This is a genomic window from Paenibacillus sp. CH40 (assembly GCF_024213605.1).
Taxonomy (GTDB): Bacteria; Bacillota; Bacilli; order Paenibacillales; family Paenibacillaceae; genus Paenibacillus; species Paenibacillus polymyxa_B.
Genome location: NZ_JANAVQ010000010.1, coordinates 1 through 115,343, shown reverse-complemented (window position 1 = coordinate 115,343; position 115,343 = coordinate 1). Strand labels below are relative to the sequence as shown.

Below are 115,343 nucleotides of genomic sequence, written 5' to 3'. Positions count from 1 at the left end.
TAAAAATAGTCGGCGATGTGATAAAAGCGATATACCGTGTTGTCCGTCCACGCATACGAATTTTTATAGTCCCAATAACGATGTCTGGAGCTTACCGTATGTGCATTGACTAGCGGCATGCCGCCCGCATCAAAGGCCGTGACCACCGTGCTGTGCTGGAAGGTTCCGTCACCATCCCAATCGTAAAAAATGACGTCCCCCAACATGAGCTGCTCTGGGCGACTCACCTGCTCAGCGGTCAACCCCCATGAGCTGGAGCCCAAATACCGCTCCAGACTGTTGGAAACTGCCCAACTGTAGCTCCACAGCTCACGTCCGGCAACCCGTCCTTTATACCACCAGCCCGATTCTCTTTTACCAGTATAGTGGATCGGTGCTCCCCCTGCAAAGAGGCATTGCGAGATATAATTGGTGCAATCCACATCAAAACCTTCAAACTCCGGATTGAAGCTATCCCACCACTGATCTGCATAGGCCGCTGCTTCTTCGCGGCGATATCGGCTGGGACGTGCTGATGAGCCGAAGCCCAGCACACCGCGATTCAGCAGCGGCAGATTTCCTCCTTGATTAAACGAAGCCTGTTCAAAAGGAACCTCTCCCCCCGCTGGCTTCCTTTCTGCCGGATCGCGCTCAATTCTCGCTACCTGCCAGGCTTCACCCTCGCGTGTGAACGTCAGACGCTCCCGTTCGATCCGATCCTCCCGGTGAGTCATCCCACCCTTCTCATAAAAGAGTCGGACATGCAGTTGTACATCTACCACAGCCTCATCCGGGGTATCCTGCACCATTCGTAGCGGCTTGGCGCGTGTCTCGCTGCGTAGGGGAACAGCATCCCGTTCGTTGTACCACTGCTCCAATCTGGCCGCACGTGCTGCTCGTTCCATCCGCTGACCCACCTCCAGATACTCATCCGGCTGCGGTACACCATTCACTTCACTGCGATTGTATTGATTCACGTAAGAAAAAAGGGCCTGTTTCCATTCCCGCTCCCCCATCCCAATCCCTCCATATTCGTCCCGCTATCCTTTTCCGGGGATAACCGGAATGATGTATAACTTCCTTTCTTGCCTCTCTGGTCTGAAATGCTCTCTATCTATAAGTATGAATCTCTAAAGCTTGGTATGAACATCGAAACGCGAGGGAGCGGAACGTTTTATTTTCCAATCTGCAACGCATCATTTAGGCCAAAAAAACTTTACGGAACCGTCTGAAAACGGTATACTTAATCCAAAAGCAATCATTTTGAAATCATGTTTCATCTAATGAAACAAATTACTTTCATCTCAACCTCTAACACGTTATGAACCACTGAAGATGTAATTGAGAACGCAACCAATTTAAACCAAGTGTGCAAGACGTCGAAAAAACGACATCCCTATTTTCCCCCAAGCATCCACTTCAAGGAGGTAATACTTATGTCAGGAAAAGATCAATTCTCCATCGCCCGTAGTCTGGAAGTTAACGGGAAGCCTTATCGCTACTACAGTCTTAAGGCACTGGAGGAACAAGGAAAAAGTGATATCGCCAAGCTGCCTTTCTCCATTAAAGTATTGCTGGAAGCCGCGGTTCGCCAGTTTGACGGTCGCGCCATTACGGAAGAACATGTGCAACAGCTGACAGGCTGGGCTGAGGATCGGGATACCAACAAGGAGATTCCGTTCATTCCTGCACGCATCGTGTTACAGGATTTTACCGGTGTCCCGGTCGTTGTCGATTTAGCAGCTATGCGTGATACGGTGAAAAAAGCAGGCGGGGACCCGAAGCAAATCAATCCGCTCGTTCCCGTCGATCTCGTTATCGATCACTCGGTCATGGTCGATGCTTTTGGTACCAGTGATGCGCTGGATTACAATATTAATGTAGAGTTTGAACGCAACGAGGAGCGGTACCGTTTTCTGCGTTGGGCGCAAACGGCGTTCAACAACTTCCGAGCCGTTCCGCCATCCACCGGTATCGTCCATCAGGTCAATCTGGAGTATCTCGCCTCCGTTGCCGCTACCAAAACCATTGACGGTGAAACGGTCGTCTTTCCAGATTCCCTCGTAGGAACAGACTCCCATACCACGATGATTAACGGGCTGGGTGTTGTAGGCTGGGGTGTCGGCGGGATTGAAGCAGAGGCGGGTATGCTGGGGCAGCCGCTGTATTTTGTCACTCCCGATGTGATCGGCTTCAAACTGACAGGCAGCCTGTCGGAAGGCTCTACTGCCACCGATCTGGCGCTCACTGTTACGCAAATGCTGCGTAAAAAAGGCGTAGTCGGCAAATTCGTGGAATTTTACGGGCCTGGTCTGGCAAACATCAGCTTGGCTGACCGTGCGACAGTTGCCAACATGGCACCGGAATACGGCGCAACGATTGGCTTCTTCCCGGTCGATGCGGAAACGCTAGCCTACCTGCGCAGCACCGGACGTTCTGATGAGCAAGTAAGCCTCGTAGAGGAATATTACAAAGCCCAAGGCATGTTCCGCACATCCGATACACCGGACCCTGTGTTCAGCGATACGATTGAGCTTGATCTGGCTTCGGTAGTACCGAGTCTCGCCGGACCCAAACGTCCGCAGGACCGTGTTGAGCTTAGCCGCATGAAAGAAACGTTTGAAGGCATTATCCGTACCCCGGTAGACAAAGGCGGCTATGGACTGAGCGATGAAAAAATCGCACAGAAGATTCCGCTGACCCATCCGGACGGCTCCACCAGCGAGTTGGGTACAGGAGCAGTCGTTATTGCGGCGATTACAAGCTGCACGAATACCTCCAATCCAAGCGTTATGCTCGGTGCGGGCTTGCTGGCCAAAAAAGCAGTACAGCGCGGGCTCAAAAAGCCAGGCTATGTTAAAACAAGCTTGACACCAGGCTCCCTCGTCGTGACGGAATACCTGCAAAAAGCCGGATTAATCGGACCGCTCGAAGCCCTCGGCTTCCATGTAGCCGGCTACGGCTGCGCAACCTGTATTGGTAACTCCGGCCCACTTCCTGACGAAGTGAGTCAAGCCATCACAGACCATGATTTGACGGTTGGCGCAGTTATTTCCGGCAACCGGAACTTTGAAGGCCGTGTGCATGCGCAGGTCAAAGCCAACTATCTCGGCTCACCGCCACTGGTTGTCGCTTATGCGCTGGCAGGCACAGTGAACATTGATTTGGTGAATGATCCGCTCGGTTACGATCAGGACAATCAACCAGTCTACCTGAAAGACATCTGGCCCACTTCTGAGGAAATCAAGGAAGCCATCAGCCTGTCTCTCAGCCCGGATATGTTCCGTCGCAAATACGAAAATGTATTTACTGCCAACGAAAAATGGAACTCCATTCCGGTTCCTGAAGGCGAACTGTATGAATGGGATGAAAACTCAACTTATATTCAAAACCCGCCGTTCTTTGAAGGACTTCAAGATGGCGTACAAGATATCAAGGAAATCCGTAATGCCCGTGTGCTTGCCCTGTTGAATGATTCGGTCACGACGGACCATATCTCACCAGCAGGCAACATTGCCCCTTCCAGCCCGGCAGGACTGTATTTGAAGGAGCATGGCGTGGAACGCAAGGACTTCAATTCCTACGGCTCACGTCGCGGTAACCACGAGGTCATGATGCGCGGTACATTCGCCAATATCCGTATCCGCAACAATGTGGCTCCAGGCACCGAGGGCGGCGTGACCAAATACTTGCCAACGGATGAGGAAATGTCCATCTATGATGCATCCATGAAATATCAGGCAGCCGATCAGAACCTGATTGTCATTGCTGGTAAGGAATACGGCACAGGCAGCTCTCGTGACTGGGCGGCCAAAGGTACGCTTCTGCTGGGCGTTAAGGCTGTCATTGCCGAAAGCTTCGAGCGGATTCATCGCAGTAACCTGGTCGGCATGGGTGTACTGCCTCTGCAATTCCAGGAGGGCTATGGCTGGTCCAGCTTGGGTCTCAATGGCCGCGAAACCTTCGACATCCTCGGCATTAACAATGACGTGAAGCCTGGTCAAGAGCTTACAGTGGTGGCTAAACGCGAGGATGGCACAAAGTTCGAATTCCCGGTAATTGCCCGTCTAGACAGCACCGTCGATATCGATTACTACCACAACGGTGGTATTCTGCAAACTGTATTGCGTCAGATGATCGAAAGCTAAGTTTATGAACTTCATATGTGAAGAACCCCCGTTTTGCAGATAAAGCTGCAATCGGGGGTATTTTTTTATTTATATAAACCGAACTTAAGAGTTACCTATAGCGCCACTGCGCAGTCGGATGGTGCTTCCCATCGCCACCGCCCCCGGATTTCTTGAATAAGCCCCTAATCCAGGGTAGAAATCCGGGGACAAAAGCGACCGCTTCGCTTGTACAGCACCATTCCGCCTACTCCGTTTTGATGTTCATTTTTCAAGTTCATCTTATTTATATAAAACAAAAAAAGTCGATCCCTCAGGACCGACTTCTAGCCACGTTCTCTTATAACATTACTTTCGCACGCGAGCTACTTCGAAATATCCAGGAAACCCTCTCCGAACACATCTCGCACGTCATGAATGGTAATGAATGCTGCTGTGTCGATGGCTTTCACTATCTTTTTAAGCGCTGACACCTCTTGTTTACTAATGACGATATACAGCACTTCTTTTGGATTTTTAGTGTAATATCCGTGGCCTGACAGGACGGTAACTCCACGATCCATTTTCGTGATAACCATCTCGGCAATTTTATCTTGGTGCTCCGAAATGATCATGACTGCTTTTTTCGGGTTCAGTCCTTCGATCATGAAGTCCATCACCTTCGTACCAACGTACAAAATAACGATAGTTAGCATCAATTTTTCCGGACCAATAATAAAATAGGAAGAGAATGCGACAATCAAATCAAAAAACAGCAGGCCATAGCTGATATTCCAATCCAGATACTTGTTGGCAATTCGGGCTAAAATGACCGTTCCCGCCGTAGTGCCGCCTACCCGTACAATTAAGCCAATGCCGACCCCCACCAAAACTCCGGCAAATACAGCATTAATCGTCGGCTCATGCGAATCAATCCGCCAGTTGACCGTTAAATGTAGAAACAGCGAGTTAAAAGCGACCGCAATTATAGTGTACAGGGTCGTTCTCTTGTCCAAAAATTTATATCCGACAATCAACAGCAAGCCATTGATCACCAGATTGACGATCGAGGGAGACCACTGAAACAGGTAGTACAGGATGATCGTGACCCCTGTAACGCCCCCCTCACCAAACTCATTCGGGATCACAAACAGATTAACAGCTAGCGCGAAAAAAAACGCACCCAGAATAATAAATGCGATATCTGCAATACTTTTTTTCATATATGCTCTAATCCTTTCTCTAACATTTCAAAGGATGAATCGCCAGATGGATTGGCTGACTCTTGTTGTCAAAATACGCTGACAACCAGTTCATGGTATCTACTACCAAACATAAAGTCAATACAACTTTGACACTTTAATTCGCCACCAGACTGCCTCAATCCTGACTTGAGGATTCCGCAAAATCCTCCTTTTACAAGGTTATTCGACAAAAAAACACAATCCCGACTACTAAACTAAGAAAACGGGCCTCTAGCCCTTGTTTTAGACCTAGGCACATTTTCCTCTAAAACGACCATCCTCCTAATCGACATTTTGGACACATATGACCATCTTCCTGTTTTATGTCAAAAGCGTTTTACTTTGAAAAAATGTGGGTATAATGATTGAAACATTACCAAGCAACCTACATAGCATTACGACATCAAGTACATACAAATAGTCCTATACAGACGTCCTAAGCAACTCAATCTGAATTTGACAATATGGAATTGGAGGAATGACCTACATGAATACAATGAACTTAACCGTCCACACCCTGATGCCCTTTCACCACCAATACCAACGTGCCAACGCGGTGAGTATGCAGAAGAAAGAAGATAGCTCGGAGAAGAAGCTCAGCTTTCAGGACATTTTGAATGAAAAAATGGGTAAAAAATAAGGCGCCGTTTATCCGGTTGCATGATCCCGCTTTACATAAGCTAAAAAGCCGTAGTTTCCTACATCGACTGTAGAGAACCACGGCTTTTTTTAATTCATGCGTTCCTAAACTCACACGTTCGTTTTACTGACCTCCACCCCGATACTGCTCTGCCTTCTCACGCATCCCGGCAGCTACTGCTTCTTGAGTGTTCAGCCCCTTATCCGCTGCATAGGCGCGAATGTCCTGAGTGATACGCATACTACAAAATTTGGGGCCGCACATCGAGCAAAAATGTGCTTCCTTGGCGCCCTCTGCCGGTAGCGTTTCATCATGGTAGGACAAGGCACGCTCGGGATCAAGCGACAGATTGAACTGATCCCGCCAGCGGAACTCGAAGCGCGCCTTGGACAAAGCATCATCCCGCTGCTGCGCCCGTGGATGCCCCTTTGCCAGATCGGCAGCATGTGCCGCAATTTTGTAGGTAATGACACCCTCGCGGACATCATCCTTATTGGGCAGACCCAAATGCTCCTTGGGTGTAACATAACACAGCATGGACGTCCCGAACCAACCGATCATCGCCGCCCCGATGGCTGAGGTAATATGATCATATCCGGGGGCAATATCCGTCGTGAGCGGTCCCAAGGTATAGAAAGGAGCTTCCTTACAAATCTCCATTTGTAAATCCACATTCTCTTTGATTTTATGCATAGGGACATGTCCCGGCCCTTCAATCATGACCTGAACATCATGCTTCCATGCGATTTGCGTTAGCTCGCCCAACGTTTCCAGCTCTGCAAACTGTGCTTCATCATTCGCATCATAGATACTACCTGGACGTAGACCATCCCCGAGAGAAAAGGCCACATCATAGGCTTTCATAATTTCGCAAATTTCTTCAAAATGTGTATACAAAAAATTCTCCTGATGGTGCGCAAGGCACCAGGCTGCCATGATTGACCCGCCCCGGGATACAATTCCCGTCATTCTATTCGCCGTCATCGGAATATACCGCAGCAATACACCCGCATGAATTGTAAAATAGTCCACTCCCTGCTCCGCCTGCTCAATCAGCGTATCGCGATACAACTCCCACGTCAGCGCCTCTGCTTCACCGTTCACCTTTTCAAGTGCCTGATACAGCGGTACAGTCCCAATCGGTACAGGAGAATTCCGAATGATCCATTCACGTGTTGTATGGATATTACGGCCTGTGGACAGGTCCATAACCGTATCCGAGCCCCAACGCACAGCCCAAGTCATTTTCTCCACTTCCTCCTCGATGGAGGAGGTAACCGCAGAATTACCAATGTTCGCATTGATCTTCACGTGAAAATGACGCCCAATGACCATTGGCTCACTTTCCGGGTGATTGATATTCGAAGGCAAAATGGCTCGTCCAGCCGCCAACTCCTGCCGTACAAACTCAGGCTCCACCCCTTCGCGGATCGCCGCAAATTCCATTTCGGGCGTAATGATCCCTTGCCGCGCATAATGCATTTGCGTCACTGTACGCCCTTGCGAAGCACGAAGCGGACGATTGGTCACGCCGGGAAATTCCACTGTCTCCCGTTTGGAGCCAGGTTTCAGTCCATTATCCTCCGGCTTGACGGCGCGTCCCTCGTAAGCCTCCACATCGCCCCGTTCCAGTGCCCAAGCTCGCCGTAATGGAGGCAGGCCCTGACGGATATTGACCTGATAGGCTTCGTCGGTCATGGGACCGCTTGTATCATATACACGCAATGGCTCATGATGCTCCGTGCCCTGCGGCGTATGTGTAGGATGAAGAGCAATTTCCCGCTCTGGCACGGCAATGTCCGGCCGCGAGCCTTGAATATATACCTTACGGCTTCCTGGAAAGGGCGTTACCCCACTGGCTTGCTCCCCGTTTGTCTTCTCTACCTCAACTTCTTTTGTTCCTACCAATCTTACTTCTGCTGATTTCAATTCTGTTCCTTTTGTTCCTTCTGCCTCTGTCGGCTTCATTGTCCATTCCTCCCGTTTCGATGAAATGACACACCGATCCGGAACCATTCCCAGGGTGGCGCTGATCTATGCAAAAAAGCCGGTTCCCCAGGGAACCGGCTAATCTAACGAGGCAGCTATCCAGACAATGCGCATATGGAATAATCCATTCCAATGCGCCACTGTAGACAGCAGCCGCGTATACATTTCAATGGCCGATTACTTCCCTACGCTGGTATGATCCAGATCAGGTGCAAAGGGTCCGGAATCTTGCACGATTCCATCTCAGCCCGGCATTACAGGCTCCCCCAGTAACTGTGATACTTCTTTTCACATGAGGCGGATATAACAGACATCCGCCTTCCTTACCAGACTACTTCAAATTTATGGCTTTGGCAACCCTTTTAGGTTCCATTTACCAAGGAGACGTTCCCCATCAACTCACTCTGCTTGCTTCAACTGTGTTCATTCTTGTTACGGGAGCATAAGCCCCATTTCCTTCGCCGCTTCGATCAAAATCGGAGCAAAGTCATGTAGCGTCTCGGGTGCAAGTCGACTGACCGGGCCGGATACAGATAAAGCCGCAGTGACCTGTCCCTTCCGGTTCACAATTGGCGCTGCCACAGCAGCAGCCCCTGGCTCCCGTTCTTCATAGCTGGTCGCATAGCCCTTCTCGCGAATGTCCTGCAGCTGGGCTTTATAGACCTCCGGGTCTACTGAGGGCGGCCATTCATCCCCGCTTAGCAGGGCTTCCAGCTCCTGCAGCGGCATAAAGGCCGCCAGCACCTTGCTGGAGGCCCCTACAGCCAGCGGCATACGCGCACCTACAGGCGCGACTCTGCGGATCGCCTGATTGCTCTGCACGGCTTGTATCCGGATACGCATGCTACCGTCCCGTAAGTACAAGCTGACCGTCTCGCCCAGACGGTCACGTAGTCCTTCCATTGCAGGTTGTAACAACACCGCCGGCTCGTCACTTTGGGACAAATGCGTGGATAGCTCCCAAATGCGGAAGCCAAGTCGATATTTTTCCGTTTCGGCATTCCGAACGACAAAGCCCCGATCCTCCAACGTAGTCAGCAGCCGATGAACCGTGCTTTTATGTAGACCAATTTTGGAGGCAATCTCCGTCAGGCCAAGATCCGAATTTGCGGTAAAACACAGCAGTATATCAAGTGCACGCTCTACAGCGCGAACGGTTAATTTACGGTCTTCCATCGTGAACCGCTCCTCTTGTATCCATATTCGTTTCACACTATGAAACATGGTTACATAAATTATATAGAATAGTCGCGGCTACTGTAAACCGATGTTTTTGTGACAACCATATTACAGAACGAGAACAAACATCGACAATTCTTTGCATCATTTTTACTTTTCCGGTTCAGGCGTTGACTTTGGATAATCCCCATCATACGATAATAGGTATCTATACGGATCTACACTACTATTTTCAAGTGGAATTATACCTAAATTCTATGAAATGAAGATCAATTTTATATAAGGAGGCTCTTACATGATTTCGACATCCCAGCGCAACGCTCAGCTACAGACCGCTGTTCAGGAGCCGTCCACCCCACTCTTTAATCCCCGTCTGCTGCGGTTCAAGCACGTTGTGATTGCTCTGCTGCTGTCGGTCGTCTTTTTTCTGTTGTTTTGTTTTATTGCCTTGCATGCTTACATCGCATGGGTACTTACGAATCCCACCGTTGCACCACTGTACTCTAATCCGATGCAGGCCAAAAGCATGCCTTATGAGGAAGTCAGATTCCCTGCCAAGGATGGTAGCCGCATGGTACAAGGCTGGTATATCCCGGCGGATCAATCACGGAAAACGATTATTTTCAGCCATGGTTATGGGGCTAACCGCGAAGAAAGCTGGATTCCCATGTATGATCTGGCGCATTATGCCCACAGTTTGAACTTTAATGTGGTCATGTTCGATTATGGATTTGCGTCACAAAACAGCAAAGCAGTCGCAACCGGAGGCAAAGCAGAATCCCAACAGCTCCTCGGAGCAATTCAGCTTGCGAAGCAACGCGGCTCGTCGGAGATTATCGTATGGGGCTTCTCCATGGGGGCAGGAACCGCTCTTCAGGCGGGCTTGCAAACCAAGGATGTGGACGCAATGATTTTGGACAGCACCTTCCTGCTGGAACCGGATACGCTGTACCATAACATTCACAATCAAATTAATCTGCCAAGGCATCCGTCTTTGGAAATTCTAGAGTTGCTGTTTCCAGTTTTGAACGGTACCAGCTTGCATCAGATTCCATATCAGGAGGTTAAAAAGGAAAACTATCCGTTCCCGATCATGTTTGTGCATGGTACACAGGATGAAAAGGCTCCTTATCCCATTGCGGAAAAGCTCGCTGCCAATCAGACTAACCCGCTTTCCAGTGTATGGATTGTCAAAAACGGGATACATGAGCTTATTTTCAGAGAGCACCCTCGTGAATATTTGCGACGGGTATCGACGTTTCTAAGCAGTGTACAGGAGCTGGAGGATAAGAAAATCGTCGCTGATGCCCACAAACAAACGACTACGAAGTAAAAAATTATTTTTCGAAGAACTGTATTCTATTCTTCGCCTTGAAGAAGCCTGCCTATGGACACTTAACCCGTGCCGTAGCTGGGCTTCTTTTTCGTTTTCCATGGGTATTCATTGTTTTACCTAACAGATGTGACCCGATTAAGGGAGTTCATAGACATATTCCTGATGAGACAGCGAATATACTGGGGACGTATGCATCCAGGGCAGATCTGCCAGATCGGCCGGATAGCCATAGTGGGATACGGGAGGTAAAAAACGATGCTGAGTACTTATGGGTCTTTCCTGCCCTTACGTGTGCTGGAGGAAATTCGGCATTGGAAGCAGCAGGAAAGTTGGCATGTGGAAGTGATTAAATCCGCTACCGAGGGACTGGAGCCTACTTATGTACGGCTGCTGGATGATTGGCGGACTGTATTCGAACAGACGGAACGCACCGCCATAGAGCTGCTTGAAGAGCAACGGAGCGCACTCGATCCGGCAGATCAGGCGTGGCATCAGGAATGGAAACAGATGTCGGCTGCTCCACAAGCACATACACACGAATTCACTGAACATTCAAAACAGTCAAGGGGATTAGACACATCATCATCTGTAAAGATGCCATTGTCAGAGTCAGCCTCAAACTCTCAGCTTGACTCACAAGAATTAAATCGTCGACTGGACGATTTGCTGCAAACCGCAAACCGTCAGTCACAGGAGTATGTACGGCAGCTCGGTCTGCTGAGCGAGCACAGTCATGCATTGCGTCAGCAGCCAAAAGCCGCCGGAGTTGTATTACACGCGGCACATGAAAGCCAATATTTCCTGATCTCGACAACCCCCTTTCAGGAACCTGGCTCCATCGCAAGGGCTGCTAGGTTGTATCATGTAGCTACAGAGGGTGAGAACTACCCAGAGGAAGCGTTTCGAGAACGGCAGGCAGGCATAAGGGGAGAAGGCGCATGGACCACTAAAGGCGTCAAGTCCAGCCAGGCGCAACCTTCGGCAACGGAAAAAACCACAATTGGCCGGTCGGTTCCTATTGGGGGACATCGGCTACCGCCGCTCCCTTACCCCTATAATGCGCTTGAGCCGTATATTGATGAGAAAACGATGCGTATTCACCATGACAAGCATCATTTGAGCTATGTGAATGACCTGAATAAAGCGGAAAAGAAGCTGGAAGAAGCTCGAAAAACGGGTGATTTTGACCTCGTAAAGCATTGGGAACGGGAACTGGCATTCAACGGCGCAGGCCATTATCTGCATACTCTTTTTTGGACGATCATGAGTCCACAAGGCGGTGGAACCCCAAGCGGACCACTGGCTGAACAGATTAAAAAGGATTTTGGCAGCTACGATGCATTCAAAAAGCAATTCAGTTCGGCAGCCGAAAAGGTCGAGGGTGGCGGCTGGGCTATCCTGGTATGGAGTCCACGCGCGGGACGACTTGAAATTTTGCAGGCCGAAAAGCACCAGAATCTGACTCAATGGGAGTCCATTCCGCTGCTGGCGATAGATGTATGGGAACATGCATATTACTTAAAGCATCAAAACGAGCGCAACAAATACATTGAGGATTGGTGGCATGTCGTTAACTGGCCAGAGGTTGCAGAGCGCTATACCCAAGCCTCCAAACTGAGATGGCAACCCTTCTAAGCTTCTAAGCTAAAGAAAAACTACACCTGCAAATCGTATCGCTCTCTGAGCGCTGCCATTTGTTCGGTCAATTCTTCCGGTTGTACCAGCCAGCCATCGGCAGGTAAAACGGCTGTCCGGCTCTCAACGACACGGCGCAGAGATGCCGTGTACGCCTCAACAGACGGCACTCCAGCCAGCTCTGCCAGGCTGCCCATCGTTGTTGGATTCACCCGAGGGTAATCCTGCTGCTGCACGCCCGCCGGCGTATCTCCGGCTGCCTCTGTATAAAACTGCTGCACCGCCTGTGCACGCTCTGCACCGCTGCCCTCAATCATCACGAAGGCTGTGATGATATACGCCTTGGCTTGGCGCCGCTGTGCAATGCCGCAAAACTTGCGGCCTCGGACGCTGACATCGTAATCCCCGGGACAGAAGGACCCGGGGATTTCTCCGGTCTGCGCCTCGCCAGACCACGGAACCAGCGCATCGGCAATTAGCGCTGCCATGAGCCGGAAATCCTCATGCAGGCTGATGGCACGCTGTGGATTCGGCAGGATCAAGGACAGGTTCAGCACCCCCCTGTCCAGCATGACAGCTGCTCCACCCGAGGGGCGTACGCATACCGAGGTTCCCGTGCTGCGCACTCGCTCCATCGCCTGTGGGGCGTAGGGAAGCCTGCGGTCCCGGTGACCGATCACAAGCGCTGACGGATGCCGCCATAGATGCAAAATGGGTGCAGCTCCTTTCCCTACTTGCCGACAGGCCAGCTCCTCCCAAGCCAGCGGAGACAAAACGTTCTCCTGAGTGGCCGCGAGTGGCGCTTCAAACCACTGCAACTCAGGCAAAGCTGTTGTTTTTTCTGTTGATCTATGTACATTCTCCATACGTTATCCCCTATCTATAAAAATAACTGTTATCCATAGGCTATCGTAATTTTAAGGCGGCTATCCCGTCGTCTCTATTTCTGATGTTAACAAAAAAAGGTGGCTACGCCTATGCGTAAACCACCCTTTTTTTGTTCATCACATAAACGTCTTGCGATGTTCGATCAATCCTTGAGCAGCGACAGAAATTCTGCGCGCTGCGCTGCATCATCACGAAACGTACCACGTACCGCAGACGTTACCGTTTTGCTACCAGGCTTTTTGACACCTCTTGCACACATGCACAGGTGCTCGCCTTCCACGACCACCATAACCCCGTGAGCGGAGACTGCTTCATTTAAAATATCAGCGATCTGTGATGTAATACGCTCCTGTACCTGCAATCGGCGGGTCACTGCCTCTACCAGACGTGCAAGCTTGCTCAATCCTACAATTTTGCCGCTGGGTACATAGCCGATATGCACTTTTCCGAAGAAAGGAGCCATATGGTGCTCACACTGGCTGTAATAAACGATGTCCTTCACGATCACAAGCTCCTCGTGATTCTCGTCAAATGTCACACCCAACGCATCCCGGGGATCAACCTCATAACCCGCAAATATTTCCTCATACATGCGCGCAACGCGTGCCGGTGTTTCCAATAACCCTTCACGCTTGGGGTCCTCACCGATCAGTTGTAAAATCTGCTCCACATGGTACTCGATTTTATCCCGGTTATCCGCAGCTTTGCGGTTAATATAATCTTTTACGCCAGCCACAGTAATCCTCCTCTATGCAGCAACCTCATGCGGCATCCGTGCTCACGTTGCTCATTATTTCCGACGGCCCTGATTTTTACGCGGACCAGGCTGATTTTTGGAGAACTGTTGGTTCTTCATCATCTGCTGGGCTTTTTGCATTTGTTTCCCATTCAGGTTGTAACCCATCTGTTTGGCCATTTTTTGCAGCGTTTCAGGGTCGTTTTGCATCTTTTCAAGCTGTTTACGAAGATAATAAGCACCGATGAAAAATCCCCCAACCAAACCAGCAATCAGGGTAATAATCGGAATGACAATATTCCACACCACGAAGTCGTCACCTCTGTATATTTATATGAAACATCTTGAATTGCACGAACCTATCATAGCAAAACATGGGACAGCTAGCAAATCACTTTTTGCAAACATATGTCCTTATTGTTTCTCCAAATCCAGCAGCTTCGTCTTGACTGGCAAGCCTCCAGCATAACCGACCAAACTTCCGTTTTCACCCGATACCCGATGACATGGAAACAGGATGGGTAACGGATTTTTATTATTTGCTTCCCCAACAGCACGTACCGCCTTGGCTCGGCCGATCGATTCCGCAATATCTTTGTAGGACACACTTTGCCCGTACGGAATATTTTGCAGTGCACGCCATACCTGTTCTTGAAAAGGAGTCCCTCTCAAATCATAGGCTATACTAAATTCCCGTCGTTCTCCCGCAAAATATTCACGCAGTTGATCTGCGGCTTCGCGCAGTTTGTCAGGTTCCTGCACATAGACATATTCCCCAATCCATGTCCGGGCCCATTGCTGAAGCAGTGCTTCCCTCGCATGAAAAACGCCATAGTCTATTCGGCACAGCCCCCGATCTGTAGCGCACAGCGTCAACGTGCCCACAGGTGTCTCCATTTCATCATAATAAATGGTGGTTGGGCCCTGGGAATCCCCAGCTGTTACTTCTGATTTTGATAATTCAGACGCCTTTTGCTGTTCTGTCTGCTCTTGTTCCTCTAGTTTGGAATGCGCTTGCGCGATCATTTCGCGTACTTGCTCATGTTGTTCCTTCTCTGATGCTTGCTTGATCGCTGTCATAGCGTTTTCCCCTCCTATTCGACTCAAAGCCCACGCCGCCGTGCCTCGCAGCTCGGGACGCGGATCATCCAATAAAACCTCCGTTAATTTGGGCACCGCGCTGATATCCTTGAAATTGCCCAGTCCAATGACCGCATTGCGTTGAATGGGCTTCTTCCCCCGCCAAGCCGCCGCACTTTGACCGAATCGTTCTTTAAATTCACGGTTGCTCAAATCCAGTAACGGCAGCAGCAACGGCTTCACAATTTCAGGATCGGGTGTAAGCTCGGGATGATGATCCCAGTTAAGGCCTCGATTTTTGGGACATACGATTTGGCACGTATCACATCCATACAGCCGATTCCCTATTTTCAGCATAAACTCCTCATCCAGAAAGCCCTTGGTTTGCGTCAAAAAGGACACACACCGCTGGGCATTCAGCTGCCCCGGACCCACAAGCGCGCCCGTAGGACACGCGTCCAAACATTTGGTGCACTCTCCGCAACCATCCGTTACCGGTTCATCTGGCTCGAAAGGAATGTTCGTCAACAGCTCACCTAGATAAATCCAGGATCCCAGCGTCGGTGAAATCATCATCGTATTTTTGCCACTAAAACCAATCCCTGCGCGTTCCGCAACGGCTCGATCCGACAGTTCTCCGGTATCCACCATGTTTTTCAATATGGCATCAGGCACCCGCTCACTTATAAAAGCCTCAAGCTTTTCCATCGCTTCGCGTAGTACCAGATGATAATCTTTCCCCCAGGCTGAACGTGCCAAAATACCACGGTACTTCCCCTTGTCCGACTTCGGCGGGTCCTTCATTTTGGAAGGGTACGCCACCGCAATAGCAATCAGAGATGCAGGCTGTGAGCCATACAGCTCCGGGTAGATCCGCTTATCAATATCAGGCTCCTCAAAACCGGATTCATAGCCTTTCGCACGATGCTCTTCCAATATAGCTTTCAGAGACAGAAAGGGGTCGGCGGATGCGAACCCGATGGAGTCGATACCCAGCCCTGGAGCTGCCTCAATAATTTCCTGCTTGAGCGTCGAAGCGGTTCCGGCAGCCGCCTGAGTCAATCCGCGTTGCATCCGATACTCACCTCTCTTCCACTTTTTATCATTACAGATATGAGGATTTGCAAAATTCTCATATCTCAAATTTCAACAGAAAATAGCATCAGATGCTACCGTAAATTTTTAACAGCACTGGTCGCCAGAAAATCACAGCGATTATTCAGTTCATTGTCACTGTGCCCTTTAACCTTCACATATTCAACCTCATGCTTACCCATCAGTTCCCACAGTTCTTCCCATAGTTCCTTGTTCTCCACTGGCTGATTTTTACTGTTGCGCCAGCCATTACGAAGCCAATTTTTAATCCAGCCCTGTTTGAAGCAATTGACGACATAGGCAGAGTCACTGTGTACTTTCACATGGCAAGGCTCCTTGAGCAGCTTCAGTGCTTCAATCACAGACTTGATCTCCATACGGTTGTTTGTCGTCATTTTCTCGGCACCTGACAGCTCCTTACGATGCTCCCCATACAGCAAAACAATCCCCCAGCCCCCAGGACCCGGATTTCCCGAACAAGCACCGTCGGTATATACCATCACTTCTTTCATCATCCTCTTCCTTTCCTCATCGGTAACCGCCTGCTCCGTCATGGTCCTGATCGGTTCTGACGTGTTCCGCATTAATTTCAGAATTTAGTTGCTCTATAGCCATTTCCACTCAGATATCGGCCAAAATATAAATTCTGCACGTCCCAGTAAATCTTGAGATTTAATGCTGCCAAAATAGCGGCTATCCTTGCTTGCTGCAGTATGGCGATTATCTCCCATGACAAAAAAGTGCTCCGGCTCCACTGTAAAAGGACCATAATCACCATCCTCCACGTCAGAGTTGGTGTAAGGTTCATTTAGCAGCTTACCGTTCACATACAAATGATTATGCTCAACCCGGATTACATCTCCGGGAATACCTATGACTCTTTTCACTAAAAATCTTGGACTCGACAGCTTGGAATCGGGATCTTTTAAAATCACAATGTCCCCCCTGCCCGGGTCATGAAAATTATAAACCAGCTTGTTTACGAACAAATGCTGGCTTTCCATTAACGTCGGCTGCATCGAATGTCCTCTGACCGTGGACAAGTTAAATACAAACAGGTTCAGAAGCAGCAAGACGACCATGGCGATCAGCAGAGTGACTAACCAATCGCGTATGTAACCAGAGCGACCTGCTGGTTTGGACGTTTCCGGCGAGGGAAGTGGGCCTGACGAAGGAGCCAAAGCGTCCATAATTAAACCTCCTCAACCCTGTTATAAATAGAAAAGCATATCCCGTACCCGATTGCAACGGTTACTCAGATATGCTCTAAATGTAAATATTATACTTAATGTTATTCAATTCTCTTTATTTCGATTCCCGATTAATGAGGCGCCAAAATACTCAGCTTCTGAAAAGCCTGTAAAATCTGGCTTGCTCCATAGCCCATCGCTTCGTACAAAGGCATGGCCGCACTGTTATGCTTGTCCCCTGCTACCCAAATACGGCTAACCTTACGTTGCTGAAAACGCTGCTCCATGGACTCCACAAGCGATTTGCCGATTCCCATCCGACGACGATCCGGGTGAATAGCGATACGATAGTAACAACCATCATTCTGATCGATCGTGCCGATCAAAGCACCAACGATCTCTCCCTCTTCTTCTGCAACGATGATCAAACCGGAATCCCACGAAAGCTGACGGGCAAACGCACTCACCGTCTCTTTGTAGCACTCCTCTGACAAGGCAATTTGCATGAGTTCCGTTACTGAGTTCACATCACTTAATTGAAAGGAACGAACGTGCATAAGTAATATCTCCCTTTTCGTAAGCATAATAAAAAAATTGAGACAGCACCGTCATTTTTACATAAATCCTTAAATTTCTTATCATGGTGTTAATCACAAGGCATTATGATAAAAATGCATACGATCTGCTATATATGAAATGAAGAACAGGAAAAGGGTGTATGCCCTCAAGTTCGTCATGTCATAGACATGACAGATTATAGCAGACGACAAAAAAGCCGAAATTTCTGCTTCCTTGACCATTAAACCATACTTTTTGACGGAATACATCCCTTTTTCTCATGTAAGCGCTGTATATAAAGCGTTTACATTTTAAAGTTCACAATTTACCTCTTATTACCTATGTATTGTGTATTCCAATCGGGTTTTGGACATGCTAGCTACCAGGCCGTATTGCCCAGTTTGCTATTTTACAAACAAAAATGTTGATAAAATAGGCTGAATGCGGTTTAATATAACTATCGAGGGTATTATTACATAGGAACACTTACCCAACCATATAACCAGGAGGGATTTTACTATGGCATTTCAATTACCAGAACTTCCTTACGCAAAAGACGCACTGGAACCGCACATTGATGCACTGACAGTAGAAATTCACCATGATCGTCACCATAACACATATGTAACGAACTTAAACGCAGCTCTGGAGAGCGCTCCTGAACTGCAAAGCAAAAGCCTGGAGGATCTGATCTCCAATCTGGACAGCGTTCCTGAAAGCATCCGCACTGCGGTTCGCAACAACGGTGGTGGACACCACAACCACAGCCTGTTCTGGGAAGTTATCGGTCCTAACGGCGGTGGACAACCGACAGGTGCTATTGCTGAAGCAATCAGCAACGAGCTGGGCGGCTACGACAAATTTAAAGAAGACTTCACTAAAGCAGCTACAACACGTTTTGGTAGCGGTTGGGCTTGGTTGGTTGTCGGCAAAGACGGCAAACTGGCGATCACTAGCACTCCAAACCAGGATAGCCCGCTGTCTGAAGGTCTGACTCCAGTACTTGGACTGGACGTTTGGGAGCATGCTTACTACCTGAAATATCAAAACAAACGCCCAGACTACATTGCAGCATTCTACAATGTAATCAACTGGGATGAAGTAAACAAACGTTACGCGGCTGCAAAGAAATAAGCCAGTAACAACATCTCTATCCTATAATAAAGGGCTGTCTCAAAAGTAGATTTTCTACGAATGAGACAGCCCTTTTGGCATTCCATGGTAAACTGGTGGAGATGATTCTCAAATACAGCTCTGGAGGTTGATGGATGCAGACTTTTTTTCGTTACAACTGGATGATTCGGGAACAATGGTACCGCTGGTGTGAAGAGGTGTAGCAGGAGGAATTACTGAAACAACGCGTCGGCGGAGTCGGCGGCATTCTAAAGACACTCTTTCATATCGTTGATGTGGAGTGGAGCTGGATTCAAACGATTCAGGGCAAACCCGACTTTCAAGAGGACTTCTCTCTCTATGATACGCTCGACAAAGTCCGTGAGCTGGATGCAAAGTTTCGACTCGATGTCGAGCCGTTCGTGCTCGCCTGGCATGATGGTCTGGAACGGAAAAGGTTCGAAGATCACCTCCCGGACGGCAGGATTGTAATTGATGCGTGGGGCGAGGTGATGCGTCATGTCATCGCCCACCAAATCCACCATATTGGACAGTTGTCCATATGGTCTCGGGAGCTAGGCAAGCCTCCAGTTTCGGCCAATGTAATCGGCAAAGGGCTGATTGAAAGCGATGATAGCATCGATTAGCTTTAACGAACATACAAATATATTCATGTGACTCAGAGCCGTCCCCGGTCGTTTTTAACGACTGAGGACGGCTCTTTTACTTTTTCATCTATACTCTCTTGTCTATTCCACGAATATTCTCTTGGTTCAGACTGTTGACCTCTTACTCTTGAAAGCACCGTAAGCCAATGTAAATAATGCTCCACATAACAGGGCAATAAGATGAGCGATAAGATAATTCATATGACCATGGTTCTCTGACGCTGCAATTGCAAAGCCGGGAAGAGCCGTGGTTCCGAATCCTATGGCTGTCAGCTTGCTTAAATATACATATGCTCCCGCAATCATTCCTCCGAGGCATCCAGCAACCAAGGGGAACTTATACTTTAAAGTGACCCCAAAGATCGCTGGTTCCGAGATTCCAAAAAGTACAGACCCGAATGCAGAGTAACCCATTTCTTTAACCTTGGTGTCTTTGCGATTCAAAAGAATATACCCCAAAACGGCGCCCCCTTGAGCCATCAAAGCTACTGATGCCAACGGGTTGATAAAATTTCTGCCTGTATCGGTTAACAGCTGCGCTTCTACCGCACCCATAACATGATGTAAGCCTGTAATAACAATGATCTGCTGAATGCCTGCAAAAAACATAAAACCGAATATTCCTAGGTTTTGTGTCATCCAAAGCAGCGAAACAGTCACCAAACTGGCTAGCTCTCGCCCAAGAGGGCCGATAATAGTAAACAATAGCAGGGAAGAAACAAAGACCGTCAGCAACGGAGCCAAAAATAGTTTAATCATGTCTGGAACCTTTTTGTTAAAAAACTGATCCAACTTGGCTACCACATATCCCATCATCAGAGCAATAATAATACCGCCCTGAAAGCCTACCAACTGTACGGGAAGGCCGAAAAGACTGATCGATTCCGGATTTTGGCTCCCTTTAGCTACCTCAAAGGCGTCCGCCAAGGCTGGATGAAGCATAATCGCACCCAGCACAAGCCCCAGAATCGGACGGCCGCCATATCTCTTGGTTGCAGAATAAACAACAAGCAGCGGCAGGATGGTGAAAATACCTGTGGAAACGATTTGAACAAAGCGATTGATCCCTTGGAAAATTGGATACATCTCCACAATCGATTTAGGGCCGAATAGCCCCTTCTGGCCTAATAGACCGGTGATCCCCATTAACAATGCGGCGGCAAGAATTCCAGGCATGATCTCAATGAAGACATCTGACAGCGATTTAATGGCTTTTTGAAAAGGATTTTGCCTTTGTGCGGACTTCGATTTGACGTCACTTAATGACATATCTTCCGTTCCGGTCAGTTTGGAAAACACGGCATAGATATTATTGACCAACCCTGCTCCAAAAATGATCTGTAGTTGATCCCCCGCTATGAAAACGCCTTTAACCAGATCAATATCTTCAATCATTTTTAATTCCGCTTTTTCATTGTCCTCAAGTACAATTCTTAATCTTGTGGCACAATGGGCCACACCGATAATGTTGTCTTCACCACCGATATATTTTAAAATTTCTTGAGAAATTTGCTTATACTGCTTTTCTTTTGCTTCCATCTAGTAAAACCTCCTCTAGCTGAATCAGATGTCTTCTTTAACAAATCTCCAGAACATGCCTAAAAAGTCCTGCTTTACCCTGGCAAGCGTTATGCCGACATGCATTAATTCATCACCGCCGAATAGCTCACCGGTTTCTACATTTCTATAAACGTAGTCTGGATTCAAACCTTTGAATTTTAACGTTTTAATCGCGGCTGCGGGTTGGGATAAAACCTTGAAATAGCTGGCCGCCATTTCCGTTTGATCTTCCGACACAAAGTTCCATGCGGCTTCATTTTCATCAAACGGATTAATTATTCTGTAAAACTTCCCAAATTGAATGAGCGATCTAATTTCTTTATATAGAGCTATCTGTTTTTTTACTATTTCTTTTTCCTCAACGGTTAATGTCGTCAGATCCAGCTCATATCCAAAATTACCGGCCATGGCGACATAACCTCTTGTCTCCAAGGGAGTTATTCTACCCACTTGATGGTTGGGTACCGTGGAGACGTGTGCCCCCATAGTAATCGGAGGATAGACAAGACTGGTTCCCCATTGAATTTTCAGTCGGCAAATGGCATCTGTATTGTCACTCGTCCAGGTCTGAGGCATGTAATAGAGCATGCCGGCATCAAAACGGCCTCCTCCACTAGAACAGCTCTCAAATAAGACATGGGGAAATCTTGATGTAAGCTCTTCCATAACACTATAGAGTCCCAGGATATAACGATGCGCAGTCTCCCTCTGTCTCTCAGGTGGCAAGGCTGCCGAACCCACATCCGTCATGTGACGATTCATGTCCCATTTTACATAAGTAATTGGTACGTCCGATAAAATATCGGAAACCGACTTAATAATGTACTCACACACTTCCTTCCTCGATAAATCCAACATCAGTTGATTTCTTCCCAACGTATACGGACGATCAGGGACATGGATACACCAATCGGGATGCTTTCTGTATAAATCGCTGTCTATGGATACCATTTCAGGTTCAAACCACAAACCAAACTTCATACCCAGATTTCGTATGCGGTTTGCAAGATCCAGCAATCCATCTGGAAGTTTGCGACGATCCACCACCCAATCGCCTAATGAAGTATTGTCATCATCCCGTTTTCCAAACCACCCATCATCCAATACAAACAGTTCCACTCCTACACTTTGAGCTTCCTTCGCCAACTGCTCAATCTTGTCGGCATCAAAGTTAAAGTAAGTGGCTTCCCAGTTATTAATCAGGATCGGTCGCTCTTTGTCACGATAAGGCCCACGACATAATCTGTTCCTGTATAATTCATGATAAATTCTCGACATGCCGCCCAAGCCGTTTTCGGTGTATACCATGACCACTTCAGGCGTTTGGAACGATTCCTCAGGTTCAAGCAGCCATGTAAAATCAAAAGGATTAATCCCCATCGTGACTCTTGTGTTCCGATAGGAATCTACCTGAGCCTGGGCCGTAAAGTTCCCGCTGTACACCATATTAAAGGCGTACACTTCACCCTGTTCTTCATCTGTTCCTTCTCTTACAAGTGCCATAAAGGGTGCCTGTTGAGGGCTGCTGGCTCCACGGCAGCTGTCTACCATTTGAATTCCAGGTAAAATTTTTCGTCTTGCTATATTTTTTTCATTATTATGCGCACCGTACAAGGTAATTAGTTCATATTCATCATCACGAAAATCCACACTAGCACTTAACGCTTTAAGCAGTTTTAGCTGCTGCCGACCTTCATTATCGAAACGGACTGAACGGGTAATGACATCCCACTTTTGATATAGGCTATAGGATAGTACAACCTTTACATTAATTAATGGGTCTTCAAGGACGATTTCCAGAGTTTCTACTTCGCCATCATCCTCTGCATAAGTAGAAGGAAGCCCTTTCAATTTTGGTTTGCCTTGGTAAACCCGATGTTCTTTATACCGAAAATCTGTCACTGTAGAACCATTCTCCAATTGAAGCTGATACGCAGGAATCCTGAAATCACTATTTCCAAATGACGGATATTCTTGCGGGATAGTATCCAGTGAAAAGGCTCGATCCGAGCCATCGGGATTGGGTGAAAATCCTCTATCCATAAAGATGATTTTATTGCTTCCCCGATAGTTCTGAATTTTCTTTCCCCAATACAGATGGGCTAAATAACCATCTCGTATAACCTGCATAACATAACTCGTATTGCTGCCTTGTAAATGGAATAAAAGCTTCTCTTTATCGATGTGTATAGCCATAGCAACCCCCTTATAGAGCCAATAGTACGATTTCCAAAAAGTATAAATTATGTTGTTTACTCATTGTTTACATCCTAATAATAATTGAATAGTTTCAATAATTATATGGAATAATGTAGACTCTATATGAAACGGTGTGATAATATGCAGAGATGAATTAAGAGGTGAATTAAGAGGTGAAAACAAATGAGTTCACACTTTTCCAATCATTCCTATAACAACCTGGATCTCAATTTATACACATGTGGCAAAGAAAGCTGTACCAGCAAGCACTCTTATGGTCCAGCCATTCGAAGCGGGTATATGGTGCATTATATTTTAAAAGGAAAAGGGATCTTTAAAGTCAACGATAAAATCTATCATTTGGAGAAAAACGATGCTTTCTTTATTGAGCCGAAGGTTTTAATTTACTACGAAGCGGATGAAGTCGACCCATGGGAATATGCCTGGATTGGTTTTAATGGGGTGCAAGCAAAAGAATATCTAAGCCGGACCTGTATCAATAGGGACAATCCCATTTTCCGGTTTGAAGCAGAGGGCAGCCTTGCCCGCTGTATGGAGAGTATCGTCGTTTCTTCTACACTGAAATCCAACAAAGACCTACTGCTTGCATCCAAGCTGTACGAATTTCTGTATCTGATGTTTGAACATTACCCTAATCAGGAAGTCAACCCTGAGGTAAGACAGCAGCGGTATATTAAAGAAGCGCTTCTCTTCATTCAACAAAACTATTCACACTTCATTACTGTAAGCGACATTGCCAAGTACATTTCAATTGACCGTTCGTATTTGCATCGTTTATTTAAACAGCAACTAAATAAGTCACCACAGGAATTTTTATTGCATTTGAGGATTGAAAAATCGTGCTCCCTATTAAGAAATACTTCCCTTAAAATCGGGGATATTGCTCGGTCTGTAGGGTATAAAGATGTACTCCTATTCTCCAAAATGTTCAAAACGGTCAACAAGGTGACTCCATCCGAATACCGAAAAAATCCCCAAAAATAACACACTTCGTTCGCAACTAAATTAGGCATGTTCATTCCAAAAACAGAAAAATAGCGGCAGCATGGATCAACCTCATGTCCATACTGCCGCTATTTTTTTAACTACCCTCTTTTATGGGCAAAACCTTTAGTTTGACCATTAGTTCTCTTTTTGCTTCGCATAATACTCGGTGATCAGATCGAGGAACACCTTGGGAAACGCCAAGGTGGCCATATCCGCTTCGCTGATCCAGCGGTACCCCGCTGGCAGCGCATTGCGCGTGTGCTCCGCCTGCTCAGCCAGCGCAATCAACGCACCCGGCTTCGCTTCGGTGCTGTAGCTGGCCCGCTGTTCGGCAGCCAGCGGATGTCCTCCCGCCTCCCCGACAGGGGCGGCGACCTCTTCACACTGGAACACACGCAGGTTCCAGTGAATGTGGCTGAACGTGTGCTCCGCCTCACGTACAAACCGCACCGGGCGCGCAAGCACGCCCTCTGCCAGCAAATGAGCCGCCAAATGGTCCATGGCGGGCTCATCCGGCACCGGGCCGTTGTAGCCCTCCGGCCCGGCAAGCTCATGCGGCAGCTCCCACATGCGGGCCAACAGGCCCTTGGCCGGGCGCTGCCGTACGAGCAGGCGGCCTGCGTTCGCTCCGCTGCCCTCGATGAGGGCTACGGAACGCGGCTCCAGCCGCGGCGGCTTCGCCTTGGTCTTGACTGGCAGCGTCTCCTCGCGACCTGCCAACCTGCCCGAGCAATGCTCCATGACCGGGCAGGTCAGACAATGAGGTGACTTCGGCGTGCAGACCAGCGCCCCCAGCTCCATCAGAGCCTGATTAAAATCAGAAGCCCTTCCTTCGGGAATCAGCTCCCGTACCAGACTTTCCATATGCGCCCGCGTGCTGCCCTTCATAATATCCTCTTCAATGAGAAAATAACGCGACAGCACACGCATTACATTTCCGTCCACAGCAGGCTCTGGTCGATTGAAGGCGATACTCATAATCGCCCCCGTCGTATACGGGCCTACTCCTTTCAGTGCAGCGACAGCCTGTGTATCATCCGGCACCTGCCCGCCGTGAAGCTCAACTACTTGTTTAGCCGCCGTTTGTAAATTCCGGGCCCGCGAATAATAACCCAGCCCTTCCCACAGCTTAAGCACATCCTCCTCGGGTGCTTCCGCCAACGCTTCAATTGTAGGAAAACGTGCAATAAAGCGATTAAAATACGGAATGACCGTATCCACACGCGTCTGCTGAAGCATAATTTCCGAGATCCAGATATAAAAAGGATTCCGATGGCGGCGCCACGGCAAATCGCGCTTGTTACGTGTATACCAATTCAACAGTTCAAAGCTGAAATAACGCTTTTGTTCCAATGTATTTGTAGTCATCACATCACATCTCCTTATATTCGACAATCACAAAAGCAGAGGCAATGTTAGGCTGATGTGTAATACTCAAGTGAATGCTGTAATTCGAGTCACCTGTAGACGGCAATCTCAGTCTATCCCACGCGGATGAAGACAAATAAACGGCTGGCTTCCCCCCAGGTTCCGGTAAAATATTCATATCGCCGAACCCGATGATTTGCCCAATTCCGCAACCGAAGGCTTTCGTTATCGCTTCCTTGGCGGCAAAGCGCCCTGCTACGAACTCCGTTAGTCTACCCTTGCGTTCCACAGCAAGCTCACGTTCTGCCGGGGTCAGCACCCGATTCAAAAACGCATCTGCATATTTACCTGCTAAAATATGAGCCATACGGCTTATTTCCAGCACATCATGTCCAATTCCGTAGATCATTTGGGTATTCCCCGTCCTTTTTACTTTACTGGATCTATTGTAACAGTGCGTCCACACCCTGGCGAGTCACAAAGGCGTAAAAGCGGCACCAAAATATGTTAAAATAAGAAAGGCTATAGGTGAATGTTTTGAAATTCAGCTCATATGCCCATTTAAAAAAATTCCCGTAGAAAGGAAGGATAGGATGTCAGAAACCATTATTGTTGAAGCAGGTACCGAAGCAGGAACAGATGCGGTGATCCGGGCTTCCTGGTTTCCCGCTAAAAATACAGCCAAAAGCCTGCTCATCATCGCTCACGGCTACAAAGGATTTAAGGATTGGGGCATGTTCCCCTATATAGCAGAAGCATTGAGTATGGATAACCATGTTGTGACCTTCAACTTTTCACATAATGGCATAGGTGAGGATCTAGAGAATTTTACCGAGCTGGAAAAGTTCGCACGCAACACCTATAGCCGCGAACAAGAGGATTTGGAACTATTGCTGTCCAATCTGAGAGCACGTCATGAGTTCAGAGAATTGCCGTTGTTTCTGTTAGGACATAGCCGAGGCGCGGGAAGCTGCTTTGTATATGCTCTAGATCATCCCGGCGAGATTGCTGGCGTCATTTCATGGAATGGCGTGACAGATCTTGATTTGTTTACTTTACCGCAAAAAGAAGAAATGCGCGCCAAGGGGCGCAGCTATGTGGAGAACGCCAGAACAGGACAACAGCTTCCGCTGGATGCTGTCATTCTGGAAGACCTGGAACAAAATCGCCAGCGTTTTGCCATTGTAGACAGACTTGCCAACAGCCAGCTCCCAGCTGTACTGATCCAGGGAACCGAAGATTCCAAACGTCTACGGGAAGGCTCTGCCCTGCTCACATCCGTTCGTCCCGACATCGAATGGGTACAAATTCAAGGCGGCAATCATACCTTTAATACCGTTCATCCATTCCAGGGAGGTAGCCTTCCACTGGATCAAGCGATTACTGAAACCCGCCGCTTCATTGAGTGGATCACCAATTAAATTATTGCCCCTTCAATACAAACGGCGATCCGCCGGGCGGATCGCCGCATTTATTTACTTCAGGATTTTACAATTCCATAATAATTAATGCTTACACTCCTGGGATGCTTGTCCGCTTATGCGCTGTACGTGTAAAGAAGCTTTCCAGCTTTTCGCGTGCCGCCGGGTCAATTTCCTTGCCTTCCAGGTAGTCGCTGTTTGCTTCGTAGGAGATCCCCAGTTCTTTTTCATCCGTCTGGCCTTCCCACAATCCTGCTGTAGGCGCTTTGTCCAAAATGGCCTGCGGAACTCCAAGATAGCTAGCGAGCAAGCGCACCTGACGTTTGTTAAGCGTGCTAAGTGGCGTAATATCAACCGCACCATCGCCCCATTTGGTATAAAAGCCTGTGATGGCTTCTGAAGCGTGATCTGTGCCAACGACGAGCAGATTCAGCTCATTCGCGAGTGCGTACTGAACCACCATACGTGTTCTTGCCTTTACATTCCCTCTCACTTGCGGAGTAATGGAACGCTCCAGACCGATATCCTTTAACGTATGCTCCACTTCCACGGCAACCTTGTCCACGGCTTCCTTAATGTTCGTTTCCCCAGCATATTTCAGGTCGAACGCTTTGGCTACCGCGTAGCTATGCTCGATATCTTCCTGTTGGCCGTATGGCTGGAATACACCCAGTGTTTTGTATTCGTCCCCTTGTTCCTGCGTCAATTCATCTGTAGCCCGCTTGCACAAAGCGGCTGCTACGGCACTATCAATCCCGCCACTGATGGCGATCAACAGCCCTTTGCTTCCCGTTTTCGTTACATACGACTTGAGGAAATCCACACGCTTACGGACCTCCGCCTCTACATTAATCGTAGGCTGTACTCCCAATTCAGCAATAATCTGTTCCTGCAAACTCATCAGATAAGCACCTCTTTTTTAGGAATTTCCTTCACAAGCCAACATGCAAAAGCCCCGGCAAGTTTCGCAGGCGAAAAATGCGGGGCATAGCTTGAGCAGTCTTACCGGCAAAAACGATCAAATGCACTGGTCAAATCAGCAGCGATCTGATCTGCCGAACGATCCTCCACCTGATGACGCTCGATGAAGTGAACCAGCTCGCCGTCTTTCAACAGCGCGATAGAAGGGGATGACGGTGGGTAAGGTGCGAAAAATTCGCGAGCCTTTGCCGTTGCTTCCTTGTCCTGTCCGGCAAAAACCGAATACAGATGATCTGGCGTAAGATCATGCTTCAGCGCTTCAGCCACACCCGGGCGGCATTGGCCTGCGGCACAACCACATACCGAGTTCACAACAACCAACACTGTCCCTTTAGCATTAGGAAGCTTGGCCTCCACATCTTCAGAAGTACGCAGTTCCTGAATCCCAAGATTCGTCAGTTCATCGCGCATTGGCTGAACTGAATCTCTCATATATTGATCGAAAGACATAGACATATTCTTTCACTCCTTTTCCAAAAATCATGTATACTACGTTTTTAATTTCATCCTTTGCCGTAGTAAAGGCATGGACATCTAAACTTCATTATACAATCTTTTTCACGTAATTTGCAAAAATCCGGCTATATATTTGCACGATTATTTCTGTATCGAATTTATGACAGAAGGTTCAGCGTGATCCCGGTAAGTCGGGACGGTTCTGCGCAATCGGACTTTAAACTGCGTGCCCATTCCCTCCACCGAGTCTACGGCAATCGTACCGTGATGACGCTCCACTATACTTTGACATAAGGCCAGCCCCAAACCTGTACCTTTCGTTTTGGTGGTGTAAAAAGGTTGGAACAGCTTTTCAAGCTGTTTTTGCGGAATTCCCGGACCTGTGTCCTTTACTTCGAGTTCCACGAAATCCCCTTCCTCATGAGTCGAAATGGTCAACACCCCCTTTTCTCCCATAGCTTCCATCGCATTACGTGATAAATTAAGCAGCAACTGCTTCATTTCCTTAGGGTTCAAATGCAGCATCGTCACATGCTCCTCCAGCTTTAGCTCAATCGTCTGCCCCCTCAGATTCGCATCTGCCCACAATAAAGGCGTCAGTTCGCGAATAATATCATGCAGATGACATTGCTCCTTCTCGACAATCCGATTCTGGGCCAGTGAAAGGAAATCGTTAATAATTCCGTTCGCCCGGTCAAGTTCCTCCATCACAATACGGTAGTAATGGTTGAGAGATTCTGGACTTTTCTCACGCATAAGCTGTAAAAAACCACGCACAACCGCCATCGGATTACGTATTTCATGAGTAATGCCCGCTGCCATCTGTCCGACCAGACTGAGCCTTTCAAAATTGCCTAGCTCACTGCGCAGCGTCTCCAGCTCTGTAATATCTTGCAAGGCGATAATGACGCCTGTCGTTTGGTTTACGTGTTTATCCCGAATAGGAAGGAAACTTGAGAAGAATACTTTGGGAGGAACATTTATAAAATCAGCACCCGCCTCTCCTTGCAACGCTTTTGCAACTCGTTCGTTAACCACAGGCAAAGCGCTAAAACCATATAACGAGGTCAATGGACGGCCTACCACCTCAGGCAGTGTAATGTAGGGATCGAAGTCCTGGTAGAGTTCCAGCATCGTTTTGTTCATATGTATAACTCGTTCTTCGCTGTCCAGAGTAACAAGAGATAACGGCATCAAATCCATAACTTGACGCAGCTTATCCACTTCAATTAAGTATTTGCTCGTAAATTCAGTCACATCACGCCGCAGCGCCAGCTTCTCAAAGGCATTATGCATCAGACTCACGACCGTAAAACTTGCCAGCACACCTGCACCAATATTCCAGAACGTTGTAAGTAAGTCAGGAATGTATACCGAAATATCCTGTTTGCCCCACAGTAGCGGAAATATCGCCTTAAACAGCATATCAGCCACAACATATGCGGAGATTAGGAGTTTTTTGTCCACCAAGGTTCCTCTTTGAAAAAACTTGACATGCAGCAGCATAAAAGGAAAAAGAATAAAACCCGTACCCACATACATCGGGGACATTTCTGTCGACTGGGCTATAATCAGGACACCCATCAGTGCGGAAGCGGCGAGCACGAAGGCAGTGCGACGTCTACCGTACATGATGCCAACAGCAAGGGGAATAATACCGAGATTGGAAGGTAGACCATACGGAGACTGATATTGAAAGAGTGTACATAGCAATATGGCTGGCAAGCAACACAGATACAGTATTCCTTGATTGGGTCCAGGAAGCAGATTGCCGCCCCAAACCTTTTTCTTATCCCCATAATCCGTTAATATAGAGAAAAAACCCGCCGATATAACGGCAAGGAGAACTTGGAGCACACTTTCCTTCAACGCAATTAACAAGGACTTCTCCCCCTCATCATCTTTCCTTGACGCCGTTAGTTGAATTAAAGCACAGGCTACAATATATTACAATATATGTGTTAAAATCCCGGTGTAGAACGACAAAATCTGCTAAATACTAGATGTATATAACAGGAACGTTTTTACGCGTTTTAAATTCCTGCAAATTGAAATATATACGTGTTTACTGTGCTCTAAGGCTATCCGAAGCGACGGTATTACGATATGATGAAAAATCGGTTACACCATTCTGAATTTTTTGAAAATTTGTCGACGAAAAGGAAGAGGTTTATGACTTACGACGTTATTGTGATCGGAGGCGGCTCAGCCGGATTAATGGCTGCTGCCGCTGCCAGCGGTGAGGGCGCCAAGGTGCTTTTGCTTGAAAAAGGAAATAAGCTCGGGCGAAAGCTGGGGATCTCTGGTGGAGGCCGTTGCAATGTCACGAATGCCAAAGAGCTGGACGAACTCATTCGACACATTCCCGGCAATGGCCGTTTTCTGCACAGTGCACTGGCGGCTTTCGGCAATCGGGATATCATCGCCTTTTTTGAACAGCTGGGTATAGCCTTAAAGGAAGAAGACAATGGGCGTATGTTTCCAGTGACGGACAAAGCCAAAACAGTTGTCGATGCTTTGATCAACAAGGTACGCTCTCAAGGAGTCGAGATTCGGACAAGCTGTCCTGTTCAAGAGGTTATTTACAATGAAGGCCATACGGCTGGGGTGCGGCTGCGTTCCGGTGAAATCCTACATAGCCGTAATGTCATTGTAGCCGTTGGCGGCAAATCCGTCCCGCATACAGGCTCGGAAGGTGACGGCTATGCATGGGCAGAACAAGCAGGGCATACGATTACGGAACTGTACCCAACAGAGGTGCCGTTGACCTCAGGCGAGACGTTCATCCAGACGAAAGAGCTTCAGGGACTATCCTTACGCGATATCAGTCTGACCGTATGGAATGCGAAGCAAAAGAAAGTTGTCGTCCATGAAGGAGATATGATTTTTACACATTTCGGTCTATCTGGCCCAACTGCTTTGCGGTGCAGTCAGTTTGTCGTCAAGGGAATGAAAAAGGATAAGGTAAACACGGTGTTGTTGACTCTGGATTTACAGCCTCACAAACATGCCGATGAAGTCTACCGTGAGACGCTGGAATTGGCATCGGTCGATGCTAAAAAAGCGATCAAAAATGTGCTTAAGCCTTATTTACCGGAACGCTTGATTCCATTGTTGCTCCAGCAAGCCGAACTGCGTGAGGATTTGACCTATGATCATATTCCCAAGCAGCAATGGCAAGAACTTGCTCATCACATTAAGGCGTTTCCAATCCGTGTGAACGGTACGCTCTCTCTGAAGGAAGCATTTGTTACCGGGGGCGGTGTGAATTTGAAGGAAATTAATCCGAAAACGATGGAGTCCAAGCTGATGCCTGGATTGTTCTTCTGCGGTGAGATTCTCGATATTCACGGTTACACAGGTGGTTATAATATTACAGCGGCGTTTACGACAGGGCATACAGCAGGAACCCAAGCGGCTGTAAGCGATTAAGACGCTGCGCTGTAAACCGCCATTACATCCGCATTCTTATAGGAAAAGTAGGAAGAAAATCAAAAAGACTTAAATCAGTCATATTGCTGATTTAAGTCTTTTTTTGTGTAATCGCGTATTGAACAAGCTCTATCTTGTTTTGACATTTGTCGCTATTCTATACCTCAATAATGATAGGTAAAATCATGGGTCTTCTCTTCGTCTGACTGTAAATAAAGCGGCCAACATCATCTTTTAACATCTGCTTAATCAGTCCCCACTGACTCATTTCGATTTCTGTTAACTCGTTCACTGTGGACATAATCGTGTCGTGGATCTGACTCATGAGCTCTTCGGAATCCTTAACATATACAAAGCCTCTTGAAATGACCTCTGGCGTTGCGAGCATTTGTTTCTCGTTTTTGCTCAACGTCATCACAATAATCAGCATTCCGTCTGAAGAAAGCTTTTTACGGTCTCGTAATACAATATTACCTACGTCCCCTGTTACCAACCCGTCTACCAAGCTATTGCCGGCTGATACTTTGGGCCCCAGGGATGCTCTTCCCTCTTCGATTTGAACAGTGTCACCGTTATGGACGATAAATACATTCTCCATCGGAATCCCCACAGACTCCGCTAGCTGACGATGCTGATACAACATCCTGAATTCACCGTGTATGGGAATTAAATACTCCGGTTTCATCAGGGTCATCATTAATTTTAATTCTTCCTGGCTGCCATGACCGGATACGTGCATTCCCGTGGAGCTGCCTGATCCATAAATAACCTGGGCACCCAGCACATACAAATTATCAATGACCTGGGAAAGGTTTCGCTCATTCCCCGGTATGGCTCCCGCAGCAATGATGACCGTATCACCAGGCAAAATTTCGATTTTGGGATGCAGGGAATTGGCTAAACGTGACAATGCGGCCATCGGCTCTCCCTGACTTCCGGTACATAAAACTGCAATTTCTTCTGCGGGGAACCGCTCTGTTTCCCCCGGCTCAATCAACAAATCCTCAGGCATATGCAAGAAGCCCAGCTCCTTGGCCACCGAAACCACATTTATCATACTGCGTCCGAGTAAAACCAGTTTGCGACCTGTTTCCACAGCCGCGTCAATGACTTGTTGGACACGGTTCACATTAGAAGCGAACGTGGAGATAAATACCTGCTGCTTGGCTCTGGCAAATGCATCTAGAATATGCCCGCCAACCAAACGTTCTGAAGGGGTAAATCCTGGCCTTTCCGCATTTGTACTTTCGGAGAGCAGCACTTTTACCCCCTTCTTTCCTATTTCAGCCATTCGATGAAGATCGGGAAAAGGTCCGCTTACGGGAGACATATCGAATTTAAAATCCCCGGTATGGACCACATTGCCTTCCGGTGTCTGAAAAAAGACACCCAGGCAATCCGGGATACTGTGGACCGTGGTGAAAAAGGAGGCCTGAATCGTTCCCGCTTGAACGGTTGAATCTGCATCTATAAGATGAAGCTCAGCATCACGTAAAAGATTGTGCTCCCTTAACTTAATCTTAATTAATTCGATGGTGAGCTTTGTGCCAAAAACGGGCATATTAATCTGCTTCAGCAAATAGGGAATACCTCCGATGTGATCCTCATGCCCATGAGTCACAATGAGCGCTCTGACTTTATCCTGATTTTCCAGCAGATAGGTGACATCGGGCACAATAAGGTCAATACCAGGCAAGTTCTCATCAGGAAACTTGGAGCCACAATCGATAACGACAATATCCTGATCGTATTGGATGAAATACATGTTTTTCCCGATTTCATTAACACCGCCTAGAGCAGCAATGAGTAATCTATTATCAGCGTGCATCAATTTTATTTCCTCCTTAGGAAAATGCTATCCATATTATTCATTTTTCACGTAAACTTATGCACAAAAAGAACCCTTGTCTCTAAAAGACAGGGGCTCTCACTTGATTTATTAGATACCCACCGCAGCCGAAATCGCAGCAAAAATAGCAGCAACTAACCACAGGATGGGGAATAGCTTGAAGATTACCTTCAGCCACTGTCCAAAGCTGATCCGGGCAATGGCCAATCCCGCCAGCAGTACTCCGCCTGTCGGTGAAATGAGATTGGTTAACCCGTTACCGAATTGGTACGCTGTGACTACTGCTTCACGATTGATACCTACAAGATCGCCAAGGGGTGCAAGTACAGGCATTGTTAGTGCAGCTTCCCCCGAAGAAGATGGAACCAGGAAAGTAATAATATTGTGTGCAACCAACATAATGGTGGTGAACAAGTAACTTGGCAATCCTTCCAGAATGCTTGCGAGTGCATTCAATACGGTATCGATGATCATACCCTGCTCGGCGATGATCAGAATTCCGCGGGCGAGACCTATGATCACTGCAGCGTAGATGAATTCACCACACCCTTTTACAAAATTCTCAGCTATTTCCTTCTGGCTCATTTTAGTAACAACCCCGACAAAAAGACCGAGTGCGAAGAAAAGGGCGCCGATTTCAGTCATATACCAGCCTTTGGCCAAAATTCCCCAGACAATTGCTCCAAGCGTTACAATAAATCCACCTATAATTAATTTGTCCCGAAACGTGAAGACGACGTCCTCACCTGTATTTTCTTTTATAAACTGCTCGCGATTTATAATATCACTCTGATAAACAATGGATTTCTCCGGATTTCTCTTAACCCGGTGCGCATACCACATTGTAAAGGCAATAGAAATCATAGTAAATACAAGCCATTCAATAAATCTCAGCCAGAGCTGAGGATTCCCCTCCACCCCTGCGATCCCCTGGGCAATCAATACTGAAAAAGGATTAACAGTCGAACCAACATAGCCAATTTGCGTTCCCAGAAATAGAATGAGAATAGCAGTCATAGAATCGAAGCCTAAGGCAAACATTAATGGAATAAAAATCGCATAAAGCGGAATAATTTCTTCGCTCATCCCAAAGGTAGAGCCTCCGAGACTGAATATAACCATGGCAATTGGAATAAGCAGAATCCCCTTATTCTTCAGCCGTCTGGCAAGAGCTGTCAGGGCACGGTCAATGGCTCCTGTCTGCAGTATAATCCCGAAGGAGCCGCCCACAATAAGGACAAAAGAGACCACATCGGCGGCATTGATAATCCCCTCAATAGGAGCGCTTAGGATTTGGGGGAGTCCTTGTCTTAAATCACCGTTCTCACCCGTTTTGGGCACAGTGTGATAGGTTCCCGAAACGATCGCGGTTTTGGTCACACCGTTCACTGTAACTTCATGCCGGTCAAATTGTCCGCTGGGTACAATCCATGTCAATGCGGCGACTGTAATAATAATCAAAAATATTAAAGTATAGCTATGGGGCAAGGATAATTTCCATTTCTTTTTCTCGATGTTCATGTTTATCCCTCATTCCAAGAATGGTTATAAGTAACCTTCCCTCCCATAATGGTCAGTATCACTTGGGCATCCCTGATATCACCAGCGGATGCATTAAGAAGGTTGCGGTCAAAAACGGTGATGTCAGCATATTTTCCAGCCTCCAGCGTGCCTGTGACCTCTTCCATATAACAATGTCTGGCTCCATTAATGGTCCATGCTTTTAAAACTTCGGATGGCGGCATCCCATGATCGGGATACCAGCCTCCAGCAGGTGATCCGTCCGGAAATAACCGATGAGAAGCTGAGTACAGTGAATCAGGAACACTCGTGATAAATAAAGGCAGATCAGTCCCAATGGTTATTGGCACGTTAGCCTCCAGCATAGATTTATAATTATAAAATCGGTTTTCATTACCTTTGCCTACCACAACAGGCATATAGGCCTCTTCATAGGTTGGATTCAGTAGCAGGATTTGGGCGTAGACTTCGGCAAAAATTTCGTTTTTGCCCATTCTGATCAAATCATCTGGATGAGGATACTCTAGATCACTGATAGAATGTCTGATAAGGTTATTACCTTGTTGTTCGCGGCATTTTTCAATCATGGATACCGCTTGGCGAATCGCAGCATCACCTTCTGCAGTTAGGCAGCATTTGATACCTTGGCTGTCCGCTTCCAGCACAGAGGCTTCAATTTTTTCGTAATCAACCGTCCTCAAATTCGTGACTTCAGGCATATCTGCGTACGGTTCCAGCATGTCCCCCGTATGATCTGCTACGACGCCGTCAAGCATCAGCTTGTATCCTTGGAAACGAATAAGGTCCCCATTATAAAGTGCTTTATACTTCATACCGGTGCCAATATCCAACGGTTCAACAACGGGTTCAAGCGAGAAATGAAATCGTAGCGGCAGTTCTCCTGTTTCTTTCAATTCTTCTAGAATCGGCAGCAGCTCGCTATGCCGGTCAAAGCCAATATCTTTTATGGAGGTAACTCCTCGTGCAGCTAGTATACGGCAAAACTCCATAAACTCTTGTTTGACAAGGCTGTGATCCTTCATCATAGATTGGAGCAGCAAAGCGCGTGCCTCAGCGCTGCATTGATCCGGCAAAAATTGATATTTCTCCTGAGCCAGTCGGTTCATCCAGCAGTAGTTTTTATTTAGGTTAATGGCAATTACCGCCCGATCAGGGAACAGCTCGTCCAACAAGCTTTGCTCAGGCAGCTTGCCCCAACCTTCCTCGCTCCAGCCGTAAGCGGTTACATCTTTCTCTGGCGGAAGGTTGTTTGCCGCTTGTAGCATGGATTCCATTGCTTCTTCAATCGAGGCTGCATGAGTCAAATCCACGCCCCGATGCATCGACATATATCCGGTAAAAAATACATGGTTGTCATGAACTCCTGGCATGATAAAAGCATCGCCCAAATCACAGACAACCGTTCCCGCTCCTATCCAAGCTTGTGCCTCCTCGGGACGCCCCACTGCTGCAATACATTCTCCTCGCAGTGCAATAAACCCCGGCGAGGCTTCATTTTCTAAGCCATTAAAAATAGCATTTGACAGTAAAACTTTGTCCGCTAATGTATCATTCTTCCCTTGCACAATTTCACCCCCTCATTATTCATCCGCCTCACTACATAACGTAATATAACGTTATAATATAGCTTCTGCTTCTCTTATAGAGTGGAAGCAGAAGCTGCGCCGTACCTGAATACATTTACATAACAGGCAACGGATTTATATTGAGAATTGATAACGGTCTCCAATGATGTACTGTTTACCTACATGAACGGGGCCTCCATGCTGATCATAAATAATCGTGTGCATGTAGAACAACGCCTGTCCGATGGCCGTCTCCAGCAGCTTTGCCTGGTATTCATCCGCCAAAGCGATTTGTAATATCGTCTCTCCTGGTTGGTTAGGATCAATGCTGTATTTATGACGCAACAGTTCGTATACAGAGCCCTCCAACTGCTCTTCCATTAGAAAAGAAAATCGGTCATAAGGATACAAATTATTCTCCAGCATTAGCGGTCGATCACCGGCGTATCTTTTGCGCTGAATATATAACACCTTTTCTCCTTGTTGCAGCTGCAACTGATGTGCAATTTCCTCACCTGCTTCTATGACTTCACGTTCTGTGACCACACTGTGTGAAGATAGGCCGTTGGATTTGCAGGCAGCCGTAAAGCTGATGACATGTTCAATCTTCCGCCCAATTTTGGGTACATTGACAAAGGTACCTTTTCCTTGACGTTTGGTCAGATAACCTTCATGAACCAATTCGGCAATGGCTTTTCTTACGGTAATTCGACTTACATTGTAGGTCTCGCTTAGCTCAGTTTCGGTCGGTATACGGCTTCCCTGCGTAAATGTTCCATTATGAATAGCAGTTTTGACCGCTTTTTGTAATTGAATATATAATGGCTCTGCTTGGTCCGAATTCAACATAATGTGCCCTCACTTGTCATATAACGTTATATTACTCCCACTTAGAGTATCAAATGTTACATATTCTTACAAGTGAAGATATTTGAACATAATTTTTTAGTAGCGGACGCCGTATCCAAAAGAACCTTCTACCAGACAGCTCTGAGCAGCAACCCTCGAGCCTTCTACCATAGCGTCCTGAATGTTGCCATTTTTCAAAAAGCTCAGTAAAAAGGCGGTTATATAAGAGTCTCCTGCCCCCATCGTATCCACAGCGTCCACGGAATCAGGCATTTGAAAATAGAACTTAGTACCATCATAGGCAATAGATCTATCTCCGCCGCGTGTGGCTACCAGAATTTGCCCATCTTTTTTTCGATTGGAGCGGATATAGTTCTGCGTCTCTTCATCCGTCATATGGCTGCAAGAGAAGAAAGCGAAATCGGCGTACGCAATATATTTCTCCACCTGTGCATCTATGAAATCATCCGAAAAGTCAAAAGAAAGAGGGATTCCCAGCATCTTCAATTCAGGCAGCAAGTGCCCTGTATGACTGTACAAGCCGGTGTGAATAAGGTCGAACCCGCCAACATAGGCCTTGTCATCTTCACTCAGCTTCAGCGGATGGAGACGTGTAACTCCTCCCTCATTGCTGCCCAGAAATACTCTGTCTCCGTCTTCCAGGGTTACACGTGCGCAGCCGTTCTCACCGCTGTGATATCTGCACCGTGAAATGTCGATTTCCAGCTCACGGAGAATGTGTTCTACATGCTGTGCTTCGTTATCATCTCCGAATACTCCGATAAAGGCTGCATCTACTCCCGCTTTTTTGGCAAACACACTGAAATTAAGCGCATTGCCGCCAGGATACATCATGCGCAGATGAACATATTTATCTACCACATTATCGCCAATGCCTAGAACTTTCATGATGGTTTCCTCCTGTTGGTAAGTGCGCTTAGTAAGCTACTTTGCCCATATAACGGCGAGTTTCCAGTGGGTGATTGCGTACATTTGCGAGTGCTTCACGATAAACACATACAATGCTGTAAAATAAAACCGGGTTAAAAAACTCGACGACCTCGTCGGCAATAGTTCCGATTCCAAGCTCCTTTGCATCAATCACTTCCACTTTCTCGGCATATTGATTCAGGAAAGTCTGTGCCCGCTCATCCAATGCCCGTGTGCGTCCTTCGTTGATCATCAGAATAAATGGAGTTTCTTTATCCGTTACTTCAAACGGTCCGTGGAAAAATTCACCCGAATGGATTGAAGCCGCATGAAGCCATTGCATTTCCATTAGAGAGCAGATAGCAAATCCGTACGCATGTCCATAAGAAGCTCCGCTGGTCAGGATATAGAAGAGGTCTTCATTGCGATATTTGTCAGCGAATACACTGGCACGCGGTTCAACTTGTATTTTTGCCCGGTTAATAATTCCATTGATTGCTCCCAAGCCGTTCTGGAAAGCTTGATAATGCACATAGCCTTCAGCGATTTGAAGCAGCTCAACAGTAAGCTCCAAAATAATAGCCATCGGGTTATTTTTGACATCGCTCTCATCTCCCCACTCGTAGAGGAATGAATAATCAGAATAATTGAGCAGTGTCGCTTCACTATTGTGGGTTAAGCCGATGGTGTAAGCGCCTTTCTCTTTGGCTGATTTAGCAGCTGCAACCGATTCCGGCGTGTTTCCTCCATGGGAACACACGATGACTACAGCGTTTTTACCTAATCGTTTTGGCAGCGCGTGCACAAACTCATTCGCCGTATACATCCCTGCTACCAACTTCTTTGCTTCACTATCCAGAAAATATTTCGAAGGATACATATCGACTAATGAGCCCCCGCAGGCTACTAAATACACCTCGGAAATCTTCCCACTCGCTTGTTCATAAATCGTTTGAACCGTCTGTTGTACATTCATTTTTACCTCTCCTTTTTATATAACGTTATATAACGTATTGTTTACGAGATAAATATAAGCGCTTTCAATAAAAGTGTCAACCCCAATTATTCGATCAAATAAACTTTTTTTATAACCTGTATTAAAAAAGCTCTAATCCTTGTGTGAAAGGAATTAGAGCTCCTTTTTTAGGTTTAATTCATTGATAGGTGGTTGATAATATCGAGGCTATTCCTGCAATATACGTACAAAAAATATGGTCTTACAAATGGGTTTGTCCGAATAAACTTAAATAGACAAATACATAACATCCAATAATACTCAAGGAGGAAAAAGGACATTAATACATTTATCAGTTATATTTTTCTAGGTCTGTCACTTTCCGCTCCCATTGGACCGATTAATGCCGCACAGTTGGATCGAGGTATCAAGAATGGTTTTTGGCACGCCTGGTTTATTGGGCTTGGTGCAATAACCGCAGACATTATCTATATGCTACTTGTTTATTTGGGAATGATTCACCTTCTTAATGCTCCGTTTGTCAAAGCTTTTTTATGGCTGTTTGGTTTTTTCGTACTTGTGTATACAGGTATTGAAAGCATCAAAAATGCAGGTGTGATTTCAGAATCCGAATTAAGGGGAAATGGTACTACATTAAGTAACTCATTTATGTCCGGTTTTCTAATGTCATTATTTAATCCCCTCTCCATCCTTTTTTGGCTTGGCATTTACGGATCCATACTCGCAAACGTCGCTAATACATATCCAGTACAACAACTAATGATCTATAGCGGAGCGATTGTATTAGGCGTGTTACTCTGGGATGTGACCATGGCAGCCGCTTCAAGTATTTTCCGGAGGTTCCTAAAAACCGGCTTGCTTAAAACCATCTCTTGGATGTCCGGATTATCTCTTATCGGTTTTGGCTTTTATTTTGGCCTACAAGCATTTCAATTACTTTTTTTACGCTAACGCTTAACTTACTGACAACGTTAATGAGATTCCTTGGCGTGCTTTCGGCGAACCCATTGTACAATGAGGTCACATATTGCAATTAACAAGACAAGCAGTAAGCTGATATACACTCCCGGGCGGCTAAGTTTATGAAAAAATGATCCGACCACGGCCATAGCTATCAACAATAATCCAATCCAACGTTTGATATTGTTTGATCTGCCCGATTCCAGTAGCTTACCTGAAGACAGCAAAATAAAGCACCAATTATACAACAGCATTAAACCCGCTGCTGTAGTGATATATTCATATACTTTTCCCGGTAGCAGCAACGACATTACGATGGCTGAGATTAATCCAACGGAGATCAAACTAAGTGCATAAAGAGGATATTTGCCCTTCCACTTCCGTGAAAACAATGTGGGCGCATCTCCTTCCTGTGCAAGCGTAAGCATCATAGATGTCTCTGCATATAGAGATGCTGTCATCGTTGAGAACCCTGCAATAATAAGCACTCCATTAAATAAATGAGGCACAAAAACCAGATGATCGCTGCTAAGCGCAAGCACAAAAGGACTTTCTTTCGGGTTAAAGGCACTTAATGGCACCATAGACACAGCCAGACCAATCGAAAGCACATACACGGCAACCAGTGTAATCAGCATTACCTTGCCTGCTTTAGGTGCATCCTCCGGTTTTTGAAGCCGATTAGACATAATTCCGAGCACTTCAATACCTCCGTATGCATAAAAGGCAAAAATAAAAGATGACCACAATCCTATGCCCCCAGTCGGAAAAAATTCTTTGTAACTGATGGGGAACTTCGGATTATATTTTCCTCCTCCGATCCATCCTGCCAAAAGAGCAACGGCCAAGACCAGAAACATAACAATAGCTGCCATCTTAATGATGGCCAGTACATTTTCAACGCGATCAAAACCCTTATTGCCAAAAAAAACAATCACAAGCCCTAAAATCCCGAAGCCTGCTGCGAATATCCACATCGGTACTTGAGGAAACCAAAAGCGTGAGAATATAGATAGCGCGGTTAGTTGACTCCCATTGATAAGCAATTCTGAGAACCAATACACCCATCCACTGCCGAATCCTGCCCAACTTCCAAATGCTTTTTGGGCATAGGAACGAAAAGAACCCTGTTCAGGATGATCTGCCGTCATGCGCGAAAGGGCATCAAACACCACATATGTTCCCACTGCTGCAAAAAAGTATGCAATCAGCACGGCTGGACCACCTATGGAGATCGCTAAGCCAGACCCGAGGAAATATCCTGTACCAATGGTACCTGCAACTCCTAATAAGCTAAGTTGCCACCATTTTAGTTTTTGATCTTTTTGCTTAACAGCTGAAGACTTGCCCATAATGAAAATCACCCTATTCCTGATATTGAGACCTAGTTCTCCGATATTATGTTTGCCTTCTTCACCATATTTCATGTGGACAGCAATTCATTTCGTTATTTGTGATTTCTAGGATTAGTGTGATTATTTATATAATAAAAAAGCACCAGCAAACTCGTTTAAGGTTTGCTGATACTTTTTCTACATAAAACCAGAGACTTCATTTGGGACTAAATAAATAATTCTTTTATTGCGTTAATTAATTATCAAAATTTAGACAAAGAAAGTGCTTTGTCTGCATTTTGAATATCCATTTGTATTTGCTGATCCGGATCATAAGCGTTATAGTAACCATTGTTCTTCATATAATTAAAAATTTGTTCATGAAGATTAACAGCTTTGCTCAATTGGTCACAAAGAACATTGCGAACTTCCGAGCTGGTTGACTCTGTTAAAGCAAGGGCATAGCTCTTGATTCCGCTTTTAGCTGAAATTAATAAATCAGAAGCGATCACCTGATCCGTCATTCCGCCCATTCCAGTCATGTTCTGAACAATAGAATTCACGTTAATCCTCCTTTAAATTACACGAGCAGATTTCTAAGCTGTTGAATATCTTGTGTACCACCGTTAACATCCTGCTGCAAAATGTTTTTTAAATTTGTGTCTGATACTAAAGGAATCATGGTTTGGGCTTTTGTCAGGCAAGTTGTTTTAAACGTAAGTAGCTCATGTAATTCCAATTTTTCGTGAACTCCTAATTTTTGCAAGGTCAAGACCTCCTTTCTGAAATTGTTATTCCCTGCTGTCGTTGCTATTTATGCATATCCTACAGAATTTCAATTCTGGTGAAAGCTCTAACTGAGTTCTTCTCACACAAAAAAAAGCTCCTTCAAAGCCACAATAATTAATGGTCTTATAGGAGCTTTATCCTAATAGGAACTGAACAGTGAAGACTCAAATTCTAATCATGACTTTTAGGACAAAATCAGATATGGATGCTTCCAGAAAATCCATCCACTTCGTCTTCAGGTTGTTGATCAGAGCTGACGTTGTGCTCCTCCATCGTATTAGTGTACGTTTGAGAGGAGCCATTTTTATAAGCTTCGCTCCAGTCTTCGTTGATTGTGTGTGCCGGGATAATCCAATCTTCCGGGCTATAACCTGGATTATGTACACCTATATTTCCTTGCAAACCGGGATATTCATCCGGTTTAGAGAAAAGAGTCCCTACCTCAATCATGCTCCCTTCATAGGCTTGGCAAATTTCCAATGCAGACAGCACATCCTGGTTCTCAATATGAACACTCAGACCTGTATCACCATTTGTGCTGGCGGAGTATCCAATTTCCTTTAATGTTTCACAGGCTTGGGCGGCTTGCTGTGGATCACGAAATTGAAAACGAAAAGAACCCGTATCCATGTGTTTCATCTCCTCTGAAGTAGCTTATTTGGTTAATTGGGGTTCATCAAGCTAGGTATGTTATTTTTAATATAACCAACCGGAACAGTATTTTTACATTCAAAACCTTTATTTTTCAAAAATTTACTTTAAAGCTTTGAAATTAAATAGTTAAAAAAGCAGCTACTGTGACAAATCGCATGTTTTCGCTACGTAAATCCCTTTATGCTAGTAACAAGGGTATGGTTGCCCGGTCATCCGAGCCGAGCGGTCAAAGGATGCCCAAATCCATACATAAAGGCGGAATGAAGATGATAGATTACCGAACATTGGTGACACAGCAATCCATGCATTTGTATAGCGTGTTTGCCAAGTCATTCAAAAGTGTAAACGAACATGCGGTTGCTGGCATCAAAACGGTGGGCTTCAACCCAACGGCCTTCGCCGTGATGGAAGTTTTATATCACAAGGGCGCGCAGCCAATCCAACAAATTGGAGCAAAGCTGCTTCTGCAAAGCGGAAATGTCACTTATGTTATCGACAAACTGGAAAGCCGCGGTTATTTGCACCGTCACCCGTGCGACCAAGATCGTCGGATTATATATGCAGAATTGACGGACGAAGGACAACGTGTCATGGACGAAATTTATCCTGATTATACACGTCAGATTGAACGTGCCTTTAGCGGAATCAGTGAAACCGAAAGAGATCAACTCATCGGCTTGCTCAAAAAATTGGGCCGTAGCGCTGATAACTTGTCACCTTATCACAAATAGAATGAATAGTAATTTTAGCAACTAATCGTTTGTGAATAAACGAACAATCTTATAGCTGTGCTAAAACGAAAATTTAGATTTACACAGAAAAGTCCACCCTTATATTCATGGGTGGACTTTTTATATACCTGAATAGAGCGAAATATGCCCAAGCTTACGAACAGCATAAATACCTGCTTGCTATCGGCTAAAATGCTTGATCACTACATTGTTAAACACTGCCGGACCGCCATCGGAAAAAAGAGTAATTTTCTGATCCTCTAATCGTGGGAATATTAAGGAGGAATAAGCTACTTCTCCACCATCTACAAACACTTCAATGCTGGTTTTATCGACGAGAATGTTCAGATGGACCTTTTTCTTATTAGCATCAAAAGGCGCCTTGCTCTCTACATATTTTCCACTCTGATCCGGCTGCCCGGTGTTGGCTCTATTTACGTAGGAGTATTGACCGTCCACTGAGACACCCACATCGACATGACGCTTGCCATCCGTCGACTCTCGAAGCCTCAATCCTACATTTTTAATCGTGGACCAAGATACATCCGCCTCTAACTGATAGGCATCGCCTGCTACCGGAAGCCGGTGAGCACCCTCTACTTTAATCGTTCCTAATGATTTTTTGGATGTTTGGAATCGCTCCAAATTGGGTACCGGCTGTGAAACCAAACGATATCCAACATCTTCCGTATGTTTCAGTCGAATTTGGCGAACAATCGAATCCATTCCATTAAAGCCTTCCTTTAGGGTAGGCGTGTTATTGGCATAATCCCAATTATTCATCCAGGCCAGAGCATAACGGTGACTATATTTATCTTTGTCTTTTCCTTCCTCGAACGTAACTGCACCATACCAGTCAAACCCATAATCCAGCCACTCAGGTTCACTGTGATTAGGGAGAAATGCTTCTCCATTAAAATCTCCCGTCCAATAGGCATACGTGTTGGGTCCGCCTGTTGATTTGCTATTGGCGCTCACACCCAGAATCCATTGATAGGTTCCATTATCCGCACGCATCCGGTAAAGGTCAGGACATTCCACAAGCCCAATATTTTCTGTTTGAAAGCCGCTCGTATACCGCCAATTCTTTAAATTATCAGACTCATAAAAGCCAATCTTCGTTCCCTCTGCCATGACCATCACCCATTGATTACGTTGAGTATCTCGGATGATTTTGGGATCTCTGAAGTCCTTTGTACCGGGGTTGGACATCACAGGCTTGTTGCGGTAAGAAGTAAACGTCTTGCCTTTGTCCTTACTGTACCACAAAAATTGTTCCTGCTTTCCGCCATCTGCGGAGGGCTGTGTCACAATGGCTACCAGCGTGCCTTTTCCAAAACCTGCGGTATTATTATCATCGATCACGACCGAACCGGACCAAGGATCTCCATTCGGGTTCGTATATTTTGGAATCGCCACCCCTTCATCTTTCCAATGAACCAGATCGGTGGATGTGGCATGTCGCCATTCTGTACCGTTCTTTTTGGGATAATCACGATTATATAAATAGTAGTAATGATATTTTCCATCCATATAAATAGGCCGTTGAGGATCATTCTTCCACTTATCCGGAACGGTAAAATGATAGGCTGACCGGTAGGTCGGTGTTGATTGCTTACTTTGATTCGCTTGATTTTTTGGAGTTGCAGCAGATTTTTGGGGTTTGCCTGCATCCTGTTGGTACATACTCCAACCCATAGCTATAAATATAGTTAAGCCTGTGATGATTACAACGGATCGTATCCAAATATTCTTGGGAGCTTTTTTTCTCATTATGACGATCCTCCTTACCTCTCATTGCATCGTTATGTATCGTCCGATGGACGACAGATCCGGTTACTACCAAGCTGCCGCCTTCGGACATACTGCTTATACCTACTTATTTCTTGCCATACTCATTTTGGGGTTCTTTTTTGTCCTTTTCTGGATCAATCGTGATTTGCCCTTGTTCCAGAATACCGTTTTTCACAACAGACGTTTTCGAGCCTTTAATATTTAGCAGGAAGCTTGGCGCGAAAGTAGATTTGTGATCCGGGAAAAGCCCACGATTGGTCATATAACTCGACACGACTACGTTATTGCCTTTGCCTTGCGGGATAGCAAAATGGGCATACGTCCAGGTAACATCATCACGATCCAGATCCTGGTGAAGAACGAGACCGGTTCCATTCAGCGGTTTATAAGGCCCTGTCAAGGAAGTAGAAACATAACCCAGCATGTAAATATCATCGTCACCGATCGCATCTACAGTCACCTTGGAACCTCTTGTACTCGTAAATAAATACCACAAACCGTTCATTTTAAACACATTCGCCCGTTCAATTTCATCTGTTACCAGATTGGATGCAATCAAAGGAGGCATTACATTTTTCAACGTATAATCATCATTCAATTCAACGATACCCAGTGCGCCGTTCGCCAGCTCAGCTCCCTTTTTCTTAGGACTTTGCAGCAGGTTTTGTTGCTCTTCCGTGAAAAATTTCTTATTGCCGCCATAATAAGCTGGGTTTTGAATCGAATCTTCGCCCTGATAGCCTGTTTCTGTCCCTGTGTTGGCTTCAAATATAATATATTTGTGGCCTTGATCCTCGACATAGTGAGGGTCTCTAAAGGTATGATTATCCATTTCCACTCCGACGCTTTGCTGTACATTTTGATAGATTTTCCCATCTCCACCGTCATAGATCGATTTCAAATCCTCGACTCCATCTACTTTCAGTGTCTTATCATCAGGCTGAGAGACATTAATTTGAGCCGTGCTCAAGGTTTGCTTGCCGTATAATTTGTTATTCGGATCATAAGGCTGTCTGCTGGTATAGAATAAACGTACTTGTCCATCAGAGGTTAAGGTAGCTGAACCTGACCATTCTTCTGACTGATTTTTTAGAATCGGATCGTTGGCAAGCAGTTTATCATTGTCTTTAAATACTCTGCCAGCGTTTTTCCAGCCGCTCAGTGAAGTATTGCCCGCTTTTTGATAGAACAGGTATATGAATGTATCCTCGCCTCTTTTAGGATCGCCTGCCAGTCCAAAAACGATATTGTACCCCTTGTAATTGGCTACTGTGCCATCGGCATTTTGTAACGGCCAAGAGTCCCAGACATCGAAATCAATCAGCTTGCCTGAGCTGTCGCGACCCATAGCAGAAGGAATATTTTTAATTGTAGACGCATCGAAGGACGGAACCTCATATTTCTCTTTGCCTTGCTGTTTGAAAATATTCAGCATGTCATTACGGGTAATTTGCGTAAATGCATTGTCTGTTTTGAGATCAGATGCATCATTTTCCTCGGCAAAAGCCTGAACGCCACCTCCTAACAGCAAGGTAGTTGCTACTGTTGCAGTGGCTGCTTTACTGAACCATTTGTTAAACTTCAAGTACTCCATCTCCCTTAATCTAATTATGCTTCTAGATTTGAAACCCAACTTTTTGGTTGATAGGGCCATTTTATATGGTATGTCAAACGATTGATATAGACTGAAAAGCCCTATTATGTGAGGTGAGAAAACAGGTTCCTCTATGAATTTCATCCTCATATTTTCCTAGTAATTTTCTGAAAATTCCCCTTTTTTTCATTCCTATTACATTCAGAAATATTTGCTACTTGATTTTTTTCCGTGTCCCGTTTTGCTAGGTTGGTTGCTTCATTCACATGCAAAATCGTTCTAAAATAAATCATACAAAGCCCGATTTGTAAGCGGGTTCAAAAAAATGGTTCCTTAGTACCCTACAGCTCAATTCAGAAACATATTTTTTGTTACAATTCCTTAAGACTTTTTTACCATTTTGTTACCTATACCTATGAATATATAGCAACTCTAGGGGGTTTTTATCTCCTTTTTGTATACTGGGGAATTTATCGGTCCTATACGAGGTGGCTATTTTGCTGAAGCAGTAGGAGGAGAGACCATTATCATAAAGAGACAGCCCGGACCCTTATTTGGTGTACCGGACTGTCCCTTTATCATGAAAGATTTATATTATTTTTTATGCGTGTTCTCTTTGTGGTGTCTTTACGCGCTGATCTGCCTCTTCTTCCGTGCCTGGTGGACGGTTCCGCAGTCCGAGGACGACAAACCAGCTAATAACTGCAATAACGACCATGATAACGAACAGGGAATGCAGACTGTTTTCCAGTACAGAACGAAGTAATCCGGCAACCTTGTCACTTAGACTCTGTGAAGCATGCGGGGCCAGCAGACCGTTAATATCCTCCTGCGTAACCCCTTGCTGTGTAAGCTGTCCGTCTGCTGTCTGGGCAGCAATGCGATAATTCAGCCATGAACCGAAGGCTGCAACCCCGATCGTTTGCCCCAACGTACGCAGGAACGTATTCAAGGCTGTAGACGCACCACGCAGCTGGAATCCGACCGAGGACTGAGCAATAATCGTGAACACAGTTATCGAGAAGCCGAATCCCAGTCCATACAACAATGTAGACAGGAACAGCAGCCAGATCGGAGCCGTTTGGCCCATTAAGGTCATGACGAAGGCACCCAATACAATCAGGGTCAGCCCGATCAAAGAGGTTCGACGCGAGCCCAGCGTCAGCAAAATGCGTCCTCCGATCATGGAGCCAAATAGCCAACCTACGGACATTGGAGCCAAGGCGAGACCAGATGAAGCGGCATCTCCACCATGCACACCTTGAATCCATAGTGGAAGATAGCTAGTCAGTCCGATCAGCAGGGTGCTGACTAACAGGGCTGCGGCACAGGAAAAAGCGATATCCCGTATCCGAAATAGCTTTAGTGGCACCATCGGTTCCTGAGCGCGTTTTTCAATAACCAAAAACAGAATCAGGAACAAAATGGCTACGGCAGCCAAGGCCAGCAATTCAGGAGAAGCCCAGCCGATATACTGCCCACCCAGTGCCAATACGAGCAAGAGGGCCGTCATCCCGATGGTAAAGGTAACCGCTCCCGGCACGTCAATACGTGCGGTACGCTTGCTTACCTGTTCACGCAAGTAACGGGCGATGAAGAACATAGCCAGCAATCCAAAGGGGACGTTAAAGCCGAAAATCCACTCCCAGCCAAAATAGGTAACCACATAACCGCCCAAGAGAGGCCCGATCAGGGAAGAAATTCCCCATACGGAGCTGATCATACCTTGGACTTTGCCGCGTTCCTCCATTTTGTATATATCACCGATGATGGTAAAGGTAACGGGGATGACACCACCCGCACCAATCCCTTGTATAGCCCGGTAGATAATAAGCTGCTCCATACTACCAGCCATCATACAAAGCAACGAGCCAAGTACAAACAACGAACAGCCGATTAAAAAAATGGGTTTTCGGCCAAACAAATCGCTAAGCTTGCCGAAAATGGGCGTGGTCACAGCCATCGTCAGCAAATATGCCGTGAAAATCCAACTGAGCAATTTCACGCTACCCAGCTCGCTAACAATCGTCGGTCCCGCTGGACCGATAACCGTTCCTTCAATTGCGGCCAGAAAAGTGGCCAATAGAACACCTGTCAGCACGAGTCCGCGCTTCATGGGTTTATCGTTTCCCAAGCAAATCACAAATCCTTCCCTTATAAAAACTGTGTTGTATCTGTGCGGTTTGCCTTTCCAGAATGGATTATTACCCGCCCCGCATAATCGTAAACAGGCGGCCTATATAGGCCGCCTGTTTTGTACGATGTATATATATTATTGTCTACATATCGTTAATTTTTGTCAACTATAATCGTATGATTAATCTCACTATTTTCCATTTTATAGAGATGGCCCTCTTCCATGCACAGAACATCGCTGGCAAAGCTTTCAGCTACCTGCATATCGTGGGTGATGACCAGAAAAGCCGCACCTTCGGCAGACTGCTCTGTGCACATACGGAGCAGAATATTCGCTCCTTCGTAATCCGTTCCTGCGCTAGGCTCATCCAAAATGTATAGCTTTTTGGGCAAGATGAACTGTGCCGCAACGCTCAAGAGCCTTTTTTCGCCTCCACTTAGCAGGTACGGGGAGGCATCCAGTCTGTGCTCCAGCCTGGCGGAAGCCAGTAAGCGCTGCGCCCGTTCCACATATGCGGCGGGAACCGGCTCCCCGGTCCGTAAACCAAGCTTGGCGCGCACGCTGTACAAGCATTCCTCCCACACCGTTGCAGCTGCAAACTGATGCTCTGGCTGCTGGAACACATAGCCGATTCCGGCAGCCAGCTGGTGAATTGGCAACTTCGCCATATCCTGCCCCTCCCACCGCATGCACCCCTTCGGTGCTGGGAGTAGACCCATGAGCAGCTTGCCGAGCGTGGTTTTACCCGAGCCGTTCTCACCCAGCAGCACGGCTCGTTCACCGGGCGCAAGAGCTAGGCTCACGCCCTTTAGCGCTGCCCGCTGGCTGCCAGGATAGGTGAAGGTCAATCCCTTCACCTCCAACAACGGCTGCCCAGCGCGGTCCGCTGCTGAGCCGGGATTCACCCCGGGCTCACGCGGCATGTCTCCCCTCCCTGCGGAAGAGGGGAGCAGCCCCAAGGCGGCCAGCTGCGCACCATGTTCGCGCAGCAGCGTTTCGGGCGGACCCTGCATCTGCACAGTCCCGCTCTTCAAGACGATGACGCGCTGTGCTGCCCGCGCGCCATCGTCTATGCGGCCGGACGCGGTAACCACCGTCCGACCTTCGGCATGGAGCCGCCGACATAGCAGGGCGAAGTCGCGTACAGCCGGCGGGTCCAACTGCGCAGCTGCGTCGTCGAACACGACCAGCGGCGCTTCCAACGCCAGTACCGCAGCAATCGCGGTGCGTTGGCGCTGGCCTCCCGAGAGGCGCCGCACGAAGGAGTCGCGCTCGGGAGCTAGGCCGACGGCCTCCAGCGCAGCAGCAATGCGCTGCGCTATTTCTGCCGGAGGCACGCGCAGGTTCTCCGGCCCAAAAGCAATCTCGTCTTCGACGATTCCCTGCACCAGCTGGGCATCCGGGTCCTGAAGCACGACGCCGACAGTGGTGGCGACAGTAGCCAAATCAGCGGTATCGGGGTCCATCCCGTACACGGTCAGCTCCCCCGTCCGTTCGCCTTCACCGGAACGGGACAACCCGCCATGAAGTAGCTGACATAGCGTAGACTTTCCACTTCCACTGGCTCCGACAATGGCTACATGCTCGCCCACCGCAATGTCCAGTGTCAGACCATGTAAAGCTGGCTCCACCTGGTCATCATACCGATAGCCAAAATTCTTCAAGGATATTGCTATTTTACTGCTAGAGGTATAATCGCTATGTTCATTCATAATTGAAATATCCTCGATCCCCATTGTTGAAGATATAACCACATGTATAGCCACGGCTATGCACGTGAAGCGCGTCCCAGTTCAAAACGTTTTAACAGTCCCGTACGATTTAAAGCATCACCCAACACTTTCGTTAGCAGACCGCACAGGACAATGCCGCTCAGGATACGAACGACCAGTGCAATCGTCAGCACCTTCCAGCCCCAATGCATATAGCCAAACATATTGGCTGCGACAATAAACCACAGCGGAACCATAGCCCCACCCACTAGCATCAGCGAAACTGCGTTCCAGCGTCGATACCGCAACAAGGCAAATACCAACTCAGCCGCAATCATATAGCAGACAGCCGCCGCGATAATAGAAGCAATTCCATAGGCAGAGCCCATAAAGGATTGCACCACTGCGCCAAATGCATAAGCAATAACCGCCGTACCCGGCTTACGAATAATATAATAAGCCAACAAGCCGTATATCATGTACAGCCCGACAATAGAGGAAGTAGCGATAGGCCCTCCCAGACTGTTTAATGTTTTGTTAATGAGCGACAAATACACGGTCATGACACCGTTCAACGTGGCCAGCATCGCCATGAGGACGATATCCAGCGTTGTAAACTTTGCAAACATACGAGATTCCTTCATATGTATTTCTTGACTCCTCTCCCTATCTAATCTATAAGATTACAGCTCTGTTCCTTGTACAAGCTGTTACTGTATAAATGTATTCATCTGCGGTCTTATTGTCAACCTAATTATATTTAACAGGTTGACAATAAGACCAAAAATAAGAGGCTTCACTTTATAAGCTCCACCATAAAACAGCCGTAGTTAATACAGCAGTCACCGCACATAAGTTGCCTAAACGCCCATTGTTCAGTGTACGAAGATATGTCCGTTCTGCATAAGCACCGAAACCTTTGCCCTCCATAGCCAGCGCCGTCTGCTGAACCCGTCTTACAGCATTCACCAACACGGCAGCCGCATACCCGCTCCACCATGATAACCGATTGCTCCACCCTCGTGGTGGTTCCTGTCCACGAACACGCCGTGCTGCCATAATTGTTCTCCCTTCTTCTTCCAATAAGGGGAGAAACGTCAGTGCCACCGAAATACCGAACGCAAACCGATAAGGAACACGCAAGCGCAGATTCAATGCCTGCACAAAATCTCGGGGATCGGTCGTCGAGAGATAGATATAAGATGCCAAAAACAACACAAAAATCCGCAACGTTAACGCCCCTGCGATGTCCAGCCCCTCTGCTGTAATGACAATGGGTCCCCATGCAGCCACGGTATGTCCTTCTCGAATCGCTAGGATAGACAATATAAAATACGGAATACCTAAACCAATCAGGAACGACATAGCCCGAAGTTGGCGTGCTAAGGGCAAACGTGCGCCCAAGCCAGCCACAGCAATCAGTACAGCCAAGAGTGCTGCTTCCCGTAGCGTCGAATCCCAAGCCATCGACAGGAGGCTAAAACATCCCACCCATATTAGCTTACTTAACGGCCCTAACCTGTGCAGCGGCGACGAACCGCCGTTATACTGAAACAGCATTTCGTTGTGCCTCCAGTCTGAGCCATTCTTCATGCAGTAAAGAATACATCAGCATATCCTTAAAGCCTGTAGATGTATGCTGTACCTGCCGCAACAGCCCTTCCTGTGTCCAGCCCATCGAGGACAGCAGGGCTTGCGAGCCTGTATTGCGCGGGTCCACCAGCGCTTCGATCCGATTCAACCGAATCGTGTTATACCCGAATGACAGTACCAAGCGTAGCGCCTCGGTCATGTAACCCTGTCGCCAATAAGGCTTGGCTATTTCATAACCAATCTCGGCTTTATAAGCTCCCTCCGTCTGCCAATAATTAAAACCACAGCTTCCAATCAACTTCCCGTTCTCCTTCAGCTCTATTCCCCAGCGCAGCGCATCCTCCGTCTTCGCCAGCTCATTCAACAGCTCAATCATATCCTCTGCGTCCTCACGTCCTGACATACCAGAAAGGTTCATATAACGGTGAACCTCCGGGTCAGACCAGCAAGCAAACATTGTAGCCGCATCCCCGCTTTCCATCCTTCGCAGCCGAAGACGCGCACTTTCCAGCAGTGGTATATGCCCCTTACATGCATATGCACACATGTTCAATCATCCTTCCAGCATTAAAATGACAATAAATATACGCTACATTTAAGCATACACCTTCAACAAACACAACCTTATTTAAAGCTGCAAAGCTTATATATATAAATAGCCCTCCTGTTCCTAGGATTAGGAATTAGAAGGGCATCTTCTATATTATAAGAGATTAAACTGTGGTGCGAGTCGGTTTCTTCACAACATCCTTGTACAGTACGCCCAGCATCGACTGAATTTCCTGTAATTCATCGATCCCTGCGCCAGTAATGCTGAACATATCATCATGCGGTGTCAGAAAGTTTTCCTGCGTCAGGTTTTCAAGCTCCTGCTTGACCTCACGTTCTCCTACACGGTAACCGCGCTCTTCCAACACAGGTTGAATATCTCTTACCGTGAGATCGTTCTGATGTGCATAAGAAAGCATCTGTATACGGATAAACAAGTTCTGAACATCTGCATGCATAATTGTAATTCCTCCCTGGCCTAGGCCACCATGTTACACTGTTTTTACCCATAGAGGATAAGCTGGAAACAGATGAGGGCAACCCTCGCTGAATTACTTTCTATATTGTTTGTCCCGCTAAAACATATAGCTTTCCCTTTCCAAAATGATTCTGTACAGAGGTTAGAGTACGGAGTGTACGAAAAGGTTACAGAGTGATTTTCCACTTGACTGAATATATACAATCGTTATATCTTGAATTAATTAACCAATGGTAAAAGCGAATTGGATAATTACCTATTTTTTACGATATATACAACACTTAATGTAAAAATTTAATGTTAGGAGCGTGAACCCTACATGTTTCAAGCTATTCCTTACGAAGGCACACGTCATGAACAATTCGAATCGGTTCTCGGACAACTCCGGGCACTTATTCATGATGAATCCAATACCATTGCCAATCTGGCAAATGCTTCAGCATTACTTGGTCATTTCCTTCCTGATATTAATTGGAGCGGTTTCTATCTTTATGATGGCACTGAGCTTGTACTTGGTCCTTTCCAGGGCTTACCTGCATGTATACGGATTCCATTAGGACGTGGCGTATGCGGTACCGCAGCAGCAGAACAACGGACGCTTGTTATAGATGATGTACATGCGTTTCCAGGACATATTGCCTGTGACGCTGCTTCCAATAGTGAAATCGTTATTCCCCTTGTCAAGAATGGGGAACTGATTGGAGTGCTGGACATTGACAGCCCACTCAAAGGCCGCTTTGATCACGAAGATCGTGTATTCCTAGAGGAATTTACGGCTATTCTGGTAGCCAGCCTATAACCAAAAATAGCGCATATATATCGTCTTCCTTCGCCACAATATAGGAGGGTCTGAAACCCAAAACTATCCGGCGAAGGAGATTGATGATTCATGTACAACAACATGGCTCCACAACAACAACTTCATCAATGTGAACAAATCATGCAGCAATTGGTACAACAAACACAGCAAGGAACTGCCATGTATCAGCAGTTGCTGCAACAGGAACAACAAAATGCATCCAGTCTTGAAAGCCTGGTGCAACGTGAACGAAGCGCAGCTCAAATGATCCAAACTGCAATTCAGCATCACCAGCAGGCTATGCAGCAATACCAGCAAGTGATTCAACTGTGTAGTCAGTTGGAAAACTCCATCCGTTCCAGCAATCAAATGACTCAGCCTGGATTTGGCGATAGCTTTGCTTCCCGCAGTATGCAACCAACCTCCTTTAATACAGGAAGCCACATGAATCACAGCTTTCCGCAACATATGGGAACCACTGGACAGCATTTCGCAAGCAGTGGCATGCAACATTACGGAAACAACAGTCAGCAAGGCATGAGAACAGCACAAAGCAGCATGTAAGCTGCTTTATACACAAAAAGGGTGAACAGCAGGCCATCGGAATTGGCTTGTTGTTCACCCCTTTGTTAATTTAATTCCCGTTCGGCTAAAACCTTCATCCCGTCTCGCAAATACTCAGCCAGTCCGGGGCGATAGCCTTCATACATTTTATTGAAATCCTCATGCTCTACATACAAGTCTCCCAGCCCGCTATAAATTTCTGCTGTAGGGGTATAGAATCGGCTTACCCATTGAAGATGACGGCGGATTAGCGCCTGTACTTCTTCACTGTTATGCTTCAATCCTTTATTCATGGCTTCTGCCAGCCGCCGATGAATCTGGTCAGCCTCTGCCTGCGAATCCAAATAATCCTCTTTGCTCCAGTTCTTCGTCGCCGTCTTGCTCTCCTGAATTGTTTCCTGAGCCTCTTGACCATAACGGTCTGTCAAATCACGTTCATACATTTCCTGCTTTTCCGGATTAAATCCTTGGTACATGTGCTCTGGTTTCATTGCTTGTTCCCCTTTCAAATGAGCCACCGTTTCGTCGATGGTCTGTAGGAGAGTATGCAAGCGGAAGACTTTGGCCTCGACCTTGGCTCGATGCTCCTGCAAAACCTCGGCCTTTTGTTCCTTGGTTTGCTCCAGCACATTTCCAATTTCAGATAAAGGCAAATCCAGTTCCCTGTACATCATGATTTGCTGAAGCCTCAACAGTTGTTCCTGCTCGTAATAGCGATATCCATTATTTCCAATATGATGCGGTTTCAGCAATCCGATTTCATCATAATAATGCAATGTTCGTACGCTGATTCCCGACAGATTAGATACTTCCTTCACCGTATAAGCCATTCCGCTTCACCTCCCTTGCTTGACAGTCTACAGTCTCACGTGGCGTGAGAGTCAACGTCCCCACTCGCCCACCTTGGTACTACACTTTTACCCTGTAAGCGCGTTGTGAACCGCCCATTTGCCAACCATTTTCAATACTTACGACCTAGAATCTGCATCTTTAGAAATCTATGCAAAAAAGCCCTCCAGCACGTATTCTCAAATATGCCAGGGGCTCCATATATTCGATTTGACTTTACCACTATTTACAGATCATACGATACCTAAGAGAGGCTTTTCCCCATAACCACATGATCATAAAAAGCTATCTTTTGAATAATTTTCTCCAAATTGTGCTGCGTTTGTGCCACATGTTCTTCCACTTTCTTTTTGTGGGCTACAAGGAAGTCTCTTCTCTCTTGGATTGTGGCTTCTCCTTTTACATTTAGCTCAAGGTATGCCTTAATTTCTTCAATGGTCATCCCTGTATCTTTCATAGCCATAAGGAACCTAATCCAATCAATTTGTTTTTCGGTATATACCCTTCTTCCACCTTCATCCCGACCCACATCAGGTAATATGCCTTCTTTTTCATAGTAACGAAGAGTAGATGCGGGCAATCCGCTCTTCATTTGAACTTCTTTAATGGAGTACATAGTTATTCCCCTCCCCGTTCTTTTATTTTCTCTTCAAGTCAGCTTTAACGATAAGTATAAGTTTTCATAGTAAAGAGTGCAAAATTAAGATTCCTACTACCTTGCAGCAGCGAGGCAACCTTCTTATTGCCCGTTAATCCAGATAGAAAATAGAACGTGGGCATTTGTGCCTCATAACGAAAATCGTCTAGAATAATCTTTATGAATATATATCGGAAATTCTTTATAATCTCCTCAACACGTTTCTCTCCATAACAAAACATATTTTGGAAATTACTTGTATACTTTTCAACAGTTTACTAAATATATGCGATTGCTTCTCTAAGCCTATTCTTTTTTATCATAACTATTTAGTATTATAAGGATATAAAAAAAGGAGGTTATCATTTGAAAAGTACAGGTATGACACGTCCCCTAGATGCGTTAGGCCGCATCGTTATTCCCAAAGAAATGCGAATTTCCATGGATTATAATGTGGGTGATCCTGTTGAGATTTTTGCAGATGAGGAAACTGGTATTCTCGCCTTTCGAAAGTACACTGGGGTGACGTGTAAAATGTGTGGTTCAACAGAACAGTTAACTTATTTTAGAGACAGCTTTATTTGCGGGGAATGTATTGAAAGTTTAAAGAAGGGGATAAATTTCAGCCCTATCCTAAGACCAGCTAAATCAGCTTTATCCAACTCACAACGATCTAATAAAGAGTCCAAACGTCTGCGGCGATCGACACAACAAATGATCGAAAGTCTAAAAGAATTAATGCAAAAACACCCCAATGCAGCACAGCACGAATATGCCAAAATACTTGAGGTTTCCCAAGCCCGTATATCCCAGCTCAAAAAAATGCTCTAACTACAGCTTGATACCCTACATAGATATACACCAGAGATTTCATCATGTGCAGCTACTTTTGAACCGTGATACGCAGCATCATAGCTAACCGACAAAACGCATGAACGTCCATGCGAAAATTCCACACTAGGTATAAAGAACCACTGCATGACTTGCAAGCGATAACGCCTATAAGCAGAAGGCTGTGCTACATTTAATAATGATTCCTGAATTAAAAAATGACCTTCTTTAATCTGAGAAGGTCATTTCATTTATTTATTCATTTTTCTATGGTAAACAACCCTATACTTTTCCATTTCGTCAGCTTTTCGTAATTTCATTACATCTCCTCCTCACAAAAAAATAGTATTCGTTATAGAAAGAGAAAGGATGTGTGAATCTAATATGAACAAACCTGCTCAAATTATTTCTATTCTTCTACTTTCCGTAAGTGTAAGTGCGTTTGCTGGTTGTGGAAAGCAGGAAACAACGGATACATCTACCAATGAAACAGTACCAACAACCTCAGAAACGGTAGTAAAAGAAGGAATAGATCCATCAGCCGACCTGCAAAGCTTAGACGAGATCAAATGGAATGATGTTAAAGACCCTCTTATTGAGGATGCCATGATAACAAAACTCAAAGTAGCAGTAGCTGCCTTCGTGTCAAAAGATTTGGATCAATTCCATGCTGTGCTAGGTGCAGACGTTGGAACAGGTCACGATTACCTCTTCGATCATCCGGTGAAGTTTACTGGTATTGACGAAGCTGTAAAAGAAAATAATCGGATATTGATACCTGTTGTAGGGGAACGACTGAATAATCAAGAAGGATATTCACCCGATATACGATATACCTTTTACTTTGAAAAAGATAAAGATGGCGCATGGCAAATTGTTTCAATTGATTAATTAAATTCTCTAAGATGCATTTATCTCGATTTATAGCAACATTGCCCATTCCAATCAGTGCGTTTGCACATATGATGTCACAAAATTCAATCTAAAGGAGAGATATATACCTTGTCTAAACATTCTTCTCATCGTTCGATGGGGTCGTTACAACCACATTTTGCAACCACTACTGAAGTGAGTAATTTTGTTAATCTATGGGGAATATTTACTGTGAATGGTCAACAGATCGTTGCTTTCGTAAAAAGCGTAGATCCCACTAATAAATCAATGTTAGTGCTATATCCTAATGGGACACAGTCTTATATTGATGTTACTCAAATCAGTCAGGCACAAGGTCCTTATCCAAGTATGCCATCTATTGCAGGACAAAGCGGTGGTCAGGGCGGCGGTCAAGGCGGTGGATCGCATTGGCCTCCTCATAATCAAGGCGGTGGTCATCAGGGTAGTGGCTCACAGTGGTGGCCTCCTCATAATCAAGGTGGCGGTCATCAGGGTGGTGGCTCACAGTGGTGGCCTCCTCATAATCAAGGCGGCGGTCATCAGGGTGGTGGCTCACAATGGTGGCCTCCTCATGGTCAAAGCGGTGGTCAAGGTGGTGGGTCACAGTGGCCTTCCAGTGGATCTCGTAGCGTCAATCGGAAAAATCGGAAAAACTAATGCCTAACCCTTAGTATGGCAAATTGATGCTTGCCATGAGCGAGTGTCGCTTGGAACACATTCAATATTGGACCAACCCAAAGGGCGTCGCCTGCAAATGCACGCGATGCCTTTTGGTGTTAGCCACTGGCTACTTCGATTCCTCTAATGCTTAATCCTCTGGCTCTGAACATACATATTAGGCTTTGCTGGCCATGTCTGCAATCTGGCGAAGCCACTTCTTACGCGTATTTTCATCAGATTGGGGTACCGACTCGAAAAATAGATGATACATGATATCAAGTCCACAATATTCAAATATGCCTTTGTCAGACGTCAAGCGAAGGGCTTGATCCATACCATTGCTGGCATATTCCGCATGTGATTTTCCTTGTGTATTGAGGATAATGGCTTTCTTACCCTTGAGTAATCCCATCTGCACTCCATTTACATATTTATAAGCAAATCCGTAAGAGAATACGCGGTCTATATACCCTTTCATAATGGCTGGCATCCCAGTCCACCAAATCGGATAAATAAGGGTGATTACCTCTGCCCATTGCAAAAATTCCTGTTCCCGTACAACATCTTCTCCGATTCCTTCAATGACCTCGCTGCTGCTAATCACAGGTTGAAAGTTGATTGCATATAGATCACGAACAACCACATCATGTCCTTTTTGCTTCAGCCCCTCGACTGCTGTGGTCAAAATTGCATGATTAAAGCTTCCCTCGGATGGATGTGCGTAAATAATAAGATGCTTCATGTTCTCTCCTCCATTTACTTTAAAATAAGTGATTGATCAATTACTTAACTTCGTACTCCTTCAATTAACTGAATATGCTCAATCCATAGTTCCGATAAAGATACGTTCAGTAAACTTGAGCGGTATCCTGCTCATGAATATCACCTCCGTTGCTTGTTAATTCAGTTAGTGATTGATCAATTACTAATGATTGGCCTCAGTATAGTTTATTCCTTTTTACTTTGCAAGTGCTTTTTGTTCAACTTGTCAAAAAGATTATTTAAAGATCTGATCCCAAGGCAGTGTTATTATCGCTGTTCAAAGAAAATAAAGTCCCCCAGTTGATGTCCATTAAGGTGTGATGTCAATAATCCACTTAATATGACTTTATAATGTCATGTTATAAGGTGTATGCTACCGAGAGAGGTGAAGCGTATGCCGTTAAGCAGACATTTTGAAATCGTTTATATGTTACTCCATAAGAAAAAAGTGACTGCTGATGAATTGGCAGAGCATTTTGAGGTTTCCACACGAACGATTTATCGGGACATAGATACCTTAAGCGCAGCTGGGATTCCCATCTACAGCAGTAGAGGCAAGGGGGGCGGAATATCATTGATGGAGGGTTATGTCTTTAACACCTCTTTACTGTCCGAGCAGGAACAAGATGATATCTTAATGGCCCTTCAGAGTGTGGCTACAGCTACCATCCCACAGGTAGAAGAAGTGCTAAACAAGTTGAGTAGGCTTTTTAAAAAAGACATGGGAAACTGGATCGAAGTAGATTTTTCGCCATGGGGAAGCCAAAACAGCCAGAGACAGCTATTCACTCTTATACGCAACGCAATAATCACAAACCGTGTTATAAAGTTCCGCTATTATAACGTCGCCGGGGAACAGAGTTATCGTAGCGTCGAACCTGCCAAGCTCTTGTTTAAAGATAAATCCTGGTATGTGGAAGGTTACTGTTTAAATACGGAAAGTCATCGTGTATTTAAGATTAGCCGAATGAAAGAGATTGCAGTTACCGAAATTAGTTATGAACCAAGAACAGTCGTAGCATCTACAGATACAAAGATGAACGACTTGCTTCATACCATTGAAGTAACTCTTCACATTTCTGCTCAAGGAGCTTACCGCGTATACGATGAATTTGCCGAGAAAACAATTACTCAGAAGGAAGACGGCTCTTATACCGTCACAGCACAATTTCCTGTAGGCAATTGGCTGGACAGTTATCTGCTGTCCTTTGGCCCCCTCCTTATAGAGGTTAGCCCCGAACAAGTACGTACAAGAATATTGTCTCATTTAGAAACGATGAAAAGAAATTTAAATGATCCTCTATAATATGACACCATGTAGTCATATTATTACTGCTATGATGAGTTTGAAGTTATCGCTCACAACATCACCATAGGAGGTTGAAGGATCAATGAATCCACATAGAACCCTGCCACAGGCAGTAGAAACTTACTTTACATCAGCGAACAAATCCCAGCTTGAAGTACTTACTTCCGCTTTCGATAAAGATGCGTTGATCTTGGATAATCATCGCGAAATCAAAGGTATGGAAGCCATAAAATCATGGTGTGAAGCAGAAATATTGAGGCCGAATGTCACCTTTGAGATCGTGGATATGGATGACAGTAATAATACCATCGTCGTTATTGCGAAAGTAGACGGAGACTTTGATAAATCAAATCTTCCCGATCCACTCCTACTTAAACATCAATTTCTAGTAAACAACAATAAAATTAAAGAACTGATTATTACACTTCCATAAAGGAATTAAAAAAATAAGAAAGGGAAAACGAATATGCCCGCTTATGTTGTTTTTATACGTGAACAGAGTACCGATCAAACTGAACTCCAACTCTATTCTGAGTTGGCACCGGCAGGTTTGGCGGGACATTCCGTCAACCCCCTAGCAATGTATGGCGCATACCAAGTCCTCGAAGGACCCGCTATTGAAGGGCTGGCCATCTTGGAATTCCCCACTTTTGAGGAAGCACAAGCTTGGTACTTTAGTCCAGCCTATCAAAAAGCCCTAAAGCATCGACTGCGCGGAGGGCGGTACCGGGGTGTCATTGTCGATAGTTTGTAAGGTTCGCAAGACAAGTGAACTCGAAGTGGAGATACCTAGAGGTATTTTTCAACCACATTGTAAAATTTAGGAGGAATTATTCGCATGAGTTTTCAATTAGAAAGCATTTTAAGTGAGTTTAAAGGCAAAAGGGCCTTGGTCACAGGCGGTACCAAAGGAATGGGAGAGGCTATTGCTAAGAGACTTACAGCTGCAGGTGCTACCGTAATAACTACGGCTCGAACTACTCCAGTTAATTTAGAAAATCCAGACCTGTTTATTCCAGCCGATATTAGTACGCCTGAAGGTGTAGATAAAGTAGTAAACAGTGTTCTTGAGCGCCTAGGCGGTGTAGATATTCTTGTCAACAATGTTGGAGGCTCGTCAGCCCCATCCGGAGGAGCTCTTATCTTGACAGACGAGCATTGGCAGCAAACTTTTAACGCCAATCTGTTTGCTGCCGTCCGTTTAGACCGTGGACTGCTGCCGGCTATGGTGGAAAAGGGTTCCGGTGTTATTATTCATATTTCATCTATTCAACGTCGCTTGCCGCTATATGATGCAACATTGGCTTATGCTGCAGCCAAAGCAGCTTTAACTACTTACAGCAAAGGGTTATCCAAGCAGTTTTCGCCTCAGGGCATTCGTATTAATACAGTTGCGCCAGGCTTTATCGAAACGAAGGCAGCACAAAGTTTGATTGATCGGATTGCTGAGACGACAGGTGACCGAGAAAGTGCATTAAAGCAACTGATGGACTCGTTGGGAGGAATTCCAATTGGTCGTCCAGGACTACCAGAAGAAGTCGCTGAGCTTGTTGCTTTTCTGGTATCCGACCGGGCCGCTTCAATTACAGGAAGTGAATATAATATTGACGGTGGAACAGTTCCAACGGTCTAACACTTTATTTTCATCTGACAATCGCGCAAAAGGTGAAAAAAAGCCCATCTAATGAGCAGACATACGCAAAACGTATTATCTATGTCCATCAGATAGGCTTTTATATAACTACTACCGTTTAATAACGACCAGCTTTGTTTCCAGCATTTCTTCCATGGCATACTTTACGCCTTCTCGTCCAGTGCCGCTTTGCTTCACACCACCATACGGCATATGGTCAACACGGAAGCTTGGAATGTCATTGATTACCACGCCGCCAACCTCAAGCTTGTCCGCTGCATCCAGCGCGGTCGTGATATCACGCGTGTAAATTCCCGCCTGCAGGCCATAGATCGAATCATTCACATGGTTTACGGCTTCATCTATAGAGCTAACAGAATGAATCAGCACAAGCGGGGCAAACACTTCACGACAGGACACCTTGGAAGTCGGGTCCACATTAAGCAAAACCGTCGGCTCCAAAATACCCCCCTTGGCTTGGCCACCCAGAGCGATCCTCGCACCTGCTTGAACCGCTTCTTCCAGCCACTCACGGACACGTTCGACATCCTTGGCTGAAATAAGCGCGGATACATCCGTGTCCGGCTCTAGCGGATCTCCAATTTTTAAACGTTGAGTCGCTTCTATAAATCGGGATACAAAGGTATCATACAGTTCATTAACAACGTAAATACGCTGAACCGATATACACACCTGTCCCTGATTGGCAAAAGCTCCGCTCACACAGCGGTCGATGACCGCGTCCACATCCGTATCACGGTCGATAATAACAGCCGCGTTGGAACCCAGCTCCAGCGTGACCCGCTTCAAGCCGGCCTTGGAGCGAATTTCTGTACCGACCGCCGGGCTACCGGTAAAAGTGATATAGCTGACGCGTGGATCAGTGACAAGTACGTCGCCAATGGTTTTACCATCGCCGCTGATCACGTTAAGAGCGCCCGCAGGCAATCCAGCCTGCTCCAGCAGCTCCGCAATCAAGTAAGCCGACAACGGCGTCTGCTCCGCAGGCTTTAATACGACCGTATTGCCTGCTGCCAGCGCGGGACCCACTTTATGAGCGACCAGATTCATCGGGAAGTTAAATGGTGTAATAGCTCCGACTACCCCTACTGGTTCTTTGAGCGTGTAGGCCATACGACCCTCGCCGCCCGGTGCGGCATCCAGCGGAATGGTTTCCCCGTGAATCCGTTTGGCTTCTTCAGCTGCGAACTTGTAGGTTTGCACCGTCCGATCAACCTCCGCCAGCGCAGCCTTCCATGGTTTGGACGCTTCACGTGCAATGATGCGCGCTGCATCCTCACGCCGCTCTTCCAGCAGGTTAGCCAGCTTCTCCAAAATGGCTGACCGCTGGTGCGCTGGCATGGCCCGCATCTCCGAGCGTGCATCAGAGGCCGCTTGAATAGCAGCCTTGGCATCCTCTGACGTGGCCTCTGCCACCTCAGCAATGATTTCCCCGGAATACGGTGATTTCAACGTCGTGTACGATGAAGCAGCTTTCCATTCTCCACCAATAAATAAATGCTGCTGCATGCTTTTCCCTCCTTCTCTTGATATCAACGTTCTTTTACCATCTATTTTACCGTCAACACCGGACAAGGTGCATGCTGAATCACCCGATGGCTCACACTACCCAGTATCATTTCGGAAACAAGTCCTTTGCCCCGCGTCCCCATAATGATCAAATCCGTCTTTTCCTGCTTTGCACTTTCGCAAATGACACTGGCCGGATCACCGTGACCCGCCAGCATACGGTAAGAAATACCCTCGTCCTTCAAATAGTCGGATGCAGGTTCTAAGATATGACGACCTTCCTCTTCGATCCGCTCATCCACATCAACCCCAACCGGCGGCTCATTCATGGATAAAGCCGGGTTTACATGCAATACAGTCAGATGCGGATTCCCCTGAAGCTGCTTAGACAACGTTTTGGCTGTCTCCAACGCCTTCATCGCGTGTTCCGAACCGTCAATCGCGACTAGAATATGTTTGTACTCGTTCATACTCTTTTCCTCCTCAGAAGTCCAATTTTAGTGTGCATCCACTTGAATATCCTGCATATGTCGACGACGTACGATCAGCACAGCTACACCAATCAGTACCATCAATGCTCCAAAATAAAACGGGGTTTCTGCTGAGTACCACTCTGACAGCTTCCCTGCAAGCCACGGCGAAATTGCCCCGCCCAAAAACCGCATGAAGCTGTAGGCCGCAGATGCTGTCGAGCGCTCCACTGGGGCAGCCTGCATAACAGCAGTTGTAATCAATGTATTGTTAATTCCCAGAAAAATACCAGCTACAATGACGGCGACAATGACAGTCGTTGGCGAACCAGCTATCGTCCCAATCGCCATAACACCTAAATCAATGGCAAACAGCGTCAGCATGATACTAATGGAAGATACCACGCTCAAGCGTGCTTGAATCTTCGGTGCTACAAACACCGAGGTAAAGGCCAGCATAATTCCCCAGCCAAAAAACACATAACCTAAACCATGCTCGTCCAGATTCATTACATATGGAGAATACGCCATCAACGTAAAAAATCCAAAGTTATATAACAACGCTACAATACCGAGCGTGAGCAAAGCCGGATAACTGAGCGCTTTGAACGGATCGGCAATGGAACCGCGTTTTTTGGGCTTTGGAATCGAAGGCAGCATAAACGTAATGAACAAAAATCCCACTACCATCAGTCCGGCTACACCGAAAAACGGACCGCGCCAGGAAATGGAACCTAACTCACCGCCCAACAACGGCCCCACTGAAATCCCAAGGCCCAATGCCGCTTCATACAAAATAATTGCTTTAGCTGTTCCAGAAGTGGACAGACCTACAATCGCAGACAACGCTGTTGCGATAAACAAAGCGTTCCCCAAACCCCAGCCTGCCCGGTAGCCCACAATTCCGCCAACTGTATTGGCTGTGCCGCCCAGTCCGGCAAACACAATAATAAACAAAATCCCGGTTAGTAGTGTCCATTTGACACCCAATCGACTAGATACAACGCCCGTAATCAGCATCGCAACGCCTGTTACCAGATTATAGCTGGTGAACAGCAATGACACTTGGCTTTTCGTAGCATGAAGCTGATCGGCAATGGCCGGAAGAATCGGATCGACCAATCCCAGACCCATAAATGAAATAACACAAGCAAAGGCGACCGCCCATACCGCTTTAGGTTGAGACAGCAAGCCTGAGCGTTCTTTTAACTCTTCAGGTAATGCGTGTTGTGAACTCATATTATGATTTTACCTCCACATCTGAATGTAAATGTTCTTGTTATGACGGGTCGTGATCAAGTTCCTCATCCAGAAGAACCTTGCGTTCACGCACCCTAACCCGCAACTCCTCCAGCTCAGTCTGGAGCATACGGATGCTGTTGATTTTTCCCTCCATTAATTCCAACTGTTCGTTCAGTGTACCTTCCATATCCTCCAACATGGCCCGTCGCTCGTTCGGTTGCAAATGCTCCGTTCGCTCGCGATATTCCTCCCGCTGACCCTTGAGCATTTCCGCTGCGGACATGTAACGCTGAAGCTCTTGCAAGGAGAATCCAAGTACTTCCTTGGCACTCACTATTTTTTTTAGTAAATCCACATCCTTCTGCGTATACAGGCGCATATTTCCTTCACTGCGCTGCGGAGAGGGCAATAAGCCGATTTCCTCATAATAACGAATGGTTCGCTTGGTTAATCCGCTTTGTTTGGCGACCTCATCAATTTTATACGTAACCATGACACCCACCTTATGAAAAAGATTATATATAAATACTACGCCTCTATAACGTTAACGTCAACGTAAACTTTAACATAAAAAAGAAACCGCTCCTGTTGGAGACGGTTCCTAGTTTGGCTTGCACGGTCATAGACCCGAGCATCGGTGTTCAAGCCCATGAATATAGCTTTAGATGAAACAAGTACGAGTGATGATAACCAGTAAAATGAAGAGAACCAGAATAACACCAGTGGAGGTGAACATGTTACAACCGCCACAACCTCTATCTACTTCACCCATTTCGTATTCCTCCTCCCTACTGATTCCAGCAAATCTCCCGAATTTTAAATCCTTGAGCTACGAATTAGATGATAAATGCTTTGGAAATAATAACGAGCAGAATGAAAAGTACCAGAATCGCTCCTGTAGATGTAAAAGCTCCATAACCAGCGCCTACTCCAGACATGGTGATTCCTCCCTTCATGGTTTACAAGAGCATCTTATGCTTATGCCATCATTCATGATAGGGACAAATGCCGCGCCTGCCGCCCAAATCTAGGTTGGGATTGTATAATCCTGTTATTCTTCGGACCCGAGCATGCCGTGATACAGGAGGTTTCGTGCCTGCTTGGCAAGCACAGACGGACTTTCACGTCCAGGTAGCAATTTAGTTAACGTCAGCCGTTCAATCAAGCCGATCACGCATTCTGCTGTCAGTTCAGGGTCCAGTTCCTCACGGCAGGAGCCCCATCGTTGCGCCGCCAGCAGATGCTTTTTAATATGCTCGGCCATTTCCGCCTTAATGCGCACCGAGTCTGCCGCCTGGTAAAATCCGACACGAGTGATCGCCGGATTGTTAGACAACACGCGAAAAATAGCTTCCAGAAACACTTGTCCCCGTCTCAAAATTTCAGCCTCGCTTTGGTCTGGGCCAATCTTCATGCTTTGTACCGTATCATTCACCAAAGTACGAAAGCTCTCCACAAGCTCCTCATACATTTGTTCCTTGCTTTCAAAATGAATATAAAAATCCGGCTGCGTCAATCCTGCACGTGCCGCGATCGAACTTACCTTAGTCTGATAAAACCCCGTCTGAGCGAACTCTTCAGCCCCCGCTTCCAGTAACAACCTTCGACTTTCCCGACTTCTGACTCCTGCTCTCATCACGGTCTTGCCCCCTTACGCCACAAATCTATCGTATTATAAAGTTCCTTTGCAGGAAGAACAATGGGCTTGAGGATGATATATACCTGTCCTTCAAAAGTCCTAATACAGAAGGACTGAAAGTTTTGGAAAATCAAGGGCATCTGCCTACAAGGTATAATTAACCAAACTGATAGTGAGCGAGCAGGAATTATTACGCTGAATTCAAATATTTATAATTGAGGATTTTGCAAAATCCTGACTTTCGATATATATCAATGATGAGGACAATATTTGCGCATCATCTCAATCGTTGTCAGATCATCATCCAGCCCCCGTTGTTGCAAGCCGTCGATAATTTGCTGACGTTCCTGATCTTTGACATTTTGACCGAATTTAAACTTGGCAGTCCATTCCTCTGGTACAATTTTGATCAGAGCGACCCCTTTCAAGCGTGAAGCATACCGAGAATCGCTGGCATCAATCGTGTCATACCCGCCTTCCGGTTGCAGCTTACTCATAAAAATGGAAAAGGCCGATGCTTTTTCTTCCAAATCCACTACATGCTCCGCATGACCACGCACGGTAATACTTTTAAAAAATGATGTCGCAGGACATGCCATATGTTCATCCGTAAAATAAGACGGAATGAGCGCATATTCTTTGGCGGCTGAAAAAGTAACCCGATTATCCTCTTTCATCCGTTCCATCTTTTCTCCAGCACGGCTGCCATGAATATAAAAAACGCCGTTTCCATAAGCGAAATTCAAGGGAACCACACGCGGAAAACCATCCTCGCTGTTCATGCCTAAAAATCCGAAACTGACCTCGCTCAGAAACTGCTCTATTTCCTCTTGTTCTGCCACCGTAAATTCTTTTCTTCTCACAGGGAACTCTCCTTCCATCTATTGACCAATGATACATTTCAGATTATGTTGAAAATGGATTCATAAAAAGATCCAATATGAACGAAAATGAGTGGTCCAATCGAAGGAGAAGAGTATGGATATTACGATTGCTTATCAGCGTGCGCTTCAAAAGTATCATTTGAAATATTTGGCATTGTATCATGCTCTTCGTGAGGGAATCCTCAATGGTTCCCTTGCCAGTGGTACGCGTCTGCCTTCCACTCGTGATCTAGCTGTGATGTATGGAATTTCGCGAGGTAGCGTTAAAGAAGCATACGATATGCTGTTAGCAGAAGGATATGTAGATTCAACAGTAGGCAGAGGAACCTTTGTTATGCAACAGACAGCGGTGCTGCCCGACAAATCTCTAATCAGCCAGCAGAACCAAAATTCACCTGTCGCAAAACAAAAAGCCCCTGCTCTATCAGCATGGGGACAACGAATCATGCAGATCGAAAGGGAACGAAACTTACAGTCGTCTCCTGCTTCTGCTACAGATAGAGACAGTGCGCAACCGCCTTTGATTTCTTTCCAGGCAGGAGAAGTTGTATTGGAGGGCAATTCACAGATCGCATGGAAAAGCGCAATGACTGCCGCTGGAAAAGATCTGCAAAGGCCCTCGGCTGATACGACGACTGCACCAGTGAGCGGTGATGAATGGCTGCGTGAAGCGATTTGCCATCATGTTGGCAGGACACGCGGAATTACGGCCACGCCGGATCAAGTCGTATTATGCAGTGGTTCCATGGAAGTGATCACGTTATTAAGTCAGTTGCTTATTCATGAACAAGATCGAATTGTATTGGAGAATCCCTGTTATTCCGGCATCTACCGTGCAGTTACTGCCTCAGGCGGACAGATACACGCTGCTGAAATGGATCAACATGGAATTGTCCCACAGGATTGGGATTCCAAATTGCTGTTTGTTACGCCGGGACGTCAGTTTCCAACCGGTGCAGTGTTGCCATTAACACGCCGTCAACACATTTTGCAATGGGCAGCATCCAAGGGAGCGTGGATCATTGAGGACGATTATGACAGTGAATTCCGCTGGGCAGGACGACCCATTGAACCATTAAAAGCACTGGATCGCGCGGAATGTGTCATCTATGTCGGTTCCTTTTCCAAAAGCATGTTCAGCAGCCTTCGACTCGGATTTGCGATTCTGCCCGTTGAATTGGCCCAAGCGCTGACAGCTGCCAAACGACTATATGATCCCCTGCCGCCTGCCCGCTTGGAACAGCGCGCACTAGCACGTTTTATGATGCGCGGCGACTATGTACGCCATGTGCGTCGGATGACTCGAATATACAGATCACGCTACGACGTGTTTCAGCGTGAAATACAGCAGTTAAGTGAACTGTTTCACTGGCATCAGAACGATTGCGGACTACATGCCTATGCCATCTGGAAGCATGGGTCTGCCCAGTATCATCATTTGATGCAGACAGCACAATTTTACGGAGTCACATGGCGTGATGCCGCCGATTACCAACTGACACCGGGACCTCCATCAGCCTGCTTTATCTTTGCCCATTTAACGGAGCAACAAATTATTGAAGGGTTTAATCGTCTGCGCCAGGCATGGGACAGTATCAAACATGAGTATCACGGAGCAAAGCTGAGGCTTTAAAAGGGTACTCCATTCGTACTTTGTATATAGCAAATTAGACTAATGATAAAGAAGACTTACCCTTCCCATTCCCTTACTTTTTCATATGATGCTAGTAATTCAAAAGAATTGGAGTGAGAGAAATGGCAATTAGTCCGCTTTGTAGACAGTTTGCAGCTATATTAAAAGCAACACCTCAAATCATTAACGGAGTTTGTACTGCATCTACAGTCAGAAATAACATCAAGCCGATCATTTTAGGGAAAAAGACCAGATCCTTTCTTGCAATACCCCAAGCTTTTTCTTTCGAAAGTATTGGCCGTAACGGAAAAGGATTATGTCTTGGTGAAACCGTGATTTTGACCGCAGAAATTAATCCATTTATTTCTCAACTTCGTAAACATGGTGTCAAAGTAACGGCACTGCACAATCACTGGCTATTCGATAACCCCAATCTCTGGTACATCCACTTCGAAAAAGTAGAAAAGCCGCTTGTTTTCGCCACTGAAGTGCGTGACGCGCTTAATGTCTTGACAACGAAGCCTGTACGGCCAGTTATTAAAAAAAAATAAGCTATCAATAAATGCAAGAGATCCGCTTAGGCGGATCTTTTTTTGTTATGGGCGGAACATAGACCCCTTACGGATAAGCAAACATCATATTAAACATCTACGCCAGGCATGGGAGCGTAATAAAAATCAGTGAGGAATCCCTTATTTAATCACTAGCCCCAAAAGGCCCACAAATGATGAAGCCTGATGCGGTGAAATGATGCAGCCATTCAAATCTTCTATATCCACCTGTAACCCATCAAATTCACAATCGCTCAGATCAATCCCGTTGAGCTTGGACCCGGATAGCATCGCTTGATCCAGATTGCAACGGTTAAAAAAGGTTTTTTGTAGTGTTAAATGATACAGATCGGCACTTATCAAAGAACAATCTTCAAAACCAACTTGCTTAAAATTAGCAAAACGGAACATTGAATAATCCCCTAAGCAATCCGAAAAACGAACGTTTTGGAGCCTGCTTCTGGAAAAGTCTGTTCCAAGCAGTTTGCAGTTCCTGAACTCTACCCGATGGATAAAGGAACCGGAAAAATGAACATTAGACAGATCGCATTTATCAAAAATGACGTCTGTCCATTCACTTTCCGGTAATGACGATTCCATGATCGTTACATTTTTAAAAGCCATCTTCTCTAATGAAACCTTAACCGCTTCCACATTATCCAAAATCATATCCTCTACAGACCCCATACGATATTCACCTTTGGATCGTAAGGAATACATTTCTTCATTTAATATGGGCAAGTCGACAGGAATCTTCGGCAACTCCATTTTAATTTTCATAATACCTCTACCTCCACGATTGAGCTCCCTCTAGGACATTTATATGAATCTATTTTCTATCAATTCTCATACATAGGGTAGCAAAAGTATTTCTCACACATATATTAACGTAGTGAGCACGCTCACGAACCTTTGTTAGGAGGTTGATAGCATGGCAGTACAACTATCTAATCAAGTGTTCTCCATCTCTGTCGGAGATTACGGCGATCTCTCTTCCTTACGACTGGTAGGGGACACTTTTAATACCAACTATGTCATGAATAGCTCCAACGCACCTAAACAGAATACGTCGGATCATCAGTGGCTGGGTGAACTCATGTTCACCTATCGTCTCGGCAACGGAGCGTGGACTCGGGCATGGACAAGTAATTCTGCTGATGCGCGCCAGATCACCTCTTCTGGAAACAGTGTCCAGGTAGCCTATCAGAATTCATCAAACAATAAGGGAATACGTAATTTCATTTTACATGAAACTTATTCGTTGGTTAACGATTATTTGCATTGGCAAATGAAAGTAACAAACACCTCTAATCAAACGCTGGAGATCGGAGATTGGGGACTGCCGCTTCCATTTAACGAGTACTGGTCCGGTGGCAATAATGAACAAATTTATGAAACCAGAGTACTCTCACACTCCTTTGTAGGCCATAATAGCTCCTTTATTACCGCCGGACGACCTAGCGGCATCGGACCGTATGTACTGCTAATCCCTGATGCCTCAACGGGTGCTGGTCTCGAATATCAGGACCATTGGAGAACTGAGGAGCATCCCGGCAGCACTTGGGCTATGGAGCAAGGCGGCTGGTCCGAAGGACTGAATGTGTTCTATATCCACTCCTATGTCATCAAGAGCACCAACCGTGGTTATCTCGGAAGCACCAGTCTGTCGCTGGCTCCTGGTGAAAGCAAAACGTATGCCTTTAAATTTTATAAAGTAGCGGACGAGCAGGCTGTAAAGGACAGGCTGTACAGTGAGGGACATGTGGATGTGACCGTGGTTCCGGGTATGATTTTCCCGACCAATCTCAAGGCCAAATTCGATCTGCATACCAGCAAATCTATTACCTCTGTCACAGCGCAATATCCGTCCGAAACGACCATCAGCTATCTGGAAACAGCCCCTACAAACCATAAAATATATGAACTTACACTGGGACGACTGGGACATAACAATATTACTGTAAACTATGGTAACGGCGAAAAAACCGTTCTCCAGTTCTATGCCATCGAGCCAGTCGAAGCTGCACTTCAGCGTCACTCTACCTTCATGGTCAACAGCACCCAATGGAACGTGCCGGGCGACCTGAGGGACAAGGTCTTTGATGACTGGATGATGCAATACAAGGCCAAACGAAACAGCTTTGCTGGCTACTGGGGCTGGGGTGATGATTGGGGACTAACTCACGGCCAGTTTCTGGCGGAGAAAAACGTTCAGAAGCCCGTAGCATCTGAAATCAAGGCAGTCGATGATTATTTGGAGGTGGCCATCTGGACGAATTTGATGGAAGGCCATCATACCGATTATCTGGTTCCTGATTTCCTGATGCCCCAGCCTAATACGACACCAACGTACCGGGGCTATGCCTATCCGCACATTTATAATACATTTTTTAGCATGTATAAACTTGCCAAGCTGTATCCCAACCTGATCAGCTATCGCAATAGCAAAAACACATATTTGCTACGTGCTTATCGTATTTTTAAAGCGTTGTATGAAGGCCCTGTTGCTTATAATTGGAACACGGGACTCATGGGTGAGCTAACTACACCTGATATGATTAAAGCGCTTCAGGAAGAAGGCTTGACCACCGAGGCTAACGACCTGATTGCCAAAATGGCTACCAAGTACAACAATTTCAAAAACACCACCTATCCTTATGGCTCTGAGTATAACTATGACAACACAGGTGAAGAAGCCGTATATACACTCGCCAAAATGAACAACAACACGACCATGATGAGCAAAATCAACGCCAAAACGCGTGCTGCACGCGGTCATATGCCTGTCTGGTACTATTACGCCGATCCGGTCACCATCACCGGAGAGAATTGGTGGAACTTCCAGTATACCACTTCACTGGCCGGCTATGCGATGAATGACTGGACACGTCGGCATTCGTCCAAGCCCGAAGTGGATCAGCGTCTGTCCTATGCCGCCAAGCTGGCGAACATCGGGGCGATTAACTCGGGACAGATCAGCTCTGATCCTGCCAATATCGGGGCGGTATCGTGGACATATCAGGCGGGCAAGGGCAATTATGGCGCACTCGGTCTGGACGGCGGCCCCCTCTTTAACGGATGGCGCGGGATGTCCGGGGAAGCCGACTTGGGGCTATTTGGAGCCATTAAAATCCTAAGCTCGGATGTTGCTGTAGATCCAATATTCGGCTTGTTCGGCTATGGCTGTGACGTTACAGAAAGCAGTAACAGCTACACGATCACTCCAAAGGACGGTGTATTCCAGCGACTGCATCTGATCACCCAAAAGCTGAGTTTGGAGCTGAATCGGGACCAATATAGCTCGGCCATCGTGTCTAAGTCCAAGAACAGCATCCGCCTGAAGCTGAAAAACACGACTCCAGGCACGACTCACACCACCATTATGAGCTTGACCGGACTTGCGGCAGGTACGTATGACGTGCTCGTAGACGGCACAAAAAACGGATCAGTCACGGCTGCTAACAGCTCTACGACCACGGTCAGACTGAATATCGGTACGGCAGCCAACTATGATATCCGTATCCAGTCGAGTACAGACAACCCGTCTCCCGCCGGAGACATTGTAGCCCGTTATGAATTTGACGAAACGGCCGGATCTACCGCAGCCGATTCGTCAGGTTATGGACAGCAGGCCAGTGTAAATGGAGGGGCGTGGGGCGCCGGACGGAAAGGCAATGCCCTGCACTTTAACGGTACAGACGCCTATGCTAGCCTGCCCGGTGGTATCGTTAGCAGCCTAAATGACTTTACGATTGCCGCGTGGGTACGGGTGAACACGCATAACGGCTGGGCACGCCTGTTTGATTTTGGAGCAGGCACGAATCGGTATATGTTTTTGACACCCAAAGCCGAGGGAACCGGTATGCGCTTTGCTATCACCGTCTCGGGGAACGGAGAGGAACAACAGTTGAATGCGCCAGAGCTGGCAACAGGGGTTTGGAAGCATGTCGCCGTGACTTTGTCAGGCAATACTGGAATGATGTATCTGGACGGTGTAGAGGCGACGCGTAACACGAACATGACGCTCAAGCCTTCCAGCCTTGGACTGACAGACCGGAACTATATTGGGAAATCCCAGTTTGATGATCCCTACCTGAACGGTGCAGTGGATGAACTGATTATTTACAACAGAGCCCTAACCGCTCAGGAAATCCGGGGCTTGGCCTCGGCAAGCGCCACCATTACAGCCCATGATGTGGGAGCCCATTCATATGCTGAAGGAGCAGATTAGAATGTATTCATTCATGCCGTTAACGTTTTAGATTATGAATGATTTGTACCGTGAATGATTTGCGTCGTGAATCATTATCGTCGTAAATGATTGGTATCGTGAATGATTCTTCCTATATTAGCTCCACCCCCGGATTACTTAAGTTAAGTCTATAATCAGGGGAGAAATCCGGGGAGATGATGCTTCCAAGCAAGCAGTCCTTCGGAAAGCTTTTAAAGCGACCGCTTTATTGGGACGATCAGCGGCAGCTTTTCCATCTATAGGACGTTTAGCTTCGTCTAATGCGTGTCGTTCTTGGTCTTAAGCGAACCAGTTCCTCACTGGTGAGTTGCCTAGTATAGGAGCGAGGGGAAGAACCTGTATCTACCCTGAGCACCCTGCCTGCCCCGTTGGGGCGGGCTACCCGTGTGTTGAAAACCTGCATCGCCCACTGCACCGGAAAGGCTATGGATAAGCGACCATCTGCCGTGCCTGCATAGTTGACCGCAACTGCATAATTATCTGACTGTCTGAGCCATACAGAGCCAGAATCCCCAGGTAGTGATACGGGAGTCGTACCTCTAATAACCGTCTGATCTTCGAAGGTCAGCAGGCCCAACTCTCCGCCATAATTGATTTGCAGGTCCGTATAGACGGACTCTACCGTGCCATTGACGCGTCCGGTCGTACGCCCAACCTTCTTCAATCTTTCTCCTATGCGATATGCGGTAACATGACCTGGAATCGCTCCTACCGTAGCGTAACGCGGATTGAGCAGGTTGTTACGGGTCGGAAGCGAAAGCGCCGCATCAATCAGGTTTGTACCGGTGGGATTCAAGCGTACGTAACGATACAGCCTTCCCATACGATCCTGAGTAACCGTCCCCCCATCGGCTCCGCCTGGCTGTATTGTAGCCTCCCGATTGTCTGTATTGGAGGGATTGAGGACATGGTTATTGCTAAAAAGATAACGCGTCGCCGGCGCTCCAGTTGGGGCAACGATAAGTCCGGTTGAACCGGAGCCTTCAATCGTCCCGACACTGTAGCCGGCGATGACCGGGCGTATGCGCACTTTGTAGTCCGTGGCATTGGCTCTGATCTTTCCAGTTTTTACAATTCGGACTGGAACGTTCGTTTTCTTTCCTAAGGCGGTGGCCGACAGGAGTCCAGTAGAGGCCGACGCTAGACGGTCCGTATACACAATGACAGCGGCTCCCTTTTTAGGATGGGCAGGGTCCCTGTATCCTACGCCAATGCCGTGGACACCGGACATTTTTAAGACTCGCTTGGCCATTCGCTTTTTCACTTGAAGCGCGGCCGAGAAGGTAGCCAACATAATCATCTCCTTTTACATTCAGATGAAATATTGTATGGCTAAGGCCGCTTCGCGTTCCTTTTGATCTTACGATCGCTGTATTGAAAGGCATATGAAAACATTCCAAAAAATGGTATACTCATTTCCGAAATTGACATCTTATCATTTGATTCTAATGTTCGAGGAGGTACTTTATGTTTTCAATCATGTTGACATACAGCATACAAGCAATTGTAATTTTACTAATTATCTTTGAATTGTTGAGAAACAACAGAAAAAAAATAGGTTGGGGATCACTTTCACTGCTTTTATCTCTTCTTGGTATGGCTGTTTCTTTCGAATTTGGCAATTACATATTGGGAGACCAGTTGCTTTCCTTTTTAGGATTGCCCGCCTGGTCTAACAGTGTTGATAATACTAGGTTTCACTACACCATTTTTCTATCCAGTATTTTTTTTATTCCCAGTTTAATCATTGGATATAAAAATCCTAAAGAGTTTGGAGCTACGATCGGAAAACGGGTTTCTAGTATATATCTAACTTTGATCATCATTTCGCTTTTATTTTTTATTATAAGTATTTTCTCGAAGTAACGTTGGATGTGCGTCGTTCCAAAACAAAAGCCTTCCTCAGCGGGGGGTTTCTGTTTTATCACATTAATTCCGAACAATCCTGGGTGGGTAATTAGATCAAGGAGCTGATATTATCTATAATTCATTTACCTCCATATTTTTTGCTGCGTTAACTGCAATCTCCCTCATAACGTTGCCAAAATTAGAAGCTAGGGTGAGTAAGAGAACAATGTTGAAAGTGAGAATTTTCATAATAACAACAGTTCTGCTGATCGGAGTCGTGTTGTATATCATTGACCCTCAGTGGTGGATCATTGTAGCCTTTGCAATTTTGTTTGTAACCCTTCCCATCTTTTTATTGAAACGTTGGCGAGAAAAAAACTGAATCACAAAAAACCTTCCTTATTCATAGGAAGGTTTTCGTGTTAGCGTTGGGGATATTTATGTCATGAGGGCGATGGGAAGTACCATCTGACTGCCCGCCGTCTCCAGTTATCCCTTAACCGCTCCCTCTGCGATGCCCTCCATAATGAATTTCTGAAAGAATGCATAGATCAGGATAACCGGGATGGAGGTCAGCACAAGTGCGGCCAGAATAAGCGACCAATCCTTGTTGTACTCTCCAAACAGCATATTGGTCGAGAGAATCAGGGTGTAATGGTTCACATCCGTCAGCATTAACAATGGAAGCAAAAAGTCATTCCAAATCCACAGAAAATCCAAAATCGCGATGGTAACTGTGATTGGCAGCAGCAAAGGAAATATAATGCGAAAGAACGTTTGAAACTCATTACAGCCGTCCATTTGTGCGGATTCTTCCAGCTCACGCGGGATGGATTTGACGAATCCATGATACAAAAAGATCGCCATATTCACACCCAAGCCGATATAGATCAAGGCCAAGCCGTACGTACTGCCCTGAACGGACAAATCTTTTGCCATTCGCGTAAGCGGTATCATAATAGAGTGAAACGGTACCAGCATCGATGCGACAAACAGGAAGAAAATCGCACCGCTCAGTTTCCCCTGTGTACGAGACAGCTTGTAGCCTGCCAGTGCCGAACAGATCACAATGCCACCAATGCCGATAAAAGAAATAATCGTGGAATTAAGGGCGCTGTTCAGCAAATGAGTCTGATGAAAAGCCTGACTGTAATTTTCATAGTGAAGCTTCGTCGGCAGCGTCGTAAAGGATGCAAACATCTCACCCTGTGTTTTAAACGAGTTAATTACCGCCATGTAGATTGGGAAGAAGGACACGACAGCGCCCACGCACAGAATCAGCGTAATCAGCAAGGAATTGGCTTTCTTCAGCCTCATGCCTCCACCTCCCTCTTCTTCATGACGCGCAACTGAATCAGGGTGAAAATAAGAACGATCGCGAACAAAATAACAGATTTGGCGCTCGCATAACCATAACGGAAGTTGTTGGAGAACGCCTCCTCATAAATGTTCATCGTAATCACCTGTGTACTGCGCCCTGGCCCCCCGCCAGTCAGTCCGTATACGACCTCATACACCTTGAAGGCACCATTCAGCGTCAGGAAGAAACAGATCGTAATCGCATGAGTAATCATCGGCATCGTTACGCTTCGTAATGTCTGAAATGCGTTCGCCCCGTCAATAATAGCAGCCTCCTTCAAGCTTTGTGGTACACCTTGAAGCGCAGCCAGATAGATGATCATCATATAGCCGACACCATTCCAGAGCGACACAATAATGATAGAGAAGAAAGATACTTTCGGATCGCCCAGCCACGATTGGCCCAAAAAGGCGATAGCCGTCTTTTCGGCGATCTGTGGCAGCACGGAAGAAAAAACGAATGTCCACATAAATGCGCTAATAATGGTACTGATCATATTGGGCATGAAAAATATCGTCCGGAAAAATCCTTTGGTACGTGTACGCGACTCAATCAACACTGCCAGAGCCAGTGCCAGTACATTTTGCAGCACAATCATCACTAATACGTATTTAAGAGTAAACCAAAGGGAATTGAGAAAATCGGGGTCTTCCTTCAACGATTCCACAAAGTTCCCCAAGCCGATAAAGCTGTAATTGGGATTCAATCCGTTCCAGTCTGTAAAGCTGTAGTACATGCCGCTGATCGTTGGAATGAGCAGGAAGATAGCATAAAAGATCAGCGCCGGAGCCGTAAACGCCAGTAGCATGACGTATTTTTTATAGATTTTAAAAGGCATGGAGTCTCTCCCTCCTGGTGTAATTCTATAGGTTACCGTTACTTGTTCACTTTGTTATACGATTTCCATGCCTTATCCAGCGCCTTAATGACATCATCCTGCGTGAGCTGACCAGCATAATAGGATTGTAGCGATTTGCCTGCCTCGTCCTTAACCGCTTGCGGGATAGATGGATCTTGGTACGACTTGCCTGCTTTTACGTATTCGGTAGCGTCATTAACCCAAGGATAGCTTTTAAACGTATGCACTTTGGAGATCGGGTTAAATTTCAATGCTCCATAGAACGCGCTAGAATCCTTGTCATCCAGCACATAGTTAACAAAATCGAGCGCAACCTCCTTGTTCTTGCTTGTGGAGGATACAGCCAGTGAAGTCGAAGTGGACAAATTGATCAATGTCGCATTGGGATCGTCATTAATCGGCAGCGGTGCTACCCCAAAATCCATCTTCGGATCAGATTTTAAAATCGTTTCCGCAAACCACGGTCCCTGAATCCACATCGCCGCTTTACCCGAGGCAAACGCAGCCGATCCATCATCCCCGCCGATTTCCAGCGCCTTGTCAGTACCGTTGCTATTCACCAGATCAATAATATCGAACATGCTTTTCATTTCGGAAAAGGAGCCTTGGTCCTGATTCATCCGTTCGATAAAATCTTTATTCTGTGTGTTCATCATCGCACCTGCTGTCAGAGGCACGAACAGCTGTGGAATCCAGGATTCCTTGTAAGACAACAGGAACGGTTTCACATTATTCGCTTTCAGCTTCTCAACCACAGCCTTCATTTCGGTCAACGTTCCCGGCGGCTGCAAATCCAAATCCTTAAATATCTTTTTATTGTACAAGTAGCCCCATGAGATCGTTTCTAAAGGAACAGCTACGACCTTTCCGTCTTTGGTTGTCACCGAAGGCTTCACACTATCCATCAATTTGTTGACAAAAGGCTGACCGGACAAATCCTCCAAATAGCCCGCTTTATAAAACGGAGGAATTTCATTCACCGCGTGCAATGCAAATACGTCCGGCGCATCATTGGATGCGAGTCTTGTCTTCAAAATTTGTGCGGCGTTGTCAGCAGGCGGCATCTCCAGTTGCACCGTAACGTCGATATTTTTATCTTTCTTCTCTTTCGCTACGAAAGCATTAATGTATTTATCGTAGTGCTCCTTCAAACGGGGCTGAGCAATAAACATTTTGAGATTCACCGTTTTGCCGTCTCCACCGGAACCGTTGCTGTCACTGCCTGAAGAATTCGCTCCACACCCGGCCAATAACGTGCCAACCAGCATCGTGCTCAATACACATTTCCACATTTTCATGAAAAATGACCTCCCCTATTTTGAAAATAACCGTTGCCCATCGGCAAATCAGTTGTTATTCAAAGCAGCTATGCCGCCGGTCTTCAACCTCTATTCAGCTCTGTGCAAACTTCATAAAGGCCAAATTCCATTGTACTGCTCGTTTTGTATACGCTTTCATTATAGAATGAGAGGTCACTTCTGCCATTGGACACCCTTAGTTTATTGGATTGGACTTTTTTAAACTTCCTTCCTCATTTCACCGGGTGCCATGCCAAAATGCTTTTTAAATACCCGATAGAAATAAGACACATCCTCATATCCTGCCATCTCTGCGACTGCTTTGATTGAAATCTGTTTATTGACCAGCCATTCCCGCGCCTTTTCCATTCTTCGCTCTACAATGTAGTCCGTTACATTTTGACCATACTCCTGCTTAAATACCTTGCTCATATACTCTTTGCTCACAAAAAAGTTTTTTGCCAACTGCTCCAGTGTAATCGGTCCAGCAAAGTGACTGTCGATATATCGTCGTACTTCTTCTAAATTCAGTTTGTTTTTATATTTCCGCTGCCGAATGAGCTGATCCAGTTCCTGAACATAGCACGACGATACGAATTCCAGCGCATGTTCTACAGAGGATACGGCATCCTGCGACAGTGGGAATCCTGCCTTTGCCGTAGAAGTATCCAGCCCGTTATCCGCTGCGAGCTCTTTTAGCAGGGAAAGAAGCTCCTGCACCAGCCTGCCCAGCATATGTGGACTTGGTGCTCCATAACTCTCCAGCTCCTGCATAACCTGCCTACAAGTTATGTTCACCCCGTCACGGTTCAACTCATTAAAATAAAGACGCAGCAGTTGCTTATACCGGGTCAGCTTGTGAAAAAAACCATAATCCAGCTCCGTCGCTTCTTGCTGCTGTTCAGCAGCCTTGACCTCCAGATCGTTTTTGCATTTGAGCAACACTGCATTCAGCTCTGTAGGATTGACTGGCTTTAACAAATAATCGACGGCCTTGTAACGGATGGCATGTTTGGCATACGCAAAGTCATCATATCCGCTCACGACAATGATTTTTACATCAGGACAATGGTTATTTAGCGCTTGCAGCAGCTCCACTCCGTCCGCACCCGGCATGTGCATATCAGTAATCACAATATGGGGAGCTAACTCCCCGACCAGCCTGAACGCCTCGTCTCCGTCTTCAGCCTCCCCTACTACCAACATTCCAAGTTTTTCCCATGTGCCAAATGTCTTTAGAATATCGCGGTTCCACGGCTCATCGTCCACAATTAATACTCTGATCATACTTTTCCCTCCTCTGCTGAGGTAAATGGAATGCGGATAGTGACACGTGTACCGACTCCCTGCTCACTATCTATCGTCACTCCGTAGCGCACTCCAAAATTCATCCGTATGCGTGAAGACACATTACTCAATCCGATATGACTCCCCTGCGCCCAGATCGGTTCCTCCGACGCGTTTTCCAGCTTTGCCTGTACTTTTTCCAGCTTGTCCGGGGCCATGCCGTTTCCATTATCGCAAACCGTAATACACACATCTTCTTTCATAATCTCTACCCGAATCCCCATTCTCCATGCCCCCGCCTTTCGGTCAAGACCGTGCTGAAACGTGTTTTCCAACAATGGCTGAAGCGATAGCTTAGGCAGTCGAATATCCATCGCTTGTTCTTCCGTCTCCACCTGAAACACCAATCTTTGTGGAAATCGCCGTTGTTGGATGCGCATATAGTGTCCCACATGGTCGAGCTCTGCGCGTAAAGAGGCCAAATCCTGAGGTTCCCGTACCACGTAACGGAACATCTCACTCAGCGACCGAATGACTTCATAGGTGTCCTCTGGCTTTTGCGAAAACACCATACTTCCGATCATTTGCAGCGTATTTTGCAGAAAATGTGGATGAATCTGCGCTTGGAGCGCTTTCAATTCAGCCGTCTTTTTTTGCAAATTTATACTGTATTCCGCCTGAATATGCTCGCGAATTCGGCCTGCCATCCCATGCAGACTTCTTTCCAGCAGCCCAATCTCATCCGCGCGTGTACTTGGCTGTCCAATCGATCCTTTGATCATATCCAGCTCCTGTACGGAACGCGCCAAATGAACAATCGGACGTGCAGTCCGCCATGCGATGAAAACGGCAATGCAGATGGAAACCAGGATTGAAATCACGCCGACGATAATACCATACAGCATCGTTGAAAAAGCGCTGTGGTTAATGGAGGAAGTGGGTACGATTTTGACCAGCTTCAGACCAACTACATCCAGATCATTATAGAACACATAATGTTCAGCAGTTTGAATCATCCCGGGGCCCGGCTTAACGTCACGAAGAGCTGACAGCACACTTGCAGGAGGAGGCGACTGCCGAGCCTGTGCTGGATACATAACTCCGCCATCTGCATCTGTAATAAGCACCTGATGCTGATCCCCTCGTCCCAGCAGGCCCAGCGTCTGATCGAATTGCGACCACAATACATCCAAAGAAATAGCCCCCGTCTGCTTCTGGTCTTCAAAACGCCGAATACTGCGCGTCAAAATAAAGCGTTCCGGGTCATTAGAGCTTGGACGAATCGAATAATCCTTATTCGCTTGCCACATCTCGGTATACTGTGGGGGAATACCGCTCACTGTCGTAATTTCATTTTGCATACTATTGAAGGTAAACAAGGTTTGCGATTGCTTCAAATAAAGCTGGATGCCGATCACATGAGTTCCGGCCGAATAATACACATTCGCCATCGTATTCAGCATTTTTCGCTGGGCATTAAATTGGCTTGAAAGATTGTCAGGCTCGCGCTCATTCAAATAATCGCTCAGATCAGGGCTGATCTGAATGCTGTAAATCAGATGATTTAGACGATCTAGCTGGTCGCTGATATAGATCCCCGTCCATTTCATATTGGACATGTTCGTCTCTACTACTTCAGCTTCCATGGAAGCTCTACTTTTTTCCGCAGCCAGCACCGTGACAGCAATGACCGGCAGCACAGATAGAACAATCATCGTCAAGATCAGCTTGAGCTGAATGCTGCGTCGATACGGGGCCGTCAGCGCCCGGAACCAGCGAACTGCTCGGGTTGTCATAGCGATGCACTCCTCTATTCAGCCATATGCGAAAACGCCCCGCAATTCGCAGGGGCGCTTCATGTACCGGATACTCCCGGAGAATACCTATATGATATTATTCGTGAGTCAGTTGTGGCTCACTATGCATCATTTACGCTTCTTCGATAATTATAACACCCCACGGCTCTAATGTAAGCGTTTGTCCTTGGGTAACCGCATGCTCCCCAATCAGCTCCTTGCCGTCTCCATGCGGATATACCACCGAGCCTGCTTGTTCGGAATAGTTAAAATAGTACCGGATTGTCCGTCCCAGCTCATTCGTGCCGGATTTAACAATGATCGGATAAGACGCTTCCTGATCCAGTCCCCATACTCCTGCCTTTTTGGCTACAGAGCTAAATAGTTCACGGATGACCGCCGGACTGACGACACAGCCGATGTAGGTCGCTGTTCCCTGACCATAGCGGTTTTGCGTAATCGCGGCATATTTTCCCCAATGCGGGTGATCGTAATAGGCCAACACTTCGGCGGTCGTCGGGGTAATCAGCTCCATCCACGTATCTACCTGATTGTCTTCTAGTGCCACCTCAAAAGGATTATTTTTGAGCGTCACCTTCTTCGGCTCCACGAACAAGCTGTAATGAATGCCGCAGGCTTCGCTAATCACGCCCGGCTGCCGGGACGTTCTCACCTGCACATGCTCGTCGGTAAATCCGCTTCGGAATGTGTATACCACATGTCCACCTTTCTCCACATATCGGTTCAGCTTCTCCAGTAGTGCATCTGGGGCAGAATAGAGAACCGGGACGATCAAGAGATCATAGTCGTCAAACGATTCTGTACCTGGATGAACGATATTCGTCCCGATATTCAGTTTATACAACTCGTCATACAAACGACGTACGATGTCATTGTAATTTAACGGGCTACTCATATTAAATTTAAACCAGTCAATCGACGTCAATGCTTCGTTACTGACCAGAATTGCCGTTTTATTTTTCTTTTTCAGGTTGACCAGATGTGGAGACAATCTTGCAAAATCCTTCCCTATGGTCTGTGCTTCCTCATACACTGGATTCGGCTCAAAATCATGGCTCAGCAGACCCTTCCAGTAGGTTTCGAAGGAATTATGGATGGAATGCCAGTGCCAGTATGCCACCATATTGGCCCCGGAAGCCAGATGGCTGAACGCTTGCAGACGCAATTGCCCCGGATAGGGAACCCAGTGGGTAAAAGCCTGCGCTTCCGTTTCTAGCACTAGATAGTTGTTATTTTTCGTCGAACGCGCTACATCGCCACCGAAGGAAATTTCAATGCCAGTCAGGTCATCCTGTGATGGATGGTAAATATCCACCCCAGTCACATCAAAGGCTTGCGATGCCGCAAAATGGTCCACATCCGGCTGAATGCCAAAGGAATAGCCTTTCCACGCAAAATCAAAGTTTTGCGTAACAAATTGGTCCTCCCGCTTATATTCCTTCACCAGCGCGACCTGCCATGCCAGAAAGTCCGTCACCAGCTTGCGCTGGAATTGGGAAAAGGCTGCGCCCAAACTTCCATTAATCGTTCCGACCACCGAAGGAAAGTCCTCCCAGCTATTGATGCGATTACTCCAGTAATCCAGACCAAATTTGCGGTTGAGCTCCTCCAGCGATTCGAACCGCTCCCGCAGATACTTTACAAATTGCAATTGCACATTGGGCCCGCTCGTGTTGTAATGCTTCGTCTCGTTATCCGTCTGAAAGCCAATAACCGCCGGATGCTGACTCACCCGCCCAATCAGCTTGCGTATGATTCGCTCGGCATGGAACAGGTACACCGGGTTCGTAATGTCCATAATCTGGCGAGCTCCATATTTGCCCGGACCTTGAGGCGTTGTCGCCAATACATCGGGATGCTCCTTCACCAGCCATGTGGGTACGGCATAGGTGGGCGTCCCCACAATGACTTCAATGCCCGCCTTATGCATGGCGTCCAGCACCCGATCCACAGAGGTAAAATCAAACACGCCGTTTTGCGGTTCATGCGTACTCCAAGTGGATTCGGCAATCCGCACCACGTTGATGCCCGCATCCTTCATCATTTGAATATCTTGGTCCAAACGGTCATAAGGCATATACTCATCATAATAGGCAACACCGTACAGTAGCTTTTTCATCAAGTCGTCCTCCAATTAGGTTCATCAGGATTTTGCAAAATTCAATTCCAGTCGCTCCGAAGTGCAAGATATAGACGAACCAAGCCGCCCTTTAAATTGGCCCGGTCAATGATCACGCTGAAGATCGGAGCGCTAAGTGCATCCCATATACGGGCTAGTACGAATAAAGTACCGATAATAGAAACAGATATGCCGACATAATCCGTATAAATAGCAGATCAAGCGCTTTCTTTTATATATAAAAGCTTACACTATAGCATTTGTAAACGCTCTTTTATTATAGTTAAATGTTAGATACAATGAGATTGTCTAAGCGGTGTAAAATTTGCCCTAATCGAAGGTGATCTGATGATATTAAATCCTGATATTGATCCAGCTCTATTTCATGATTGCCAATGGCTGCCCATTATTGACTGGAATGTGAAATTTTTTGGCGCCCATATTCACCGGGTCCAAGCGGATTGGTGCATGCCGGAGGAATCTCATATCGGTTTTGAAATTGCACTCATTTTAGAAGGTCGTCAGGAAACGATTATGGAAAATAACGTATATTCGGTTGGGGAAGGTGATATTTTAATTATTCCGCCGGGTTTCAAGCATGTGAGTCAATGTGTTTCCCCAAACGGCATGTACTATTTTAGCTCTCATTTTAATGTCGATGATCCATTATTCCGTCAGGAAATGATTAAGAGCAATCAGCTCTTTTTTCCAGCGGGTACTGAAACGAATACCAAGCTGCAAAAGGTCGTCCATAGCTGGATTGGCATGGTGCAGGAAAGCGGAGAATATACGACAGCAGACCGTTTTCGTATGCAAATTGCCTTATTTGAGCTATTCGGGATATTCTCGCAAATGATATCTACCGGTTTGGAGCCCAGAATTGCGCCTTCATCCGTTCAATATGCCAAGGCCATCATGGAAGCCATTCAATCAAGGTTTAAGCCTTATCGGGAAGATGAATCTGGCGAGCAAGCATTCCGTCTTGAAGATGTGGCGGCTTCCCTCGGGATCAGTCCCGGCTATGCCCAGGAAGTGTTCCGCAAGGTATACGGTTATTCTCCACGTCACTATCTATCGGAGACCAAGCTGCATGAGGCTAAGGTGCTGATCCAGCAGCCCAATCTGCCACTCAACAAGGTAGCTTCCCTGCTCGGATACTCCAGTCTGGCTCATTTCAGCAGGCAGTTCAAGCGCTGGACAGGCACCAGCCCACTTAAATACCGCCAGACGTTAAAACCGATTACTGATGAACAAAGGATTAAGATATAAGGACGGATAGCAAAAGCTCCACCGTGTTATTCAACCAAAAAAAGAGCGTGACACCGAATATCGCGGTTGTCGCGCTCTTTTGTCTCTATTTTCTATAAGCTGTACCGTTGCCTTAATGATCTAAAATCTTGACTAAGCACTCATTATTCAGATCACAGCCTAATATCCCCTATATGCTGGTGCACCACATACATCATCCCCATTAGGAATACGGCCAAAGCTAAGTAACTGATGCCAAATTTCCAGCGCGATGATGCGGGCACTTCGTAATATTTATCATTTTCAAACGGAATGTAATCAATTCCACACAGCAATCTGAGCTGGTACGCATCCGGCGTCGGTATATGTTCCACACCGTTCAGCCATACATGCTGGACAAGACACTGCTGCGGCAGCTTAAGTGTCTGCTCCACATCCAAACTTTCCATATACACCGTCACATATTGCTGCCCCTCCAAATCCGAGTAGGTATTAAAGGATAATCTGCGTGTGTGCTCCGGTCCGGGCAGCGGATATCCTTGCTCATACAGATGCTGTACATTCACCAGCGGCTTTTGCAAAAAGGATTGGATCTTGACCTCTCCTTTATTGCGTTTAACATATTTTTTGTACAAATCGTAGGCAAAGAACGCCCATATGAAGAAAAATAAAAAGGATTTTAAATATACTACGACTACAATTCCACCCAATAAGCCCACCAGCCACAGCCAACGCGTCACTGCCGTGGAAATTCGTCCTCCGTCGAGTGGATGAATCGGCAGCAGGTTGATCAGGTTCAGGAAAAAGCCGACATACGAGAGCGCATACAACAGGGGACTGTCTGTTGCATAGGCTCCTGCGTATACCGCCATAGCCCCAACCGTCCCCAGTAACGGGCCTCCCATGGCTACATAAGCCTCTGTCTGCGCATCCAAAGGTTGCCGTTTCATTGTGATCAGCGCACCGAGAAAAGGAATAAATAACGGTGCTGACACGGGAAGCCCCTTGCGCTTGGCAGCCCATACATGTCCCAGCTCATGCACAAACAACAGCAACACGAATCCGACCGCAAATCCCCACGGGTAAATGATCGCATATGTGCTAATCGTTATCGCCATAGATATCAGCGCACCGCCAAATTTACTGAATTTTAAAAGGGCAAGTAACGACTTGCCTTTCAGAAGAAGCAATGCTGCTGCACTACCAAGGTACCATTTGGATGAGCCGGATTTGGAATCGGTCTTTTTCTCTTCATTTTGCAAAGGTATCCGTCTCCTTTCTTTAACACTTCCATTGTATCCTGCTATGTGCAGCTTGTAAAAACTTCTCTAACCACAGATAAGCGAACCGGGGTAGCCGTTTATATTATTCCTCGTATTGTAGACATTCTCCAATGTAGGATGTTATATTGGTGCTGGGTTAGATGCCCTATTTTGTAAAGGAGGTTTGCTCTTTCATGTGTACTCACTACATGCGTCTCAGATAAAAGGATAGGCTTTTGAATGAAGCTCAACCGTTTTTTTATATGGAAGGTTGATGCTTGTTTAAGTTACCTTTTTTTAAACTAAATCTGAACAATGAGGTGTGTTTCATATGACTGAAAAGCGTTCCTTGACTAACTCAAAAGACGTTAGCGATATATTGGCCCTTGCCAAAAGCAACGGGCTTCACATACTACATGAAAGATTGGAGCTCAACGAGTCCGGGCTAGATTTCCGGGCACTATTCGCCAAAGACATTCAGGGTACCCCTTGGGTTCTACGTACACCGCGACGAACAGATGTGGTCCAATCAGCCGCTTACGAGTACAAAGTGCTTCAGTTGATTCGTGATACTCTTCCTGTAGCGGTACCGGATTGGCAAGTGTATAGTCCAGAGTTCATCGCCTACCCTCAACTGGAGGGCACTCCTGCCGCTACCATTGATATGGAAACCAAAAGCTACGTATGGTTCATCAATCCTGAGGCTCTGACGGAAAGATTCGTTGCTTCGCTCGCTAAAGCCTTAGCCGCGTTGCACCGGACGGATCACCAACAGGCAGCAGATTTCGGTGTCCGCGTAAAGCAGCACGACGAAGTTCGGCAATTGATGGCCCAGCGGATGAAGGAAATAAGGCGCATCTTTGGTGTATCTGGTGAGCTGTGGCAACGATGGCAAACCTGGCTGGTAGACGATAGCTACTGGCCGGAATATTCCGCACTTGTACACGGCGATTTGCACCCAGGCCATATTCTAGTCTCTTCGAATACAGAGGTTACTGGAATGTTGGACTGGACCGAGGCCGAAGTAGCTGATCCGGCGATTGATTTTACGAGTTACTATACTTTGTTCGGAGAAGTAGAGCTTACTCGTTTATTGAAGCTTTACGAGGCAGCAGGCGGATATGTATGGCCGCGTATGAGCGAACATATCGTTGAACTGACCGCGGCTTACCCTGTGCTTATCGCCGAATTCGCCCTCAAATCCGGACTAGATGAATATATGGAGATGGCACGTAACGCGCTGGGTATCCATGAGCAAGAAGAAGGACTGCCCGACATATAATATAGCTATAGCCACTGGCAGGCTTTGGTTCAATGACGGACCAAGGCCTGCTTTTTTTCTGCTCTCCTTTTTCGTAATGTTGCGTTCCGCACCCAAGTGTCCATCCTCCTGTCTGTTCTGTTATCATATAAGAAAACGGAATAACCCAGGAAAGGATTACGAATCATGAGTTTTGAACTTACCCGGCGAGCCATCAGACAACTATGCAGTCAAGCCGCTTATGACGACGGGGATGCCTATTACCGGGCCAAAAGGGTGGCCTTTACACAAATAGATCATGATGAAGGTGTGTACGAAGCTACGGTCAAAGGAAGCAGCTTTTATGCTGTTGCGGCGATGATCCGATCCAATGGAAGTATCCGAGCAGAATGCACCTGTAGCACATTTCAGAACACCGGACGATATTGTAAACATATCGCAGCTGTTCTCCTTAACGCCCATGATATACGCCGTGGAAAAAGTCTGTCTGTGCGCTCCTATGCCTCCAGGCTTCATCCCGGTACTGCCCCAGATACAGCAGGAAGCATGGATTCAGACGGGATGTACGCATCTACAGATGCTCCATATGATCACACTGCTAGAACGGCACGATCCTCTGACATCACACGAGGCGATCTCCAGCTGACCGACAGTATGTTAAAACTATTTGACCGCAAGCGACCGCTTCGCAGCACACCAACCCTGCTGGATACTCGCGCGGTCTTGGATTTTCAGTTCGTCATCCGGCCTTTTGCCTATGGTTACCAAAAATATATGTTTAGTGTAGAAATGAAGGCTGGTCCCAAACGATTATATATCGTCCAGAAAATTCGTCCGTTTCTGGATAGTATTGACCGTGGGGATAGCTACATGTTCACGAAAAGCTTCTCGTACGAGCCTGAGTTGTACCGCTTCCGTCCTGAACATGACGCTATTCTCCAGCAATTATCCCAGGTGTGCCACCATGAGCGTATGATTCGGGAAACCTCAGGCACATATTCATCTTCCAGTAGTCATATGAGCGGCGAGCGAATGCTCCTCATCCCGCCTGCGGCTTGGGAAAGGCTGCTCCCCTTGCTGACAGCAGCACAGGGCGTCTACTTTGAAATTCACGGAAACATGAGCGAGGGTATTCCCCAGTCCGACCTGATGCTTCCGCTGCAATTTGAATTTGATGAGGCCGAAATCGAAGGCTACCAGCTAAGCATTCAAGGATTGGATGACTTGACCATCATGGAAGACTATGGTGTCGTCATTGCCGATGGCAAGCTTGTCAAACAGAAAGCCGATCCCTTACGGCGTTTGTCCGAGCTAAAACGGATGATAGAAGTACACCACAGGCGAAAAGTTCAGATTGCGCCAGAGCAGATGGAATCTTTTATGGACAAGGTTGTACCCGGGTTAATGAAGCTCGGACGTGTTCATATGACTCGGTCCGTCTCAGATCGGGTCACACAGCAGCCATTGAAGGCAAAGCTATATCTGGACCGGGTAAGAGACAAGCTGCTGGCAGGGCTGGAGTTCCAATATGGGGATATCATCATCAACCCGCTGGAAACAGATGCACGAACGCCTGGTATCGACCGAATTCTGATACGTGATGGGGAACAGGAGCAGCGGATTTTGGAGCTGATGGAGCATAGCTCCTTTGCTAGAACAGATAGCGGATATTTTATGGAAGATGAAGATGCAGAGTATGATTTTTTGTATCATACTGTTCCGCAACTGGAAAAGCTGCTGGACGTCTATGCCACAGGTGCAGTCAAAGCAAAAATAAACAATACTCTGCCTACCCCAAGGATACGCGCGGAGTGGGATGAACGTACAGATTGGCTTGAATTTAAATTTGATATGGAGGGCATACCGGAACCGGAAATTCGCAAACTGCTCAAATCGTTAGAGGAAAAACAGAAATATCACCGTCTGCCGAATGGTGCCTTGCTGCCGCTCGAAACAGAAGAGTACAAGGAATTGATTCGGTTCATGAATGAAACAGGTATCCGCAAAAGTGATCTGGATGCAGCACAAATTCGTGTTCCCGTCACGCAAGGACTGTACTTAATTGATCCTCACGATCATGGGAAAAATCTGACTTTGGGTAAAACCTTTCGCCAGCTGCTGGAAAATATACGCAACCCAGACCATCTCGACTTTCCAGTTCCAGACATGCTTGCCCCAATCTTGAGAGATTATCAGGTTTACGGCTTTCAATGGCTTAAGACATTGGCGCATTACCGTTTTGGGGGCATTTTGGCAGATGATATGGGGCTGGGTAAAACGCTGCAAAGTATCGCCTTTCTCGTCTCAGTATTGCCGGAGATCCGCAGCCAGCAGCTTCCAGCCATGATCGTGTCCCCTGCATCGCTGGTATACAACTGGCGGAATGAGCTGGAGAAATTTGCTCCACACGTCCGCGTCACTATCGCAGATGGCAGCCCGGAAGAACGCGGCCGAATCATACGGGATGCCGCCAGTTATGACGTCGTCATTACGTCCTATCCGCTGCTACGGCGCGATGCAGATGTGTACAGCAAGCCATCGTTTCATACGCTCATTCTGGACGAGGCGCAGGCTTTCAAGAACCATGCCACCCAGACGGCACAGGCTGTTAAGGATGTAAAAGCTCGTTACCGGTTTGCCCTGACAGGAACGCCCGTAGAAAATACGTTGGAGGAGCTGTGGTCCATCTTTGACGTTGTATTTCCTGCGCTATTTCCCGGCGGGAAAAGAGCGTTTCACAACCTGCCTCGAAATGTGATCGCCAAGCGGGTTCGTCCGTTTTTGCTGCGCCGTCTTAAGAGTGATGTCCTCAAGGAGCTGCCAGAGAAAATCGAATCCGTGCAGGTATCCCGGCTTCTGCCAGATCAAAAAAAGCTGTACACCGCCTATCTGGCCAAGCTTCAGCATGAAACGTTGAAGCATCTCAACGAGGAAGGATTTCAGAAAAATCGGATCAAAATTCTCGCCGGTCTGACTCGACTTCGTCAGCTCTGCTGTCATCCTGGCTTATTCATCGAAGGATATACGGGTAGCTCTGCCAAATTTGAACAGCTGTTGGAGATCATTACGGAATGTCTCAGCTCCGGGAAACGGATGCTCATTTTTTCACAGTTCACCACGATGCTTCAAATGATCGGACGCGAGCTTGCTCGAGAAGGGGTGTCCTACTTTTACCTGGATGGGCAGACGCCCGCTTCGGAACGAGTCGAGCTGTGCAATCGTTTCAACGAAGGAGAACGCGAGCTGTTCCTGATTTCCCTAAAAGCAGGAGGCACTGGCCTGAATCTCACTGGTGCAGATACGGTCATTCTGTATGACCTGTGGTGGAATCCCGCTGTAGAGGAGCAGGCTACCAACCGAGCACACCGAATGGGCCAGAAAAAAGTCGTGCAGGTTATTCGTCTCGTCGCCCAAGGTACGGTAGAGGACAAAATGTATGAGCTGCAACAAAAAAAGAAAAACATGATCGACCAGGTCATTCAGCCGGGGCAAGAAACCCTTTCGGCACTGACCGAGCTGGAGATTCGTGAACTGCTCATGATCTAGCCAACTCTCCACGCTTATTTTTACGTTAGTCTGACAATTCCACATGCAAAAAAGGTCCAATTGACGGTAGAAATTTTCCCGCATTGGACCTTTTTCGTTCTAATATGATTGTTTTGATCGAGCAGATTAATCCTGTTTTAATACTCTAGGTTCAATGGGAACTAGGTTAGACTCAATCTGGGTACGCTGAGGCTCATACCATTCAGGCAGCATCAGCTTATGTCCCAACTCATTCAATTCCTCATCCACGGTAAATCCGGGTGGATCGGTTGCGATCTCGAATAAAATACCGCCCCGCTCGCGGAAGTATACGGCATTGAAGTATTGGCGATCTACAATGCCACTGGTCCCAAAACCATGCTGATGAACCCATTCGTTCCATGCCTGATGCTCCGTATCATCCTGCGCGCGCCAGGCAATATGGTGAACCGTACCGGCGCCGCCATTCCCCCACGGGACATCTTTGACCGGAATGTCGATCAGGTTGCCCAAATCACCTGTCGTCTGATAGCGGATGTAGCCTGCATTTGCGTCTTCTCCGATGAGAGTCATCCCCAGGACGTTCTCCAACACCCCTTGCGTATGCTTGGAATCCGCACTGTACAGTACCGCCCCGCCAAAGCCCTTGATAGCTTTATCCGTGGGCACACCCCCGGCTGTCCACGTGTTCAACGGGCCATCTTCCCGTTCCACCAACTCCAGATGTAAGCCCTCGTTGTCTCGGAACTGGATGAATGACTCGCCAAAACGAGTGGCCTTCGTGAAAGATACTTTCAAGCTGTGCAGACGGTTTTCCCAGTATTCCAAAGCACCGGACGGCACGACATACGTCGTAATCCCGACCTGTCCACCTCCAATCTTACCCTTGCGTGTGCCCGGAGCTGGAAAAAAAGTAATGATCGTGCCCGGGCTGCCCTCTTCATTACCAAAGTACAAATGGTATACTTCTGGAGCATCAAAGTTGATCGTCTTTTTAATCAATCGCAGACCAAGTACGCCTGCGTAAAAATCAACGTTGCCCTGCGGGTCGCCTGCAAAGGACGTGATATGGTGAATTCCAGCGGTTTTCAATGACATCTTTATCACTCCTTCATTAACATGTTGATTTATTTACACAAATGATTTACAAATTTCAAAATCCATTGTAGCTGACAAATTGTCCAACCGGCTTGCGGTATCCCCGTGCCCGCTGACCCGATTCGTCCTCTTTACCCAAGGTAATCATCATTACCGGTACAAATTGCTCTGGAATATTCAGTACTTCCTGCACCTTCGCCGGATCAAAACCGATCATCGGGCACGTATCCCAGCCTTTGTCCTTGGCAATCAACATAAATTGCATAGCCGACAGGCTGGCATTACGGATCGCTTCTTCTCTCTGGAAGACAGGTCCCCGCTCGCGATAAAACTGAGTTACCGACTCTACTGTGCTATCATATTCCTGCTTGCTCAGAACGCCCAAATTCAGGAATCCTTCGTTGAGGTCGGCTACCTTGGTATAAGCCTCTGTATCCCCCAGCACTACAATGGTCGCCGAAGCCGTTAATATTTTATACTGCTTACTTGCCTCATCATGCAGTCTTTGTTTGGTATCAGCATCCTGCACTACGATATAACGCGCATGCTGTAAATTGAAAGCCGATGGAGCAAACTTCACCAGCTGAAATATTTCTTCTAGTTCTTTTGCATCTATAGTAACATCAGGAATAAATTTAGAAGCTGATCTTCTCTCTTGAATAATATTCACCAGTTCGCTCATGTTAAGTTCCACTCCTTGATATTATTTTCAAATGAATTATCTTTAAATTAAGAATATATCCATTCGTGATTTCTGTCAAGTAAAACTATAATAATGTTAATAAGTATTTTTGGATACAACCTAAGGGCTTATACCAGCCCTTTACAGATCCGTTGCCCGTATTCTCATCGTAATCGCTTCGCGTTGCGCTTTGGTTAAGCTCTTGAAGACCAGCTCATACGAATGGTCGATCATGCTGTACAAATCCTCCAGTGGGAAGGTAGCATCAACCTCAATCGTATTCCAATGCTTTTTATTCAAATGATAGCCTGGCTTAATCGCCTTGTTTTGTTCACGCAGATTTACCGCAATGACTGGATCACATTTCAAGGATACGTGGCAAATGTCATCCTTTTCAGTTAGAAGTGCAAATATCTTGCCCCCTACTTTTAGTACCAGGGGATCAGCACCAAATGGATAATCCTTAACGGCCTCTTTTTGGCTCAGACCATATGCTACAATTTGCTCAAACACCAGCCTTCTCTCCTCTGCTCCAAGTTGTCGAACTATGAACCTATTTGCGCCCTATTATATCACCTCCGTGCACTCCGAATACACCGAGTCCGTGCTACAATTAGGGAACTGTGCTAAAAGGAGAGTCATTATGGATACCATCACACACACATTGTTTGGCTTGGCCTTATACGGCGCAGTCAAAAAGCCAGATATGACGCGCAAGCAAAAAGGCGTTTCTACCGGAAGGGTCAATCCTTTCTATATGAATTTATCGACCGTCCATGACTTCATACACGTCCTAAAGATTTAGCGATATTTTACATACTGTATCTGCAAGCTGACAATCCTTCACTTCCGAATAGAAAGTTAGAGGGGCTTGTTTTGTTCATATAGTAGAGAATGTTATGCAACAGCCCTATATTTTGGTATACTTCCGTGAGAGGCTGTATCGATACATTCGAACGGTACTCTAGTTAGTGTAATTCAATATGTAGATGTGTGAGCCTATGGAGGTGAACTCGTTGGATTTTGCTCTGATCCGCAAGGACCGAGACAAAAGAACGGTCGCAAATTGACTCTTTTTTTGCCTTTCGGACCTTTTCAGCCATGTGCTGAAAGGTTTTTTTTGTGATCTAAAATAAAGGTAGGAAAGGATTTGAATGCAACCATGGCAACCTCGAAAGCACTTAATATTTTACAATTCAAGAAAATGAAACAAGAAGGTTCACCTATAAGTATGATTACGGCGTATGACTATCCATCTGCTCGTTTGGCTGAGGAAGCCGGGATCGATATCATCCTTGTCGGTGATTCCGTAGGTAATGTGTTATCTAATTATAACTCCACACTGCCCGTCACTATGGATGATATGGTCTATCATACACGGTCTGTCGTGCGCGGTGCGGAACATACTTTTATTGTCGCGGATATGCCATTTATGACGTACCACGGGAGTAGTCAAGAAGCCCTTACTAATGTGCGCAGGCTCATGCAAGAGGGACATGCTCATGCCGTAAAACTAGAAGGGGGCATGGAAATTTGCGACACCGTGAAGCGAATTGTCCAATCCGGCGTCCCCCTGCTGGGGCATATCGGACTTACCCCCCAGTCTGTGCATCAAATCGGCGGATACTTCATTCAAGGTAAAAACTCACAGGCCGCTGAGCGCCTTCTAAATGATGCCCGGGCCCTGGAGCAAGCGGGAGCTTTTGCCATCGTGCTGGAGCTGGTGACAGAGGAAGTGGCGAAGAACATCACCCAGGAGATATCTATTCCGGTCATTGGCATCGGTGCGGGGAGATACTGTGATGGCCAGGTTTTGGTGTATCATGACATGTTACAATATTCATCTCCTTACCGGGAGAAAAAGTTCGTAAAAACCTATTCGGATATAGGTGCTTTGATTCGTAACAGCATCGGGCAATATGTCGAAGACGTGAAGAATCGTTCTTTCCCAGGCGAGGAGCATGTTTTTAAGGCAGATGAGAACGTAGTAGAAGGATTATACGGGAATGCAAAAGTAAAGGCAGGGACCCTATAATGCGATTTCTGATTGTAGGTGCAGGGGCGATTGGAGGTTATTTTGGGGGACTTCTTGTTCAAAAAGGAGAAGACGTGACCTTCCTCGTACGCCCTTCAAAAAAATCTCAGTTGGCAGAAGACGGTCTGATTGTTAGAAGTGTTCATGGAGATTTCCAGACGCCAATCCGTGCTATTACAAATGGTGAAGACGCCGATCCGTTCGACTGTATTATCATTTCAGTTAAAGCGTATCATCTTCCCCAATTGCAATTTGATCTTGAGCCTTATGTCGGTGATCATACCATGATTCTTCCGTTACTTAATGGTTACGAACATTTTGACTTTTTGCGCAAGCAATTCGGTTCTGAAAAAGTGCTGGGCGGACTTTGTTATATTGAAACTACGCTGGATCATGATGGTTCTGTTGTTCAGACAAGTCCGTTCCACCGTATCGTCTTCGGTGAATGGAACGGAGTGCAATCAGAGCGTACACAACTGCTGCTGAATCATCTTGATCATGCAGGCTTCACAGTGGCACGAAGTCACGATATTCAGCGTGAAGTGTGGCAGAAATATATATTCGTTGCCAGCTTGAGTGCAATTACAACACTGATGGATGCCTCGGTTGGGACTATACTTGCCACGGCAGAGTCACGTGCTATATACGAAAAACTGCTGCATGAGATTGTCACACTTGCTCGCAACGCAGGGATGCCGATTGATTCGGAGATGGAAGCTCATACACTGAAAACGATGGAATCCTTACGACCAGAGATGATGTCATCCATGCAACGCGATATGCATAAAAAGCTTCCGATTGAAGCCAGTCATCTACATGGTTCACTGCTTGCATTGGCTTCAACCAGTAATACTGTTTACCCCATACTCGAAACGGTATATGCCCGATTAAAGGTATACGAGAACTTATTGGACACCGTCTAAAATTCAAACTTTAAAATCAATTAAAAGAGGAAGCGGCAGCTTCGAAGGTGATAATGAAATCTTAGACTGCCGCTGCTTTTCCTTTATTAAACTTCAAAAATCTAAAGAGTTCCTGTGCTTAAGCAAGCTTGCTCAAGCCCTTGAAGTAATGCTTCTAGCTCCTGCCTAGTTTCAGCGTTTGTAATTTCACCTTCCTGGTTTAGCTTCAAGGTGATATGCGGAATAATGACCTTTCCATTCTCCACAATCTCTGCATTGATCATTTGCAATGTGAGCAGCAGCGAGGCATGCGCCAGATGGCCGCCCATAGGAGACGGTGACGCGCTGATGACCGCTGTAGGTTTATTTACAAATTCACCTGAAGATACGAGCCAATCCAAGGCATTTTTCAAAGCACCCGGCACCCCATTCCCATATTCCGGTGTACAGATCAGCACTCCATCCACTTGTTTCAATTGTTCCCGTAGCTCTCTTACGGAAGCTGACCCCTCCTCTACATCCAAGTCAGGGTTAAAATGCGGAAGCCCCCCCAATCCATCATAGACTGTGAACATCATATTTTCAGAAGCCAGCCCCATAGTAGCCTTCATAAGCGCTGTATTGGAGGATTTTTGACGAAGGCTACCCGATATAGCCAATACCTTAATTTTCTGTTCCATCCGATCATCTCATTTCTTTTAACTTGATCTAATCTTGCATATTCAGTGTACTATAGCTAACAAGAGAATTAAAAAGTGGATGAACGTCAGCGATTCTTCCTATGAACAAACGGGCAATAAAAAAATGCCTGCGGCTTCGCAGGCATTGGTAATGAATCAATAGTCACTGTACTAGGGTGGAATCTGTAGTGCTGAATCAAGTATCCTTCTCTTGCTTGCGTTTTATCCCAATCAGATCCAGGAAGAAAACAAACAACGGAATACCTACAATCAAGCCCCAAATTCCAATCAGATGCTCAGAGAAAATAAGTACGACAAAGGTAAAGAAGATCGGTAAATTCGTTTTGGATGACATCAGCTTCGGATTTAAGAAATAGGCCTCAATCGCATGAATCACCACGATCAGAATAACCAGATAAACCACATATTGAATGCCGCCGACACTGAAAGCGATCAGGCCGAGCGGTGCCAGTGAGATAAACACACCTGCCACCGGAACCAATCCCAGTACGAAAATGATGAGCGCAAGACCGAGCAGATTAGGGAAGCCCATAATCCAGAGCGCAATCGTGGTCAATATACAATTAATAAGTGAAATCAGCAGTTGAGCCTCCAATACCTTCCCGAACGTACCCAGAAACATACGGCCAAAATGACCCACTTCCTTGAAAAACCAACCCAGCTTGCTATCTACAAACGTAGCTGTAAAACGTGTAATATAGGATTTTTCCATCAGGAAGAACAAGCTCAAAATAATCGACACCAGAAGCTGTGTTCCCAATTGACTGACCTTCATCACTGCACTCAGGCCAGGCTCAAATAGCCGCTGAACATTCAGCGTGTCCATAAATTCGATAATCGTTTCGTTCCATTGATTACGATCAGGATACATATACGCTTGCTGAATCATGAGATACACTTGCTTGACCTGTACAACGATTAGCGGCACCATTCGGTAAACGCCCCACACCATAATCAGAATTAGCAACCCATACACCAGTAGTAGCACGATCATTGACGGCACATTGACGAACCGCTTGACCAGCTTATTCACTCCGTTATATATACTGCCAATCAAGATCGTAAGCAGCAGTGTTAACAACATAATATTCATCATGCTTCTTAACATAAACAACAGCAAAACGATTATCGCAAGGACGGCTACCCGCCTGACGCCCGCATGATTCATCCAGTTTCTTACCATTCGTCTTTATTCCCTCTCTCCCACTTGACTGTCAACTTTGCAATCTTCCTGAGCATTAACTTTCTCTTTTTAACAATTTACTGTTAGCGATCAATAGAGAACCTACCATGACTAGGATAGCAATAGACCACCAGAATGTATTTTTAGCATCATCATGATCTACAATAATGAGCCTGATGACAGCCGTGATCCCAATATAGATAAAATAACGTAATGGAAAATGAAAATTGGTTTTAAAGTACTTAACTATTAATGCTATGAATTCAAAGTACAAGAAAAACACAAGCAACTCTTCCGTGAATTCATAGTAATTTTTGTCGGCCTCTGCGTACAAAAAAACATAAGAAAAAATGGACCATGTTTCTTTTAGCAGTAAGAAGCTTAAAATCAGCCCGACCAGAAACAGCGAGATATTCAAGATCATTTGCAGAAAACTAGGTAACTTCTCAATATACTTCATTAGTACATTCAATACAGATCCCCTCACTGGTTGTACAGTATCTTTATTTATATTATCGGTGGTATACGTGAAAAATGCTACATTACTTTTGGGGTCACCTTAATGAAAGTTTATATTCGCCCCTGCAATATAACCAATGGAGATAAAGATAAGCGTCCATATCAGAGAACCTGCGCTTGCCACCAGCATATATTTTCGGACAGGCATCGCACTAATGCCCGACAAATAGCTTGTCGCATGTCTGACTCCTGGGATAAAATAACCGAACAAAATGGTCCACAACCCAAAGCGTGCAAACCACCCCTTAACTCTTGCAAATCGCTTCGGTGTCAATCCAACCCACCTGCCGTGCTTATCCACCAAGGGCTGACCCAGCTTTTTGCCTAGCGTGTAGCTGATCATCATCCCTGTCATTGCACCGATGAAGCTGACTAATATAGACACCGAATAATTCAGTACCATAATAGAAGATAAATAGCCGACAAACACCATAATAATTTCATCCGGAACCGGTAGGCCGATAATCCCAAGAGCAAGAAGAGCAAAAATAGCGATATATCCGTATTGTGTAATCATGCTGATGACCCATTCCATAGGGGAGCCACCTCCTGACCGATTATTTTTTGAAGGACGGAAAGGGAATACGGCTAACCATCAGGAACGACAGCACTACCATTAATGCAAGCAACAACCCCGGCTTCAAATGCTCACTCCATAAAAACATAAAGGACAAAATCACACCCGCCGCCGTAATCGGCATACCTACAAAGCCTTTGCTAAAAGCCATTAGGTTGAATCTTGCCAATCTTACCGCACCGCATATGACAAACAAAACAGCCACAAGCGGTCCTATCCAATGGGTATCTCCCAGCTTGTATAACAAGATCAAGAAAGCAGGGGCAACCCCAAATGAGACAACATCCGCCAGCGAATCGAGCTGTTTGCCAAAATCACTGGAGCAATGCAGCAGCCTTGCCAGCAAACCGTCTAATACATCCCATAAAGCAGCCACTACCACGAGAATAAAAGCGGTCATGTATTGCTCATGAATCGTGAAATACAGGGATAAGACCCCTGCCCCCAGGTTTGCAATCGTGCATAGTGAGGGCAACCAATTCCATTTCATACTCTTAACTCCTTTGCCGTAGCTTAGCCTCCGACTATAACAACAAAACGGACGCCGTTCTTGGTATTCTCCACCTTATAGCGGAATTCGTGCAAATCCAAAATTCGTTTGACGATCGACAGCCCGAGCCCTGTCCCACCTGTCTTGCGGCTTCGGGACAGCTCGGCTCGGTAAAAGCGATCCCATATCTGCTCCAGTTGATCGTCAGGAATGGTCTCACCTTTATTTTCAATGGAAAAAAAACTGATTTCCCCAGCACCTTCGATACGAATCGTGATCGAGCTTCCTTCCTCAGCATGTCGTATGGCATTGACAACAAAGTTGATAATCACCTGTTCCAGCCATCCTACATCGGCATGGATCGGCATCTCATTGGCGGGGATAATGACCACTTCCAGCTTTTTCTCCTTCAACAAATGGAATAACTTGTCCACGACCTCCTCCACCAGCTCACTCAAGATAAAGGTCGTCTTGCGAAGCTTGAGGGTACCCGATTCCAATTTGGCGAGGTCCAGCATATCTTTGACCAATCGCTCCATTTTGTCCGCTTCCTCTACAATGACTTTCATATAATGATCCTGCTTCCCGGCGCTAACCCCATCTTGTAATCCTTCTGCGAAGCCTTTAATGATACTCAGCGGGGTTTTCAGTTCATGGGAAGCGTTGGCAAAAAAGTCTTGTTGCACAGCCTCCATCCTCTGCTTCTGTTCCATGTCCTCCACCAATTGCTGATTGGCCTCCTGAAGCTCGCGCAAAGCTGTGTCCAGGTTCTGGGACAGGGTATACATGCTGTAGGACAGGCTGCCCAGTTCATCATTCTGCCGGATTGGTGTATGGGCTGTAAAATCGAGCTTAGCCATCCGCTTGGCGGTATTATTCAAAGCAATGAGCGGACGGGTCACCATCCGAGAATAGAACAGGGACAAAATCAGAATGAGTGCAAATCCCCCGATCCCTAGGTACAGATAAAACCAGCGCAGAGCTTCATTCGTCTCACTAATTTCCTGCAACGATGTCACTGTGAACAGGAGGTCGATCTCGCCTGTGTCCTGACGAACAGGATGGACTATGACTGCATTGCGTACCCCTGTCCAAGGTTCCGTCCACTCTTCCTCCAACACTTCGAAATTCTTAAGTTTCTCCAGATGCGCCTGTGATAAAGGGAACCATTCCTCCAGCGCACTAAACAGTAAGCCTTGTCGCTGACTCCATGTTTTCAGATCCGGCAGTACAATCTCTGTCACCGTACCGGAAAACCTTACACGGCCATCTGTGCTTGCCTCTTCCGAAGTCGATCCTATATTTTTGAAACCAAGCTTCTGTATGCCGGTTGGATAAATTAAATTGGCGGTAGAGATGCCGTCCGTTCCCAATCCCTCACCTTCAACCGTTACCGTATCACCGGGCTGAATCCGAGCAGCTCTCAGTTCATCTCCGTACTCGCTCATAAACAGAGACAGCGATATTTTAACGATTTTACCATCCGCTTTTCTTAGATTGATATGAAACGCATCATCCAGCTTTACTTTGCCGTCCAGCGTTACAATCGCCAGCTGGTTTTTATTCTGAAGCATAAAGCGAGCTGCCTCACGGGAAACCCTGCCCGATCCCCAAGCCTCCTGGACATAACTTTGACCGAAGCTTTGCAAGCGGCTTTCCACACGACCAATCTTCTGTTCCTGATAAAAATTTTCAAAAAACAGCAATTGACTTAAAATCACCATACCGTAAAAACACAGGAAAAACACAACCGTCATAATGAACAACTTAAAGGTAACTCCCCGTTTGTTCATTCTTCCTCCTCAAACCTATAGCCAGTACCAAAAACCGTGCGGATATGGCGTGATTCACGGCCTAGCTTACTTCTCAGCTTTTTGATATGCGTATCGACAACTCGTGTATCTCCTTCAAAGTCGATGCCCCACACTCGGTTCAGTATCGCATCCCGTGAAATAACTATGCCTTTATTATGTATAAGCAGCCGCAGCAGCTCATACTCCTTGGGCGTCAGCTCGACTTCCGCCTGATCCACCTCAAGCCGATGAGCCATCGTGTTGAGAATGGCACTACCGAACCGCAAAATATGCGACTCCGGCTGTACATGTCCCTCCACCCGTTTCATCAGCGCGTTGGCGCGGGCGATCAGCACCTTGGGGCTGAAAGGTTTGGTCACGTAATCATCGGCTCCCAGTTCAAAGCCTAATATTTTATCATCATCACCGGATTTGGCTGTCAACAAAATGATCGGCACACCTGAGCGGCTACGCACCTGGCGACACACTTCCCAACCATCCAGTTCCGGCATCATAATATCGAGTATAATCAGGTCCGGCTGCACCGAATCAAACCAGATCAGTGCATCTTTTCCATTGCCTGCTTCACAGACTTCCCAATTATTCTGTTTAAAATAGTCAGCAATCACTTCACGAATACGTATTTCATCCTCCACGAGAAGAACTCTTTTCTTCAATCGACTTCCCTCTTTCGGTCATTCTAGGACACCAGCATATCAAAGACATGTGTACTTTATGTGTTCTTGACACTTCTTATCAGCAGAAGTTCTCATCCGCAAATTCAACCTTGGATTAGGGCAAATTTGTCGTGGCTCAGACCATCTCATCTCCTATGATCCTACCCTATAATAAGAAGAGATACAAAAAGCTTGAACAGGAGGGTAACATGAGTAATCAAACCATTCAGTGGTTTTCCACTTCCAAAGCTAAAGCTTGGCAATCCCAAGCTCATCATTTGACCGATACTCAAGAGAGTGCCAATCTAATCTTTACGGGAGAAACACATCAGCTTGTCGAAGGATTTGGTGGCTGTTTTAATGAATTAGGTTATGTGGCCCTGAACCATTTGGAAAAAGACGAACGAGATCGGGTGCTTCATTCTCTCTTTCATCCAGAGGGCGAGCACAAATTTGCGATTTGCCGACTTCCTATTGGAGCGAGTGACTACGCGCTGGAGTGGTACAGCCACAATGAAACAGACGGTGACGTGGAGATGAAGCACTTTTCCATTGAGCGTGATCAGCAATATCTCATTCCTTTTATTCGGGAAGCGTTACAACTCAATCCGGACTTGAAGTTGTTCGCTTCACCCTGGAGCCCGCCGACATGGATGAAATCACCGAAAGCCTACAATTACGGCACGCTGCGCTGGGAAAAGGATATTTTGAAAGCGTATGCATTATACTTTGTCAAATTTGTTCAGGCTTATCGAGAGGCAGGTATTACGATCCATCAGATTCATGTTCAAAATGAAGTCATTGCCGATCAGAAGTTCCCTTCCTGTGTATGGACCGGAGAGCAGCTGCGTGAATTTATTCGCGACTATTTGGGTCCTGCTTTTGAGGAACACGGACTGGATACGGAAATTTGGCTGGGCACCATTAACGCACCCGATCCGTGGGAGGAATTAATGAAAAAGACTTCGACCGGATTCGATGAGTATGCCCATACCGTGTTGAGTGACCCCGAAGCCTACAAATATATTAAAGGCGTAGGCTACCAGTGGGCAGGCAAAAATGCCATTCAGCGCACCGTTGCCAGTTATCCTGAGCTTCGTTACATGCAAACAGAAAATGAATGCGGGAACGGAGAAAACTCATGGGACTACGCCAAATATGTATATAATCTGTACCAGCACTACTTCACCAATGGCGTAAATGCTTATATTTACTGGAATATGGTTTTGGAACCGAAAGGCAAGAGTACATGGGGCTGGGAGCAAAATTCGATGATCACCGTTGATCCGGCGGATCGAAAACCTGTCCTGAACCCGGAATATTACGTCATGAAGCACTTTTCTCATTTTGTATTACCGGGTGCCCGACGCATCGGACTTCGTGGCTCATGGACTGGAAATGCAGTTGCTTTTCAAAATACAGACGGGCAAAGGGTGGTAGTCATCGCCAATCCGTTCAAGGAATCGCGTGTGCTGAATCTGTCTCTCGGAGAAACAACACACCGCTTGGAGATGGAGCCGGAGTCCTTTAATACTATTGTGATTCCTTCTTAACGCCGCAGATTTCTGCACTCTTCCAGTCTTGCACACATCATTAGGTATCCCTGTCCGGTCTATAAGTGCCCAAGCATATGCATAGTTTCCAAAATGGATGTATATCCTTTTGCGTATAGTAGCTATAGATAGTATACTTGGAATAACTACGGACAGGAGGTCGATGAATATCACTACTGTAAAAGACCGGATTGATTTGAAGCTGATTAATTGTGATAAGGAATTGACTCTCGCGGTCATCGGTGGAAAATGGAAGCTGATTATTTTGTGGCATCTCGGTATGGAAGGCACCAAGCGGTTTGGTGAATTGAAGAAGCTAATCCCCCACATTACGCAAAAAATGCTGACCAACCAATTGCGTGAGCTGGAAGAAGATAAGCTCATTCTTCGTAAAGTCTATCCTGTCGTCCCTCCGCATGTGGAATATTCACTGACGGAGCATGGCGAAAGCCTGATTCCGGTACTGAGAGCAATGTACGATTGGGGATCAAACTATCGCGAGAATGTGATTTGGAAAGAAGAAGAAGAGATTCAGGACGTCACACCCGTGTGATCAGCAAAACAAGCATTTTGCGAAATGCTGAACTATATTTTTAGTAGAGACGACCCTGGGGAGATCTGGGGTTGTTTTTTTATGATATAAAGACGTTCCCCAAGATAACAAAAGAAATGGATGCAAGTATCCGTTTCCATTGGCATTAAAGCTCGTTTTTCGCTACATATCCCCATTTTACACTTGTATCCGTGATTTACATTACATCCTCTGTGACGTATGATTCTTCCATCCCTATTTACAGTGAATCCAAGAAGGAGGCCGTTCTAGCATGAGCATGACGCTTGCCCAGCCCACAACGTCCCAAGCGACCCAATTACGCATTGGTTCCATGGAAATGATTCAATACGACTATCGTCAATTTCCTGACTCAAAACCTTATCAACACCATTGCTGTGGCTTGCTTACTATGTCGTGTAACGGCGCTCAAGGCCTGGCGGAATATGAGCTGCCTGAAATTAAAGGCGCTTTTGACCTCGTCCGCTGGGCTTCCGTGTTTACCTCGCTCAAGGGTCTGTCCTTAACCGAGGCTGAGCAATATATTCAGCACCACGCTGATCACTGGGGACCTGATAAAACAGAGCTGGCTCTATCTGCCTTATCCGATCTGACTGCCCATGCGAACCTGCACATTCTCTCCCCAACAGCGACCATCCTCCCCTCTCGGATTAGTCGTTCTTATCTCATCGTGCATGGCCTGGTCTACTATTCATTCTAGATATCGTCCACAACTCCATTGTCAATCCACTTTCCAGTTCACGTAAAAAAGCCTGAGACTGTTTATCACAGGCCAGGCTTTTACACTTTCAGCACAGAGTTGATTACACTTGCAATTTACCTGCACGAATATCGTCTGTCATTCCTGCGTAAGGTGCTTGGGAAATTAATTGTTCGTTGTTCACACCCGCATTTTCGATGAATGTAATATCTGCAAATTCAGGAACCACATACTTCGGATACGTTTCATACTTTTCACGCGATTCCTCCATCAGCGGAATAAAATCGTTTTGATAGCGCACAGTGATTTCTGGATGCTCATGAACCCATTTAGGGAAGAAAATAATGCCATGCATACGTTTTTCCTCAGGCATAAAGTTCAGAGAAACGTCAGTGCCTGTCGGTTCGGTCCACGATACTTTATACACATTTTCCACCAGCTTCACCAGATTGACCTTCTGATCACGTACCCAGCGGCCGCCTACCATACCACTATGAATGCGGTAATCAATCGTATCTTCATTTTTAATATATATTTCGTACTCCCAACCATTCTCATAAGTGTAGATCATGTGGCTGCCGATAAACTTGTCCATCTTGCATCCTTCTTTCCTAAATTATAAGTTTTTATGAATTGAATAGGAGACCAAAAATAATAAATATTCAATTCAAAACATGTAATATTAAACATGTTTTTAAATACATATAAATTGTAGCACTATGGTATACTAGTGTCAAATAACGTTTGACAAGGAGAGCTACGTTGAAACGCACATTAAAATACGCGATTTTGGGCTTGGTTCATAAAGAGGAAATGAGCGGCTACGATATTACGAGTCAATTCAAGAAGGAAATCGGACAATTTTGGAGCGCCAAACACAGTCAGATTTATCCTGAGTTAAAAAGGCTGACCGAAGAGGAGCTTATTGAATATCGCACCTCCATTACAGGAGCCAAGCTGGAAAAAAAGCTGTACTGCATTACCCCCAAAGGAACCCAAGAACTGACCGAATGGCTTCTGAGTCCCAAAGAGTTACCAGAAACGGAAAAGGATGAGTTTATGCTCATGCTGTATTTCTCAGCAGCCATCCCCAAGGAAGAGAACAAGCGATTGTTCGAGGACCAGATAACCAAACGTAAAGAAAAGCTGGAGTATCTGTACGAAAGTAAGAAATTCCTCCAACGGCTGGACGAGAACCTTCAAGCCCCCGATTCTAATCAATTCGGGCATTATCTGGTGCTGAGCCGTGCCATTAATCGGGAAGAAAGCTATATTACGTGGCTGGAAGATACACTATCCCTGTTTGAATAGCCTAAAAAACCTTCAACGCCACGTAGATTCGTGGTATTGAAGGTTTTTCTAAAATACATACAAACTAGTCTGCCGTCGTAATCGAAGAGCCGTAATCTTCAATATGGATATCTGTGCTAAAACGTACGGGAATGGTACTAAAAGTGGTATCCCAATCCTCTTTGACCTTACGCCAAACTTTAGGATGCTGAATCCTCAAGGCTTCTCCGAAACCTCCGACATCAGCCTGCAGCTTTTGCATTTTGGCTACAGTTTGTTCAGCTAATGAATTCACTTTCTCCTGAAAGATATTTTCTTCTTGTCCGAGCACAGCGTTGCTGCGCAAATTTTCTTTCTTGTTAAAAACCTCGGAAACGCGCCCCTCTGAGGTCATTTTTACTTGGAAGGAAATGTCGTCCCCCTGAACGATGGCCTTGATCCTGCTTTTCACTGCTTTGATCTCATAGGCTATATTTTTACCGGTTTGAGGATCGTTACCTTTCAACACGCCTCCAACCAATTGGCCCTTGATCCACATAAGACCCTCGACCTCTGATTCATTCAGAAAACCACCGTATGTTTGCGTCTTTCCTTTGATGATTCCCGCACCTGCGAGCTTGATTTCATTTTCCGCCGTAATGACATTGGGTAATATAAAGCTTCCCTTACCCTTCATGGGCCCGACCACTTTAACCAAAGCCACGGGCTTTATCAACCGTGCGTTCCGTTTACGATTTTGGAAAATATCCTTTAAGATATAGGCAGGAATTTGACCAGGAGTTTTTTCCTGAAGCGCATTGCTCGCCTTGTCTGTACTAATCAGTAGCTGGACGCTGAGCCGAATGTCATTATCCCCCAAGAAAAAGTCCAGCAGCTCGTACAACGGGATCTTGCGAAGCAGACTGGAGCTGATAATAACCGTTTTCAAATGTTGCCCAATGGGCGGTCGGTTGGTTCGCAATGAAATCTCTCTTAACATCTCAAAAACGGAATCCCCTGTTTCTGTAATATTAAAAAATTTTTTAGCTTGCGGTGAGGAGCTATTGGAACCGCCGCTTTCCTCTGGGATGATAAATTGAAAGGTTCCCGTAATTAACTCTTTTTTCGGATAATCTCCTCCTTTTTGATTAATTTGCTCTTCTTGTGAAGATTCTGTCGCTATATCCATAGCAATGCCTGTCTCCAGATTTAGATCCTCCACGGGAGAGCTGCTCCAGCAACCTGAAAGTGTACTGCATATGATCAGGAGAACCACCATCCCGAGTAACCCTGACCGGACTCTCTTCATGACCGCACCCCTCTCCAGCGAGAAATAAGCAGCAGTGGCAGTGGAAACAGAGCGATTAAAACGAAAGCGACATTCCCGATGATCGTCCCAAAAGAAAATAACTCATTCAGGTTTTTAGGAATTTGGGACAGGACGTAGATGAGCGGGAGCAAGATAAACAGCAACTTGGAATAAGATCTATTCAGAATTTGAGAAACTCCGAGCGAAGCGCAATAAAAAGCTATGCTGAATGTAACAAAAATTTGCATGATCCAAATGGTCAACAATAAGGATTCGAACCGTTCCAATAACAGATACTCCACTTCAAAACTGCGGGCCAAATCTAAAAAAGGCCAGGTTCTGCTCAAGACTCCTTCCATTGAAAAAGCCCCAATGCACAGGATCAACGTAGCTGTATAAAAAGCGACCGCGATCCCGATCGCCATCCCGATCGCCTTGGTTGCTTTCTCCGGTTTTTCCATCCGACAAAGAATAATCAGCAAGCACTCTGTCCCCGTTAATGTCAGAAATGTAGTTTTGAGCGTTCTAAGCACTGGCATTACCCCCTCCGACAAGACGGGACGCAAGTTATTTAGTTCGAAAATATTTAAACTCAGCATGCATATTAACAAAAAGATAGACGCCGTAATCGGGAATATCATTTGACCTATTTTACCTAATGAACCTACTCCCCCCATGCATAGATACAGAGAGAGCCACATAAAAGGTGCTGAAATTGCCCACGCAGGAGTTCCCTCAAGCAGAAAGAACGACGTTACTTCCTCGACAGACCGAATTTCGTATGCGGCTATGCCCACAAAATAGATAACGTACAACATGCCAATCACTTTGCCAAAGGCTTTGCCTGTTATCCGCTGCACATACTGGTAAAAGGTACTTTCTGGAAACCGCGAACTTAGTTTAACTATAATCCAACCGAACAGGAAAGTGGCCGCCCCTGCTATAATGACAGATATCCACGCATCCGGTGTTTTTGCAGCTTCAACGGCTACTCTGGGAAGGGTAAGCAACCCGGCAGCCAGCATAAAGCAAACCACAATTGCCGTCGTCTGTAATGTCGTAATTTTATCCGTTTTTTTCCTACGGGCCATCTTGCTCCCTCCTGTGTTGAGCTCATCCTTGTCGTTTAGGGTCTTTATGCTTCAATAGAATGGGCCTGTTTTTCATAAATTGCAACGGTGCTCGTACGAAGTAATCTTTCCAGTCCTTGAACGAACGAGGGGCCGTCAGACTAAGGTACGGCACGCCGAAGCTGTGTAATTTAACCATATGAATACTCAGCATCAGGAAAAACATGATCACGCCATACAAGCCAAAGATGGACGCCGTGAACATGGCTCCAAAGCGCAGAACACGCATGGAAATGCCAGCGCTGTATACAGGGGAGGCAAAGGAAGAAATTGCCGTGACTGCTACCACAATAACGAGAATCGGACTTACAATCCCGGCGTCAACAGCGGCCTGTCCAATGATCAGACCGCCGACGATGCCCATCGCTGGACCGATGGGTTTGGGCAGCCGTAGTCCCGCCTCGCGTAAAATTTCGATGGAAATTTCCATAATCAGGGCCTCAATCAGCGTCGAAAACGGAACCCCCTGTCTCGCACTGATAATGGAAATGACCAGCTTGGTTGGAATCAGTCCGGGATGAAACGAGATAAAGGAGATATAGAGCGCCGGGGCGAACAGAGATATGGTAGTTGCCATAAAACGAAGAAATCGAATAAGCGACCCCGGTATCCATCGTTCATAGTAATCTTCGGGAGACTGGAGCATCATCCCGTACGTCACAGGCATAAGGAGCGCAAAAGGTGTACCATCCAGCAGAATCGCCACACGTCCCTCCAGCAATGCAGCCATGACCCGATCCGGTCTCTCCGTATTTTGAATTTGCAGAAAGGGACTAAGAAAATTATCCTCAATAAGCTGCTCCACATAGCCCGACTCCAACACCTCATCCATATCAATGGTTTTGACCCGCCGCTTCACCTCGTCCACAAGCTCCGGGTCGGCAATGTCTCTGAAATACACCACCATCAGCTGCTTTTCCACTCTTTTGCCCACTTTGAAGGACGACATGGCCAGTTCTGTACTTTCTCCATGCCTGCGCAGCATTGCCGTATTGTCGCTAAGGGTCTCGGTAAAACCAACTCGCGGTCCCCGCAGCACCGATTCCGATATGGGGTCTTCCACCCCTCGTGTGCTCCCTTTGGGTGTGCCCAGCACAAAAGCACCCGGTATGCCCTGTATCATGAGTATGACTGAACCGAACAGCACCTTTTGCAAGGAGAACTTCACCTCAAACGTATACTGAGTCTCCGATACCAGCATGACCTGACGAATAAACATATCCCGAAGCTCTTTTCCTCTCGGAAGATCCTCCCCGCCTTCTCCGGAGCTGCCCCAATCCATTAGTGGCTTTAAAATGTTCTGATCCATGCCAACCTTGTCTGTCAATCCATCCACAAAAAAAAGTGTGCCTACAGCGTTCAATTTTTCCAGAAAAATGGATCGTTCGTTCACGTCCGACATATCCGTGACGGCTTGTCTGATTTTTGCTACATTGGCTTCATAATCTTCGGTAAAGGTTCCCTTTTCCTTCTCAGCCTCACTTACAGACGGATTATGATCTGCATGCTGCGAACGGTCTTCTTCTTCTAAAAGCTTTAATCGTTCCATACGTCTGCTCTCTCGACCATCCATCGCTCTGATTTGTCGTACTGTCAGAAAAATAATCAAAGGGATGATGGATAAAAAGAAGGCTTCCATCCACACGTTCCATTTGGGCATATGAGTTCCGATGACCTGCCACACACTCTTTCCTCCTTCACTTCCAGATGATTTGTATATAGATTTACCTGGATTAGAAAAAAGATGCATGGGCAATGGAATAAATTTCTTTACTCACAAAAGGAATAAAAAGGTGAATTTGATAGATGAACTGTAGTGCCAAAAGCGGAATTCCATGATAATATCTATTCATTCTATGACTAATGTCACAAATTTGTTGAATTCGTGGGCCATTATTCGAATCTAAAAAGGAGTTGTAGGTATGAAGAAGCATTTTTGGAAGAAAGCCGCTGTGTTGAGTTTGTTAGCGGTCATTTTGTTAGGGGGAACAGCGATCAGTCCCAAACAGGCTCAAGCATCGACCGAACCTTATCTTGGGGAAATTACGATGTATCCTTACACGTTCGCTCCCAATGGATGGCTAAAGTGTGAAGGTCAGCTCTTATCTATTTCGCAAAATACAGCACTGTTCAGTCTATTGGGTACTAATTTCGGGGGGAATGGAACAACCACATTTGCATTGCCTGATTTGCGTGGAGCCTCTCCAATGCCGAATGTAGATTACTACATTGCAACCGTAGGAGGATTCCCGTCCCGTCCATAATGAAATGCTCAATGGTGTGCTACTTAATGAAGAAGAGGTGATGGCGTGCTCGAAGGCAATAACTTCACACGCAACAATTTTAAACCCTATCGCTTGCTGGTTCCATTGCTGCCATTCATCGGCGGTGCGTTCCTGCTGATAGGGACGAATGAGGTTCACGCTGCCAGTTGGGAAAATGTAGTACTTAACAAACCAGCCACATCCAGTGGCTATAGCCAGCCCTATGATCCCTCCAGAGCTGTGGATGGGTCAATCGGACCGACAAGCCGCTGGTATCAAGCCAGCAACGGTGAGAAATGGATTCAGGTAGATCTGAGAGACTGGTATATCGTAGATCGATACGTTGTTACAGGTATGGGTGTCCATTATGGGTGGCATGATCAACGTGATCCATACAGTTTCCGATTGCAAACAAGCAGCAACGGAAGTAATTGGGTGACTGTGGATACCGTCCAGAATAATGGGAGCTCTAATGTTGAAAAGAGCATTACTCCTGTAACTACACGATACTTGCGAGTATATATTGATCAAGGAAATGCGAGAAACAATCAATGGGCTTCCATCATGGAATTCGCAGCTTATGGCGAGCGATTGCCCGTTCCACAGGCTCCGGGTCATTTTACAGGAACCAAAAATGGAAATACAGTGGAGTTAAGCTGGGATGCTGTTCCTTATGCAACTTCATACAAAGTCATACGAGATAGTGTAACGCTTTATTCAGGTAACTTAACTCAATTCATAGATACTTCAGCATTGCCGCCAGGTGAAGCAATTTACACGGTTCAGGCCGTGAATGCTAAGGGGGAGAGCACTCCCTCAGAGGTTAAAGTGAACATACTTTCCGATGCCGAGAGAGTTGCACAGGCAAAAGCTGCTCTTGCATTAGGCTTCGCACCTGGAGATACAGCTGATTCCGTATCCCAAAAGCTGACGCTGCCACTCGCTGGGTTGAATGATACGACGGTGAGCTGGAGTTCGGATACTCCTGACATCATTACGAACGAGGGGGCTGTCACACGCCCGCAGTATGATCTGGGTGACCGAAAAGTAAAACTGACAGCAACGATTGCGAAGGGAAGCGCCTCAGATACCCAAACTTTTGAGGTTACCGTAGCGAAGATCACTGCTCAAGATACATTAAATCAAGCAGCAGACACCCTCTCGCTTGGCGATTTGTCTGCGCTAACAGAAAATATTTCTCTCCCTTTATCCGGTTATGGCGGAGCGCAGATCGAATGGTCCTCGTCCAAACCTCTTGTCATTGCAGCAGATGGAACACTCACCAGACCCTCCTATAACAGTGGAGATACGGATGTTACCCTAACGGCTACCCTGCAACTTGCAGGCTTAACGAAAACAAAGGATTTTACTGCACACGTACTCCGTCTGCCGATGAGCGACACTGAAGCCGTAGACGCAGCATACAAAGCACTTGAACTGCCGATAACGACAGTAACGGGAGACGTATATTTGCCAAAAGATGCTCTGAATGGTGTTCAGGTGTCATGGTCATCGAATCAACCCCAGTTCTTGGATCATACTGGGCATGTAACCTTCCCAAGCTATGTACAGGGCGATCAGACCATCACGCTGGAAGCAGTTGTATCACGAGGCGCGGTTGAGCTACGAAAAACATTTAGCCTGCTCGTGCCCGCACTGCCTGTAAGCGCTGATGAAGCCGTAAATTTGGCAGCAAATACACTGAATCTAGATTATCCGCAAGGGATTAAGGATTCCATCGCTCTGCCTCGTACAGGAGCATTTGACACCCAGATCGACTGGTCTTCGGATCAACCAGATATCCTCAGCAACAGCGGTCAGGTGAATCGGCCTAAATATACAGATGGTGATGTGAATGTACAATTAATGGCCATTATTTCTAAAGGTGCAGCTTCTGTACAAAGAACATTCACGATCACAGTACTGAAGGCATTACCGAATACACCTTACGTACGATTGAACGGCAGTAATCCGATTGTTCTGGAAACCGGCGATAGCTTCACTGATCCAGGAGCCAGCGTACTGGACAGCGTATACGGCAATATCCTGATCCCTGAGCTTTCAGGTAGCGGGAATGTCGATACAAATGTACCTGGCGTATACGTATTGAACTATGCTTATAGCGACAATGGGGGCTGGACGGCAGAACCGGCAGAACGCCGTATAAACGTGCTGCCTCGTGCTGTTACAGCCGCAGCAGGCACTGAGGATATAGCCTCAGTGATCGTTACAGGCGCGTTGCCGAGCGCAAGGCTTGAGCTGTACAATGCCCAGCAGGAGCTTATAGCGGAAGGAATTGCTTCGGGAGAGGGAAGATATACATTTACACCTGTTCCTGAAGGAGCCAGCTACTATGTGCTGCAGAACGTAAATGGCATGAAGAGCGCTCCGTCAGGGCTAGTGTATCCGCAAGGGTTAACCGCGCAGCGCGTTGCGGAATCCATCACAAGCATAGCAGCTCCTACAACAAGTGATACACTGCTTAGGTTGCCTGTTGTACCTGATGGTTTCCGTGTGACCATCAGCAGCAGTAGCCAGCCAGACATCGTGCGTACAGACGGAACTATTATTCAAGCAGATACTCCTTCCGTTGTAACTATCATGCTGGATGTTATGAGGGTAAGCGATGGTTCTCATGCTTTGACGCAAACCATAGAAGTCACCGTCCCTGCCAAGGTAATTGCGAACACAGGCAAATCTAACAAAGATAAGAATGAGGATCTATCTGCTTTCGTACCACAGATCGGATTTTCCGAACAAGGGAAAGAGTTTTCCCTCTTTGTTCCTTCGCCGGCATTCCTGGATGAGCAGATACAGCAAGCACTTCGCGAAGGCAAAGCATACGCAGACATTCGTTTGGAGCAGGAGAAGCAACTGAGTCGTGTTATCCTTTCTCATTCTTTACTGAATAAATGGGATAAGATTGGTGCATCGGTAATATCCCGATATGGAACACTGTTGATATCCAGT

105 protein-coding genes, 1 pseudogene and 1 riboswitch (1 of these 107 running past the window's edge) are annotated in these 115,343 nt (G+C 46.3%); of the genes and pseudogenes, 36 read left to right on the top strand and 70 right to left on the bottom strand.

Annotated features, from left to right (window positions below):
- Positions 1-995, bottom strand: partial view of an amidase domain-containing protein gene (locus tag NLX73_RS22405; RefSeq protein WP_254327374.1) — the 5' portion only. It extends 1 nt beyond the left edge of the window; only the first 995 of its 996 coding nucleotides appear in the window; the start codon lies at positions 993-995; only part of the stop codon is in view: it crosses the left edge, with 2 bases visible at positions 1-2.
- A 420-nt stretch (positions 996-1,415) separates the two neighbouring features.
- Here NLX73_RS22405 and acnA point away from each other — a divergent pair, with 420 nt between their 5' ends.
- Complete coding sequence (gene acnA / locus NLX73_RS22400) at positions 1,416-4,127, top strand: aconitate hydratase AcnA (protein ID WP_254327373.1); 2,712 nt, start codon at positions 1,416-1,418, stop codon at positions 4,125-4,127.
- 344 nt (positions 4,128-4,471) lie between these two features.
- Here the strand turns inward: acnA and NLX73_RS22395 are convergent, their stop codons facing one another.
- The gene (locus NLX73_RS22395; RefSeq protein WP_023987004.1) at positions 4,472-5,308 is read right to left on the bottom strand and encodes a YitT family protein; all 837 of its coding nucleotides are present in this window, start codon (positions 5,306-5,308) and stop codon (positions 4,472-4,474) included.
- Between the two features lie 508 nt (positions 5,309-5,816).
- Here NLX73_RS22395 and NLX73_RS22390 point away from each other — a divergent pair.
- Positions 5,817-5,969 carry a hypothetical protein gene (locus NLX73_RS22390; RefSeq protein ID WP_010348453.1) on the top strand — a complete coding sequence of 51 codons (153 nt, stop codon included), beginning with the start codon at positions 5,817-5,819 and terminating at the stop codon, positions 5,967-5,969.
- A 123-nt stretch (positions 5,970-6,092) separates the two neighbouring features.
- On the opposite strand, the gene thiC is transcribed toward NLX73_RS22390, so the two are convergent.
- Together thiC and NLX73_RS22380 are read right to left on the bottom strand one after the other, a co-directional pair.
- Complete coding sequence (gene thiC, locus NLX73_RS22385) at positions 6,093-7,937, bottom strand: phosphomethylpyrimidine synthase ThiC (protein WP_254327372.1); 1,845 nt, start codon at positions 7,935-7,937, stop codon at positions 6,093-6,095.
- A gap of 186 nt (positions 7,938-8,123) precedes the next feature.
- A riboswitch (TPP riboswitch) is annotated at positions 8,124-8,236 on the bottom strand.
- 154 nt (positions 8,237-8,390) lie between these two features.
- Complete coding sequence (locus NLX73_RS22380) at positions 8,391-9,134, bottom strand: IclR family transcriptional regulator (RefSeq protein ID WP_254327371.1); 744 nt, start codon at positions 9,132-9,134, stop codon at positions 8,391-8,393.
- Between the two features lie 298 nt (positions 9,135-9,432).
- Here NLX73_RS22380 and NLX73_RS22375 point away from each other — a divergent pair, with 298 nt between their 5' ends.
- Both NLX73_RS22375 and NLX73_RS22370 read left to right on the top strand, forming a co-directional pair.
- A complete protein-coding gene (locus tag NLX73_RS22375; RefSeq protein WP_254327370.1) occupies positions 9,433-10,470 on the top strand; it encodes an alpha/beta hydrolase in 1,038 nt (345 codons plus the stop codon).
- 258 nt (positions 10,471-10,728) lie between these two features.
- Complete coding sequence (locus tag NLX73_RS22370) at positions 10,729-12,108, top strand: Fe-Mn family superoxide dismutase (RefSeq protein WP_254327369.1); 1,380 nt, start codon at positions 10,729-10,731, stop codon at positions 12,106-12,108.
- 20 nt (positions 12,109-12,128) lie between these two features.
- On the opposite strand, the gene NLX73_RS22365 is transcribed toward NLX73_RS22370, so the two are convergent.
- From NLX73_RS22365 to NLX73_RS22335, 7 genes are all read right to left on the bottom strand, one after another.
- Positions 12,129-12,974: a lipoate--protein ligase family protein gene (locus NLX73_RS22365; protein WP_254327368.1), complete on the bottom strand. Its 846-nt coding sequence runs from the start codon at positions 12,972-12,974 to the stop codon at positions 12,129-12,131.
- A gap of 164 nt (positions 12,975-13,138) precedes the next feature.
- Positions 13,139-13,732 (bottom strand): GTP cyclohydrolase I FolE, encoded by a 594-nt coding sequence (gene folE / locus NLX73_RS22360; protein WP_013308743.1) that lies wholly within the window; start codon positions 13,730-13,732, stop codon positions 13,139-13,141.
- Positions 13,733-13,786: 54 nt separating this feature from the next.
- A complete protein-coding gene (locus tag NLX73_RS22355; protein ID WP_013308742.1) occupies positions 13,787-14,041 on the bottom strand; it encodes a YneF family protein in 255 nt (84 codons plus the stop codon).
- 105 nt (positions 14,042-14,146) lie between these two features.
- A complete protein-coding gene (gene queG / locus NLX73_RS22350) occupies positions 14,147-15,886 on the bottom strand; it encodes a tRNA epoxyqueuosine(34) reductase QueG (protein ID WP_254327367.1) in 1,740 nt (579 codons plus the stop codon).
- Between the two features lie 95 nt (positions 15,887-15,981).
- Positions 15,982-16,419, bottom strand: coding sequence for a ribonuclease HI (gene rnhA, locus NLX73_RS22345; RefSeq protein ID WP_023986996.1), 438 nt, complete (start codon positions 16,417-16,419; stop codon positions 15,982-15,984).
- Between the two features lie 93 nt (positions 16,420-16,512).
- Positions 16,513-17,097 (bottom strand): signal peptidase I, encoded by a 585-nt coding sequence (gene lepB / locus NLX73_RS22340; RefSeq protein WP_254327366.1) that lies wholly within the window; start codon positions 17,095-17,097, stop codon positions 16,513-16,515.
- Positions 17,098-17,228: 131 nt separating this feature from the next.
- A complete protein-coding gene (locus tag NLX73_RS22335) occupies positions 17,229-17,654 on the bottom strand; it encodes a GNAT family N-acetyltransferase (protein ID WP_023986994.1) in 426 nt (141 codons plus the stop codon).
- 520 nt (positions 17,655-18,174) lie between these two features.
- Between NLX73_RS22335 and NLX73_RS22330 the strand changes: the two genes are divergently transcribed.
- Together NLX73_RS22330 and NLX73_RS22325 are read left to right on the top strand one after the other, a co-directional pair.
- The gene (locus NLX73_RS22330) at positions 18,175-18,789 is read left to right on the top strand and encodes a superoxide dismutase (RefSeq protein WP_023986992.1); all 615 of its coding nucleotides are present in this window, start codon (positions 18,175-18,177) and stop codon (positions 18,787-18,789) included.
- 134 nt (positions 18,790-18,923) lie between these two features.
- Positions 18,924-19,415 (top strand): annotated as a pseudogene (locus tag NLX73_RS22325) (DinB family protein).
- A 126-nt stretch (positions 19,416-19,541) separates the two neighbouring features.
- Here NLX73_RS22325 and NLX73_RS22320 read toward each other — a convergent pair.
- Together NLX73_RS22320 and NLX73_RS22315 are read right to left on the bottom strand one after the other, a co-directional pair.
- Positions 19,542-20,975, bottom strand: coding sequence for a PTS transporter subunit EIIC (locus NLX73_RS22320; protein WP_254327365.1), 1,434 nt, complete (start codon positions 20,973-20,975; stop codon positions 19,542-19,544).
- A gap of 24 nt (positions 20,976-20,999) precedes the next feature.
- A complete protein-coding gene (locus NLX73_RS22315) occupies positions 21,000-23,192 on the bottom strand; it encodes an alpha-galactosidase (protein WP_254327364.1) in 2,193 nt (730 codons plus the stop codon).
- A gap of 186 nt (positions 23,193-23,378) precedes the next feature.
- Between NLX73_RS22315 and NLX73_RS22310 the strand changes: the two genes are divergently transcribed.
- Positions 23,379-24,200 (top strand): AraC family transcriptional regulator, encoded by an 822-nt coding sequence (locus tag NLX73_RS22310; protein WP_165178989.1) that lies wholly within the window; start codon positions 23,379-23,381, stop codon positions 24,198-24,200.
- Between the two features lie 138 nt (positions 24,201-24,338).
- Here the strand turns inward: NLX73_RS22310 and mutY are convergent, their stop codons facing one another.
- Entirely contained in the window at positions 24,339-25,571 is a 1,233-nt protein-coding gene (gene mutY / locus NLX73_RS22305; protein WP_254327363.1) for an A/G-specific adenine glycosylase, read from the bottom strand.
- Positions 25,572-25,575: 4 nt separating this feature from the next.
- Positions 25,576-25,980: a holo-ACP synthase gene (gene acpS / locus NLX73_RS22300; protein ID WP_254327362.1), complete on the bottom strand. Its 405-nt coding sequence runs from the start codon at positions 25,978-25,980 to the stop codon at positions 25,576-25,578.
- Positions 25,981-26,164: 184 nt separating this feature from the next.
- Between acpS and NLX73_RS22295 the strand changes: the two genes are divergently transcribed.
- The gene (locus tag NLX73_RS22295; RefSeq protein ID WP_134902226.1) at positions 26,165-26,992 is read left to right on the top strand and encodes an alpha/beta hydrolase family protein; all 828 of its coding nucleotides are present in this window, start codon (positions 26,165-26,167) and stop codon (positions 26,990-26,992) included.
- A 91-nt stretch (positions 26,993-27,083) separates the two neighbouring features.
- Here the strand turns inward: NLX73_RS22295 and nadE are convergent, their stop codons facing one another.
- The 3 genes from nadE to NLX73_RS22280 all read right to left on the bottom strand — a co-directional run bounded on the left by nadE (position 27,084) and on the right by NLX73_RS22280 (position 30,310).
- Entirely contained in the window at positions 27,084-27,893 is an 810-nt protein-coding gene (nadE, locus tag NLX73_RS22290) for an ammonia-dependent NAD(+) synthetase (protein WP_025722646.1), read from the bottom strand.
- A 101-nt stretch (positions 27,894-27,994) separates the two neighbouring features.
- On the bottom strand, positions 27,995-28,429 hold the full coding sequence (locus tag NLX73_RS22285; protein ID WP_023986978.1) for a BrxA/BrxB family bacilliredoxin: 435 nt from the start codon (positions 28,427-28,429) through the stop codon (positions 27,995-27,997).
- Positions 28,430-28,570: 141 nt separating this feature from the next.
- Entirely contained in the window at positions 28,571-30,310 is a 1,740-nt protein-coding gene (locus NLX73_RS22280) for a two-component system sensor histidine kinase NtrB (RefSeq protein WP_254327361.1), read from the bottom strand.
- A 291-nt stretch (positions 30,311-30,601) separates the two neighbouring features.
- Here NLX73_RS22280 and NLX73_RS22275 point away from each other — a divergent pair, with 291 nt between their 5' ends.
- On the top strand, positions 30,602-31,861 hold the full coding sequence (locus tag NLX73_RS22275; protein WP_250259440.1) for a BaiN/RdsA family NAD(P)/FAD-dependent oxidoreductase: 1,260 nt from the start codon (positions 30,602-30,604) through the stop codon (positions 31,859-31,861).
- A gap of 157 nt (positions 31,862-32,018) precedes the next feature.
- Here the strand turns inward: NLX73_RS22275 and NLX73_RS22270 are convergent, their stop codons facing one another.
- From NLX73_RS22270 to NLX73_RS22245, 6 genes are all read right to left on the bottom strand, one after another.
- Positions 32,019-33,689: a ribonuclease J gene (locus tag NLX73_RS22270; RefSeq protein ID WP_254327397.1), complete on the bottom strand. Its 1,671-nt coding sequence runs from the start codon at positions 33,687-33,689 to the stop codon at positions 32,019-32,021.
- 111 nt (positions 33,690-33,800) lie between these two features.
- Positions 33,801-35,231, bottom strand: a complete 1,431-nt coding sequence (locus NLX73_RS22265) for a YfcC family protein (protein WP_254327360.1) — start codon at positions 35,229-35,231, stop codon at positions 33,801-33,803.
- A 2-nt stretch (positions 35,232-35,233) separates the two neighbouring features.
- The gene (locus tag NLX73_RS22260; RefSeq protein WP_254327359.1) at positions 35,234-36,817 is read right to left on the bottom strand and encodes an amidohydrolase; all 1,584 of its coding nucleotides are present in this window, start codon (positions 36,815-36,817) and stop codon (positions 35,234-35,236) included.
- A gap of 135 nt (positions 36,818-36,952) precedes the next feature.
- Positions 36,953-37,666 (bottom strand): GntR family transcriptional regulator, encoded by a 714-nt coding sequence (locus NLX73_RS22255; RefSeq protein ID WP_254327358.1) that lies wholly within the window; start codon positions 37,664-37,666, stop codon positions 36,953-36,955.
- A 96-nt stretch (positions 37,667-37,762) separates the two neighbouring features.
- Positions 37,763-38,575, bottom strand: a complete 813-nt coding sequence (locus tag NLX73_RS22250) for a PfkB family carbohydrate kinase (RefSeq protein ID WP_254327357.1) — start codon at positions 38,573-38,575, stop codon at positions 37,763-37,765.
- A 28-nt stretch (positions 38,576-38,603) separates the two neighbouring features.
- Positions 38,604-39,572 (bottom strand): SIS domain-containing protein, encoded by a 969-nt coding sequence (locus NLX73_RS22245; RefSeq protein WP_254327356.1) that lies wholly within the window; start codon positions 39,570-39,572, stop codon positions 38,604-38,606.
- 318 nt (positions 39,573-39,890) lie between these two features.
- Between NLX73_RS22245 and NLX73_RS22240 the strand changes: the two genes are divergently transcribed.
- On the top strand, positions 39,891-40,523 hold the full coding sequence (locus NLX73_RS22240) for a LysE family transporter (RefSeq protein ID WP_254327396.1): 633 nt from the start codon (positions 39,891-39,893) through the stop codon (positions 40,521-40,523).
- 20 nt (positions 40,524-40,543) lie between these two features.
- On the opposite strand, the gene NLX73_RS22235 is transcribed toward NLX73_RS22240, so the two are convergent.
- From NLX73_RS22235 to NLX73_RS22220, 4 genes are all read right to left on the bottom strand, one after another.
- Complete coding sequence (locus tag NLX73_RS22235) at positions 40,544-41,884, bottom strand: amino acid permease (RefSeq protein WP_254327355.1); 1,341 nt, start codon at positions 41,882-41,884, stop codon at positions 40,544-40,546.
- A gap of 245 nt (positions 41,885-42,129) precedes the next feature.
- A complete protein-coding gene (locus NLX73_RS22230) occupies positions 42,130-42,429 on the bottom strand; it encodes a spore coat protein (RefSeq protein ID WP_254327354.1) in 300 nt (99 codons plus the stop codon).
- A gap of 17 nt (positions 42,430-42,446) precedes the next feature.
- Positions 42,447-42,632 carry a hypothetical protein gene (locus tag NLX73_RS22225; RefSeq protein WP_029515813.1) on the bottom strand — a complete coding sequence of 62 codons (186 nt, stop codon included), beginning with the start codon at positions 42,630-42,632 and terminating at the stop codon, positions 42,447-42,449.
- 218 nt (positions 42,633-42,850) lie between these two features.
- The gene (locus NLX73_RS22220; RefSeq protein WP_134902329.1) at positions 42,851-43,285 is read right to left on the bottom strand and encodes a hypothetical protein; all 435 of its coding nucleotides are present in this window, start codon (positions 43,283-43,285) and stop codon (positions 42,851-42,853) included.
- 290 nt (positions 43,286-43,575) lie between these two features.
- On the opposite strand from NLX73_RS22220, the gene NLX73_RS22215 reads away from it, so the two are divergent.
- Entirely contained in the window at positions 43,576-44,040 is a 465-nt protein-coding gene (locus NLX73_RS22215) for a MarR family winged helix-turn-helix transcriptional regulator (RefSeq protein WP_013369372.1), read from the top strand.
- A 180-nt stretch (positions 44,041-44,220) separates the two neighbouring features.
- On the opposite strand, the gene NLX73_RS22210 is transcribed toward NLX73_RS22215, so the two are convergent.
- From NLX73_RS22210 to NLX73_RS22175, 8 genes are all read right to left on the bottom strand, one after another.
- A complete protein-coding gene (locus NLX73_RS22210) occupies positions 44,221-45,813 on the bottom strand; it encodes a glycoside hydrolase family 32 protein (protein WP_254327353.1) in 1,593 nt (530 codons plus the stop codon).
- A gap of 106 nt (positions 45,814-45,919) precedes the next feature.
- Positions 45,920-47,419, bottom strand: a complete 1,500-nt coding sequence (locus NLX73_RS22205) for a glycoside hydrolase family 68 protein (RefSeq protein WP_302055521.1) — start codon at positions 47,417-47,419, stop codon at positions 45,920-45,922.
- 610 nt (positions 47,420-48,029) lie between these two features.
- Positions 48,030-49,544 carry an MDR family MFS transporter gene (locus tag NLX73_RS22200; RefSeq protein WP_254327351.1) on the bottom strand — a complete coding sequence of 505 codons (1,515 nt, stop codon included), beginning with the start codon at positions 49,542-49,544 and terminating at the stop codon, positions 48,030-48,032.
- Between the two features lie 173 nt (positions 49,545-49,717).
- Entirely contained in the window at positions 49,718-51,277 is a 1,560-nt protein-coding gene (locus NLX73_RS22195) for an ABC transporter ATP-binding protein (protein ID WP_302055527.1), read from the bottom strand.
- Between the two features lie 56 nt (positions 51,278-51,333).
- Positions 51,334-51,921, bottom strand: a complete 588-nt coding sequence (locus NLX73_RS22190) for an ECF transporter S component (RefSeq protein ID WP_235307211.1) — start codon at positions 51,919-51,921, stop codon at positions 51,334-51,336.
- Positions 51,922-52,078: 157 nt separating this feature from the next.
- The gene (locus NLX73_RS22185) at positions 52,079-52,837 is read right to left on the bottom strand and encodes an energy-coupling factor transporter transmembrane component T family protein (protein WP_069291075.1); all 759 of its coding nucleotides are present in this window, start codon (positions 52,835-52,837) and stop codon (positions 52,079-52,081) included.
- A complete protein-coding gene (locus NLX73_RS22180; protein WP_254327349.1) occupies positions 52,821-53,417 on the bottom strand; it encodes a GNAT family N-acetyltransferase in 597 nt (198 codons plus the stop codon). Before NLX73_RS22180 ends, NLX73_RS22185 begins: the two co-directional genes overlap by 17 nt.
- Positions 53,418-53,583: 166 nt before the next feature.
- Positions 53,584-53,877, bottom strand: coding sequence for a hypothetical protein (locus NLX73_RS22175; protein ID WP_061831300.1), 294 nt, complete (start codon positions 53,875-53,877; stop codon positions 53,584-53,586).
- A gap of 339 nt (positions 53,878-54,216) precedes the next feature.
- On the opposite strand from NLX73_RS22175, the gene NLX73_RS22170 reads away from it, so the two are divergent.
- Both NLX73_RS22170 and NLX73_RS22165 read left to right on the top strand, forming a co-directional pair.
- Positions 54,217-54,696, top strand: coding sequence for a GAF domain-containing protein (locus tag NLX73_RS22170; protein WP_025719270.1), 480 nt, complete (start codon positions 54,217-54,219; stop codon positions 54,694-54,696).
- Positions 54,697-54,786: 90 nt separating this feature from the next.
- Entirely contained in the window at positions 54,787-55,260 is a 474-nt protein-coding gene (locus NLX73_RS22165; RefSeq protein WP_250267424.1) for a hypothetical protein, read from the top strand.
- Positions 55,261-55,325: 65 nt separating this feature from the next.
- Here NLX73_RS22165 and NLX73_RS22160 read toward each other — a convergent pair whose 3' ends face one another.
- Entirely contained in the window at positions 55,326-56,090 is a 765-nt protein-coding gene (locus NLX73_RS22160; protein WP_254327348.1) for a MerR family transcriptional regulator, read from the bottom strand.
- 263 nt (positions 56,091-56,353) lie between these two features.
- Positions 56,354-56,725, bottom strand: coding sequence for a MerR family transcriptional regulator (locus tag NLX73_RS22155; protein WP_069291070.1), 372 nt, complete (start codon positions 56,723-56,725; stop codon positions 56,354-56,356).
- A gap of 387 nt (positions 56,726-57,112) precedes the next feature.
- Here NLX73_RS22155 and NLX73_RS22150 point away from each other — a divergent pair, with 387 nt between their 5' ends.
- The 3 genes from NLX73_RS22150 to NLX73_RS22140 all read left to right on the top strand — a co-directional run bounded on the left by NLX73_RS22150 (position 57,113) and on the right by NLX73_RS22140 (position 59,128).
- Positions 57,113-57,577: an AbrB/MazE/SpoVT family DNA-binding domain-containing protein gene (locus NLX73_RS22150; RefSeq protein WP_061831296.1), complete on the top strand. Its 465-nt coding sequence runs from the start codon at positions 57,113-57,115 to the stop codon at positions 57,575-57,577.
- A gap of 384 nt (positions 57,578-57,961) precedes the next feature.
- A complete protein-coding gene (locus tag NLX73_RS22145; RefSeq protein WP_250267422.1) occupies positions 57,962-58,468 on the top strand; it encodes a hypothetical protein in 507 nt (168 codons plus the stop codon).
- A 213-nt stretch (positions 58,469-58,681) separates the two neighbouring features.
- Entirely contained in the window at positions 58,682-59,128 is a 447-nt protein-coding gene (locus NLX73_RS22140; RefSeq protein WP_254327347.1) for a hypothetical protein, read from the top strand.
- A 178-nt stretch (positions 59,129-59,306) separates the two neighbouring features.
- On the opposite strand, the gene NLX73_RS22135 is transcribed toward NLX73_RS22140, so the two are convergent.
- Positions 59,307-59,873: an NAD(P)H-dependent oxidoreductase gene (locus tag NLX73_RS22135; RefSeq protein WP_165178962.1), complete on the bottom strand. Its 567-nt coding sequence runs from the start codon at positions 59,871-59,873 to the stop codon at positions 59,307-59,309.
- Between the two features lie 414 nt (positions 59,874-60,287).
- On the opposite strand from NLX73_RS22135, the gene NLX73_RS22130 reads away from it, so the two are divergent.
- The 4 genes from NLX73_RS22130 to NLX73_RS22115 all read left to right on the top strand — a co-directional run bounded on the left by NLX73_RS22130 (position 60,288) and on the right by NLX73_RS22115 (position 62,835).
- Complete coding sequence (locus tag NLX73_RS22130; RefSeq protein ID WP_254327346.1) at positions 60,288-61,199, top strand: helix-turn-helix transcriptional regulator; 912 nt, start codon at positions 60,288-60,290, stop codon at positions 61,197-61,199.
- A gap of 85 nt (positions 61,200-61,284) precedes the next feature.
- Complete coding sequence (locus NLX73_RS22125; RefSeq protein ID WP_250267419.1) at positions 61,285-61,635, top strand: nuclear transport factor 2 family protein; 351 nt, start codon at positions 61,285-61,287, stop codon at positions 61,633-61,635.
- Between the two features lie 33 nt (positions 61,636-61,668).
- On the top strand, positions 61,669-61,956 hold the full coding sequence (locus NLX73_RS22120; RefSeq protein WP_165178959.1) for a DUF1330 domain-containing protein: 288 nt from the start codon (positions 61,669-61,671) through the stop codon (positions 61,954-61,956).
- Between the two features lie 84 nt (positions 61,957-62,040).
- A complete protein-coding gene (locus NLX73_RS22115; RefSeq protein ID WP_076265259.1) occupies positions 62,041-62,835 on the top strand; it encodes an SDR family oxidoreductase in 795 nt (264 codons plus the stop codon).
- Between the two features lie 111 nt (positions 62,836-62,946).
- Here the strand turns inward: NLX73_RS22115 and NLX73_RS22110 are convergent, their stop codons facing one another.
- The 7 genes from NLX73_RS22110 to NLX73_RS22080 all read right to left on the bottom strand — a co-directional run bounded on the left by NLX73_RS22110 (position 62,947) and on the right by NLX73_RS22080 (position 68,579).
- Positions 62,947-64,365 carry an aldehyde dehydrogenase family protein gene (locus tag NLX73_RS22110; protein WP_254327345.1) on the bottom strand — a complete coding sequence of 473 codons (1,419 nt, stop codon included), beginning with the start codon at positions 64,363-64,365 and terminating at the stop codon, positions 62,947-62,949.
- Positions 64,366-64,406: 41 nt separating this feature from the next.
- A complete protein-coding gene (locus NLX73_RS22105; RefSeq protein ID WP_254327344.1) occupies positions 64,407-64,835 on the bottom strand; it encodes a universal stress protein in 429 nt (142 codons plus the stop codon).
- Positions 64,836-64,862: 27 nt separating this feature from the next.
- Complete coding sequence (locus tag NLX73_RS22100) at positions 64,863-66,074, bottom strand: MFS transporter (RefSeq protein ID WP_061831287.1); 1,212 nt, start codon at positions 66,072-66,074, stop codon at positions 64,863-64,865.
- Positions 66,075-66,114: 40 nt separating this feature from the next.
- Positions 66,115-66,570 (bottom strand): MerR family transcriptional regulator, encoded by a 456-nt coding sequence (locus NLX73_RS22095; protein WP_250267416.1) that lies wholly within the window; start codon positions 66,568-66,570, stop codon positions 66,115-66,117.
- Positions 66,571-66,913: 343 nt separating this feature from the next.
- Complete coding sequence (locus NLX73_RS22090) at positions 66,914-67,015, bottom strand: hypothetical protein (protein WP_023986941.1); 102 nt, start codon at positions 67,013-67,015, stop codon at positions 66,914-66,916.
- Positions 67,016-67,128: 113 nt separating this feature from the next.
- A complete protein-coding gene (locus tag NLX73_RS22085) occupies positions 67,129-67,713 on the bottom strand; it encodes a TetR/AcrR family transcriptional regulator (protein WP_061831285.1) in 585 nt (194 codons plus the stop codon).
- Positions 67,714-67,967: 254 nt separating this feature from the next.
- The gene (locus NLX73_RS22080; RefSeq protein WP_061831284.1) at positions 67,968-68,579 is read right to left on the bottom strand and encodes a pyridoxamine 5'-phosphate oxidase family protein; all 612 of its coding nucleotides are present in this window, start codon (positions 68,577-68,579) and stop codon (positions 67,968-67,970) included.
- Positions 68,580-68,694: 115 nt separating this feature from the next.
- On the opposite strand from NLX73_RS22080, the gene pdxR reads away from it, so the two are divergent.
- Both pdxR and NLX73_RS22070 read left to right on the top strand, forming a co-directional pair.
- A complete protein-coding gene (gene pdxR, locus NLX73_RS22075) occupies positions 68,695-70,233 on the top strand; it encodes a MocR-like pyridoxine biosynthesis transcription factor PdxR (protein ID WP_254327343.1) in 1,539 nt (512 codons plus the stop codon).
- 122 nt (positions 70,234-70,355) lie between these two features.
- Complete coding sequence (locus NLX73_RS22070) at positions 70,356-70,784, top strand: DUF1259 domain-containing protein (RefSeq protein WP_254327342.1); 429 nt, start codon at positions 70,356-70,358, stop codon at positions 70,782-70,784.
- Between the two features lie 141 nt (positions 70,785-70,925).
- Here NLX73_RS22070 and NLX73_RS22065 read toward each other — a convergent pair whose 3' ends face one another.
- Positions 70,926-71,564 carry a pentapeptide repeat-containing protein gene (locus NLX73_RS22065; protein WP_069291061.1) on the bottom strand — a complete coding sequence of 213 codons (639 nt, stop codon included), beginning with the start codon at positions 71,562-71,564 and terminating at the stop codon, positions 70,926-70,928.
- Between the two features lie 151 nt (positions 71,565-71,715).
- Here NLX73_RS22065 and NLX73_RS22060 point away from each other — a divergent pair, with 151 nt between their 5' ends.
- Positions 71,716-75,015: a DUF5695 domain-containing protein gene (locus NLX73_RS22060; protein WP_254327341.1), complete on the top strand. Its 3,300-nt coding sequence runs from the start codon at positions 71,716-71,718 to the stop codon at positions 75,013-75,015.
- A gap of 268 nt (positions 75,016-75,283) precedes the next feature.
- Here NLX73_RS22060 and NLX73_RS22055 read toward each other — a convergent pair whose 3' ends face one another.
- Positions 75,284-76,330 carry a chymotrypsin family serine protease gene (locus tag NLX73_RS22055; RefSeq protein WP_254327340.1) on the bottom strand — a complete coding sequence of 349 codons (1,047 nt, stop codon included), beginning with the start codon at positions 76,328-76,330 and terminating at the stop codon, positions 75,284-75,286.
- A 173-nt stretch (positions 76,331-76,503) separates the two neighbouring features.
- Between NLX73_RS22055 and NLX73_RS22050 the strand changes: the two genes are divergently transcribed.
- On the top strand, positions 76,504-76,902 hold the full coding sequence (locus NLX73_RS22050; RefSeq protein WP_254327339.1) for a hypothetical protein: 399 nt from the start codon (positions 76,504-76,506) through the stop codon (positions 76,900-76,902).
- Between the two features lie 471 nt (positions 76,903-77,373).
- On the opposite strand, the gene NLX73_RS22045 is transcribed toward NLX73_RS22050, so the two are convergent.
- From NLX73_RS22045 to NLX73_RS22015, 7 genes are all read right to left on the bottom strand, one after another.
- A complete protein-coding gene (locus NLX73_RS22045) occupies positions 77,374-78,201 on the bottom strand; it encodes a carbohydrate ABC transporter permease (protein WP_061831277.1) in 828 nt (275 codons plus the stop codon).
- Positions 78,198-79,082 (bottom strand): carbohydrate ABC transporter permease, encoded by an 885-nt coding sequence (locus tag NLX73_RS22040; RefSeq protein ID WP_023986930.1) that lies wholly within the window; start codon positions 79,080-79,082, stop codon positions 78,198-78,200. The genes NLX73_RS22045 and NLX73_RS22040 overlap by 4 nt, the downstream gene beginning before the upstream one ends.
- A gap of 38 nt (positions 79,083-79,120) precedes the next feature.
- Positions 79,121-80,401, bottom strand: a complete 1,281-nt coding sequence (locus tag NLX73_RS22035) for an ABC transporter substrate-binding protein (protein ID WP_254327338.1) — start codon at positions 80,399-80,401, stop codon at positions 79,121-79,123.
- 219 nt (positions 80,402-80,620) lie between these two features.
- Positions 80,621-81,688, bottom strand: coding sequence for a response regulator transcription factor (locus tag NLX73_RS22030; protein WP_254327337.1), 1,068 nt, complete (start codon positions 81,686-81,688; stop codon positions 80,621-80,623).
- Positions 81,685-83,484 (bottom strand): sensor histidine kinase, encoded by a 1,800-nt coding sequence (locus NLX73_RS22025; RefSeq protein WP_254327336.1) that lies wholly within the window; start codon positions 83,482-83,484, stop codon positions 81,685-81,687. Before NLX73_RS22025 ends, NLX73_RS22030 begins: the two co-directional genes overlap by 4 nt.
- Positions 83,485-83,617: 133 nt before the next feature.
- Positions 83,618-85,624, bottom strand: a complete 2,007-nt coding sequence (locus tag NLX73_RS22020) for a beta-galactosidase (protein WP_254327335.1) — start codon at positions 85,622-85,624, stop codon at positions 83,618-83,620.
- A gap of 41 nt (positions 85,625-85,665) precedes the next feature.
- Entirely contained in the window at positions 85,666-85,836 is a 171-nt protein-coding gene (locus NLX73_RS22015; RefSeq protein WP_257785385.1) for an MFS transporter, read from the bottom strand.
- 136 nt (positions 85,837-85,972) lie between these two features.
- Between NLX73_RS22015 and NLX73_RS22010 the strand changes: the two genes are divergently transcribed.
- Positions 85,973-86,893, top strand: coding sequence for an AraC family transcriptional regulator (locus tag NLX73_RS22010; protein ID WP_254327334.1), 921 nt, complete (start codon positions 85,973-85,975; stop codon positions 86,891-86,893).
- Between the two features lie 152 nt (positions 86,894-87,045).
- On the opposite strand, the gene NLX73_RS22005 is transcribed toward NLX73_RS22010, so the two are convergent.
- Positions 87,046-88,134, bottom strand: a complete 1,089-nt coding sequence (locus tag NLX73_RS22005) for a site-2 protease family protein (RefSeq protein WP_235307180.1) — start codon at positions 88,132-88,134, stop codon at positions 87,046-87,048.
- Positions 88,135-88,465: 331 nt separating this feature from the next.
- Here NLX73_RS22005 and NLX73_RS22000 point away from each other — a divergent pair, with 331 nt between their 5' ends.
- Together NLX73_RS22000 and NLX73_RS21995 are read left to right on the top strand one after the other, a co-directional pair.
- Positions 88,466-89,416: a macrolide 2'-phosphotransferase gene (locus NLX73_RS22000; RefSeq protein ID WP_254327333.1), complete on the top strand. Its 951-nt coding sequence runs from the start codon at positions 88,466-88,468 to the stop codon at positions 89,414-89,416.
- Positions 89,417-89,581: 165 nt separating this feature from the next.
- Positions 89,582-92,941, top strand: coding sequence for a DEAD/DEAH box helicase (locus NLX73_RS21995; RefSeq protein ID WP_254327332.1), 3,360 nt, complete (start codon positions 89,582-89,584; stop codon positions 92,939-92,941).
- A 126-nt stretch (positions 92,942-93,067) separates the two neighbouring features.
- Here the strand turns inward: NLX73_RS21995 and NLX73_RS21990 are convergent, their stop codons facing one another.
- From NLX73_RS21990 to NLX73_RS21980, 3 genes are all read right to left on the bottom strand, one after another.
- Complete coding sequence (locus NLX73_RS21990; protein WP_250259474.1) at positions 93,068-94,018, bottom strand: ring-cleaving dioxygenase; 951 nt, start codon at positions 94,016-94,018, stop codon at positions 93,068-93,070.
- Between the two features lie 55 nt (positions 94,019-94,073).
- Entirely contained in the window at positions 94,074-94,700 is a 627-nt protein-coding gene (locus NLX73_RS21985) for a nitroreductase family protein (RefSeq protein WP_029515856.1), read from the bottom strand.
- Positions 94,701-94,841: 141 nt separating this feature from the next.
- Entirely contained in the window at positions 94,842-95,213 is a 372-nt protein-coding gene (locus tag NLX73_RS21980) for an MmcQ/YjbR family DNA-binding protein (RefSeq protein WP_254327331.1), read from the bottom strand.
- 130 nt (positions 95,214-95,343) lie between these two features.
- Between NLX73_RS21980 and NLX73_RS21975 the strand changes: the two genes are divergently transcribed.
- The 3 genes from NLX73_RS21975 (at position 95,344) to NLX73_RS21965 (ending at position 97,658) form a co-directional block, all read left to right on the top strand.
- A complete protein-coding gene (locus NLX73_RS21975) occupies positions 95,344-95,505 on the top strand; it encodes a hypothetical protein (protein WP_167686410.1) in 162 nt (53 codons plus the stop codon).
- A 357-nt stretch (positions 95,506-95,862) separates the two neighbouring features.
- Complete coding sequence (panB, locus tag NLX73_RS21970) at positions 95,863-96,735, top strand: 3-methyl-2-oxobutanoate hydroxymethyltransferase (protein WP_254327395.1); 873 nt, start codon at positions 95,863-95,865, stop codon at positions 96,733-96,735.
- Positions 96,735-97,658, top strand: coding sequence for a ketopantoate reductase family protein (locus NLX73_RS21965; RefSeq protein WP_254327330.1), 924 nt, complete (start codon positions 96,735-96,737; stop codon positions 97,656-97,658). Before panB ends, NLX73_RS21965 begins: the two co-directional genes overlap by 1 nt.
- Before the next feature lie 101 nt (positions 97,659-97,759).
- On the opposite strand, the gene NLX73_RS21960 is transcribed toward NLX73_RS21965, so the two are convergent.
- The 7 genes from NLX73_RS21960 to NLX73_RS21930 all read right to left on the bottom strand — a co-directional run bounded on the left by NLX73_RS21960 (position 97,760) and on the right by NLX73_RS21930 (position 103,577).
- Positions 97,760-98,317 carry an NADPH-dependent FMN reductase gene (locus NLX73_RS21960; protein WP_254327329.1) on the bottom strand — a complete coding sequence of 186 codons (558 nt, stop codon included), beginning with the start codon at positions 98,315-98,317 and terminating at the stop codon, positions 97,760-97,762.
- A gap of 196 nt (positions 98,318-98,513) precedes the next feature.
- Positions 98,514-99,521: an AI-2E family transporter gene (locus tag NLX73_RS21955; protein ID WP_061831264.1), complete on the bottom strand. Its 1,008-nt coding sequence runs from the start codon at positions 99,519-99,521 to the stop codon at positions 98,514-98,516.
- Positions 99,522-99,576: 55 nt separating this feature from the next.
- On the bottom strand, positions 99,577-99,993 hold the full coding sequence (psiE, locus tag NLX73_RS21950; protein WP_254327328.1) for a phosphate-starvation-inducible protein PsiE: 417 nt from the start codon (positions 99,991-99,993) through the stop codon (positions 99,577-99,579).
- 87 nt (positions 99,994-100,080) lie between these two features.
- Positions 100,081-100,575, bottom strand: coding sequence for a DedA family protein (locus NLX73_RS21945; protein ID WP_254327327.1), 495 nt, complete (start codon positions 100,573-100,575; stop codon positions 100,081-100,083).
- 22 nt (positions 100,576-100,597) lie between these two features.
- Positions 100,598-101,107 (bottom strand): CDP-diacylglycerol--serine O-phosphatidyltransferase, encoded by a 510-nt coding sequence (gene pssA, locus NLX73_RS21940; protein ID WP_025677988.1) that lies wholly within the window; start codon positions 101,105-101,107, stop codon positions 100,598-100,600.
- A 23-nt stretch (positions 101,108-101,130) separates the two neighbouring features.
- Positions 101,131-102,900 carry a sensor histidine kinase gene (locus NLX73_RS21935; RefSeq protein WP_254327326.1) on the bottom strand — a complete coding sequence of 590 codons (1,770 nt, stop codon included), beginning with the start codon at positions 102,898-102,900 and terminating at the stop codon, positions 101,131-101,133.
- Complete coding sequence (locus NLX73_RS21930; RefSeq protein WP_254327325.1) at positions 102,897-103,577, bottom strand: response regulator transcription factor; 681 nt, start codon at positions 103,575-103,577, stop codon at positions 102,897-102,899. Before NLX73_RS21930 ends, NLX73_RS21935 begins: the two co-directional genes overlap by 4 nt.
- A 209-nt stretch (positions 103,578-103,786) precedes the next feature.
- On the opposite strand from NLX73_RS21930, the gene NLX73_RS21925 reads away from it, so the two are divergent.
- From NLX73_RS21925 to NLX73_RS21915, 3 genes are all read left to right on the top strand, one after another.
- Positions 103,787-105,130, top strand: a complete 1,344-nt coding sequence (locus tag NLX73_RS21925) for a glycoside hydrolase family 30 protein (protein ID WP_254327324.1) — start codon at positions 103,787-103,789, stop codon at positions 105,128-105,130.
- A gap of 163 nt (positions 105,131-105,293) precedes the next feature.
- On the top strand, positions 105,294-105,683 hold the full coding sequence (locus tag NLX73_RS21920) for a winged helix-turn-helix transcriptional regulator (protein ID WP_061831260.1): 390 nt from the start codon (positions 105,294-105,296) through the stop codon (positions 105,681-105,683).
- Between the two features lie 271 nt (positions 105,684-105,954).
- On the top strand, positions 105,955-106,401 hold the full coding sequence (locus NLX73_RS21915; protein WP_254327323.1) for a hypothetical protein: 447 nt from the start codon (positions 105,955-105,957) through the stop codon (positions 106,399-106,401).
- Between the two features lie 103 nt (positions 106,402-106,504).
- On the opposite strand, the gene NLX73_RS21910 is transcribed toward NLX73_RS21915, so the two are convergent.
- Entirely contained in the window at positions 106,505-106,996 is a 492-nt protein-coding gene (locus NLX73_RS21910; RefSeq protein ID WP_013308656.1) for a phenolic acid decarboxylase, read from the bottom strand.
- 167 nt (positions 106,997-107,163) lie between these two features.
- Between NLX73_RS21910 and NLX73_RS21905 the strand changes: the two genes are divergently transcribed.
- Positions 107,164-107,712, top strand: coding sequence for a PadR family transcriptional regulator (locus NLX73_RS21905; protein WP_302055519.1), 549 nt, complete (start codon positions 107,164-107,166; stop codon positions 107,710-107,712).
- Positions 107,713-107,776: 64 nt separating this feature from the next.
- Here the strand turns inward: NLX73_RS21905 and NLX73_RS21900 are convergent, their stop codons facing one another.
- The 3 genes from NLX73_RS21900 to NLX73_RS21890 are packed head-to-tail and all read right to left on the bottom strand — an operon-like array spanning position 107,777 to position 111,793.
- Positions 107,777-108,979 carry a Ger(x)C family spore germination protein gene (locus NLX73_RS21900; protein WP_254327322.1) on the bottom strand — a complete coding sequence of 401 codons (1,203 nt, stop codon included), beginning with the start codon at positions 108,977-108,979 and terminating at the stop codon, positions 107,777-107,779.
- Positions 108,976-110,070 carry a GerAB/ArcD/ProY family transporter gene (locus NLX73_RS21895; protein ID WP_250267397.1) on the bottom strand — a complete coding sequence of 365 codons (1,095 nt, stop codon included), beginning with the start codon at positions 110,068-110,070 and terminating at the stop codon, positions 108,976-108,978. Before NLX73_RS21895 ends, NLX73_RS21900 begins: the two co-directional genes overlap by 4 nt.
- Before the next feature lie 22 nt (positions 110,071-110,092).
- Positions 110,093-111,793, bottom strand: a complete 1,701-nt coding sequence (locus tag NLX73_RS21890) for a spore germination protein (RefSeq protein WP_254327321.1) — start codon at positions 111,791-111,793, stop codon at positions 110,093-110,095.
- Positions 111,794-112,031: 238 nt separating this feature from the next.
- Here NLX73_RS21890 and NLX73_RS21885 point away from each other — a divergent pair, with 238 nt between their 5' ends.
- The gene (locus NLX73_RS21885) at positions 112,032-112,373 is read left to right on the top strand and encodes a phage tail protein (RefSeq protein ID WP_254327320.1); all 342 of its coding nucleotides are present in this window, start codon (positions 112,032-112,034) and stop codon (positions 112,371-112,373) included.
- 45 nt (positions 112,374-112,418) lie between these two features.
- A partial coding sequence (locus NLX73_RS21880; protein WP_254327319.1) for an immunoglobulin-like domain-containing protein occupies positions 112,419-115,343 on the top strand: 2,925 nt, incomplete at its 3' end.

Excerpts from the sequence above, each read along its gene's own strand:
- NLX73_RS22065 (WP_069291061.1), bottom strand. The coding sequence starts at position 71,564 with ATGAAAATTAAAATGGAGTTGCCGAAGATTCCTGTCGACTTGCCCATA.
- NLX73_RS22380 (WP_254327371.1), bottom strand. The coding sequence starts at position 9,134 with ATGGAAGACCGTAAATTAACCGTTCGCGCTGTAGAGCGTGCACTTGAT.
- NLX73_RS22130 (WP_254327346.1), top strand. The coding sequence starts at position 60,288 with ATGCCGTTAAGCAGACATTTTGAAATCGTTTATATGTTACTCCATAAG.
- NLX73_RS22055 (WP_254327340.1), bottom strand. The coding sequence starts at position 76,330 with ATGTTGGCTACCTTCTCGGCCGCGCTTCAAGTGAAAAAGCGAATGGCC.
- NLX73_RS22135 (WP_165178962.1), bottom strand. The coding sequence starts at position 59,873 with ATGAAGCATCTTATTATTTACGCACATCCATCCGAGGGAAGCTTTAAT.
- NLX73_RS22035 (WP_254327338.1), bottom strand. The coding sequence starts at position 80,401 with ATGAAAATGTGGAAATGTGTATTGAGCACGATGCTGGTTGGCACGTTA.
- NLX73_RS22215 (WP_013369372.1), top strand. The coding sequence starts at position 43,576 with ATGATAGATTACCGAACATTGGTGACACAGCAATCCATGCATTTGTAT.
- NLX73_RS21960 (WP_254327329.1), bottom strand. The coding sequence starts at position 98,317 with ATGGAACAGAAAATTAAGGTATTGGCTATATCGGGTAGCCTTCGTCAA.
- acpS (WP_254327362.1), bottom strand. The coding sequence starts at position 25,980 with ATGATCTACGGAATTGGACATGATGTGCTGGAAATAAGCCGTATGGCT.
- NLX73_RS21945 (WP_254327327.1), bottom strand. The coding sequence starts at position 100,575 with ATGGAATGGGTCATCAGCATGATTACACAATACGGATATATCGCTATT.
- NLX73_RS22375 (WP_254327370.1), top strand. The coding sequence starts at position 9,433 with ATGATTTCGACATCCCAGCGCAACGCTCAGCTACAGACCGCTGTTCAG.
- NLX73_RS22370 (WP_254327369.1), top strand. The coding sequence starts at position 10,729 with ATGCTGAGTACTTATGGGTCTTTCCTGCCCTTACGTGTGCTGGAGGAA.
- NLX73_RS22220 (WP_134902329.1), bottom strand. The coding sequence starts at position 43,285 with ATGGATACGGGTTCTTTTCGTTTTCAATTTCGTGATCCACAGCAAGCC.
- NLX73_RS22010 (WP_254327334.1), top strand. The coding sequence starts at position 85,973 with ATGATATTAAATCCTGATATTGATCCAGCTCTATTTCATGATTGCCAA.
- NLX73_RS22045 (WP_061831277.1), bottom strand. The coding sequence starts at position 78,201 with ATGAGGCTGAAGAAAGCCAATTCCTTGCTGATTACGCTGATTCTGTGC.
- NLX73_RS22310 (WP_165178989.1), top strand. The coding sequence starts at position 23,379 with ATGAGTTCACACTTTTCCAATCATTCCTATAACAACCTGGATCTCAAT.
- pdxR (WP_254327343.1), top strand. The coding sequence starts at position 68,695 with ATGGATATTACGATTGCTTATCAGCGTGCGCTTCAAAAGTATCATTTG.
- NLX73_RS22060 (WP_254327341.1), top strand. The coding sequence starts at position 71,716 with ATGGCAGTACAACTATCTAATCAAGTGTTCTCCATCTCTGTCGGAGAT.
- NLX73_RS22025 (WP_254327336.1), bottom strand. The coding sequence starts at position 83,484 with ATGACAACCCGAGCAGTTCGCTGGTTCCGGGCGCTGACGGCCCCGTAT.
- NLX73_RS22110 (WP_254327345.1), bottom strand. The coding sequence starts at position 64,365 with ATGCAGCAGCATTTATTTATTGGTGGAGAATGGAAAGCTGCTTCATCG.
- NLX73_RS22195 (WP_302055527.1), bottom strand. The coding sequence starts at position 51,277 with ATGAATGAACATAGCGATTATACCTCTAGCAGTAAAATAGCAATATCC.
- NLX73_RS21925 (WP_254327324.1), top strand. The coding sequence starts at position 103,787 with ATGAGTAATCAAACCATTCAGTGGTTTTCCACTTCCAAAGCTAAAGCT.
- NLX73_RS21915 (WP_254327323.1), top strand. The coding sequence starts at position 105,955 with ATGAGCATGACGCTTGCCCAGCCCACAACGTCCCAAGCGACCCAATTA.
- nadE (WP_025722646.1), bottom strand. The coding sequence starts at position 27,893 with ATGAGTTTGCAGGAACAGATTATTGCTGAATTGGGAGTACAGCCTACG.
- mutY (WP_254327363.1), bottom strand. The coding sequence starts at position 25,571 with ATGACTACAAATACATTGGAACAAAAGCGTTATTTCAGCTTTGAACTG.
- NLX73_RS21990 (WP_250259474.1), bottom strand. The coding sequence starts at position 94,018 with ATGTCATTGAAAACCGCTGGAATTCACCATATCACGTCCTTTGCAGGC.
- NLX73_RS22200 (WP_254327351.1), bottom strand. The coding sequence starts at position 49,544 with ATGAAGCGCGGACTCGTGCTGACAGGTGTTCTATTGGCCACTTTTCTG.
- NLX73_RS21975 (WP_167686410.1), top strand. The coding sequence starts at position 95,344 with ATGGATACCATCACACACACATTGTTTGGCTTGGCCTTATACGGCGCA.
- NLX73_RS21920 (WP_061831260.1), top strand. The coding sequence starts at position 105,294 with ATGAATATCACTACTGTAAAAGACCGGATTGATTTGAAGCTGATTAAT.
- NLX73_RS22190 (WP_235307211.1), bottom strand. The coding sequence starts at position 51,921 with ATGAAGGAATCTCGTATGTTTGCAAAGTTTACAACGCTGGATATCGTC.
- NLX73_RS22160 (WP_254327348.1), bottom strand. The coding sequence starts at position 56,090 with ATGGCTTATACGGTGAAGGAAGTATCTAATCTGTCGGGAATCAGCGTA.
- NLX73_RS22180 (WP_254327349.1), bottom strand. The coding sequence starts at position 53,417 with ATGTGTGCATATGCATGTAAGGGGCATATACCACTGCTGGAAAGTGCG.
- NLX73_RS21885 (WP_254327320.1), top strand. The coding sequence starts at position 112,032 with ATGAAGAAGCATTTTTGGAAGAAAGCCGCTGTGTTGAGTTTGTTAGCG.
- NLX73_RS22120 (WP_165178959.1), top strand. The coding sequence starts at position 61,669 with ATGCCCGCTTATGTTGTTTTTATACGTGAACAGAGTACCGATCAAACT.
- NLX73_RS22155 (WP_069291070.1), bottom strand. The coding sequence starts at position 56,725 with ATGTACTCCATTAAAGAAGTTCAAATGAAGAGCGGATTGCCCGCATCT.
- thiC (WP_254327372.1), bottom strand. The coding sequence starts at position 7,937 with ATGAAGCCGACAGAGGCAGAAGGAACAAAAGGAACAGAATTGAAATCA.
- NLX73_RS21910 (WP_013308656.1), bottom strand. The coding sequence starts at position 106,996 with ATGGACAAGTTTATCGGCAGCCACATGATCTACACTTATGAGAATGGT.
- pssA (WP_025677988.1), bottom strand. The coding sequence starts at position 101,107 with ATGAAATGGAATTGGTTGCCCTCACTATGCACGATTGCAAACCTGGGG.
- NLX73_RS21965 (WP_254327330.1), top strand. The coding sequence starts at position 96,735 with ATGCGATTTCTGATTGTAGGTGCAGGGGCGATTGGAGGTTATTTTGGG.
- panB (WP_254327395.1), top strand. The coding sequence starts at position 95,863 with ATGGCAACCTCGAAAGCACTTAATATTTTACAATTCAAGAAAATGAAA.
- NLX73_RS22295 (WP_134902226.1), top strand. The coding sequence starts at position 26,165 with ATGTCAGAAACCATTATTGTTGAAGCAGGTACCGAAGCAGGAACAGAT.
- NLX73_RS21900 (WP_254327322.1), bottom strand. The coding sequence starts at position 108,979 with ATGAAGAGAGTCCGGTCAGGGTTACTCGGGATGGTGGTTCTCCTGATC.
- NLX73_RS22275 (WP_250259440.1), top strand. The coding sequence starts at position 30,602 with ATGACTTACGACGTTATTGTGATCGGAGGCGGCTCAGCCGGATTAATG.
- acnA (WP_254327373.1), top strand. The coding sequence starts at position 1,416 with ATGTCAGGAAAAGATCAATTCTCCATCGCCCGTAGTCTGGAAGTTAAC.
- NLX73_RS22105 (WP_254327344.1), bottom strand. The coding sequence starts at position 64,835 with ATGAACGAGTACAAACATATTCTAGTCGCGATTGACGGTTCGGAACAC.
- NLX73_RS22050 (WP_254327339.1), top strand. The coding sequence starts at position 76,504 with ATGTTTTCAATCATGTTGACATACAGCATACAAGCAATTGTAATTTTA.
- NLX73_RS21995 (WP_254327332.1), top strand. The coding sequence starts at position 89,582 with ATGAGTTTTGAACTTACCCGGCGAGCCATCAGACAACTATGCAGTCAA.
- NLX73_RS22125 (WP_250267419.1), top strand. The coding sequence starts at position 61,285 with ATGAATCCACATAGAACCCTGCCACAGGCAGTAGAAACTTACTTTACA.
- NLX73_RS22095 (WP_250267416.1), bottom strand. The coding sequence starts at position 66,570 with ATGGTTACGTATAAAATTGATGAGGTCGCCAAACAAAGCGGATTAACC.
- NLX73_RS22270 (WP_254327397.1), bottom strand. The coding sequence starts at position 33,689 with ATGCACGCTGATAATAGATTACTCATTGCTGCTCTAGGCGGTGTTAAT.
- NLX73_RS22250 (WP_254327357.1), bottom strand. The coding sequence starts at position 38,575 with ATGAAAGTTCTAGGCATTGGCGATAATGTGGTAGATAAATATGTTCAT.
- NLX73_RS22100 (WP_061831287.1), bottom strand. The coding sequence starts at position 66,074 with ATGAGTTCACAACACGCATTACCTGAAGAGTTAAAAGAACGCTCAGGC.
- NLX73_RS22210 (WP_254327353.1), bottom strand. The coding sequence starts at position 45,813 with ATGAGAAAAAAAGCTCCCAAGAATATTTGGATACGATCCGTTGTAATC.
- NLX73_RS22255 (WP_254327358.1), bottom strand. The coding sequence starts at position 37,666 with ATGTTGAATTCGGACCAAGCAGAGCCATTATATATTCAATTACAAAAA.
- NLX73_RS22165 (WP_250267424.1), top strand. The coding sequence starts at position 54,787 with ATGTACAACAACATGGCTCCACAACAACAACTTCATCAATGTGAACAA.
- NLX73_RS22085 (WP_061831285.1), bottom strand. The coding sequence starts at position 67,713 with ATGAGAGCAGGAGTCAGAAGTCGGGAAAGTCGAAGGTTGTTACTGGAA.
- NLX73_RS22040 (WP_023986930.1), bottom strand. The coding sequence starts at position 79,082 with ATGCCTTTTAAAATCTATAAAAAATACGTCATGCTACTGGCGTTTACG.
- NLX73_RS22145 (WP_250267422.1), top strand. The coding sequence starts at position 57,962 with ATGAACAAACCTGCTCAAATTATTTCTATTCTTCTACTTTCCGTAAGT.
- NLX73_RS22320 (WP_254327365.1), bottom strand. The coding sequence starts at position 20,975 with ATGGAAGCAAAAGAAAAGCAGTATAAGCAAATTTCTCAAGAAATTTTA.
- NLX73_RS22365 (WP_254327368.1), bottom strand. The coding sequence starts at position 12,974 with ATGGAGAATGTACATAGATCAACAGAAAAAACAACAGCTTTGCCTGAG.
- NLX73_RS22030 (WP_254327337.1), bottom strand. The coding sequence starts at position 81,688 with ATGATCAGAGTATTAATTGTGGACGATGAGCCGTGGAACCGCGATATT.
- NLX73_RS22235 (WP_254327355.1), bottom strand. The coding sequence starts at position 41,884 with ATGGGCAAGTCTTCAGCTGTTAAGCAAAAAGATCAAAAACTAAAATGG.
- lepB (WP_254327366.1), bottom strand. The coding sequence starts at position 17,097 with ATGGACGCTTTGGCTCCTTCGTCAGGCCCACTTCCCTCGCCGGAAACG.
- NLX73_RS22000 (WP_254327333.1), top strand. The coding sequence starts at position 88,466 with ATGACTGAAAAGCGTTCCTTGACTAACTCAAAAGACGTTAGCGATATA.
- NLX73_RS22070 (WP_254327342.1), top strand. The coding sequence starts at position 70,356 with ATGGCAATTAGTCCGCTTTGTAGACAGTTTGCAGCTATATTAAAAGCA.
- NLX73_RS22020 (WP_254327335.1), bottom strand. The coding sequence starts at position 85,624 with ATGAAAAAGCTACTGTACGGTGTTGCCTATTATGATGAGTATATGCCT.
- NLX73_RS22335 (WP_023986994.1), bottom strand. The coding sequence starts at position 17,654 with ATGCACGTTCGTTCCTTTCAATTAAGTGATGTGAACTCAGTAACGGAA.
- NLX73_RS22315 (WP_254327364.1), bottom strand. The coding sequence starts at position 23,192 with ATGGCTATACACATCGATAAAGAGAAGCTTTTATTCCATTTACAAGGC.
- NLX73_RS22330 (WP_023986992.1), top strand. The coding sequence starts at position 18,175 with ATGGCATTTCAATTACCAGAACTTCCTTACGCAAAAGACGCACTGGAA.
- NLX73_RS22265 (WP_254327360.1), bottom strand. The coding sequence starts at position 35,231 with ATGAACATCGAGAAAAAGAAATGGAAATTATCCTTGCCCCATAGCTAT.
- NLX73_RS21895 (WP_250267397.1), bottom strand. The coding sequence starts at position 110,070 with ATGGCCCGTAGGAAAAAAACGGATAAAATTACGACATTACAGACGACG.
- NLX73_RS22175 (WP_061831300.1), bottom strand. The coding sequence starts at position 53,877 with ATGCATGCAGATGTTCAGAACTTGTTTATCCGTATACAGATGCTTTCT.
- queG (WP_254327367.1), bottom strand. The coding sequence starts at position 15,886 with ATGCAACGCGGATTGACTCAGGCGGCTGCCGGAACCGCTTCGACGCTC.
- NLX73_RS21935 (WP_254327326.1), bottom strand. The coding sequence starts at position 102,900 with ATGAACAAACGGGGAGTTACCTTTAAGTTGTTCATTATGACGGTTGTG.
- NLX73_RS22245 (WP_254327356.1), bottom strand. The coding sequence starts at position 39,572 with ATGAATGTACAACAGACGGTTCAAACGATTTATGAACAAGCGAGTGGG.
- NLX73_RS22390 (WP_010348453.1), top strand. The coding sequence starts at position 5,817 with ATGAATACAATGAACTTAACCGTCCACACCCTGATGCCCTTTCACCAC.
- NLX73_RS22115 (WP_076265259.1), top strand. The coding sequence starts at position 62,041 with ATGAGTTTTCAATTAGAAAGCATTTTAAGTGAGTTTAAAGGCAAAAGG.
- NLX73_RS22090 (WP_023986941.1), bottom strand. The coding sequence starts at position 67,015 with ATGTCTGGAGTAGGCGCTGGTTATGGAGCTTTTACATCTACAGGAGCG.
- NLX73_RS21985 (WP_029515856.1), bottom strand. The coding sequence starts at position 94,700 with ATGAGCGAACTGGTGAATATTATTCAAGAGAGAAGATCAGCTTCTAAA.
- NLX73_RS22170 (WP_025719270.1), top strand. The coding sequence starts at position 54,217 with ATGTTTCAAGCTATTCCTTACGAAGGCACACGTCATGAACAATTCGAA.
- NLX73_RS22285 (WP_023986978.1), bottom strand. The coding sequence starts at position 28,429 with ATGTCTATGTCTTTCGATCAATATATGAGAGATTCAGTTCAGCCAATG.
- NLX73_RS21955 (WP_061831264.1), bottom strand. The coding sequence starts at position 99,521 with ATGGTAAGAAACTGGATGAATCATGCGGGCGTCAGGCGGGTAGCCGTC.
- NLX73_RS22185 (WP_069291075.1), bottom strand. The coding sequence starts at position 52,837 with ATGCTGTTTCAGTATAACGGCGGTTCGTCGCCGCTGCACAGGTTAGGG.
- rnhA (WP_023986996.1), bottom strand. The coding sequence starts at position 16,419 with ATGAAAGAAGTGATGGTATATACCGACGGTGCTTGTTCGGGAAATCCG.
- NLX73_RS22395 (WP_023987004.1), bottom strand. The coding sequence starts at position 5,308 with ATGAAAAAAAGTATTGCAGATATCGCATTTATTATTCTGGGTGCGTTT.